Origin of the sequence: Chroococcidiopsis cubana SAG 39.79, from assembly GCF_003991895.1 — a bacterium.
GTDB classification, from domain to species: Bacteria; Cyanobacteriota; Cyanobacteriia; order Cyanobacteriales; family Chroococcidiopsidaceae; genus Chroococcidiopsis; species Chroococcidiopsis thermalis.
The window spans coordinates 1-101,642 of record NZ_RSCK01000020.1; the positions used below are offsets into that span (position 1 = coordinate 1).

Below are 101,642 nucleotides of genomic sequence, written 5' to 3' on the forward strand. Positions count from 1 at the left end.
AAATCTCCAGGGCTACAACTTATGCCACATCAAAATTCCAATCCAGATATTTATGGTGGTATTGTGGTTGGCGCATCGAAGAGGCTTTTAATACAGGAAAAAGGCTCTTAAGTTTAAGTTACTTGTGGACTGGTTCTGTTAACGGTATTCAATAAAATTACCTAAATTAACGGCGGTCGCAAAGCTTGCTACGACAATAACCAATAAAAATAATTTAGATTCAGGCGTAGTCGAGTAGTAGCAGGACACGAGAATATTACTCTAGATAACAAACATTACTCTTAGCCAAAATAAACTCTGTCCTGTCAGCTATAATCACGGCTACAAAATTCAAAAGGATCGGTGGGTGCTGGTAGGCACGCTAATAATTTTTCACTAAACAGATGGAAGCTGTAGAAGATATCCAACGTGCAATATTGGCTGCAATCAGAGAGCAGACACAGGCAATTCAGTCTTCAGAGAAGACGATTCAGAAAGCGCAGCGCACTCAGCAGCAATTAATAGATGTTTACAGGCGAACGCTAACAGATCGATGGGTAGGATCTGATGATGTTGCCTGTGAATTCGGCATGGCAATATCTGCTCGCTCGATTACCAATCGCATCCAAGACGGTAGACTGGAGCAGGGAATTCACTGGATTAACACTAGTGACGGCGATCGCCCTACTTATTTAATCTGCGTCCGCACGGTAATGGAATACTTCAAAAAACCCCCTCAGAAGCGCCGTCCGCCTAAAAGAAATCGCTTACAAAATTGACGGCACTTGATATTTTTCAATTACCCCTGCATAATGCTCCAGAATTATTCTGGCGCTATTGCCAACCCAGCGAGCAATTTGGGGTATAGGGATATTTTTCTCAATACAGTGAGTAATGAAGGTATGGCGAGTCTGGTACTGATAGCGATAACGAATTCCTTGTTTGAGCAGCACGGACTTCCAAGCACGATTGAGAAAATTGTGGGCATCAATTAGCTTACCCCTAGGGGAGACAAACACAGGGGAATCTGGAATCGGGTTTTCCGATCGCAGGGAAAGCAGCAACTCTCTCAGTTTTTCATCACTAGGAAACTTCCGCTTTCGCGTCTTCGGACCTTTTCGATGACCATCAACCACTGCTTCCTCAAACAAAATAGTAGACAAGTCGTTACTGACGTGCTTCCACTGCAAACTAATAGCTTCAGAAGTACGGCATCCAGTCATGAAGAGAAATTTAACAAATGGCGTGTAGTGCTTGAAATATCTGTCAGTCTCGAATCCCCGTACAATAGCTCCTATCTCTGCTCGGTCAAAGGGATCGATCTCATCCGCCTCAGATTTGGCTACCTTAATTTTGCTTGTCATTCCCTCAAAGGGATTTGACTCTAGTATTGCCCGTTCGACAGCCCATTTACAGCAAGCATTCAGTTGTGCCAGTACCCGTCTAGAAGTGTTTGCGGTTTTAGTAGCAAGCAGGCGATCGCGAAGTGCGATTGCATTCTCTAGATCTAGCTCAGCCAAAGCTACTAAATGATTTCGTACCTTTTTAAAATCTTTATTGAGGGTAGTGATACTGACAGAACTCGCTCTATGCTCCACATACTTGCCCCATAGGTTCAACAATTGAGCTGTAAACGATTGCTCTTGGGATCTTTTCGCGTGTAGGTATGGCTCCTTTGGAAAATTCCCGCTTTGCCAATAAAGAGCCAACTAGCTTAGCCTCGTTCTCAGCATAGGTAAAACCAGCAGGATTGCAGTAAACTCCCAGATAAATTTCTTGGCGAAACGGTTTATCTTTTGTTGAGTTAGGTCGCGGTGGGAGAGTTCCGCGCAAGCACAAGCGATCGCCTCGCTGCTGGACGCTAACCCCTACCTTCCCAGCCTTAAGTCGAGCGTTAATCTGGCGAATTCTCTCCTCAATATCTAGCGCCAAAATTCGCCCCAAAATTCACACCGATTTTACCCGTTAATTCTGCTATTTTTTGCAGTTTTTTACAAGTTGGGGCGTGCGGGATTAACGGCTAGAAACCGCTCTATGAGCTAGATTAGCGATGCCAGGAACCAGAATTGAACTGGTGACACGAGGATTTTCAGTCCTCTGCTCTACCAACTGAGCTATCCCGGCGAAGTTGGTGCGTCAATTTTTGGCGCTTTATTAAGGTAGCAAACTTATCAGACCTTGGCAAGGGTTAGGCGCGAAATTTCTTATGCAGTTTTCCAAATGAGCTTCACCCAACTGAAAATGAATGTAAATAGCAAGAATTGGACGAGAACGATACTAGGACCAGAAGCAAAGTTGAGTAGACCCGATAACATAATGCCGACAATGCTACTAACAACCCCAAGCATCACGGAAATGACTAAAAAACGGGTAAAATGATGACTCACAAGCTTGGCAGTAGCGGCGGGAATGACCAAAAAAGCATTCACCAATAACACGCCTACAGCCTTAATTGCTACGGCTACAGCTAGTGACAGCAAGACAACAAAAGCGTAGCGATAGAGGCGCACGGGGATACCCTGCACCTGTGCCACTGTAGGGTTAAGAGTCAAGAGAATCTGCTGACGCAGCGTAGGTAGTAAGAAAATAACGCTGCCAATTAACACCAAAGAGGTCAAGATCAGATCCGTAGTATCGATCGCCAGAATATCTCCGAATAGGACTCCCATCAAATTGCCGCGATATCCTTGGATCAGGCTGCTGAGGATGACACCTATTGCTAATGCACCCGATAGTACTACACTCAATACGCTATCACTCGACAAATTTGTTTGGTCAATTAAATAGAGGACAACTAAGCCGAATACAAGGGTAAATGGGAGTAGCATCCAGGTAGGATTTAACTGAAGCAAAACCCCTAAAGCAACACCTACCAAAGCTGCATGACCTACAGCATGACTGAAAAAAGATAACTGTCGTAGGGTGACGAAGCTACCCAGGAAACCGCCAAGGATACCCATTAATATCGCTCCTGCGATCGCCCTTTGCATGAAGGGAAACTGAAGCAGTTCGAGTAGGTTATTAACTCCAGCAATAGCAAGCCAGCTAAACTCTAAAATCATTGAACCAACTTATTCTTAAACAGAGCATATCCTAGACCGCGCTATAGTTGGGCTACATAGTTGGGCTATACTTAGGGTGTCTGAAGATTTAATCCAGCAAACACAGTCTTTTATTATCACCCAATGTCAGTTTACTCTGCTTCCGATCGGGCTAAACCAAACTCTACCTCAGAGGCGGATCGTCTTCAGTGCCATCCACCACATCCTGTAGACGTGGATGGAGTTAATCATCTACAAAGCTGCGTCCTGAAAACCGAGAAAGCGCAGCGGATGGCTGAATTTTTTAGCCTCTTAGGAGATGCCAATCGGTTACGAATTCTTTCATTATTGGCACAAAAAGAACTCTGTGTCTGCGATTTAGCCGCCACTCTAGACATGACTGAATCGGCTGTCTCCCATCAGTTGCGGACATTACGTGCTATGCGGTTGGTGAGTTATCGCAAGCAGGGACGCAATGTTTTTTACAACCTCCAAGATAGTCACGTTCTTAATCTCTATCAATCTGTTGCCGAACACTTGGACGAGGAAATCTAGTATTGAAGCTTACGTAATAGCAACGCTAACCGAATTTGTACTGCATCATCAAAGCGCCGTGGGTCGAGACCGATTAACGAAGCTATTTTATCAAGACGATAATTCAGAGTATTGCGGTGAATCAAAAGCTGCTTGGCTGTAGCTGAAGGGCTACAATCACGGGCAAAAAACGCCTCTACGGTTGTTAATAATTCCAATTCGCAATCGAGCGGACTGAGTAAATGCGTGGCTAATTCAATCTTGGTTTGTTCGTCAGCTACGCCAATAAATGCAGCAATTCCCAGACGATCTAAACAATAGACGCGATCGCAACCGTTAAAGCGATGACCGAGTGAGAGTGCCATCCTCGCATCTTGATACGATCGCGCTAAACCAAGAATACCTGGATGATAGCGACCGATACCAATACTAATTGCTGCTCCTGTATCGCTGCGCAAGCGCATTAGCAAAGCGTCACCCGCACGTTTAAGTGCAGCTAGATTCGTCCATAACGCATTCAATGAATCTGTATGATTTCCTCGTTCTGCCCAACTGCCAAGATTTTTGGTATTGCTAGCTTTTAAAACTACCAATTCGCCGTTACCTAAATCGGCACAGATCGTATCATCTGGTAAGTGAAAAAAGTTGACTATGCTGCCGATCGCATATTGCGTGCGGCGGCGTTGTCGCACCGTAGCTTTTTCTAAATTCTTGCCGTCTGATTCACCTGCTGAAGATTTTAATACGTATTGAGCAGCATCGATCAAAATTACCGCTCGCGGAGGTGATAAATCTAGCCCTAATAGCTTTGCCTGCCTTAAAATTTCTGTTTCATCGATAATTTGACCGTGTAACAGATGATTGACGAACTGATTCTTCAGCGCTTGTTGGTTAGGTCGATGGTTCAGTACAGTGGCTTGATTGATTATCAATTCAACTAGAACTTTTGCTAGACGCGGTGAAATTGTTTCACCATTAAATGGTTCTCCAATTGCGACTTCACCTACTTCTGATTTGAGGTGTAGCGGAACTCGTAAATAGTTCGTTTCTTGTTGCTCCTGAAAATGAAAAACTTTGCCAATTCGCTCGCATTTACTACTGGCAACGATAATATTATTACAATTTACTACAAATACTTGAGTTGACAAAAGTTCTGTTATTTTACTTGTTACTAATCGAGCAACTTGTGTAAACTGCGTAGTATGGGTAAAAGATATATGCGTCGAATTACGTTGCATTGAGTTTCAACTTTATTTCTTATACATGTAAATCGTCAGAATCAAGAATTAAAATTATGCGTCTTATCGCTCAAGAATAGCCATTGCTACTCCGGCTTACTTCTGCCTAAAGATATAATTCTTTGTATGTTTATTTGGTAGTTTTATTTACTAAAACTTTTTTAAGTTTTAACGATAACAGAATACACAATTGATGCATTATTAGTATTTCAATAATCAATTGAATCAAAAAATATTGAATCACTGACAAATAACAAATGCAAGTAGTCATTTATACAGATTCCGGCGGAATTGGTGGTGCAGAGATTAGTTTAAGCCACTTGGTTGCTAGCGTTTCAGATCGAATTGAAGTAACAGTCATAGGTACATCTGAGCTTGTCGTGGAAGCGATCGCCCGACAACGCCCTCAAACCGCGAAGATAGTCTTACCTAAGACACCAATTCATTCGCTGTTGGCTCATCTCACAGCTTTATTACAACTACGTCCTGACGTAGTGCATGTTAATCTCTGTACGCCTTGGGCGGGAGCAATGGGTTTAGCTGCTGCTTTAATCTTACCTGGGGCGCGAGTCGTGCGAGTCGATCAACTACCACTACGGACAACGGACTTACTGACTTGGTGGCGGACGCGAGTACTTTCGTTACGAGTTGACGCTCATGTTGCTGTTGGTGAAGCGAGTGCGCGGCTAATGGAAGATTTTTATGCCCTCGGTCGTAATTCGGTGGTTTCCGTTCCTAATTGCGTTCCCGATTTGGCTGAGGAACTTCAACTCTTGACTGTTCGCCCTGAAGGAAAAGTAACAATCGGTAGCGTCGGGCGGCTGGATGCAATGAAAGGACATGACATATTGTTACGAGCGATCGCATCCGTTGATGGAGTGCAACTAGTCATTCTGGGTGAAGGAGACGAACGGGCAAATTTAGAGCAATTAGCGATGGAACTGGGAATAAGCGATCGCGTTAATTTACTCGGCTGGGTAGAAAATCCGCGTGCATACCTACCACAATTCGATATTGTCGCTCAACCATCGCGATCGGAAGGTTTTCCCCTAGCAATTGTAGAGGCGATGCTGGCTGCACGTCCTGTGGTTGCCACTCGCGTCGGTAGCGTGGCTGAAGTAGTTATCGATGGGGAAACAGGATTTCTAGTCAATAGAAATGATGTTGTAGGGCTAGCATCGGCACTAAAACAGTTAAGAGATGATCCGCAATTGCGCTGGCGTTTTGGTCAAAGAGGGCGAGAAATTGCCAAAGCTAATTTTACAGTTAAGCAGATGAGCGATCGCTACGAACTACTGTGGCGCGAATTATTAGCCCGACCTCAAGTACCTAGATTATTTGTTCCTCGTCCTAAAGATTAATAGGTCATTTGTCATTGGTCATTTGTCATTTGTGAGGGGTATAGGGCTGGCATGGCTCGCTTTAGAAAAGCATGGTCTAGGATTGCTATTTTCAAAGATTGCTACAATTATCTAAGTATGAAAAAATACTTCATCCTTTGCGGAAGATCGACACTTTTACGCAAGGTTAAATCTACCTATAGAAAGAAGAAAAAAGATTATTTTTCTCAATTGTGCAATTGCACAATTTTTAGCTGAATAAATCAGTAATTATTTGGACAAATGCCCAATGAAAAAATCTAGACTGCTTGCCTAAGATAGTTGGACAAAAGTAGGCGAGCCAGTCTATGAGTTACAGCCATCGACTCCCAAAAGTATCGCAAGTGGCGATCGCCCGTTGCTTACCAGGACTAGGCGATCTACTATGCATTGTTCCGGCGTTGAGGGCTTTACGTGCTGCGTTACCTGAAGCACGTATGACACTGATTGGTTTACCTAACGCTCAAAGCTTTGTGAAGCGATTCAACTGCTATATAGATGCTTGGTTGGAGTTTCCAGGTTATCCAGGGATTCCTGAAGGATGGCGATCGCCCCAACATACTCAGGCATTTTTAACTCAGGTGCAAGCGCAAGCCTTCGATCTAGTCATTCAAATGCACGGTAGCGGTATTGTGAGTAATTCGTTCGTAGTATTACTAGGAGCGAAATTGAATGCAGGCTTTTTCTTGCCAGGATATTACTGTCCCGATCCAGAGTGGTTTTTACCCTATCCAGATCGAGAAGCAGAAGTAAGACGGCATCTACGTTTGATGGCATTTTTAGACATTCCCTTACAGGGCGAACAACTAGAATTTCCGCTTTGGGAATCTGACTGGTGGGAATTACAACAAATATCTGCGGTGCATGACTTACAATCTCAGCATTATATTTGCATTCATCCAGGTGCAAGTATAAGCAATCGCCGTTGGTCGCCACGTCAATTTGCCCTTGTCGCTGATGCATTAGCTCAACAAGGGTATGCGATCGTTCTCACCGGAACCGTAGCAGAAACAGGTTTAACTGAAGCGGTTGCCGAGGCAATGAATACCCCCGCAATTAACCTAGCAGGACGCACTAGTTTAGGTGCATTAGGGGCATTACTCAAACAAGCTGCACTTTTGGTATGCAACGATACTGGAGTCTCGCATTTAGCATCTGCTTTACAAGTTAAGAGCGTAGTCATATTTTCTAACTCCGATCCCGATCGCTGGAGACCTCTAGATCGCGATCGCCATCGAATTGTTTTTGCTAGCAATGAAGGTGCGATCGCCTCTGTCTTAACTCAAGCAAAAGACCTCTTACAACAGGAGGTAAGCAAGTCAAAAGTTAAAAGTTAAAAGTCAAAAATATGTAACGGCTTATTGTATGCAAATTAATTGGCAACAGATGCGACGTTTGCTCGTTATTTTTGTCGGAGATCTAGAAACAGAATTAACTTTCTTAGAAGGTGAGTTACAGAAAGTACGAGAAACATCAACGGATGCAGAGATTACTTTATTACTCCCTAGAAGTCAAGAGACAGAAAAGGACAAAGGGACAAGGAAGACAAGGGAGACAAGGGAGCTTTTCTCCCCCAGCTTCCCCGACTCCCGACTCCCGACCCCCGACTCCCGCTTGGTCGATCGCATCATCACTCATACAACGACTTGGCAAGATCCAGCTAAAGAAAAAGAATTAGTCGAAAATCTAAGTCAATTTGACTTTGAAGCAGCAATTATCTTAACCAACAACAATGAATCTCCTTATCCCTTTGCTTATTTAGCCTATTTAGCTGAAATTCCGATTCGCATGGGGCGAGCGCGAGAATTTGGCGGTTCAGTTATCAGTGGCTAGTGACTAGAAAGATTCCAGCCACTAACCACCAGCCACCAGCCACTCATTAACTACCAATTACCAATCTCCAAACAATTAATTTTGACTTTTAACTTTTAACTTTTGACTTTTTTATGCGAATTCTCACTTGGCACGTTCACGGTAGCTACTTGTACTACCTAACTCAAGCAAATCATGAGTTTTATTTACCCGTGAAACCTGGCAAACCAGAAGGCTACGGCGGACGTTTACCTGGTTTTATTTGGGGGGACAACGTGCGAGATATTCCAGCTGAAGAAGTACGAAATCTTGAATTTGACTGCATTTTATTTCAGTCGCGCAAAAACTATTTACAAGACCAATACGAAATTCTATCCGAATCGCAGCAACGACTACCTTGCATTTATTTAGAACACGACCCCCCTCAAGAACATCCGACGAATACTAAACATATAGTTGACGATCGCGACGTGCTATTAGTTCACGTCACCCATTTCAATCAATTGATGTGGGATAACGGGCGATCGCCGACTCGCGTTATCGATCATGGCGTAGTTATTCCTACCAACGTGCAATATACAGGAGAAATCGCCAAGGGATTAGTAGTTGCCAACGGTTTAGGCAAACGAGGACGGCGTTTAGGTGCAGATATTTTCGAGCGCGTGCGTCAGTCCGTACCGTTAGATTTAGTTGGAATGGACGCAGAGTCTCTAGGTGGACTAGGAGAAGTTCCCCACGCCCAACTAGCTCAATTTACTGCAAAATACCGTTTTTTCTTTCACCCAGTTCGCTATACCAGTTTGGGGTTAGCAGTATGCGAAGCGATGATGGTAGGGCTACCAATTGTTGGTTTGGCAACCACAGAATTAGCCACAGTGGTAGAAAACGGAATTTCCGGTTACATCGACACCGATCTCGATCGCCTAATTGAGCAAATGCGATCGTTGATTGCTAATCCCGATTTAGCTCATTGCCTCAGCGCAGGGGCAAGACAACAAGCTCAAAAACGCTTCAACATCCAACGATTCACCCGCGACTGGGACGAAGCCTTTTTCTCGGTCGTCCAACGTTCCTTGTCAGCCGCCGCATGAAAAGACAAGGGGGACAAGGGGGACAAGGGGGACAAGGGGGACAAGGGAGACAAGGGGGACAAGGGAGCAGAGGAGAATTAACACGCACCACTCTCTTACCAATGACAAATGACAAATGACAAATAACAATGACAAATGACAAATAACAAATAACAAATGACAAATAACAAATAACAAATGACAAAACACATTGCCCTAATTAGCGAACATGCCACCCCGTTAGGAATTTTTGGGGGGGTTGATAGTGGTGGTCAGAATGTTTATGTGGGTCAGGTAGCAAAACACTTGGCAGCAATTGGTTATAGCGTTGATGTATTCACGCGGCGCGATCGCCCCCAATTACCAGAGGTGGTGGAGTGGCATTGCGGAGTCAGAATTATTCACGTTAGCGCAGGTAAACCGGAGGTATTACCTAAAGAGGCATTACTACCGCATATGGAGGAATTTACTACCAATGCGATCGCTTTTATGGATCGTCAGTGGCGCTACGACCTGATCCACGCCAATTTCTGGATGTCAGCCTTAGTTGCCGCAGAAATTAAGCGCCAACGAGGAATTCCCTTTGTGGTTACGTTTCATGCGTTGGGACGGGTACGGCGTTTGCATCAAGGCAATGCCGATCGATTTCCTGACGAACGCTTTGCAATTGAAGATCGGATCGTGCGGGAAGCCGACAAAATTATTGCCGAGTGTCCCCAAGATCGAGAAGATTTACTTTCCCTTTATCAAGCCGATCCTGAAAAGATTAAGGTGATTCCCTGCGGTTTCGATCGCTCGGAGTTCTGGCAGATCGATCGCTTCCAAGCACGATTGAGTTTAGGTATACCTCAACAGGAAAGGATCGTACTGCAACTCGGTCGCCTAGTTCCTCGTAAAGGTGTGGATAATGCGATCCGAGGGTTTGCGCGTTTGGTCGAGCAGCATGAAATTACAGCACGTTTGCTCATTGTGGGGGGCGAGTCCGTTCATCCCGATCCGCAAATTACGCCTGAGATCGGTCGCTTAAACGCGATCGCATCTACTTTGGGAATCGGCGATCGCGTCACGTTTATCGGTCATCGTGGGCGCGAGGTACTGAAATATTTTTACAGTGCGGCAGATGTCTTTGTGACGACTCCTTGGTACGAACCGTTCGGCATTACCCCTTTAGAAGCAATGGCTTGCGGTACGCCCGTCATCGGCTCGAATGTGGGAGGGATTAAATTTACAGTTAAAGATGGAGAGACGGGATATTTAATTGCACCCAACGAACCGGAAATACTAGGCGATCGCCTTGCCTTTCTGTTCCAAAACCACTCTTTGTTACACCTTTTAGGCAAACAGGCACTCCGCCACGTCGAACGGTGCTTCACCTGGCAAAAGGTTACTAGCGAGATTGCTGCGCTATACGAAACAGTTTTAGCAGGTAGCAAATTGGTTGGTAATTCTATGCATGAATTGGCAGCGATCGCAAGTAGTTTTGATGCAGCAATTCAAGCTTTTCAAGCATCTAAAGCTACCTTGAGTGAAGGAATTCTCGCAGCAGCCAAGCAATTAAGCCACTGCTTTGCCCAAGGGGGAAAAGTCTTAATCTGCGGTAACGGTGGCAGTGCGGCTGAAGCGCAGCATCTGGCTGCCGAATTCGTCGGTCGTTTTCGCTGTCCCTATCGGGCAGGACTACCCGCGATCGCACTAACGGCTGATAGTGCAATTCTGACTGCATGGTCGAATGATGTGGGATATGACGACATTTTCGCCCGACAGGTGAAAACCTTTGCTCAACCTGGAGATATATTGCTCGGTATTAGTACCAGTGGGCGATCGCGTAATGTCATCAACGCTTTCCAAGCAGCACGCCAGCAAAATCTTAGTTGCATTGCCCTCCTTGGTGGTAACGGTGGCGAACTAGTAGGACTTGCAGATATTGTAATTCGCGTTCCTGCCAACGATCCGCAACGAATTCAAGAGGTTCAGTTGTTAGTAGTGCATTTATTGTGCGAATTGGTAGAGGAAAAACTATTAACCGTTCCACAACTATCTGGGAGCAAGGAGCCGGGAGCCGGGAGCCGGGAGCAGTTATCAGTTATCAGTTATCAGTGACCAATTACCCATTACCCAATAACAAATCAAAACGGAAAAAATTATGCAAAATTTAACTGCAAAAGTAGCACTAGTTACAGGTGGCGCACGCGGATTAGGTGAAGCAATTTGTCATATCTTAGCTGATGCAGGAATTACCACCATTATTGCTGATGTTCGTCTTGAATTAGCAGAAAAAGTTGCGCAAAGCTTACGCGATAGCGGCAAAGAAGCAATGGCAGTTGCACTTGATGTTACTAATGCCGCACAAATTGAAACTGCGATCGCAAAAATTGTTTCTCAGTACGGCAGAATAGATGTCTTAGTTAATAACGCAGGCGTAGATTTAACCGTTTCGATTGAAGAAATGCCCGTTCAAGAATGGGAGCGTATTCTCAATGTGAATTTAACGGGACCCTTTATCATGTCTAAAGCCGTTTTTACCCCAATGAGAGAACAGGGAGGCGGTTTTATTATTAATATTACTTCGACGGCCGCTAAACGAGCGTGGGCGAACGCCTCAGCTTACCACGCTAGTAAATGGGGATTATTAGGCTTTTCTCATGCTCTACATGTTGAAGGTAGACCGCACAATATTAAAGTGACTGCTGTAGTGGCTGGCGGGATGCGAACCCCTTTCTTAACAGAACGTTTTCCCGAACTCGATTTAAGCACATTGCAAGATCCAAAAAACGTTGCTCAAACAGTTTTATATCTATTAATGCAACCAGCCGATACGGTAATTCCAGAAATCATGGTTTTACCAATGAAAGAAAGTTCTTGGCCCTAATTCAATTTTAGATTTTGGATTAAGTCTACTTTTGCCCTCTACTCCCTACTCCCTGCTCCCTGCTCCCTACTAAATATGAAAGCAGTTTTTCTGGATAAAGATGGTACTTTAATTGAAGATGTTCCTTACAACATCGATCCAGATAGAATTCGACTTTGTGCAGGTGCATTAGAAGCAGTGCAAATGTTAGCCGCTGCTGACTACCAAATCTTTATTATTACAAACCAATCTGGTATAGCACGCGGCTACTTTCCAGAAAGCGCTCTCATAAATGTAGAGAAACATTTGCGGCAATTATTGGCTACTGCTGGTGTTTCTCTAGCCAGTTTTTATTATTGTCCTCACCACCCTCAAGGAGTTATCACAGAATTTGCGATTGATTGCGACTGTCGTAAACCCAATCCTGGCTTGCTGAAAAAAGCAGCAAAGGAACACTCAATTAAATTAGATCGATCTTGGATGATTGGTGACATTTTAAATGATATTGAAGCAGGAAATATAGCAGGTTGCCGCACAATTTTAATTGACAATGGCAATGAAAATGAATGGCAAATATCGCGATCGCGATTACCCAACTTTATCGTAAATAACTTACGGGAAGCTGCTGCGGTAATTATGGCAAGCGATCGCTCACCTCCACAAAAAAAACACCCCTATTCTTAGCATTCTTCATATCTAGAACGCGAGAAACCCTTTGCGACTCTGCGCCTTTGCGCGACACAAAAACAAAACTATGGAATATAAATTATGATTGCCCAACAGTATCTCGATAAATGGACAAACTTGCACGTTCTTGCGATCGGCGAGGCAATGTTAGACTGTTACTTAGAAGGAACCTCTAACCGCCTTTGCCGAGAAGCACCCGTTCCCATCGTCGATATTAATAGCTTGAAAGACGTACCTGGAGGTGCAGCAAATACTGCAGCAAATATCGCTCGTTTGGGAGCAAGTGTATCATTTCTATCAGTCATAGGAACCGATTTAGAAGGCGATCGCTTAAAACGAACTCTTCAAGAACGAGGAATTTCCACTCATAATTTAATCGCTTCTACCCAAAGGCAAACTTTACTCAAACAACGCATTTCCTCTGACTCTCAATTACTCCTAAGGTGCGATCGTGGTAGTACAGAAAACATCGATCCTCAAATTGAAAACCAACTGATCGAAAACTTAAACCGTCTTTATCCAACTTGTGACGCAACTGTAATTTCAGATTACGGTGGTGGAATTCTCACCCCAAGAATTATTCAGACAATAGCTCAACTTCAAACACAATATCCTCGAACTATAGTTGTTGATTCTAAACAGTTGAAAAATTTTCAGTTTGTTAATATCACTGCAATTAAACCCAACTATCAGCAAGCTATTCAACTATTAGAGATCTCAGCTTTAAAAGGAAAAGAACGAATTCAGCAAATTGTAGACTGGGGAGCAAAACTACTCGATTTAATTAACACTCAACTCGCCGCAGTCACTCTAGATGCCGAGGGAGCCATCATTTTTGAGCGTAACAATCCACCCTATATTATCCCTTCCCATCCCACGTCCAACAGCCAAGCAACAGGCGCAGGAGATACATTCGTAAGCGGCTTAACCCTTGCCTTAGCCGCAGGTGCAGCAGGAAAACTTGCCGCATCAATTGCATCTGCAACAGCAGCAATTGTGGTAACTCAACCAGGTACGACGACTTGTAGCTTATCAGCATTACACCAGTCTCTTTCCGGTAATCAAAAACTAGTTGTCAGTCGGGAATCGCTAGTAACTTCGATCCAAGAACACCGCAATTGGAAACACAAAATTGTGTTTACCAATGGTTGTTTCGATCTTCTACATCTCGGACACGTTACCTATCTAAAACAAGCAAAACAATTAGGAGATATTCTCATCGTTGGTGTTAACTCAGATGAGAGTATTCGACAATTAAAAGGTGCAAATCGTCCTGTAAATTGTTTGAGCGATCGCTTGGCAATTCTCTCGGCTTTGGAAAGCGTCGATTATGTCATTCCTTTTGCCGAATCAACCCCCAGCGAACTGATTAAAATTATTCGTCCTGATATTTACGTTAAAGGAGGAGACTACACCCCAGAAATGCTACCCGAAGTTCCTCTAATAGAAGAACTAGGCGGCGAAGTCAAAATCTTACCTTACGTCAGTAACATTTCTACAACCGCAATAGTCAACCGCATCTATCAAACCTTCTCCAAACTCCCCTCAATCTAATTACCTTGCCATCTTTGCGCCTTTGCGTCTTTGCGCGACACAAAAATATCTATGTCACCAACCTGGAATACCGCCAAAAAAATTCTCTGTGTCAGACTAGACACGATTGGCGATGTGATTATGACAACTCCCGCCATCCGTGCTTTAAAAACTTCCCACTGCGATCGCCATATTACCTTAATGACTTCTTCAGCAGGTGCTGTAGTTGCACCACTTTTGTCAGATATTGATGACTTAATCGTTTACGATTCTCCCTGGTTAAAAGCAACTGCAACCCGCCAAAATAGCGAGCCTGAATATGCGATTATCTCCGAACTTAAAGCCAGAAATTTTGACGCAGCAGTCATTTTTACGGTTTACAGTCAAAGTCCTCTACCCACTGCCTTTCTTTGCTACATGGCAGGTATTCCACTGCGATTAGCGCATTGTCATGAAAACCCTTATCAATTACTAACCGATTGGATTAAAGATCCAGAACCAGAAAATTTCACCCGTCACGAAGTTCAACGTCAACTCGATTTAGTCGCCAGCATTGGTAGTAAAGTTGAAGATAAACGCTTGCGAGTACAGATATCAGAAATTGCGAGAAAAAATATTCAAAACTTACTTGAGGAAATTAGAATTAATTTCAGCCAACCTTGGATTATTATGCATCCAGGTGCAACAGCAATTTCTCGTCGCTATCCTCCAGAAAGTTTTGCGATCGCCGCACGTAAATTAGTGCAAGACTATAATATTCAAGTTATTTTTACAGGTATAGAATCGGAAATAGAACTCGTCGAATCAATTCGCTTACAAATGCGATCGCCTTCTTTTTCTCTCGTTAATAGACTAAACTTATCCGAACTTACTGCATTAGTAGAAAAAGCACATTTATTAATATCTAATAATACTGCGCCCGTACATATTGCTGCCGCAGTTGGGACACCAGTTGTCGATCTTTATGCTTTAACTAACCCACAACACACCCCTTGGGAAGTTTTAAATCGCGTTATTTTTCACGACGTTCCTTGTCGGATTTGTTATAAAAGCATTTGTCCTGAAGGACATTACCACTGCTTGCGCCTAGTCGAACCTGAACGAGTTGTAAATGCTGCGTTAGAACTATTGCAGGTTCGTCAGCCAGCTATGCCTGTTCGCGCAACCAAGTTGTGAGAGCGGTAACATCTGTAAAATCAAGGAGGGCTTCTGCTAATGCTTCCAACTGAGTAGTAGTTAATGTCTGAATTTGTGCCTCAATTTCGGGAGGAATACTACCAAGCCGCCGTCTTAACTGACGCAGAACCAGTGTAGCTTCTCCTTGTTGTAATCCTTGTTGTAATCCTTGTTGTAATCCTTGTTGTAATCCTTGTTGTAATCCTTGTTCTAGTCCTTCCGCCAAAATGACTTGGTAAAAAGCAGATTCACGCATGATTTCTCTCCTGAACAACTGTTGGATTAAATTTGTGTCAAATCTCAAACCCGCTAAAATTCCCGTACAAACTGAGAGATCTTGCTGTTGAGTGGGTGCTTCAATCTCAGCTATCTGTTGAGCAACTTGAGCCAACAGAGTTTGAGGTGAATCGGCTTGAGTCAAGGGTGCAAAGGGTAATAAACCTGGGTTAGTCAGAAACAAAGCGGGGTTTTGTTCCCATAGGCGAATGATTCGATAGCGGTGTCTAGTGTTTGTATCTTCATAATAGTCAACTCTAGCGAGTTCTGAAGTTGTCTGTTGTAAAAAAATCACAATCTGCTCAATGTCGCAGTTATATTGCCGTTTTAGTCTGACATAATAATCCAGCATTCGGAAAGAGAAAGGAGGAGTTGAATAAGGGAGAGTTTGAAATTCTAAGTGCAGGAGGCAATTAGCGGTTTGAATAAAGGTAACAGCATCAGCTCGAATGGGTTCGGGAGTCAACTCAGTTTTGAGAACTTGAATTTCCTCAGTGTCAATCTCAAGTAACCATCGGACAAAATCAGCAGGATATTCTTCAGCTAAATATTTACAGGCGTTATCGTAACTCAATTTTCTATTTGGAGCCAAATTGTGACGAAAGACGATTATAGAACAATTGATGTCTTAATTCCAACCTGCGGTCGCCCAGCAGCTTTAGCTGTAACTTTAGCTAGCCTTTGCGCCCAAACTTATCGAGATTTTCAAGTAATTATTTCCGATCAAACTGAAGATCGAGATATATTTGAAACTCGGGAAGTACAAGCAGTGATGCGAGTACTTGAAGTCCACGGACATTTAGTTAAAACTTACAAGAATTTACCTCGGCGTGGCATTGCCGAACAACGTCAATTTTTATTAGATAAAGCGAATGCTACCTATGTCATTTTTTTAGATGATGATATAATTTTGGAACCTTATGTCCTCCAAAATTTACTTACAGCTATTCAAGAGGAAAAATGCGGTTTTGTAGGAAATGCATTTATCGGTCTTAGTTTTATTAACGATATTCGTCCCCACGAACAAAATATTGAGTTTTGGGACACACCAGTAACGCCAGAAGTCGTGAAATCTGGAACCCCAGCTTGGGAACGGTGGCGCTTGCACAATGCAGCAAACTTACATCACATTCAACAACGCTTTAACATTACTAGCGATCGCCCGCGTAAATATCGTATAGCCTGGGCAAGCGGTTGTGCCATCTACGATCGCCAAAAATTATTAGATATCGGCGGATACAACTTTTGGCAAGAACTTCCTCCCCATGCTTGCGGCGAGGACGTGTTAGTACAATTGCGGCTGATGGCAAAGTATGGCGGTTGCGGTTTACTTCCATCAGGAGCATATCATCAAGAATTACCAACCACAATTAGCGATCGCAGCGTTGACGCGCCACACTTATTACCAATCTGTTAGTCAAAGTGAAACGAATTTTATTTATTGAATTATTGGGAGGAATTGGGGATTTAATTATCGCGCTACCAGCGATTAAAGCTTTGGCATTGTCCCATCCTCAAGCACGGATCGCGGTGCTAACTTTTCCTCCAGGTGGCGAACTGCTACAAAGCGATCGCCACATACATGAAGTCATTTTTGCCCAGCGAGGAGCAGCCCGTCAATCGGTCGAGCAGATTCTGATTCAACAGAATTTCGATCTAATTGTTTCTGATGTCAATTATGATGGCATCGCCGAGCTAATTCACAATAGCGGTGCTAAACGCACGGTAACGAATTTATGGCGCAACCCGCCTGATAACCAACTCATAAGCGATCGCTTTTGTCAAATTTTATATGAAGAGGGTTTAATTGCAACTGCTGGACTACGCCACGGAAGATCCCCCCTAGCCCCCCTTAATAAGGGGGGAACGCCACCTCTCGTTCCCCACGAACAGGAAACGCCTCTTCTAGCCCTCCTTGAGGAAACGCCACCTCTCGTTCCCCACGAACAGGAAACGCCTCTTCTAGCCCCCCTTGAGGGAACGCCACCTCTCGTTCCCCACGAACAGGAAACGCCTCTTCTAGCCCCCCTTTTTAAGGGGGGTTGGGGGGATCTGATTCACCTACTAGAAAGTGAAATAGCTACAGCTCGACAAACAATTGGAGCCGCATACCGTCCCTTGGTCTTCCTCATTCCCGATTCGGCAATGCCAATCAAGCGGTGGTCAACACAGAATTTCGTTACAGTTGGCAAAGCCTTACAACAGAAATATAACGCCACCATTGTTGTTACGGGAGGCGACGATGAAGAGATGGCGCGGCAGATTAAGGCAGAAATTGGCAAGACAGCACGAATTTGGCAACGGGGAACTCTACGGGAACTCGCAGCTGGTTTATCCCAAGCAGATTTAGCGATCGCAGTTGATACCGGACCCGCTCACCTTGCTGCTGCTCTTAACGTGCCTACTATTACCCTCTTCGGTCCTGCTTGGCACGAACGCTACGGACAACCCGCACCTCATATCAATTTGCAGGGTTATTCCGAATGTTCCGAACGAGTCGTCCGCAACTTTACCGAACAAAGCTGTTGGTACAGTGGTGTTTGTCCTTTCAATTGGCACTCCTGTACGGAGGATATATCTGTTGAATCTGTTTTGGCAGCAGCGGCGAAATTCTTGGATCGGCAGGAGGAGCTTGACGATCCCCCCCTGCCCCCCTTAAAAAGGGGGGAGTTAGAAGCGGTGCGAGATACTGCTATCCCTCCGCCTCCAGCAGAGGCGCGAGAAACTACTGCTCCCTCACCTCAACTAGTAGCGCCAGAAACTACTGCCCCCCTTTTTAAGGGGGGTTGGGGGGATCTCCGCAACATCCTAGTCATGCGCCTAGATAATATTGGTGATGTCATCATGACTAGTCCTGTCCTGCGAACGATTAAAGAAAACCTTCCCACTGCCAAATTAACTTTAATGGCAAGCCCAGCCGGGGCATTGACACAACCTCTACTGCCGTGGGTAGATGAAGTCTTATCCTGGCGAGTCCTATGGCAAGATTTGGGACGATTGGACTTCGATCCGGCGCGAGAATGGAAACTAATTGAGACTTTAAACCAACGTCAATTTGATGCGGCAATTATTTTGACAAGTTTTAGTCAAAGCCCTTACCCAGCTGCTTTAGTTTGCTATTTAGCCGGAATTGGATTGCGTTTAGGAGAATCGAAGGAGTCGGGACAAGGAATATTAACGCATTGGGTTGACCCCTTACCGGATGAAATTCACCAAGTAGAGCGGAATTTGCGCTTAATTGAAGCAGTTGGGTTTAAAGTGCGCGATCGCCGTCTTTGCTTGCACGTTCCTCAAACTATAACAGCAGCAATCCCAAATTCTTACATCTTGCTCAATCCCTGGACGACTTGCCAATCTCGCAACTACGACGACTGCCGCTTTGCAATAGCAGCCCGTCAATTATCTCAAATTACAAGTTTACCTATTGTCGTCACGGGAACCAATAAGGATCGCGATCGCGCCCGCCCCTTACTCGATATTTTAGGCGACGCGATCGATCTGATTGGTGCGACTAGTCTCGCTGAATTTGCTGCCCTGATTGCCAATGCCCGATTGGTTCTAACCAATAACACATCTACCATGCATATTGCTGATGCTACCAACACTCCAAGCGTCATTCTCTTTGCTGGTACTGAACTCGAATCTCAATGGCAACCCCGCCATGCTCCTGTCAAACTTCTCCGCCGTCCCACAGTTTGCAGTCCTTGCTATGCCTTCACCTGTCCCTACAACATGGAATGTTTAGATATTTCCCCAGAGGAGGTGATTGCAGCTGGATTGGAAATGCTCGATCGAACCAATTCAAATTTCAAAATTTTAGAAGGTACAAGAACCTACTAGAACAATTCAAAAGTTAAAAGTTAAATGTCAAAATAGAGCGTATTGCTGCTTCAATTTTCTCAGAATTTTATTTAGAAGATTATCGAAAAGTCGATCGAGCGATAGACGATTGATTTACTCCTGGCTGCCGCATCCCAGTTCAAGAAAGGAAATCTTTTTTATAATTAAGTTTAGCGATCGAGTGTAGCTAGATAAAAACTCCAAAATTCTGTCTTGAGATAGAAACTTATTTCTATCTTATGGGGGATAGTATGAAATAAATTAGCTCAGTGTCACATTTGTCCGGACTTATGCACCTTTCTCTAAATCCATTACTAATACAAGCGATCGTCCTCGAACAGCCAACAATTATTAGCCCGAAGCGGCAACTACCACTAAGCTCAGAGATGACTCAAAAGTAGAGCGGCAGAGAGAAAGAATGACGCAAGAGTCAATATCATCCAGCAATGCCAATACCAATTTTCTGCTTGGTGGCGGCGAGATGGGCGCGCGGATGCGAGAAAAAGATTGGTCGAAAACGTCGCTGGGTGTACCGCAGCATTGGTCGCAGAGTCTGAAAACCGCCGTGCGGATTATGCTGACTTGTCGCCAACCGATGTTTGTCTGGTGGGGTGAGGAGCTAATAAATCTCTACAACGATGCCTACAGAGCCGTTCTTGGCAGCAAACATCCAGACGCACTAGGGCAACCTGCCGCTGATATTTGGCGGGAGATTTGGGATCGGGTTGGTCCTCGTGCGGAATCGGTACTGCTCAAAAATGAAGGCACTTTCGACGAATCGTTGCTGCTGATTATGGAGCGCAACGGCTACCCAGAGGAAACCTACTATACATTCTCCTATAGCCCAATCCCAGACGATCGCGGTGGTACAGGTGGCATCATCTGTGCTTGTACGGAAGACACGCAGCGCGTTATCGGCGAACGTCAGTTGATACTGTTGCAGGAATTAGCAGCTAAAACAGCAGATGCACGGACATTTGATGCAGCCTGTAGGCTGAGCGCTAGCTGTTTGGCAACCAATCTTTACGATCTGCCCTTCGCCGCCATATATTTAGTCGAGCCAGAGCAGCAATGCCTTTCTCTGGCTGGGACGAGTGGGATCGAGCGTTTTCACGCAGTAGCCCCCGAAACAGTTGCATTAGATGAGAATTCGGTTTTGCCCTTTGCCCGGGTGTTAAAGACACAACAGGCAATGCTAGTTTCCGATCTAGAGTCGCATTTTAGCAATCTACCGATGGGTGCTTGGCAGCGATCGCCTCATCAAGCTGTAGCCGTACCGATTGCTTCCTCCGGTCAGACAGGGAAGGCAGGGATATTAGTTGCTGGTTTGAATCCGTTTCGGCTGTTCGACGATAACTACAAAGGATTCATCGATCTGGTAGCAGCGCAGATTGCTGCGAGTATTGCCAATGCCCAAGCTTACGAAGAAGAACGCAAACGGGCAGAGGCTTTAGCAGAAATCGATCGCGCCAAAACTGTTTTTTTTAGCAATGTGTCACATGAATTTCGTACCCCACTGACTTTGATGTTGGGTCCAATAGAAGAAACCTTGCTCCGCTGCTCTAGCCTCCTACCGCTAGAAGACCGCAAACAGTTGGAGATGGTGCAGCGCAACGGACTCCGCTTGCTGAAATTGGTCAATACGCTACTCGAGTTTTCTCGAATTGAAGCCGGACGGCTGCAAGCCTCCTACGAACCCACCGATCTAGCTAGCTTTACCGCCGAACTAGCCAGCGTCTTTCGTGCCGCGATCGAAAAAGCCGGAATGCGCTTATCGGTTAATTGCCCGCCCATACCTGCACCCGTGTACGTGGATCGGGAAATGTGGGAAAAAATTGTTTTAAACTTGATCTCAAATGCTTTCAAGTTCACGCTGGCTGGAGAAATTACCGTCAGTTTGCAGTGGTTAGGCGATTGCGTCCAGCTGAGTATACAAGATACCGGAATCGGAATTCCCGCTGCCGAAATTCCCCATTTATTTGAACGTTTTCACCGCGTTAAAGGAGCGCAAGGGCGCACTTTTGAAGGGTCGGGAATTGGTTTATCTTTGGTGAGAGAATTGGTACAAATGCACGGTGGTACGGTGCAAGTCACCAGCGTTCTAGGATCGGGCAGTTGCTTCACCGTGTCGATTCCTACAGGGAAAGCTCATTTACCTCCAGAGCGGATTAGCAGCCCGCGAATTCTAGCTTCAACCGCATTAGGTACAGCTCCCTATGTTGAAGAAGCACTGCGCTGGCTACCAGAAGCAGGGAGCAGGGAGCAGGGAGTAGGGAGCAGTTATGAAGAATTACACCCAACTCCCGACTCCCCAGTACGGGGGCACAGCAGTGCGCCCCTACCGACTCCCGCTTCCCCTACCTACATTCTCCTTGCTGATGACAACTCAGACATGCGCGATTATGTCAAGCGTTTGCTAGGTCGGGAATACGAAGTCAAAGCTGTGTCAGATGGATTAGCTGCCTTGGCTGCCGTTCGCGACCATCGCCTTCCCGACTTGGTGTTAACTGACGTAATGATGCCGGGACTCGATGGTTTTGGACTGTTGCAAGCACTACGAGCCGATCCCCAGACCAGGGAAGTGCCAATAATTCTCCTCTCGGCACGGGCGGGAGAAGAGGCACGAGTCGAAGGGTTGGAAGCAGGAGCCGATGATTATTTGATCAAACCCTTTTCTGCCCGCGAGTTGTTAGCGCGAGTCGAAGCAACCCTGAAGCTGTCGCAAATGCGGCAAGAGGCAGCGCGGCGGGAACAAATCATACTCGAACGGGTGACAGATGCATTTATTGCCTTCGATCGCGAGTTTCGCTATACCTATGTCAACCCAGCAGCAGCAAAATTGACGCAAAAAACACCAGAAGACTTGCTGGGTAAAACTTTGTGGGAAGTATTTCCCGATACAATTGGCAGTCGGTTTGAATCTGAATATCGTCGAGCCCTCTTCGAGCAAGTTAAGGTTGAGTTTGAGGAATATTATCAACCATACGACATGTGGGTTGAAGTTCACGCTTACCCCTCATCCAGTGGGCTTTCCCTCTACTATCGGGATATTAGCGATCGCAAACAAGCTGAGGAAGCCCTGCGAAAGAGTGAAGAACTGAAGGGACGCATTTTAGAAAGCAGTCAAGACTGCATTAAAGTTTTATCCTTAGATGGGCGACTCCTTTACGTGAATACAGGCGGCTTGGCTCTTCTAGAAATTGACAATCCTACAGCTTTCCTCGACACGAACTGGCTTGATTACTGGCAGGGTGAAGATCGCCAAAGTGCAGAAGCAGCGATCGCCGTAGCCAAAGCGGGCAATGTCGGTCAATTTCAAGGCTTCTGTCCCACGGCAAAGGGCAAGCCGAAGTGGTGGGATGTCATAATCACGCCGATCCGAGATGCATCGGGACAGGTTGCACAACTGCTATCAATCTCACGCGATATCACCAAGCAAAAACAAGCTGAAGCCGAACGCGAACAACTGCTGGAGCAGGAACGAGTAGCACGGGAAGAAGCCCAAGCTGCCAATCGAATTAAAGATGAGTTTCTGGCTGTACTATCCCATGAATTGCGATCGCCCCTCAACCCGATACTAGGTTGGACAAAACTGCTGCGTTCTCGCAAATTTGACGCACAAGCAACAGATCGCGCCCTAGAAACGATCGAGCGCAATGCCAAACTACAAACGCAACTCATTGAAGACTTGTTAGATGTCTCGCGCATATTACAAGGAAAAATGGCGCTCAACATCGCCCCGATCAACTTAACCACTACAATTGAGGCAGCTATAGAAACCGTGCGGTTGGCAGCACGAGCAAAAAACATTCAGATTCAAACTCAATTTGCCCCCAACGTAGGATTAGTCTGTGGGGATGCAAATCGTCTCCAACAAGTTGTGTGGAATTTACTCTCTAATGCCGTTAAATTCACCCCGTCAGGGGGGCGGATTGAGGTTTCGCTGATGGGAGTAGCTTCGGGAATCGGGAGTCGGGAGTCGGGAGTCGGGGACAAGGGAGACAAGGGAGACAAGGAAGCAATTCCAGCCGCCAGCCACCAGCCACTCAGTAACTACCAACTACCAATTACCAATTACCAATTACCAATTACCAACTACGCTAAAATCCAAGTCAGCGACACTGGAAAAGGAATTAATTCAGACTTCTTACCATACGTATTTGATTACTTCCGGCAAGAAGATGGGATAACGACACGAAAATTTGGCGGATTAGGATTAGGGCTGGCAATTGTACGCCACATCACCGAGTTACATGGGGGTACAGTCAAAGCCGAAAGCCTTGGAGAAGGAAAGGGAGCAACTTTCACCGTCAGTTTACCTCTGCTTCAGGATGAAAACCCAGAAATGAGCGATCGAAGCGCCACTTCATCCTTTCTTGCCTGTCCTTTACAAGGTATTCGCGTGTTAGTCGTAGATGATGAAGCCGATATGTTGAATTTAGCTCAATTCGTTTTAGAACAGTATGGGGCAGAAGTGCAGGTCGCAGCATCGGCAGCAGAAGCAATGCTTATCTTCGATCGCTTCGTCCCTAACGTTTTGATTAGCGATATTGGAATGCCAGATCTCGATGGCTACATGTTAATGCAACAAGTCAGGCAGCGATCGCCGCAAGCAGGGGGGCAAGTTTCGGCAATTGCCCTAACTGCCTACGCTGGAGAGTGCGATCGCCAACTTGCAAGGCAAGCAGGATTTCAGCTACATCTGCCAAAACCTGTAGAACCAGAGCAGTTAGTGCAGGCGATCGCCGTTCTGTGCGATCGATAGTCAGCAGATATCAATCCGATCGTTTATTCAAAAAGTGACTGTAACTTACTTGCCAATTCCTCCCGATTAGATTTTGTCCGCAGATATCGATAGACAAACCACACCGAATAGAAAATTCCGATTAGTTGAAACGTCGGTGCTAATAATGGAATGCTGTTGAGAGCAGCCAAGACTGCAAACAACACTCTGAGTGCAATTAAGGCAACAAAAATTAAAAGAATGCTCGTAATTGGTTGTTTGTATTGTTGCCAGAAGCTACTAACGTGTTTCGGTAGTTCCGCAAAAAAAGCAACTATATTGTTACCGATCTGCCGTCCCTGCATTTCAAGTTGTTTTGCAGTCGATGGTGTTGTTAGAGATGTAGATTCTGCCGTTTCTCTAACTTCTGAAGTGTCGGTCATGTATTCTGTCTGTTGCATTTGGCTCTCCTTGTCAGAAAATATACAAGTTTTTTTGCAATATTGCTTTGCTACTGGCGGTTAGCAAAATGACGATCGATGAAAATAATTACCTGCTTACCTATTCAGTTGAGCAGGGGTAACTGTGCAGTCTAAACAATGCCTATCATCGGGATCTCCTCCAGTTTTGCCTACTTATTATTTATGATATTCATGTCCGACGCACGCTCGTACTGCTGCATCTGATGCAATATATCCATTAAGCTAGCTGATAACTAAGCCTGCTGTTTCTACCGTAAGTTATGTGTTTTTTTCTGCCTTCCTCACACTGAGAAATTAATAGCAGTATTCTGAGCGATCGTCCGTTGGCATTAGATATGCGAGTTGTTTCTACTACTGGTTCTGTTTTAGTCAAATTAACTTTTAACGTCCCCTGGAATAGAATGCCTGGATTGATAAAAAAGCTAAATGCTCGATCTCGCTTGCTATAGCAATCCTATTTGATTCATGAACGTGGAGCAGCTTCTAGCCTGCCGTAGGCTAGAAGCCTACTTTACAAATCATTTAGAACTGCTATAGATTACTGTAATTAATCCCGACCTCTTCAGAAGTTGCGGGCAGATTTATAATTCAGATTGAATTTTTCCCGTTTGTTAAACTGGCTAGAAGCGGCTACTGCATTCATTAGTACTACTTTTGGAGCATCTCCTTTGATAGATAAAACTCACTTTCAATTAAGTGTAAAGTGTGTTCAATTCAAGCGTAGAGCGTACGGAAACAGGTATGTTATCTGTCCTCTAACTTATGAATGCAATGTGAGGTAGGGCAATACTCTAGCTACTTTGCATCTAGCATAAAACGATACAATACAAACTCGTTTTCGATCGGGAAGAAGCTTCACTTCTCAATCAAAAGTTTGTCTTTATCTGTTGCGTAAAAAACTTTTTACTCACTGTGAGGAATAGATGAACATGGCACTTACAAAAAGGTGCGTTGCAGAGTTTATTGGGACTTTCTGGCTGGTTTTCGGCGGTTGTGGTAGTGCAGTACTTGCAGCAGCATTTACAGCAGATGCAGCAAAACTAGGTGAAGGGACAGCATTTCCACTAGGGATCGGACTAGTTGGTGTATCCATCGCTTTTGGTTTGACAGTTCTGACGATCGCATACGCATTAGGACACGTTGCTGATTGCCATCTCAACCCAGCTGTAACTTTCGGACTCTGGGCTGGCAAGCGATTTCCTGGTTCTGAACTACTGCCATATATCATTGCCCAAGTCATAGGTGCGATCGCGGGTGCGGGAGTTGTTTATCTAATTGCTAGCGGTAAGGCGGGCTTCACTCTTGCAGGCTCAAACCCATTGGCAACCAACGGTTTCGGTACACATTCACCCAGTGGTTATTCTTTAGCAGCTTGCTTCTTAACCGAAGTCGTGATGACTTTCATGTTCTTGATGGTGATTTTAGGGGCAACAGATCGCCGCGCTCCCCAAGGTTTTGCTCCCATTGCTATTGGGTTAGCACTGACCTTAATTCATCTAATTAGTATTCCTGTAACTAATACCTCAGTCAACCCTGCTCGCAGCACGGGTCCAGCACTTTTTGCTGGCTTGGAGCATATTGCTCAACTTTGGTTGTTTTGGCTAGCTCCAATTTTAGGGGCAGTCCTAGCAGGTTTTTTCTACTCTAGTTTCTTTGCCGAGTCAAGGAAAGAGCGAATACCTGCCGAGCCAATTAAAACATTACGCTGAATAACTATTTAAGTGCTGTTCAACTCTCTTAAGTTGAATAAAGGGTGCAGGACGCGCCCTTTATCAACCGTGCCATGCCAGCCTGTAGTGCTGCTTCGAGCGTGAGAGCAGATCTCGATCTAGTTATTTTCTTCGCCTGCATCAACTTGGAGTTGTTCGCAAAGAATGGTGTCAGCAGGAATAGCGCTAGCTATCTTAGCACTATGGATCTCTAACTGCGCTTCTGGGATTGCCTCAAATAGCAAGTGCTGACCGGGAAATATAACTCGCTCCAAGTACCAGTGAGGAATATTCGTAATCCGTGCAATTTGAATTCCACTTGTTGCATTCTTATAGTTGCACAGAATGCGCTTTTGGTACTCATCAGGTAAGGAGTCTACGATCTGAGCCATAGTTTTGCCTCCTGGCAACAGCGCCAAAACAAATTTGACATATGCTAACGTAAACTACCTGCGAGAAGATCGCAAGCTTCCTACTGTACAGGCTTCTGCTCAAACGTGGACGTGAAAAATCCACGCTTGAGACTTACAGAGCCTCTATAGGCATTGGCACTAGTTCCTAACGCCAATGCGTCAAAATCTGCTACTCCAGTGGAGGAGGATTGTTTCTGAGAACTTCTGGAGATGCTGTTGTCATGTTGAAATATTTCCATTCTCGCGTAACATACTTGGCTTTGCCGATCGCAGCATCTGCATTTCTTTCACCACTGGACGAACAAACATTTGTCCAATAATCGGCTCCAGCTAGAGCAAGATATCGCGCGATATCGCGATCGTCTGGCTGACTAGGGTTATCGAGAATTAATCTGGCTCTAAACGTTGTAAACACACCTGCGATATCATTTGGATCTATTCCTGCTCTGTTTCTGGACCAAAAATGAAAATTATATCCATTGCCCGCTGTCACTGAGATAGTGCCTTGTGGCTCCTGCCGAATATCCGCAGGAATATTGATGCCTCCTGCAAAGTCTTCCCTATATGCAGCTCCTACAGGAATAGAACTCTGCAAAGCCAACCATCGGTTGTTACTTTTTTGTAGTAGATAGGTGTGAATTTCTCCTAGCTCGACACGAGTATTTGCAGCTGGATTGCCCTCGGCAGCTTCGTTGACGATCCCCCATCCAATTAGTGCTTGCAATTCTCCAGGATTGTTACCTAACTTGACTCTTGGAGTTTGCGACCAGTCATATGATGCTGGTACTCCGCGCATCTTACCTTCATGCTGACCCTGCATATCGCTGATGATTAGTTCTACCGAATTTTCATCAAGATTATCTGGATTTGCTTGCACGAGTGTTTGATGTAAGCCGCTCTTCTCGATCGCATTAACTTTAATCGCTGTGGCATGTGCTGTTGCGATCTGAGCTGCTGATATGAAAAATGCTAGTAGTAAACCGAATATTAATAATAATAGAGAGCGACGACTAAACGAATAAGTTTTCAGCATTAACAGGACAATTAATTTGTGCTTTCAGTATGTTCTTTGATATATCGAGTGTTGTCGATATAAATAAGTTCAGGTATTTAATAGGTTGGTTAAGTTAGAAAAGGTCAGTTTTCAGATCGTTGTCCGTATTACTCGATCGCCGATAAAATTCAATTGAAAAGAGGGTGTTTTAACGGCATTCGTCTGCTGCGATAAGAGTTGATGCGTAAATTAGAAAAACATCGCTTGTTACCTCCACACCGAGTTGGTGCGGGAACAGGGCTGTACAACGGGCTTTCTGTCCTGTTTGGTGGTGTTGGCGGTTCGCTGATTCCTAGCTCGATTGTAGCGGTGACTGGTAGTTTTGATGCGGCAATTTTTAGTATTGTGGTGGGGGCGTTACTGGCAGCTTTCGTCATGCTAGTACTAGCAAGGACGCTGCGATTTGTATAAGTAATAAAGTGGAATTAATCCCCAACCTAGTAAAAAAACTTGCTCTAGATATCCTGGCAAAATAATAATTTGGATGTTGTCTGGTTTTTTTAAGGTATCGTATGCTTTCCAGTCTCTTCTGCTCATACCAGCGAGCTGTTGCAATTCATCTCTGGTAATATACAAATTGATTAGATCGGGTTGCATTGTTTTCGATCGGTTATTTGTCTTTTACCAAATCATAGAGAACAATATAATTTTAGGTCTTAAAATTAGATATAGATAGCTAAATAATTCAAACTTGTTCCCGCACCCTTGGAAGGGCGCACGGCTGTGCGCCCCTACAAATGTCATTCCATGAATTACCCAACTCCCAACTCCCGTACGGGCGGGTTTAGAAACCCGCCCCTACCGACTCTCGACTCCCGCACCTCTGTATTTTCTGCCGAACGCCTACTATTTACCCCAACAACTCCAGAATCCGATGCGATCCCCGCTATCTTCGCCTTTCCTAACGAATACACCGTAGGAATTACCAGCTTGGGATATCAAGTCGTATGGGCAACTTTGGCAATGCGTGCTGATGTTGATGTCAGTCGCTTATTTACAGATATATCCGAACCGCTGCCACGTCAGCCTGAATTAGTCGGCTTTTCTTGTTCGTGGGAATTGGATTATGTTAATATTCTGAGTCTATTAGAATCTATCTCCATTCCAATTCATACCAGCGATCGCACTGACAGCGATCCCCTAGTATTTGGTGGTGGTCCTGTTTTGACGGCTAACCCCGAACCCTTCGCGGAATTTTTTGACGTGATTCTGTTGGGAGATGGAGAAAATTTATTAGGAAATTTTATTTCAGCTTACAAACAAGTTCGGACAGCCGATAGAAAAACTAAATTACATCACCTAGCACAAGTACCAGGAATCTATCTTCCCAGCTTGTATGAAGTGACGTATGAAGACCCTACAGGTTGTATCCAATCTATTAAACCAATTGCGCCAGATATTCCCCATCAGATAGAAAAGCAAACTTATCGAGGTAATACTCTATCTGCTTCTACGGTTGTGACTGAAAAAGCAGCGTGGGAAAATATTTTTATGGTGGAAGTGGTACGCAGTTGTCCTGAAATGTGCCGCTTTTGTCTGGCTAGCTATCTGACTCTACCTTTTCGCACGGCAAGTTTGGAAGGTTCTCTGATTCCCGCGATCGAACGAGGACTGACAGTTACAAACAGGATAGGCTTATTAGGGGCATCCGTTACCCAACATCCAGAATTTAATGATTTATTAGCTTATTTAAGTCAACCAAAATACGATGATATCCGTTTGAGCATTGCCTCGGTGCGGACAAATACCGTCACAGTAGAACTAGCACAGACTTTAGCAAAAAGAGACACGCGATCGCTCACCATTGCTGTAGAAAGCGGTTCGGAACGGTTGCGTCAAATTATTAACAAAAAACTGCATAACGATGAGATCGTCCAAGCAGCGGTAAATGCCAAAGCGGGAGGACTGAGTAGCTTGAAACTTTACGGTATGGTGGGCATACCTGGGGAAGAACCCGAAGATCTGGAGGAAACAGTTAAAATGATGCGATCGCTCAAAAAAGCTGCCCCAGGATTAAGGTTAACCCTGGGATGCAGTACGTTTGTCCCCAAAGCACACACGCCGTTTCAGTGGTATGGAGTCAATCCCCAAGCCGAGAAGCGCTTGCAATATTTACAGAAACACCTCAAACCCCAAGGGATTGATTTTCGTCCCGAAAGCTATAACTGGTCGGTGATTCAGGCTTTAATATCGAGAGGCGATCGCCGTTTATCCCGCCTGTTGGAATTGACGCGCAACTACGGTGACAGTCTCGGTAGCTATCGCCGCGCTTTTAAAGAGTTACGCGGACAAATACCCGATTTAGAATTCTACGTGTTTCGCAATTGGTCGCACGAACAAGTCTTACCCTGGAGTCACCTGCAAGCACCTTTGTCACAGGCAACTTTATTAAAGCATTTAGCAGTATCAGTAAGTCGTGAATCGTAGGGGCGGGTTTACCAAGCAACTTTGCTATTCACAGAGATTTCAGGTAAACCGCCCGTACAGGAGTAGTGAGTAGTTTGTCTCAGTTACAACTAGAAATGCGGTAAGCACAACGGCGATCGCCACTTAAAATATGCTCGACTCGTTCGACGTTAACATCAGAACCAAGCAAAGTTTCAAACACTTGCAATTCTGAACTGCACAATTGCGAACAACTTTGAGCAGCAGCACAAATCGAACAATGATTTTCCGCCAGTAACAAGACTCCTGGTGACTCTTCAATTATCTCTGCCATATACCCTTCTTGAGTCCGCAGTTGAGTCAGAATTGCCACTCGTTCTCGCCAGTTTTGAGCGTGTTGCATCTGCGCCGAGTATGTTTGAATTTGAGCTTGGGTACGTTCGCCAATTAATACTCCTAACCCAGCTTCGCCAAATACTTTGCGGACTCCCTCAATTAATTTCACTACCAGATCGGCGTGATGGTTGGGAAAAAGCGCGTTGGCTTTCTCTGTTAATTGCCAAAACTTGACTGGACGACCAACCGCTTGCTTTTGCTCGCTATAAGTGACTAATTGCTCATCTTGAAGAGTTTGCATATGCTGGCGGATTGCCATAGGTGAAACCTGCAACTTAGTGGCTAAATCCACAGCCGTTTGCGAGCCGTGCATTTTGATAACAGATAAAATCTGATTTTTGACCCTTACCCGCTCGATCGCATCATTCATGCCAGGTAGATAGGCTTACTGGGCTATCAAACCTAGATTAACGCAAATTTTAACTTAGCTTAAGAAACGCCGGGATAGTTATATGCTATCCATCCCAACAATAAGCCCAACCATGCTACTGCTGTTGTAAATGCGATCGCTCCTAGTTTTTGCCAATACCTCAGCGCGATTGCCGTCATCACATAAGAATTAATCGTTGCCACTAGACCAATTGCCAACCAGTGATAGGGCAACAAGCTCGATTTTGCCTGCTGGACGAGGTAGGCGATCGCCGTACCCACTAATCCCGTCAAGGCGATCGAACCGTTTTGTCGATACCGACTGCTAGCTACACCGACTAAGTTTGCTAGCTGCCAGTGATAGAACAGAATTCCTATAGACCAAAAGCCCAAATTAATCTTGAGACTGGCAAGACAGAAACCTACCACCGTATAGAGAATAACTGCGATTACACCGAGAGAAATGATTTTTCGATGAGAAAAAATGCGATCGCAGCTTCTACGCTCTACGAAATTAGCTGGAACCATAGAGACATCCGAGCGATATGAGATTTTGAATTTTACAAGCAGGAGTTACGCACTAGAAGTTTGAGATTTCGATTCCCCAACCCCCTTTTTAAGGGGGCAACAGTTTGAGATTTCGATCCCCCAACCCCCTTAAAAAGGGGGCATTTGTTTCCTCTCTTCTAGAAGGACGTTCATTCCTCACTTTTTTATAAGGAATTGATTCCCCCCTTGTTAAGGGGGGCTAGGGGGGATCTTTTCTACCTAACTAGCTACATTATGGCGCTGTCGATAGACGGTTGTTGACCTCACTCCAGTTGACTGTATTCCACCACTGCTTGAGGTACTCAGCCCGACGGTTTTGATATTTAAGGTAGTATGCGTGTTCCCAAACATCGTTGCACATGATTGGGAAGTGTCCGTCCGTCCAAGGATTATCTTGGTTGGGCGTACTGACAATCTCATACTTGCCACCAGCCGAGCGGACTAGCCACACAAAGCCGCTACCAAAGCGCTTTGTACCAGCATCGTTAAACTGAGTTTTGAAGTTTTCAAAATCGCCAAAATTATCACTGATGACTTGGGCGATCGCACCTGTGGGTTCTCCGCCAGCATTAGGAGCCATCAATGTCCAAAAGATCGAGTGATTGAAATGTCCGCCACCATTATTGCGGACAGGAGTACGAACTGCTTCGGGTAATGAATTCAGGTCGCGAATCAATTCGTCAATACTTTTGCTCTGTAAATCTGGTTGCGATTGCAGTGCTGTATTTAAATTGTTTACGTAAGTTCCATGATGCAGATCGTGGTGAATCTGCATAGTTTGCGTGTCTATGTAAGGTTCTAAAGCGTCGTTTGCGTAGGGTAGAGATTGCAGTTCAAAAGCCATAAACTCTTTTTTCCTCTTAACTAGAGGTTTCGATAGACTAATATATCAAAACTTTCGATAGAAAAATCTATCAAAATATGACAATTTCTGTGAGCAAGTGCTAACTATCACAACCAAAACGTAACAATCTTGGCGCTCGCCTTTCCTGTCTCAAAGGTTAGAGATTAACAGAGAGCAGGGAGAATGACTTGTGACTTACGACTTTTCCCCACGTTCTTCGGGTAGTAAGGTAGTTTCATTTTTTGGCTGTTCGGCGCGAGGAGCGATCGCCGCAGTCCGCTTGAGTCTGACCAGAAAGCTAACTCCAATTGCCCAAGCGACTGAAACCATCCATCCTGCTAAAATATCGCGCTTGATAATGAACTCCCAAGTATAGCCGCGTCCAAGCGATCGCGATCGCATATACACTTCCGCCAATTAATACCAACTCCCCACTAGTCACTACTTGCCACTCACTTCCCAACAACCACTTACCCTTTAAACAACCGTGCGGGTTTCAATTGCGCGCTTCCTGGTTGTAGTTCGTAGGGAAAAATGCTTTTGACACGCTCGACTACAGAAATCATGTAGCGATAATCTGGAATCGAACCTGTAGGAACGTAACCTGTTTCTTGGGCTAAAACGGAAGCAGCTTCGCTTAAAATTTGACGAATAAATTCTTGGCGATTGCGTTCGATAGTTGGCGAAATTAAAACAGATCCCAATGGTACGCTGTGGGGATCGTTGTATAAAACGCGAAAAGAAATTTGAGGAAATTGCGTCTTATAAGCATTAAATTCTCTTTGAGAAAGCGCCCCCGCATCGGCTTTACCTTCAGCTACCAAACTCAATATAGTTTTTGGTGTAGGCGCTAATAAAATTTCTGCTAAAGTTAAGCCATACAGATTATAAATAGGTAAATAAAATCCCGTTGCCGAACCAGGTTGACCCAAGGCTACTGTTTTATTTGCTAAGTCTTTCAGAGATCGAATGGGGCTGTTTTCTTGAACAACCAAAATCGAGCGTAAGTTTTGAACTCCTTCCAAGGTAAACAGGGGACGGTACTGCTGCTGGGTGATGGCGATCGCAGCTAAGCCTGGAGGAGCAAACACCAACGACCAAGAGCGATTGCGAATTCGTTCTATGGCTTTATTCTCATTAAAGGCAGGCTCTAGCCTCACCAACGAACCAGTCTTCTCGCCTAAGTAATTGATCAAGCGATCGTACTGACTGAGCGTCTGTTGACCTTCAGAGTAGCTAACTGTACCAATAATTAACTCTTCTCCCTCACCTTGTAGCGATCGCGAACCGCAAGCTGCTAAGAAAAATAATTGAAGTAAAAAGAGACGACGCGAATATCTGGAATTCATTTTCACCCAGCTGTAGTTGAATAGTATTGCTGGATCGATGAGGTGCGATCTCCACTTAGGGGAAAAGATGAAAACAATTTATAATTTTAAGTAGCATTATATACACTTCTTTTACCATCGTAAAATAAATCTCTACTTACAAGCCAAAATGTTAAAAAATCTTAAGCTTACTGCCAAATTTAGCTTAATGTTGGTCGTAGTTTTCATCGGTGGGATTATCATCAGTGGTGCGGCACTCTCCAAGGTACTCGAACAGAGAGCCGAAAGGGAAGTTAGTTCTCAAGCAGCAATTCTGATCAAAGCGATGAATGCGGTTAGGACATATACCAACGAGCGTGTCAACCCATTACTCGCACCTAAACTCGAAACCGAACCAGTCTTTATTCCTGAAACAGTGCCAGCTTACTCCGCTACGGAAGTCTTTGAAAACTTGCGTAAAAACGAAGAGTATCGAAACTTCTTTTATAAAGAAGCCACGCTTAATCCTACCAACTTACGTGATAAAGCCGATGCTTTTGAAGCTAAAATTGTCGAGCGTTTCCGCAACGAATCAAACACTAAAGAAATTTCTGGTTTTCGCAATTTACCAGGCGGAGAAGTCTTTTACATTGCTCGACCATTAGCGATAACAAAAGAAAGCTGTTTGCGGTGTCACTCTACCCCAGAAGCAGCACCTAAAAGCCAAATTGCTACCTATGGCTCGGAATGGGGTTTTGGTTGGAAACTCAATGAAATTGTAGCAGCACAAGTTATTTCTGTACCTTCGAGCGAGATTTTTGAGAGTTCTAGACGCTCTTTATCTCTAGTTATGGGGATATTGTTTGGAATCTTTGCGATCGTCGTATTGTGGCTGAACTTCTTCTTAAAACGCTCTGTAATTCAGCCAATTAGGAAAATGTCTAGAACCGCAGAGCGAGTTAGCACGGGAGAAATGAGTGCAGATTTCGAGCAAAATTCTAATGATGAAATTGGCATCCTTGCAGCTTCTTTCAATCGGATGAAATCGAGCTTAGAAATTGCGATGAAGTTACTCAGTCAGCAAACGCGATGAACAATTGTCAGTTATCAGTTGTCAGTTAATTCTGACTGCTGACTGCTGACTTCTTTAACAGTATGCTTGAATGTCTTCACCGCAGCAGTCGGCAAGGTAACATAAAGCACGAAATCTCAAACCGACCAATTGCTCGTATAGGGGGTTGAGTTTGCATAGAGGAGGAATGTGTCCTACTTTATGACCGAATAGAATAATATCTCGCTCAAAAGGACATTGCGCTGGAATAGTTTTCGCAATTAATTTTGCAACTTGGGGGTGAGCAATCTCAAAAGTATCTATCCTTTGTTTCAAAGACTTCATTGGAGATAATGTAAATGCGATCGATGGACGGGACTTGTGTGAAATGCTTGCTTCTACTACAAGGGAAATTAAACTGACAACCTGAATCATATGTAAGCTACCTTCCTCACGCTCTTCTTAATGTATGGCGTTAAAAATACAAAGACATTGCCTAGCGGCGATTAACTTCTGGAAAATTGACACGCAGAATTAGAAAGCGCGATCGCTAACTTTTCTCCCTCGAAATTGCGTTGAATTGATAGAGAAAACTTATTTGCTTTCCTAATTCAAAAATAGCAAATTATCTTTGTATTGCAAGCGTTTTAGCAGGATCGATTGCTAATGCAGCTTATTGTGATTTCATATATATAATCTAGCTATCTAAAACATCAGCACACAGTATCTCAAGAAAGAAGTTTTTCACTACCTAAGCTTGTTTTATTCTTCCCTAAGCTAGAGTGCATGAGCCTGACTTTTCTACTTAATAATTGTTGGCAATATATAACAAGGCGCACATACGTACGCCTCTACAAATCTGTTTGCCTTATCTAGCTGAGAATAGATATATAGCAGTTTTCAAGCAGATGAAGTACACAGATCTGTAGGGGCGCACAACTGTGCGCCCCTACAGATGTAATGCATTAGAGTGGAAATCGCTGTATATAAATAATCTAATGTAAATAGATAAAATCTTATGTTCGGCGTTCGGAACTAGGGAATATAGATCGAGAGTAATTTTCTCTCTTTACCCTGCGATCGCCTTCCTAGTCCTACCCTAGTCCTTTGCCATGCGTTTAATCATTTTCCCAGCGTTCGCAATCGAGCAGATCGGCAATGCGATCGCGCAAGTTGTACTCGTGTTTTTCCAATTCTCGCTCAAAAGCCGTCCAATCTCTAGCTGGGATGTATTCACAGAGGACGTACATTGGTTGCCTACGGCTAATAATTCCTTTCTGTACTAGATGTAAGACTTCGTGTTTGATAACGTCTAAAGAATATTCAACTGGTGAAAGTAGTGCATTTACAGACATGATTTTCGCTCAGAAACTACTAGCAATTCTCGGCATCACTGAATCTAAATTTGGTAAGCCCATACCCCAGACTGCGGCTGGATGACCGACACAGCGTTGACCCATTGCCCACAAGTAAGCATTTGGGTGATTTTCCTGTATCCATCGCACAATGTATTTAAGCTGCTTGTCTGTTAACTGTTCGGGTACTTCTGGCAAACATTCAGTAATGACGGCAATCTGGCGTAAAGTAGCACCCGCCTGAAACCGATCGCCTGCAAAACACCATTGCTTGATGAGTTGATAAACCTGTTCTGTTGTATCCACAGCTACTGTCCGAAACCCCTAATTCTGTTAAGCATTAATACAGTATTGCTAGATACAGTTTGGGAAAAACTACCCAGTGGATACTTGTAGGCTGCATTCTTCACTAAAAAAAAATATCCACCTGGATATCCACTTGATGGAGGCGTAAATAAAGTTATCCAGTTTAGGGTGATTAAGTTAACAAACTTTCTATTAAATAAAAAAATACTTGTTCGTGACTGAATTTCTGCATCAATTGTGCGATAACAAGCAGCCTTGCCGGGTCATGATTCTCGGTAGACTTGTTGCAACAGTACAACGTGTGAGCCGCTACTGTCTCGAACAAATGGTAGAAGTCTTACCTTACTATGGGGTTCCTACTGGTGAGGAGATAACTCTGTTCGATCCAGACATCCTCATAATATGTCTGCCCGCCCCAGAACAACTCTATCTTCAGACAGACAAGCCTTTTATTTTGTGGTCTGAACTAGAGGCAAATTTCAAGCTGCCGATTGCGTCTAATCCGGCAGAGTTAGCAAAGATGTTGCGGCAAACACTACAAGATTTCAATTGAAAATGTCATGCGTGTAATTTAATTCACGTAATTTAAATTAGTCCTTCGCGCACGGCTAAAGCTGCTGCCTGAACGCGATCGTCAACGCTCAGTTTATTGAGAATCATCCGCACGTAAGACTTGACCGTTCCCAGGGAAAGAAATAGTTGTTGGGCAATCTCTTGGTTCGAGCATCCTTCAGCAATTAGTTTGAGAACTTCTCGTTCGCGGCTGCTGAGAACTGGAATAGGTGAGATGGTGGAATACTGTTCTTTGACGGGAATTACCGGATTAGGCTTGAGCATCCGTGCCACTTTGCGGGCTATTTGCGGGTCGAGATAAGCGCCACCAGTTTGAATTAACTGGATTACAGCTAGCAGTTGTTCCCATTCAATTGTTTTGAGACAATAGCCATCAGCCCCTGCGGCTAACATGCCCATTACTTGAGTATCATTATCAAAAGCACTTAAGGCGAGTATTCGCGTCGTGGGGCGATCGCTTTTGATTTGTTGAGTTGCCGCGATCCCATCCATCACGGGCAGATCGATATCCATTAATACGACATCTGGTTCTAACTCGGCAGCTAATTGAACTGCCACCCTGCCATCAGCAGCTTCTCCCACGACACAAAAATCGGGTTCGAGGGCAAACTGTCCTTTCATCCCTCGACGCATCAAAGCATGATCTTCGACTAATAAAATTCGTACCACACCCTCTACCTGAGACCTGCTCATTACTAGTTTCATACTCCCCCGACTCCCGACTTCTGTACGGGCGGGTTTCCAAACCCGCCCGTACCGACTCCCGCTTCCCCATCAAATGTCAAAGAAACTGGCAGGGTAAACCAAAAGGTACTGCCTTCACCTAGCTGACTATCCACTTCGATCGTACCTCTGTGAGCAACGACGATCTGACGGCAGAGATATAAACCCAATCCTGCACCACCCCGCCTACCTCTCCCTTGAATGAAGCGGTGGAAGAGTTTGTCTTTTTCGTGGGGTGGGACTCCAGGACCTCGATCGCGAACCGAGACTTTGATGCGATCGCCTCCTAACAAACTGACTTTGATTGTAATCTCTTGATCTGGTGGGCTAACCCGTGCGGCATTATCTAATAAGTTTTGCACCACTCGTTGAATTTCTAACTGGTCGCCGTAGACTGTAGGGAGTGAGGCAGCGATGTAAATAGTGGGAGTAAGCTGGCGAGCGTGAATTTGACAAATCAGCTCCACAGCCTGAGAGCAAATCTTTACCCAATCTAAGGGTTCCCAGTTTAAGTGCTGTCCGCCACCAGCTTCATAACGAGATACATCCAGCAAATTATCTACCAACTTCAGCAATTGCTCGTTCGATTGGCGATACTCTTCTAGAATTTCTCTCCAAGTCTCGTCAACAGAACCAAAAGCCCCATTCAACATCGGGCGCAATGTATTGCGAGTGGCGAGTAAAGGCGTGCGCAAGTCATGAGACAGTGCAGAGATTAAATCTTCTAGCTGTTGGTTACGCATTTGACTGTATTCTTGACGCTGACGAATTTCTGCTGCCATCTCATCGAGTACGCTAGCCAACCGTCCGATCTCATCTGATGTAGTATAACCGAGCCGAATTTCCAGCTTACCAGCCCGCCAAGCTTGGCTGACTTGAGTTAAATGGCGTAGGGGAATTTCTACCCGCTTGCGTAACAACCATAAATTCCAGCTAACTCCAACACTAGCTATGAAGACGTTGAAGACTTCCAGCGCAGTCTTGATCTGGTTAATTTGCTGCAATTGCTGCTGGCGCTGAGACAGGATTTTTTCTTCATGCTGCAACATAGTTTTGACAACATCGCGCATGGGATCGAATAAAATCTTTCCAGGTAGATAAGTCTTACTCGCAGTACCAGCTATGACACTTTGCACAAAACTATCCTGCCAAATTGTATGAATTGATTCAATGACTTGGAGCTGCTCTAGTTGGCTTTGATCTCCTTTTGTCAATTTTTCTAAAGATTTAAAACTACTATGAAAAGCATTATTAGCGCGATCGTAATTATCAAGTAATTCTTTATCTTTAGTAATTAAATAGCCTCGAATCGAAGTCTGTTGATCTAAAGCATGACTCAACATCTGTTCCGTTTTCTGTTCTACCAGTAAAGAATGAGTCACCCAACCAAAGGCTTGCTGATGGAGATTTTCTAATAGTAGATTCAGAGAACCTTGTACGATAAGGAATAGAATCAGTAGCAAACAACTAAGATACAAAGGGGCAAATAATCTATTTTTCAGCGAAAATTGCCTCAACCGCGATCGCCATTTTTTGAAAACTGACATGAGAGACATTGAGAGACAAGGAAGACAAGGGAGACAAGGGAGACAAGGGAGCGGAGCAAGTACAAGTCACAAGTCACAAGCGTTTCACGCACCACGCACCACTCTTTACTGATAACTGATAACTGTCTATGACATTTTTCGATAAATTAAACGCTGCGATCGCCCGCAATCAGAGTTTGCTGTTTCTCGGACTCGATCCAAATCCTGAAATGATGCCAAGCCAAAATTCAAATCGGTCTGAGAAGAGTATTATCGATGATTTAGGGGACTGGTTGCAATTTGTCATCGCTCAAACGACAGATTTAATTTGCGCTTATAAGCCGACTTTAGGCTTTTATCAGGCTTTAGGTGTCCCAGGCATAGAGTTGCTAGAACGGACGCTCAAAGCTATACCTGAAAACATACCAATCATTTTGGATGCCAAACACAGCGACCTCAACACTAGTACAATTTTTGCCCAAACAGTATTCGAGCGCTGGCGAGTCGATGCTGTCACCCTCAGTCCTTATCCTGGGCAAGATTGCGTCGCGCCATTTTTGGTTTATCCCGGCAAGGGAATATTTATATTGTGCTGTACTTCTAATCCTGGGGCGATCGCATTACAGCAATATCCTTCGCCTGAATCTCCCTTTTACTTACAAATAGTGAAAGAAGCGAAAATCTGGGGGACTCCCGAACAAGTCTGTTTAGAAGTTGGAACCACTTCCCCTGACGTGCTAGCCAAAATTCGGGCAATTACTCCCGAAAGAACGATTATGGCTCGGAGTATTTGGGCGCAAGCAAGTAATCTACCTCAATTATTAGCCGCAGGTTTAAATTCCAACGGTAGCGGATTACTCGTTCCCGTACCTCAAGATTTTTTGAGTCAAAAGAATCCAGCGACTCAGATTCAAGCTTTGCGACAAGAAGTAGAGCAAGCTAGAACCGCAGCTGTTAAAAGTGCTTCTCAGTGTGACGTGTGGTTTCCCAATGTTTGTTTGTTGCAACAACACCCCCACACCCAATTAATTTTGCAACTCTACGATCTTGGCTGCATTATCTTTGGTAACTACGTACAGGCATCGGGGGCAGAATTTCCTTACTATATCGATCTACGCACGATTATTTCTAATCCCCAAGTTTTCGAGCAAGTTCTCAACGCTTATGCAGAAATCCTACAAAATCTAAACTTCGATCGCATTGCTGGAATTCCCTACGGTTCCTTACCCACTGCTACAGGCTTGGCATTGCGAATGAATTACCCGATGATTTTTCCCCGCAAGGAAGTTAAAGCCCACGGAACGAGGAGAGTTATTGAAGGACATTTTCAGCCAGGGGAGACAGTTGTAGTCGTTGATGACATTCTGATTAGCGGTAAAAGTGCAATAGAAGGAGCGGGAAAGTTAAAATCGGCGGGTTTAAATGTAGAAGATATTGTTGTATTTATCGATCATGAAGAAGGGGTAAGAGATAGGCTCAAAGATAATGGCTATCGCGCCCATGCCGTGCTAAAAATTTCTGAAATTACCCAAACTTTATATGAAGCAGGCAAAATTGATGAGGCACAGTATCAGACTTTAAAAGGGAGCAGTGACCAGTGACCAGTGACCAGTTACCAGTTACCAGTTACCAGTTACCAGTTACCAGTTACCAGTTACCAATTACCCATTACCATCGCGCTGAATTTGTCCGACAACTTTTAGTTCGCCTTGCTGATTGGCTCGCATGACAACGGCTCCACCCGACTGCAAACCTATACTACTGAGTTCGCTGATATTGGCGAAATGCGACACCATTATTATGACTCCTGGGGTGTTTCGATGTTTGATTATCTGTTGGCGAACCTGCTGCGTTTGTTGAGTTGCAGTGGTACGGTCTTCAAAGATGGAATTGAGCATTGGAGAAGGTTGGACAGCACCCAAGTCGAGTAACTTGGCAGTTTCCAAACAGCGACAATACTGGCTAGAAAGAACTTGGGTAATTGGAATGTTGCGATCGCGAAATACTCTGCCAATCCGTACCGCTTGGTCTCTACCTGCGGCGGATAAATTGCGCTGAGTCGAGCAATCATCCAGTCGAAACCCTGGTGGGTCGCCAGTTCCGGGAACTGTTTGAGCATGGCGTAACAATACTGCATAGCCCGTTCCTTGTCGCATTTGCGTCCAAATATCTTGCTCGGTTGCCTGAGCAGTATTGAGGGTTGCAGAATTTTCTGATGAACTGGTAGAGCGATCGGGCGATGCCAAAGTAAAAGGTATTGAGCTGTTGCTACTAGAAAGAGGAAAACAGCTAGCCGCGAGTGGGAGAAGGGCAATAGCCATACCCAGCCGAGAAAATTTACAGATAGATTTCATATGAAATGATAGGAAAAATTGCGATCGCCGACATTTCGATCGTCAATTCGGGCGCGATCGCGGTTAGATTTTCTGTAATTTGAATGCTACTGAATATGGGCGGTTTTGAGCATTTTTTATCTCTTTTTCAGTTTCAGCTAAATGAAATTGCTGCTCGGTGATTCTTGGCTCTTCAAAGTCAGTTATTTCAAATCCTGCATTCCTGAATGCTTTCCAGTAATCGGAAAGCGGTCTGTGAAACCAAATAAATTCTGACGTAAAATGCTTCCAGGGTGGATCGACGCATTTTTGCGGCTCGAAATAAGCAAAGCTCCAACGATAAAGCGATTCTCCATCTTCAATAACAATTGCTCTACTTTGAGGAAAACATGGATGGGAAAATACCACAACTGCGATGCCATTGACTTTTAATACTCGATTGAAGGCTCTCATCGTGTTTTCAAGATCTGGCACATCCATGAGAACGTAGTTGGAAACGATCGCGTTAAAAAAATTATCTTCAAGACTGTCCATCGTCTCGCAGTTATCTACATGAAAGTTGATATTTTGACCGTTTTGATTAGCTTTTTCGCGAGCTATTTCAATCATCCTCTCGGATAGATCGATCGCCGTTACTATAGCTCCTTGACTTGCCAATTTCCTACTAAGATAGCCTGTTCCGCATCCAGCATCTAGAATCCGAAGCTCTCGAACATCTCCGACAAAATTCCATAAAACCGGATCGGAGTTCAAACGACGGTTGCTATCTCCGTCATCTCCTACTTGTATGTCCCAATCATCAGCAACTGAATTCCAAAATTCACGGACTTCTTCAATGCGATCGCTCATAATATTAAAAAGGCAAACTACACAATTTTAAATTTTAGCTGTTGCCACTAGGAGCGCGATCGCGCTCCTGTTGACTGTCAATTACCAACTACCAACTACCAATTACCATCCCTATAACTGTCTCATCCAATGGGACGGGGATTTGGTAGGCGTACCAATCCAGCAAACTGCTTACCTGGATACCAAGATGTTTGGGTTAGTTTGTCAAAACCAGGAATGCTCTCCATGTGCTTTACCATGCGATCGCGCATTGCTCGATCGGGTAGTTCTCCTCGCATTGCTTTGCTGCTGCTGGTAGAATTCTCTCTTCGGCTGCACGTTGAGCGATCGAGTAACGGACTTGCACGAAGTCCAAATCGCCATTCTCGATCCATCGTTCCATCGGGGCAAAATACACTGGTTCGTGATGGTTGACTTCTCCCCTGGCTGAAGCCGAGGGGATTCTAAACTGCTGCTTCATGACGGTCTAAAGACGCGCCACTTCGCGTTTCAATTTAGCTGACCAGAGACGAATTCTCTGGGGACGAGTCAAAGCGCCCCTACACAGTCGGCTTAGGTCTAAACCAAGCGTTCTGCTTACTTTACGAATAATATTTGCTGCCGCTTGAGCATCGCAATTAACGTACCAATTATTAGCTGTTCGGTACAATCCGCGCTTAACTCGCTTTCCTGACGCTCTCCAGTTTGTGGGTTTTTCACCATGTTTGGAGAGAGTATCGTTATCCAAAAATGACGCGGCAGAGGTATTCGCTTCCTCTATTTCAACAAACCTTATGCCGTACTGTTGGCAGAATTGGCTAATTCTTTCTTTGAGTCTTGCGGTTGGAATTTGCACAAAAGATTGATTGTTTTTACCCAATTTTATCTCTTGCCGTTGTCCTTGGTTCCAGCCAAATACTATCGTACCGATACGATGTTCAATGCAGTGGTTGACGACTAATCTTGCTGCCTTATTTATCGCATCTCTCATCTGTCGATTGCGCTTTTCAGTGATAGCCGCCAACCGATTAGACCAAAAGCCTTGAGGCTTGTTTTCTTTGAGCGTGGAAACTTGCTTGTTGTACCAGCGATTGAGTGATTTGATGTGCCTACCGTCAACAATAAAGCTAGTACCAACACTGGAAGTACAAGTCAGCCAATTCGAGATTCCTGGGTCAATACCTAATGCATTGTTCGGGTCTACATCCACTTCGATAACATTAGTTTTGTAGACAAACTCGACGTAGAAACACCGATTTCTTGGCAGTATCCGTAGTTCCTTAATGTCTGCAAACTTGAGAGAGTGGCGGGAGGAATGTTTCCCCCCGCCATCTCTCATTAGATTTGACGGCATCGGAACAAAGAAGCAGTCAAGACCAAACCAACACTTAACTTATTTTCCAAGCGGAATACGTATTTGGTTATTGATTAGCTTTAATGCCTGCTTGGGATAAGAGACAAGCGCGAAACCTCCCGATTTGCGATATTTCGCTGGTCTAGGCTTATCCGCAATTTCTCCTCGATTAAACGCAGATTTCAACTTCTTAAATGACTCGAATGATTCGGAGACAGATCTTAACACTTGTTGGGCTGCTTGTGAGTGCAACGCCTTGAAATGTTTATTGGTTTTGTATTCTGATTCCAAGTCGAACTTGCCAACAATTGTTTTAGCTTTGAAGTACATCTGTCGAGCAAAATATATACCGCAGTTAGTCAAAGAATTTGCGGTTTTGCAAATGAATTCCAGAATTGCTTCTAACTCGCTATCTGGGTGCAGTAAAACTTGTTGACATCCGTACAATTAGCATCACCTCCTAGTTAATTAATATACAACAAAGTGATGATTCCAAATATTAAGATATAAACAAGAGAGATGGTTAGTTAAAACTAAGCTTCGCTTTTCATCCCAGCTCTGAAGAGACTGGGCTTTCAAGCGTTCCGATGTTTTAGGTAATTAGAGCAATAGCATTGTGTCAGGGCTATCCGCGTAATCCTGCAACGATTCCACCATCAACCAGTAATGTACGCACCTAAGAAAATTCCTACCAACTAGCGTTGCAGTAGGAACGGCTGGTAGGAGCGACATGAAAGACCTTTTGTCTGAATTCCATGTTTATGTACGCTGGCGTACTTTTCCTCAACCAATAGGCAGAATTCTTTGTTACAAGCATTAGCAGTAATGAACGAATACCGAACGAACTGAAGTACCTGAAAAACTACTTCTCAGACAACCTCTAAACTGTCATAACACTAAAACCTAACGTGTTAATAGACGTAAAGATCGGAATGAAAGGTATTACTGGAAGGCAATTGATATGACCTACGCGACAATCACAACAGCCATAGAAGTTCTCAATAGCGATGAAAATTTTTCAGTCTGGTTTAACAACAGCAGCAATGTATTAACATTGCCTTGGCTTAATGGTTAAACGTATCGATCTAGTGGGTATAACTCCAGGTACAACGGCTGTCCTCTGGGAGGGAACAGGGGACGGGGAACGGGCAACAGGACAAAACCGTTCCCCGTTCCCTTGAATTTAAGCGCTAAAGTATTTTGCGACTGGGTGATAGGTCACAATGGCAGTGGTAGATTGTTCGGGATAAAGCTGTTCGCTTTCATCCATATACAAATCGATCCTCTTCGTCTCTAACAAATCCAGTTGCTTGTACTGATCCTGAATATTCGGACAGGCGGGATAACCAAAGCTGTAGCGCGAACCGCGATAGCGTTGCGCCAGCATATCCCGAATGTTATCTGGTTCTTCAGCCCCAAACCCCAATTCGCGCCTAATTCTGGCGTGTGTCCACTCTGCTAAAGCTTCTGCTAATTGCACGGCTAACCCGTGGAAGTAGAGGTAGTCTGTATACTGATTGGCTGCAAATAGCTTTTGAGCGTATTCTGTAGCAATGTGTCCTACCGTCACCGCCTGCATGGGGAAAACATCGATAATTCCCGACTCCTTTGGCGCGTAGAAATCAGCAATACACAGACGGCGTAAGGATTTTTGTCTGGGAAATTCAAACGATGTTACTTGTTCGGCGTGGTTTTCTGGATTGTAGACATACAATGTATTTCCTTCTGACTGACAGGGGAAATACCCATAAATCACTTGTGGGTGCAAGAGATTTTCGGCAACAATCTTTTGCTTCCAATCTTCTAGAATTGGATAGACTTTCTCATTTAAGAAAGCTTGATATTCTTCCTTAGATTGTTCCTTCGGCTTGCGGAATTGCCATTGTCCGGCAATTAAAGCCTGTAAATCTAAATGCCAGAAAATCTCATCCCAAGGAATATCTTGTAGTTGCAATAGCTTTGTCCCCCAGAAAGGCGGCGCGGGACGTTCTATATCTACTGCTACCGCTTCGGATCTCTTGGTGTCAATTTCTGTCGGTAGGGGCGCACTGCTGTGCGCCCGTACAGATGAATCTACAGTAGGTTCTTTGTGTCCGTTCCCATTGACTTCTGTGTCGGCTAATTCACCCAAAAAGCCTTGCAAGTCATCCCATTGACTTGTAGCCTTCGCTGGCATTAATTTATCCATGAAGTGCAAGTCGGAAAACGCATCTTTGCCGTAAACGACTTTGCCTTTGTAAGTATTTTGGCAATCTTCATAAACAAACTTAGGTGTGAGTGCCGCACCACCTAAAATTACCGGAACGGTAATTCCTTTTTCGTTGAACGTCGCCAAATTCTCTTTCATGAAAGCGGTGGATTTCACCAACAAGCCACTCATAGCGATACAATCAGCTTTGTGCTGTTCGTAGGCATTGATGATATTTTCTACAGGCTGCTTGATTCCCAGGTTAATCACCTTGTAGCCGTTGTTTGACAGGATGATATCTACCAAATTCTTACCGATGTCGTGGACATCACCCTTCACAGTGGCAATGATAAAGGTTCCTTTGGCGCTGTTACCACCTTCCGACTTTTCCATGTGGGGTTCGAGATAAGCTACGGCTGCTTTCATCGTCTCCGCCGACTGTAACACGAAGGGGAGTTGCATTTGTCCCGAACCAAACAGTTCGCCGACAACTTTCATGCCATCAAGTAGATAGACATTGATAATATCCAAAGGTGGATATTGCTTCATGGCTTGGGCTAAAGCTTGTTCTAAACCAATCCGTTCGCCGTCGATGATGTGGCGTTTGAGGCGTTCTTCAATCGGAAGATTTTCATCTACACCTTTATCGCGTTTTGTTGTCACCCCTTCAAATAGCGTCGTCAACTCAGTTAAAGGATCGTAAACGCAAACATCACCTTCAAACTTGCGATCGTCGTAAATCAGCTGACGGCAAACTTCTTGATGTTTCTCCTCAATCTTCGCTAATGGTAAGATTTTACTTGCACTGACGATCGCCCCATCCATTCCTACCTGCATTGCTTCGTGTAGAAACATGGAATTGAGTACGATCCGCGCTGCTGGGTTCAAACCAAAGGAAACGTTGGAAACACCCAGCATAATATGACAGCCTGGTAGTTCCTGGCGAATGCGACGCACCGCTTCAATTGTCGCCTTACCATTTTTTCTATCTTCTTCAATCCCCGTCGAAATTGGCAAACAGAGAGTATCGAAAAAGATTTCGCGGGCAGGAATGCCGTATTCTACTGCTTGTCTGTAGGCACGCTGGGCAATTTCAAACTTTTTATCTGCCGTCCGTGCCATTCCATCTTCGTCAATCGTACCAATGACGACACCAGCACCATACTTTTTCGCCAATTCCAAAACTTTGAGGAATCTTTCTTCCCCGTCTTCGTAGTTGGTAGAGTTGAGGATGCATTTACCCCCAGCCACCTTTAACCCCGCCTCCATCTTTTGCCATTCCGTAGAGTCCAGCATCAAAGGTAGAGTAACGTTATTCACCAAACGGGACACTAATTCGTGCATATCCCGTTCGCCATCTCGTCCCACGTAATCCACGTTAACATCGAGGACGTGCGCGCCTTCTTTAACCTGCGCCCTTGCCATCGATACCAATCCGTCCCAATCTTCAGCATTGAGTAAATCGCGGCACTTTTTAGAACCACTGGCGTTTAAGCGTTCCCCAACAATCAGGAAAGAGTTATCCTGTTCGTAGGGTTGAGTGCTATAAATTGATGCTGCTGCGGGTTCTAGTTGCGGATTTCTCACCCCTGGTTTTAATTCTTTAGCAATTTCAGCCAGTTGTTGAATGTGTGCTGGACGTGTCCCACAGCAACCCCCGATTACTTGGACACCCAAATCTTCCACAAAATGCATCAAATGCATCCGCAGTTCTGTCGGTGTAAGGCGATAATGTGCTTGTCCGCCGACGTTTTCCGGTAAACCCGCGTTAGGAATACAGGAAACGATAAAAGGTGAGTGTTCCGACAAATATTTAATGTGCGGCTTCATCAAGTCTGGTCCCGTGGCGCAGTTCAGACCGAGAATGTCAATTTTATAGGGTTCCAGAATTGTTAGCGCGGTATTAATTTCCGTTCCGACTAGCATCGTCCCCATCGATTCCATCGTTACGGAAACCATTAAAGGACGACGTTCGCCTTTTTTAGCAAACACTTCTTCGATCGCATTCAAGGCTGCTTTAATTTGCAGTACGTCTTGACACGTCTCGACAATGAATAGATCGACACCACCATCATACAAGGCTTCTGCTTGTTCGACGTAAGCCGTTTTCATCGTGTCGAAATCGATGTGTCCCAAAGTTGGCAGTTTAGTTCCAGGACCCATCGAACCCGCCACAAAGCGCGGTTTTTCTGGGGTAGAAAATTCTGCGGCTACCCGCTTGGCAAGTTCTGCTGCGGTTTTATTTAAATAATAGGCTTTATCCGCTAAGTCATACTCTGCTAAAACGATGGATGTCCCGCCAAAGGTATCGGTTTCCACTACGTCCGCACCAGCAGCGAAGAAGTCGCGATGAACTTTTGCCACTGCTTCTGGGTTGGTGTGAACGAGATATTCGTTACAGCCTTCGTACTGAGAACCGCCAAAATCCTCAGCCGTCAGGTTTTGCGATTGTAAATTCGTCCCCATTGCGCCGTCAAATACAATAACTGGGCGTTCTGGGCTATGCAGTCGAGATAGAAACAAACTATTCATGTGCCACGCTGTTTAGCAGAGTTAGGAATGATATTTGGACTACAGTTTAGATAATTTAAGATTTTCTTACCTGTTATCTATTTTGCCGACTTTCTGGAATTTTCCAAGCGATCGCAGAATTTTTATCTATGGAGTCGGTACGGGCGGGTTTGTCAACCCGCCCGTACAGGAGTCGGGAGTAGGGTAAGATGAGAGCTAAAATTTTTATCTCTTCATCCTTATTTCTATGTCTACATACGACACTATCGGTAAATCCTACGCTCAATTCCGATTGCCAGACCGTCGCATTGTCGATTGTTTGCTCAATGCACTTCAGTTGAAACCTGGCAGCACTATTGCCGATATTGGTGCGGGTACGGGAGGATATAGTCGGGCGATCGCAGAACGAGGATTTTTGGTCTATGCTGTCGAACCTTCTGAGGTAATGCGTTCTCAGGCTATACCTCATCCTCATGTGAAGTGGTTTGATGGATGTGCAGAGGCAATTCCTTTACCCGATAATTCAGTTGATGCAGCTATTTGTATTTTGTCTCTACATCATTTTACAGATTTAGAAGCTGCTTTGTTGGAAATACATCGAGTTGTCAGGACGGGTGCGATCGCTTTTTTTACTTATGACTCTCAAGCTAGAAAAGATTTTTGGTTGGATGATTATTTTCCGTTTCTTTGGGAATATGATGAAGACTCATTTTTCCCCCTGGAATATATTGTATCGTTTATTCAAACTCATCTTAAAAATACAGTAGATATTTACCCTTTTCCTTTACCACCAGATTTAACAGATTTGTTTCTTGCCGCAGGTTGGCAGCAACCCAAAATGTATTTAAATTCTGAAATTCGGGCGAGTATGTCAGCTTTTGCTTTAACCGATCCTCAGTTAGTAGAGACAGGCGTGAAGCAACTAGAGGCAGATTTAGCGAGTGGGGAATGGCAGATAAAATATGGCAAATATTTAGAATTTACAGAATTTGATGTCGGTTATCAAATTATAGTTGCTAAATGACAATTACAGAAAACAGATAGGAGGGTAGGCATTGTCCACCCTCCACTTAAATTCCCTCAATTGAATATGACTGTTATATACTTGAGTATGTCGGAAAATAGTTAAAAGTTACTGCTTTCTCTTTTACTGCATGACAAACATTTTTGGTGAGAGAGCTATTGTGATGGATTTCTTGTAACACCCCTTTACGGGTTTTACTACCGACCAACAGAAACCATAATTCTGTAAACTGCCATAAGTGCATAGAATTTGAATGGGCAGCAATATTACGTAATTTTCTTATTTGATCTATGGTAGAAGCAGCTGCATAACTTTGAGCTAACCAGAAGGATAAGGGATGTTTCCATTGTCGCAAGAATTGTTGCACTAACAGTCGGTCAGCTTGACTAATTTTATCGCTACGTTCAACGGTGTAGTATAAATTTGTCTTAGGCATCGTTTCTTGCTGCAAGCTAAATTTTGTAAAAGTTTGCCACTGCTGAGATAACAAGATTCGTAGATCTCCTAGCGTGTATTCTCCATCAACGATTAGATTAATGCTTCCTAGCAAAATAGGAGTCTTTTCAAAAAAACTAACAGAGGTGTTTTTAGTTAACAAGAACTGATAAAGTTGTTTGAAAAAAGGATTAACAATTTCTCTTTCTGCTACTAATCCCAAGGGATGTCCTGCATCGGAATAATCGGCAGAAGTGGTGAACTCTTCTGTCTTTATCATTTTGTAATATCTGTAGGCGTTGCGTAAATCTCTTTGGCTAGCTGGGTGCAAGCAATTCCACGCTAAAAGTCCTAGCTTGGACTTAACTTGTTTCTCGGCATTTTCTAAAGAAATAGTTTGTGGAAACTGACTTTGTGCGTCTTCAAGTTTTAAAATTTTCTTTTTTTGTTTTTCAACTAAAAACTCATGCTCTTTGAGTTGATTTTGCAAATGCAACAATTTATCTTCTTGTTCTAGCGATAAAATCTTGTTTCGCTGAAAAATCTCTAGTTCTTGCTTCAGAAGTTCGACTTGTTCGTTCTGCTTTTCAATCATAGCTTCTTGTTCCATCAGCATCCGAGATTTATCTGCTATCTCTAAAGCATTCATAGCAGCTTTGATTAAGTTATATAAATAAGGTTGAGAAACATTTACTCGTTTAGAATTTTCCCTTCTCTTACCTTGAAGACCGATTGTTTTACCCTTTTCTACTGCTAAAACTTCGCCGCGTTCGTTCCTGATTCTGAGTTCTTGAGATGATGCAGTGTTGACAATACAACATGTGTATCTGCATTTATTGTAGTAAAATTCTGCTGCCATCTTAATTTTTCTGGAAAAGTCGAAACATGATTTTAAGCAATTTTGTATGAAGAGGCGATCGCCCTCATATAGTTCTTAGTTCATCTAATAGAGAATATATGCTAAGTTGCTTACTAATAGTTAATATTCTTGTATGCTTTTTATCAAAAAATATTATGAATTTATGAAGAAAGAATAAAAAAACAAGTAAATCTTGAGCTATAAAAGTACAGCTATCTGAATTTGTAATTAATGACACCTATTGCAAAAATCTAGCGCGATCGCGCTCCAACTTTCCAGATCGAACGGCTATCCTCACAACTTCCTCAACTTTGTTATCTAACTTAAAGGAGAGACAAAAGCCTTCATAAGAGTGAAGACAGATGGAGATGGAGCCGCAAGCCTAATGAACAGTCGCAAAGGCTGGCACTTTGCCACAAGATATTTGATTCAATTTCTCTGTGCTTTGGTACTGCTATCGGTGCTATTATTCGTTACGCCAAGTTGGGCAAAGGATACCGTAAGTGGCAAGCAAGTCACGATCGCTGCTGGACAAATTGTTCCCGATGACGTGTATTTGGCTGGAGAGACAATCTTGTTGAATGGTACTGTCAAAGGCGATGCGGTTTTGGCAGCAAAGCAAATTACCCTGAATGGCACAGTTGAAGGCGACTTAATTGCAGCAGGACAAGTCATTACAATTAATGGCAGTGTAGGCGATGATGCGCGACTAGCTGGACAGGTGTTAATTCTTCAGCCAAAAGCACGGATAGCAGACGATGCGATCGCGGCTGGTTTCAGTTGGGAAAATCAAACTGGCAGTAATATAGGTGGCGATCTAACTATCTTTGCCAACCAAGCTTTGTTAGCTGGAAGTATAGAACGCGATGCGATCGCGGCAACAAATGCCTTGGAACTGAGGGGAAGCGTCGGCGGAAATATGCAAGCCACAGCAGTAGGCGATCCCCAGTTGGTTGAAATTCCCTTTGTGCCTCAACCCCCCGTAACAGTAGCGCCAATTAAACCAGGTTTAACCCTGACCGATACTGCACAAATTGGTGGTAAAGTCAATTATAAATCTGCGACTACGGCTCAAATTAGCCCAAGAGCAAAGATTGCGGGTGGAGTTGTAGGAGAAGCATTAGAACATCGGATTGCAACTACACCAAATCCAGCTAGGGAAGCAATTTGGCAGATTCAGCGCCTATTGGCTTTACTCTTCGTTGGTTGGTTATTGCTGCGATTTGTCCCCACTTGGATGCAAAATTTAGCGGCAAGAGTCAAAGCTAAACCTTTATCGAATTTAGGTTGGGGGATACTAGCATTTGTGGCAGTTGGAGTAGGTACGATCGCGATCGCCACTGTAACTGTTATACTCGCTATTCTCTGTGCGATCGCTCTACCTAGTCTCGCTTTACCAGTCTTGGGATTGGGAATAGTCGCTAATCTTGCCCTTACAATCAGCTTTGTAACTTTTGCCAGTTTTGTGCCGCAGATTGTCTTTAGCTTATTAGCCGGAAGCTGGCTATTGCAAAAATTACAACCTAGTATCTCAATACAACCCCCAATACGACAATTTGTAGCACTGGGGATTGGTTTATTGGGATTTGTGCTGCTGACATCTATTCCCGTACTAGGGGCGATCGTCACCCTCATCGCGATCTTTGTCAGCCTCGGCGCACTTGCACAACACATTACCAGTCGTAAGCCACAAGTTGCAATTGTCGATCGCCAACTCCCAATCGCCAACCATTAATAACAATCCCTTGTTCTGGCGATCGCGCGATCTATTACTTCCTATCCTAAGCTTGAGTTACATGTAGCAAATAGGACTGCTACATATATTTTAGTTGGTTTACAATCTTCAAATCACAACCGAGTTGCGATCGCTGTAGAGAAATAGGTGTCACTCCGAAATAGATTGTAAGATACTATTTTGCTTCGTGCAAAGATGTAAAGAGAATCGCCAAAATTACGCCAGAGAAAGATAAATGTTCAATGACATTTCCCCTCTATGGATTTCTCTAAAAACCTCCTTAATTGCCACAACTATTACTTTCTTTCTAGGAATTATCGCCGCCTATTGGATGCTAGGGTATCGAGGTAAGTGGCGATCGCTAATTGAGGGAATATTCATCTTACCTCTCATTTTACCACCAACAGTAGTAGGTTTTTTATTACTAGTAATATTTGGAAAATATGGCATACTCGGACAATTTTTAGCATCATTTAATATCAACATTGTCTTCACTTGGTATGCAGCCGTCATCACCGCCACAGTAGTAGCCTTTCCATTAATGTACAAAACTGCTTTGGGAGCCTTTGAACAAATAGACGCAAATTTAATCCGTGCCGCAAGAACATTAGGTGCTTCTGAATGGACTGTTTTCTGGCGTGTCAGCTTTCCTTTAGCAATTCCTGGGATTATTGGTGGTGCGACGCTAGCTTTTGCTCGCGCGTTAGGAGAATTTGGTGCAACATTAATGTTAGCAGGTAATATCCCCGGACAAACGCAAACTATTCCGATGGCTATTTACTTCTCAGTTGAAGGCGGCTCGATGCAGGAAGCTTGGGGATGGGCGCTAGTCATCATGGGAATTTCTCTATCTGGAATTGTAGCAGTAAATTATTGGCAGCAATCGAGAGGTAAGAGGCGAGAGGCAAGAGGCAAGAGGCAAGAAGAGTCAACTACCAACTACCAATTACCAATTACCAATTACCAATTACCAATTATCGAATCAAAATTATTTGTCAATATTCAAAAACAATTAGCAGAATTTGACTTGAATGTAACTTTTAGTAATGACGATCGCCCATTAGGACTTCTGGGAGCTTCTGGCGCAGGTAAAAGCATGATTTTGCGCTGTCTGGCAGGGATTGAAACGCCTAATGCTGGTAAAATTGAGTTAAATGGGCGGGTGCTGTTTGATTCTCAACGCCAAATTAATCTTCCCACACGCAATCGCAAAATTGGTTTTCTGTTTCAGAACTACGCTTTATTTCCTCACCTAACAATAGGGCAAAATATTGCCTTTGGTTTACCGAAAGCTACGCCAAAAAAACAAGTTATCCAAGTCGTAGAAACTCAACTTGCATCAATGCAACTACATGGTTGTGCTAATCGTTATCCCCATCAACTATCCGGCGGACAACAACAGCGAGTCGCTTTGGCACGGGCTTTAGCCAGTCAACCAGAAGCGTTATTATTGGACGAACCGTTTTCAGCTTTAGATACTCATTTACGGAGTCAGTTAGAACAGCAATTAATTTCCATTCTGTCTAATTATCAAGGTGTAACTCTGTTTGTCAGTCATAATTTAGAAGAAGCTTATCGAGTTTGTCAAAATTTATTAGTCATGGAAAAAGGAACTGCGATCGCTAGCGGTTCCAAACACGATATATTTGAACGTCCTCAAACTTACAGTGTAGCTCAATTAACTGGATGTAAAAACTTTTCTCGCGCCGAGATTGCTGTCAATGGAATGGTAAAAGCAACAGATTGGGGAGTAGAGTTACAAGTCACAGAATCTATCTCCAAACAATTAAAATATGTAGGAATTCGCGCTCATCAAATTATTTTTACGACTGAATCAAACCGAGAAAATACTTTTCCTTGTTTTTTAGCTCAAACTAGCGAAACTCCCCACCGCATGACTGTATATCTCAAGTTGTACCAACAGCCAACCCACTCTAGCGATTATCACCTGCAAGCAGAAGTATTTAAGGAAAAGTGGGAGATCCTGAAAGGGCGATCGTTTCCCTGGTATATTAGGCTAGATCCAATGCGGTTAATTTTGATGACGTAAAATTGGTAGGGTGAGTTGCGAACAAAGCACCCTACGAATACAAAAATAAAGTTTAATTATGAATGTTAACGAAACAGCGATCGCAGAAATTTCTTTTGATGACTTTCTCAAAGTCGATATGCGAGTTGGGACAATTCTTGATGTTGAAGATAATTTAAAAGCGAAAAAACCTGCTTATATCTTGACAATTGATTTTGGTGAGTTGGGAGAAAAAATGAGTTCGGCGCAGATTACCGATAACTATTCTAAAGCCGAACTCATCGGTAAGCAAATTATTGCTGTCGTTAACTTCCCTGCTAAAAGAGTTGCAGGTGTTAAGTCTGAAGTATTGGTATTAGGGGCAGTTCCTAATAATCAAGGAGTAGTTTTACTAGAGCCAAACTTACCTGTAGAAAACGGAACTCGAATTAGCTAGTAGCAACTTTTGCTACTAGGAATTAAATTTTAGTAAGGAAAAGCCTAAATCTTTCAGAGCCAGAATCCGATTTAATCTAGGTAATTGGCTAGCACAGTAGTAGCGATAGCTGGTAAACTGGTCTACCTGGATTGGTTTTGAAAGCCCCATTTCATCATAGAGGCGTAGTGCTTTGATTGATACGCGACTAAGTTTAGAAAAGTCACCGATTTTAAACATCAAATCTGCGTTTATAGCGTTTCCTATACAGGTGAAATACATTCGTAGGGGCGCACAGCTGTGCGCCCCTACAGATCTATGTACCCGATCCAATTGAGAATAGCTCAGGAGCTACGCAGATCCCCCAACCCCCTTTTTAAGGGGGCTTTGCTCCCCCCTTAAAAAGGGGGAGCCAGAGGGGGATCGAGATCTAAAACTTCAAATGCGTAACTCCTGATAGCTATAACTGTTATCTATTTCTAGTACACACCCTCCTCTAAGGGCATCAAGAGTAAATTATTTCAATGTCCGAATCTCATATTACCGTCACCGTTCCTGCTACCACGGCAAATCTAGGACCAGGGTTTGATTGTATTGGTGCAGCATTAACTTTATATAATCGGTTCAAGTTTTCCCGCTTGGAAGTAGGCAAACTGAGCATAACAGTTACAGGTACAGAAGCCGCCAAAGTTAAGACAGATGAGAGTAATTTACTGTACCAGGCTTTTTTGAGACTGTATCAACACATCAAGCAATCGCCGCCAGCAGTAGCAATTGAAATTGAATTAGGCGTACCTTTGGCGCGGGGTTTGGGTAGTTCGGCTACTGCAATCGTTGGTGGTTTGGTAGGTGCAAATCAGTTAGCAGGTACGCCTTTAAGTCAAGCTGAGGTGATGAATTTAGCGATCGCAATGGAAGGACATCCTGATAATGTCGTACCAGCCTTGCTAGGTGGCTGTCGGCTAGCAGCTAGTGTAGAGATGCTACATGTAACATCTCCATACTGGCAAATTTGCGATATTCCGTGGCAAGAAAATGTCGTACCTGTAGTTGCAATTCCTGATTTTGAGCTATCGACATCTGAAGCGCGACGGGTTTTACCAACTCAGGTGAGTCGCGCCGATGCAATTTTTAATACAGCACATTTAGGACTACTACTGCGGGGTTTAGCAACAGGTAATGGAGAATGGATCGGTGCAGCTTTGCAAGATCGACTGCATCAACCATACCGTCAAAGACTGATTTCAGGTTATGAAGCCGTACAAAATGCCGCTTTAGCTGCTGGAGCCTACGGAATGGTTATTAGTGGTGCGGGACCAACTTTACTCGCGTTGACGGAAACTGCAAAGGCGGCGGCTGGAGCAACGGCAATGCAGACAGCTTGGCAACAACAAGGGATTGATGCTGAGGTACGATCGCTGGCGATCGATACTCAAGGGGCAACTACCAATCCTGTTTGATTCGTGAAATTTAAATGTAGGGTGGGCAATGCCCACCCTACCAGAAAAGCGTCTACAATTGATTGAGTTAGTAATAGTAGTATCCATAATAATTAGCTTCGATCGCACTCAATCTTTTGCTTTATCAAGATATTATAATTTAAGCGATCGCTCTCGGAACTCGCACTATAAATTACACTTATATTAGTTAGAAAAACTAATTCAAAATATTGCCAAATCAGACTCGATATTCCATAAAAGAACATCTGTATTTTCCATCCAATTAGTGTTTAAAATTGTAACAAAGTCTTATATTTTTCTATTATTTATTGATACTCTAAAATGAAAGGGAAAAATTTGTTGCCTGGGTTTTAATTTATCATTCCTCAGTGATAAATTAAATCCTGCCTCTACTAACCTAGAGGCATTTTTATTGTAGTTGTGGATAGTTTTATTTACAGCAAAAACTTATCTTCTAGTCAAATAGAAGAAAAATATTCTAAGCTTATTTAGTAGGGTGGGCAATGCCCACCTTACATTTAAATTGCTAATGACCAATGACAAATGACGATTAAGGAGTAGGCTTAAAATACGTGCCATACTGCAAACCTGGAAACCAAATTTGCAACATAATTAGCACTACCGAAAGAGCAACCATTGTAAAAGTTGCCATTACAGGAGCAAGAGTAAGATATTTAAACACATGTTGCATGGTTATTTTCCTAATGTGAGATTGCGAATAGTGCGCACAAAGTTTTGAACTAATTCAACTTAACTAATTCGGCTATCGTGGCGAGATTGGAATTTCCTCATCTCTAGCAGTCAAGTCACCACTCAAGAACTCTTGCAGTGCTAAAAGAGGCCAAAGAACAGCTTTTGATATAGACTGCAATGCCAACGGTAAATCGATAAAAATTTCTTTCATTTCGGGATCGCTAGCTGATTTAGTGGCACGGAGATAAGAACGACCGCTCCAGCCGATAAAACCAGCAACGTACAAAAATAGACCGATGGGAACTAAAACATCAGTAGCTCGATCTAAGCGATCGAGTGGCAAATGAGGTAAACCATCCGTGCCGCAAAGTTCGTATTTTGCGTAAGCCTTAAATGGCTTATTGAAGTAATAGGTATCAGGAGCATTTTTCATCCGCGCCTGAAAAGCTGGCGATTTGCTACAAGGTACGAGGGTGCTATTAGCCGCAGAAGCCGTAGGAATTGTACTGCCCCAAATTACAAAGGCGATCGCTAGTGTAAATAATAACCGCCTCATGTTAATTTCGCTTTTTGTTCTGTCACTTTTTATGAACTGCATAGCATTGTTAATGGTTTGTTTTAGAGGCGCGATCGCCTCTGCAAAAGAGCGATCGTCGTTGTCTTTGGCAAGTATCCTAACAGACTCAAAATCCAATTTAATCTGATTTGATAAAATTTAAATTATCCTGACTACAAGATAAAAAGCGTTTTGTGTTTTATTACTTTACATATTGTTTTTCAACAACTAAAACTTAACTACAAAAGGGTTTTAGAAAATAATAACCATCTCAGTAACTCATTTTGTAGCTTCATTTATGAAGAAAACTTCAGAAAGTCAAAAGTCAAAATTTAAAAGTTAAAACTGAGTAGACAAGCGATAGAAGTTATAACTAACCACTGATAACTGATAACTAACCAATTAATAAAATCCCCTATTTGTGAAGTAGGGGATTTTATTTACCCTACGCTCGATTAACCAAACTTACCAGCAGTCGAAGCAATTACGAAAGCAGCATAAGTGAGGACGTAGCCAACCGCAAAGTGAGCTAACCCCACAACGCGAGCTTGAACGATTGACAGAGCCACAGGCTTGTCTTTCCAGCGAATCAAGTTTGCTAGAGGTGTCCGCTCGTGCGCCCAGACCAAAGTTTCGATCAACTCTTGCCAGTAACCGCGCCAAGAAATCAGGAACATGAAACCAGTTGCCCATACTAAGTGTCCCAACAGGAACATCCAAGACCAGACAGACAGGTTATTCATGCCATAGGGGTTATAGCCGTTAATTAACTGAGCTGAATATAGCCACAGGTAATCGCGCAACCAACCCATCAGGTATGTCGAAGACTCGTTGAACTGAGCCACATTGCCTTGCCAAATTCCTAGATGCTTCCAATGCCAGTAGAACGTCACCCAACCAATCGTGTTGAGCATCCAGAACGCAGCCAGGTAGAAGGAGTCCCAAGCGGAGATATCGCAAGTGCCACCCCGACCAGGACCATCACAAGGGAAGGCATAGCCGAAGTCTTTTTTGTCGGGCATCAGCTTGGAACCACGGGCATCCAACGCACCTTTAACTAATACCAACGTGGTTGTATGCAAAGCGAGAGCAAATGCGTGGTGGACTAAGAAGTCACCAGGACCAATCGTCAAGAACAAAGAGTTCGTACCAGCATTGATCGCACCTAACCAACCAGGCAACCAGACATTCCCGTGATTGGGCCAAGCTGTTGTAGCGATACTATCTGGGTTAGACAACAGAGTATCGAAGCCGTACAACACCTTACCGTGAGCAGCCTGAATGAACTGTGCGAACACGGGTTCGATCAGAATTTGCTTTTCAGGAGTTCCAAAGGCAACCACTACATCGTTGTGAACGTAAAGACTGAGGGTATGGAAGCCCAAGAACAGCGATACCCAAGACAGGTGAGAGATAATCGCCTCTTTGTGCTTCAAGACGCGCTCTAAGACATTGCCCTTATTCTGTTCTGGGTCGTAGTCCCGTACCCAGAAGATCGCGCCGTGAGCAAAAGCCCCCAGCATGATGAATCCAGCAATGTACTGGTGATGAGTGTATAACGCTGCCTGGGTCGTGTAGTCCTGCGCCATGAATGCATAGGGAGGCAGGGAATACATGTGTTGTGCCACCAGCGAGGTGATGACCCCTAAGCAAGCCAAGTGCCAGCCGAGCTGGAAGTGGAGAGAGTTATTGTAGGTGTCGTAAATGCCTTGGTGAGGCATATTGAACGGACCTTCTACTGGAACACCAAAGAAGGTTTTAGCATTCATCATCTCCTTGATGCTGTGACCGATACCGAAGTTGGTACGGTACATGTGTCCGGCAACGATGAATAATACTGCGATCGCCAAATGATGGTGAGCGATATCCGTCAGCCATAAAGACTGAGTTTGAGGGTGGAAGCCACCCAAAAAGGTCAAGATCGCCGTCCCCGCACCCTGAGAGGTTCCAAAGACATGATTGGCAGTGTCAGGGTTAGCAGCATAAGCCGCCCATTTCCCCGTAAAGAAGGGCGTTAGACCTTCTGGATGGGGTGGTGTAGTCAGAAAGTTACTCCAACCGACGTGCTGTCCGCGAGCCTCGGGAATTGCAACGTGAACTAGGTGTCCAGTCCAAGCCAAGGAGCTAACGCCAAACAATCCCGCTAAGTGATGGTTCAGGCGAGATTCCGCACTCTTAAACCAGGCAAGTCCTGGGCGGAATTTGGGCTGTAAGTGCAACCAGCCAGCTAGCAAGAATACTGAAGCTAGCACGAGTAGGAACACCGAACCCATATAGAGGTCGTTATTCGTCCGCATCCCGATGGTGTACCACCAGTGATAAACACCAGAGTAGGAAATATCGACGGGATAGCTTGCCCCACCTTGGGTAAAAGCATCAACTGCGGCTTTACCGAATTGAGGGTCCCAAATTGCGTGGGCAATGGGACGGACGTGCAGCGGATCTTTTATCCACTGCTCAAAATTTCCTTGCCAAGCTACGTGGAATAGAAGGCTGGATGCCCAAAGAAAGATGATGGCAATGTGACCGAAGTGTGTAGCAAAAATCTTTTGATAAAGATTTTCTTCAGTCATTCCATCGTGACTTTCAAAGTCGTGGGCGGTAGCAATCCCATACCATATCCGACGAGTGGTCGGGTCTTGTGCGAGATCTTGGCTAAATTTGGGAAATTTAGTTGCCATTTACTTTACTAAATCCTCCAATTAGCTAATCCGTTGTTATTAATCTGAATTAGCAAAACAGTACAGACAAACGAAATCTCCCTCGACATGAAGCCGAAGAGAAACTACTGTAATTAAATTCACTAGATACCGTATTGAGGTGTAGTTTTAATAGCGCAATTCAGTAGCTAAATGCAACAAAACTAACTTATTGCGAATAAAAACTAACTCAGTCCTTGTGCATTCGCACATAGAAGCATTATTAAATTATTTAGCGATTTATTAAGGCTAGTAAAGCACTTTTCAAATTATGAAATTGCTTTTAGATTTATAAATTGAAGCGTTCTGGTTAAATCTATCAAACCCTAACTATACTAAGCTTTTGCAGCTAAAGTATCGCCACAGAGTAATGTTGCATTTGTTTAAGCAACCTTCTTAATTTGGCACTTTATGTTATGCCGCAGTGAGTCAACAACTCACGAGTGACTTAATCAATTATATCCATAAATAATTCTAATATGCGATTGTTAGAGTACGTTTCAAAAGCTCTCTAGATAAATGAGCTGGAGGTGGGCGCTGCCTACCCTATGAGGAAAAATATAAATAATTCTAATGTGCGATCGCCAAAATATGCTCTAAATACTCTCTACATCACAAAGTTCAGTTTTATTAGTTGAATTGGGCACTCTAACTATAGTATGCAAAGGTAATTTTTCCCATATAAAGGAAGTTACCAAACTATAGTTTAAGGAATATAAGTAATGATAAACATCCTCTATTTTCTCATGACTGAATTTTGATTGTGGGCGCTTTGTAAACTGCACGCATTTTCACTACAAACGCAATCGTCGCTTTATTGGGCAAGCAGAGAAGGTGTTGAGGGAAATTGGTAATAATACAAATTCTGTTTATTATTGCACTAGATTCGATCCCCCATAGCCCCCCTTATTAAGGGTAGGGGGATCTTCTGTGGCGTAGTTTTAAAGAAATGGTATAAGTAATTGGTAAGTCGTAAGTCGTAAGTCGTAAGTTGAAATAAACTGGCAACTGATAAACAACTCTTCCTTTAGGCGTAAGCGCGTAAAAGAGAGCAATTTTAAGATTTAAGAGAGCGAGTCGAAGATTCTATCTAAATATCTTGGGCGATCGCAAAAATTAAAGTAGAGTTGTTATTTAGTTCTTTTACTCTACATACTTACCTTATGATGAGCAGAAAGATTGGATTTTGGTTGCTGTGGCTAGGATTTATTACTTACGCTTTCGTATTCGCGCCCCCCGACCAACCAAATACACTGGAGTTAATTACAAATCTTTCTACAGGCAAGTGGGCGGGAATTAATCCTCTAATTGTTTCCATATTTAATTTGATGGGAGTTTTTCCACTAATTTACAGTTGCTTGCTGTTTATTGATGGTAGGGGGCAAAAGATTCCTGCTTGGATATTTGCAACTATATCAATGGGTGTAGGCGCATTTGCTTTATTGCCTTATTTGGCATTACGTCAACCGAATCCAACGTTTCCAGGTCAGAAAAATCTGTTGCTCAAGTTATTAGATGCACGGCTAACTGGTGTTGTTTTGAGTATAGGTGCGATCGCATTAGTTGCATACGGTTTGGGTAAAGGAGATTGGGCAGATTTTTTGCAGCAGTGGCAAACTAGCCGTTTTATTCATGTCATGAGTTTGGATTTTTGCTTACTGTGTGTTTTATTTCCTGCTTTATTAGGGGATGATATGGCACGCAGAGGCATGAATAATTCGGTGATTTTTTGGTTAACAGCGTTAATTCCTTTATTTGGCTCTTTAGGGTATTTGTGCGTGCGTCCGCCTCTACCAGAGGATAGTTCGGCAATAGCGAGTCAGCAAGTGGTGACATGAACAGAAAAATTGCTTTATGGACGATTTGGGTGGGATTTCTCATTTATGTATTGTTTCTTGCCCCGCCGATTCGCTGGCAAGAAACTTTGAATTTGTTGATGAAAATATTGACGTTCCAGTGGGCAAGTGTCAACCCAGTAATTTTGTCTTTGTTTGCCCTAATTGGTGTTTGTATTGCTCTCTACAGTTGCGTGCTTTTCTTTGATGGCAGAATGCAGAAGTTACCATTTTATCCTTTTGCGATCGCTTCTATAGGCACGGGGGTAATTGGGTTAATTCCTTATTTGGCTTTACGAGAAGCAAATCAAGAGTTTACAGGGCAGAAAGATGCTTTTTTGCAGGTGTTAGATTCCCGCATAACAGGGTTATTTCTGACTTTATTTACTCTTGCCTTACTTGGCTTCGGAATTATTTTTGGTGACTGGGGAAATTATCTTCAGCAATTTCTAAGCGATCGCTTTATTAATGGCATGAGTTTAGCATTTTGCCTATTTTGCTTGTTATTCCCCACAGTCCTCGGTGATGACATGGCGCGGCGCGGATACTACAGCAATTCTCAGTTATTTTGGCTGATTGCCCTAATTCCATTACTCGGTCCCCTTGCCTACCTTTGCTGGCGACCCCCCTTAAGACAGTGACCAGTGACCAGTAACCAGTGACGTTATCAGAATTTGTAAGGGTGGGTTTAGCAAACAAATATAACAGCCTTAACGAAAAATTTTTCCTCAAAACCCGCCCTTACGAGAGACAACAACCAACAACATATATAGTTCATGTGTACCATATAAGAAGTAGTTATCGGGAGAACGATGAGTTATGGCAGTGGCAGAATTGCGAAAGAATGGGATGATGGCGCATCTTCTGGATGCCCTAGACGCAGGTGAGGATATCGGACACTACGGTAGGTTGGTGTTTGCAATGGTGGCGCGTCATTTTTTAAGTGAAGAAGAATTAATTAACTACCTGACTAAAGATAAAGACTGTAGTGAAACAGAAGCACGCAGCCTCTACCACCAGGTACAAGCCAAAGACTACAATCCGCCCAAACGGGAACGGATATTAGAATGGCAACAGCACCAAGATTTTCCGATTTGTCCCAATGCTGACGATCCTGATGCAGGTAATGTGTATAAGGATCTACAATTTCCAGAACACGTCTACGAACACATTTCAGAGTATTACGAACATAAAAATTAGCGATCGCATCAGTAGAGGCGCACACCTGTGCGCCTCTACCACCAATAATTACTAACTCCAAAAATGCCAAAGCCACGAAACATCCTGCAAAGACTGCTGACACAATTGAAACAAGGATCGCAGGTGTTTCAATATACAGGTAGAGCAGTAGGATTAGTTTGGCAAACAAGTCGCGCCCTAACCTTTGTTTTGGCGATTGTGACTGTGGTAGCGGGTTTACTCCCAGCCGCGATCGCCTATGTGGGTAAGTTAATTGTCGATGGTGTGGTTTTAGCCCATCAGTCGGGATTAGAACGCGATCGCCTGATTACACTAGGCTATCTGGGAATTGAGGCGATTTTAGTCGCATTACTCGCAGGAAGTCAGAGAGGATTAACGATATCCCAGTCTTTGTTGCGAGTGTTGCTGGGACAAAAAGTCAATCTATTAATTTTGCAGAAGGCGTTAACTTTAGACCTTATCCATTTTGAAGATTCAGAATTTTACGACAAGATGACTAGAGCGAGAAGAGAAGCTTCTAGCCGTCCGTTGTCTTTAGTGAGTAGCACGTTTAGTATTGTCCAAAATGCGATTTCTCTTGTGACCTACGGTGGCTTGCTGCTACAGTTTTCTTTCTGGGCAGTCATAGTCTTGTTGTTGTCAGCCGTACCTGCATTTATTGCGGAGACGCGATTTGCTGGGCAAGCTTTTCGCCTATTTCGGTGGCGTGCGCCGGAAACAAGGGAACAGACTTATTTAGAAACTTTGATCGCTCGCGAAGACTTTGCTAAGGAAGTAAAGTTATACCAGTTGGGGGCGATGTTGTTAGAACGTTACCGTTCGATCTTTAATCGGCTATATGGGGAAGATCGAGATTTAACTCTGCGGCGTGGTGTGTGGGGATATTTATTAAGTTTGTTGAGTACGGCAGCGTTTTATCTTGCCTATGCTTGGATTGTTGTTGAAGCGATCGCCGGACGACTTTCGCTTGGCGATATGACAATGTATTTAATGGTCTTTCGCCAAGGACAAACGACTTTTTCTAGCACTTTAACTAGTATTGGCGGAATGTATGAAGATAATCTCTATTTATCTAATTTATACGAATTTTTAGAACAACCTATTTCTTTACCTAAAGGCAAAGCTACCCAAGGTTTAATACCTGGAGATGGCATTCGATTTGAAAATGTCTCCTTTATTTATCCTGGTAGTAATAAACTTGCTTTAAATAATGTTTCGTTTCGGATTCGAGCCGGAGAAAAATTAGCTATAGTTGGTGAAAACGGCTCTGGCAAAACGACTTTAATTAAGTTATTGACTCGATTATATAATCCAGATAAAGGGCGAATTTTACTTGACGGTTTAGACTTGCAAGCATGGGATTTAGGAGTTTTACAAAGACGAATTGGGGTAATATTTCAGGACTTTATTCGCTACCAATTTACCGTAGGTGAAAATATTGGTGTCGGTGATGTTACCCGCATTGAAGATAGAGATCTATGGCAAGTAGCAGCAGACAAAGGAATGGCGCTACCTTTAATCGAACAATTACCAGACAGCTTTCAAACGCAATTAGGTAAATGGTTTCGCGGCGGACAAGAATTATCGGGGGGACAGTGGCAAAAAATCGCTTTGTCTCGCGCTTTTATGCGAAATAAGGCAGATATTTTAGTTCTAGACGAACCCACAGCCGCTATGGATGCGGAAGCAGAGTTTCAAATTTTTGAACGTTTGCGATCGCTAACTCAAAATCAGATGGCAATTCTGATTTCCCACCGCTTTTCTACCGTGAGAATGGCAGACAAAATTATGGTTTTATCTGGTGGGAAAGTGGTAGAACAGGGAACTCACGAAGAATTATTGCAGTCGGGAGGACGCTATGCTCATTTGTTTCGCCTGCAAGCAGCGGGGTATCAGTGAGTAAGTCAAAAGTGAAAAGTTAAAAGTCAAAATTGTGTGGGGTGGGCAATGCCCACCTTACTATCACAGTACTTTTTTAAATCAATCAAACCAACCAATATCTTTATCTGAAAATGCAGATGATGACATGTCAGGTAAAGAGTAGGATTGTACCGGTCTAGCTAAGGCAGAACTAACGGGTTTAGAGTTAGATTTAGAGGTTGTTTTGGAGCTAGATTTAGTGTTTGTTTCTGTCAGTTTCAAGATTGTTTCTTTGGCTTGGTCGAGTTCTGCTTGCAACTTTTCAACTTTTTCGACTAAAGTTTTTTGGTCTTGGAGTTGCGATCGCAACTCCTGATTCTCGGTTTGGGCAGCTTCTAGTGCTGCTTGTATGTCTTTCACTGTGGTTTCCAGTTCGGCTTTAGTGGGACTGGTACGGCGATGATTTGTGGCAGATTCAGAATTTGTCTCTTCTGAAGTGGGTTCCTCCACAACAAGTTTTGCTTCTACCGTAATCTCCTGCGGTTCGGCAGATTTTTGCGCCTCTTCTTTCAATAAATCGGATAGATTTTTTCTCACCATAACTTCCTCCAATCCCTCTCCATTTCGTCGGCGACTTTACGGTAATCTAATTGTGCCTCTTTTGCGTGCTTTCCTCGCCACTGGACGATTGGCACGCCATCTAAAGCTGCTCGTTCGTGGGCTTTATAGGCGCGGATGACAGTCTTGCAAGCTGGAATACCGAGTTCTTTAAGGGTGTTTTGAGCTGCTTGCGCGTCCGTCCAACTACGAGGATCGACTCGCGTTAAGAGGACGCGATGGGCTACCCCTGATGGTACGACTGCACGTCTGACTGTCTCAACTAGGATAGCTAAATCCATCGGTGCTGGCGGCGTTGGTAACAATAAATAATCTGCCGCTGCGATCGCTGCTGCCAACGATTCCGAGTTGAGCGCTGGTGGTGTATCGACAACGACGAGTTCGTATTCCTCTACCCGCTTCAATTTACCCAATAGTAAGGGATCGGTTTCCTGTACTAAATCGAAACCCATTTTTTGTTCGCCGCGATCGACCCACCAAGATAAACTGCCTTGAACGTCGGCATCGACCGCTAAGACTTTGTAATGCTCGGCAAGAATTCCTGCCAAAGCCATACTTGTTGTGGTTTTACCCACGCCACCTTTACCATTCGCCACAACAATTATCTTGGGTTGCCGAGCCATTGCGCATCTTTCTAGGGACAAGAATAGATTACCAAATCCGCGTCCCTAAAATGTTTTAATTCACAGGGAGTAGGGTGGGGAGAATTCGGAATTCGGAATTCGGAATTCGGAATTAGTTGTGACTTGCTCCCTCAGCTCTCTTCTGCTCCCTCAGTCAGCTCTCTTCTCCCTACTCCCGATTACGGCGATAGATGCCAAAGAGCAATTCTCTTGTCTGCACTACCACTAACTAGAGTCTGTCCATCTCGACTGAAAGCAACCGACCAAACCGGAGCTGAATGTCCTCTCAGGGTAGCTAGTGTCTCTCCTGTAGTCAAGTTCCATACTCGAATAGTCTTGTCATCGCTGCCCGTAGCAATTTTTTGACCGTCTGGGCTGAAGGTGACAAAATTGACATCAGCTGAATGTCCCGTCAAGGTGCGTATTTCTCGTCCCGTGTTGGGATTCCAAATTTTGATCGAGCGATCGTCACTGACGCTTGCCAGTTCTTGACCAGTTGGACTAAAAGCGAGGGAGTTAACATCGCCTGTATGCCCTCTGAGGGTGAAAATTTCCTGTCCTGTATTGAAATTCCAGATTTTGATCGTTCTATCTGTACTACTGCTGGCAAGCCTTAAACCATCTGGGCTAATGGCAACGGACAAAACTTCAGCAGCATGACCCCTCAAAGTCCGAAGTTCCTCTCCTGTCTTGAAGTTCCAGATTTTAATTGTTTTGTCATAACTCCCACTAGCAAATTTTTGACCGTCTGGGCTAATGGCAACGGTATCAACATAGCTAGCATGACCCTTGAGGCTACGAAGTTCCCGTCCCGTATTCAAGTTCCAAATTTTAATTGTATTATCCTTACTGCCACTGACTAGAGTTTGACTATCTGGGCTAATGGCGACAGAGTAAACCCAGTTGGTATGACCTTTAAGGGTGTTGAGTTCTCGGCGATCGCTAAAATTCCAAATTTTAATCGTTTTGTCGTCGCTACCACTAGCAAACTTCTGTCCGTCTGGACTGAAATCAATCGTATTAACTTCCCCAGTATGCCCTGCGATCGTGGAGATTCGATTGAGATACCAATAACCATATCCCAGCAATCCTAATAGCAGGATAACACCCCCCACTAGCAGTCGCTTTTGCAACCGTTGGAGAGGAACAAGCGTGGGCAGCGCTTGAGTACGATCGCGCTTGAGTTGCAGTCGCTTTCCCTGACTCGAAGGCTGTCCTATAGGGTTAGAATCTGCCTTGATGCTACCAATTTCGCTTGATGGTAGTTGGGTTTCGATTGTCGCTGGGTCAACAGATAACTGGATGCGATCGCTAAAGTCTCGCAGCACTTCATCAGCATGTTGATAGCGCTGGAGAAAGTCTTTTTGCAGCAACTTGTCTAGAACTCGCTCTAATTTTTGACTAATTGGCGTTTTAAGATATTGTCGCCAGTCTGTCACCCAGCTGTAGCCTTTTTCCGTCCACAGTTGAGATGGATGGATCTGGGTCAGCAGATAAAAGCAAGTTACGCCTAAACTGTAGAGATCGCTAGCTGGATAGGCATCCCCAATATTCATTTGTTCTAGCGAGGCATAACCAAAGGAGCCGATGCTTGTTCCTGGGCTAGCGATCGCCGTTGCCGATAATTGCTTGGAAACGCCAAAATCGATCAGAACTGGTTTACCGTCACTCTGACGGCGAATGATGTTTTCTGGCTTGAGATCCCGATGAATCACATGATGGGCGTGGATAAACTGGAGAACTGGCAATAAGTCACTCAACAGTTGCCAAATTTTTTCCTCGCTAAATATCCCTTGTTGCTCTACTTCCTGCTGCAAAGTTTGCCCTACAATTAACTGCTGTACCAGATACAGGTAGTTATCCTGTTCAAAGTAGGCGTATAACGCCGGAATCTGCGGATGTTCCCCTAACTGTTGTAGGCGCTGTGCCTCTTCCTGAAACAGCTCATTTGCCTTTTGCCAAGCTTTGGTTCCTGGAAATTGCGATACCAATTGCTTGACAACACACAGTTCATTTAGCTTGTCTGTATCCTCTGCCAAAAAAGTTCTACCAAACCCGCCGCTTCCTAACTGGCGGACGATCTGATAGCGATAGCGCAGCAGCGGCTGAATTTCTTTGCCGCAACTGTGGCAGAAGGGCGTTCCTTTGGGATTCAAAGGCTTCTGGCAACTAGGGTTGAGGCAGTAACTCATAATCAGCCGTTAACCAACCGTTGGGTATTATGATAAGTCGTTTCTATAGCTTATTTATACCGCTTATTGAAACCGCTCTCAGCAGAGCGATCGCCCTTGCAGCTCGAAAGACTTTTTCATCATGCTCGATTCAGCGCTAAATTTCACCTATTTTCATTTTATTGAATATATACTGATTTATTCTATTGAATGGTATGTCAGTTTGGATATGTTAACATTTCTTTTTCCTAGCGATTATTTTAATCCGAAAAAAATCGATGAAGCCTATCTTGCTCAAGCTGTATGTTTGTCAAACAGTCGATAGCGATTTAGAAAGAGAATTGAGCGATTTAGGCTGGAAATGTTTCTTTATTAAAAATTACGTCAAATCTCTCAAAACTTCAATTGGCTCAACGATTGAGAAACCTTCAGATATTAAAACAGTTGTGAGTGAAATGCAAAAGTTTCGTGGCACAATTGAAGGTGATGTTTGTGTTCGACGAGTTGAAGATTTTATATCGGATTCCGATCGGCGTTACTTTGTTATTAATGGTAGAGTGTTTGCTGCCAATTCAGAAAAGAAAATCCCAACTATTGTAGAAGAATGTGCGAAAAGAATTAATAGTAAGTTTTTCTCCGTAGATGTGGTAGAACGTAGAGACGGAGTTAAACGCATTGTTGAAATTGGCGACGGGCAAGTTTCAGATCTTGTAGGATGGACAACGGAACGTTTTGCTGAGATTTGGTTAGATGAATGCTAAGATTTTAGTAACGGTAAACAATTATCTGACCTACAATTTATGTCTCTATATCCATGAAACAAATAAAGCAGTTTACAGGAATTATTGAACGGGAAGAAAATGGATACGTTTCTTTGTGTCCAGAGCTGGATATTGCCAGTCAAGGTAGTACAGTTGAGGAAGCAAGAAATAATTTAATTGAAGCATTAGAATTATTTTTTGAAACAGCAGAACCTACTGAAATAGAAACTCGATTGCATGGTGAAGTATTTATCACTAGGTTGGAGGTTGCGATTGGGTAGGCTGCGAGTTCTCTCCGCTCAAGAAGTTTGTCAAATTCTCGAACAATTTGGGTTGATTAAAGTTCGGCAGCGTGGCAGTCATATTATCATGCAAAAGCGAACCGAAGATACAACAATTACTGTTCCCGTGCCGAACTAGTTGGAGATACGTATAGGTACTCTGCAATCTATTATTCGGCAGTCAAGATTACCTCGCTCTCTATTTGAGGAGCAATAATAGCGCTCAATTCCGGTGATTATTAGTATATTGAATTCTCGCTCCCGCCCACTGTAATTTCTCACGTAAAGTTTGATAATAAGAATAATTTTCCCGCAAAATAATAAATTTAGCGTCGCAATCTGCCATCTGAATATCAACTCGCTGTCCGGGCCAAATTGCAGTTGCTAAAACACTATCCATCCATAATTTAGTATTCAATTCGTAATCGCCTAAAGCCCACACGCTGACGACGGAACCAGGTGGTAAAACAATCGGTCGGCTGGAAAGGCTCATCGGACAGATGGGAGTCACGGTAATCGCTTTCATCCCGTCATGAACGATGGGTCCATTGGCGGAAATGGTGTAGCCTGTGGAACCAGTGGGAGTCGCAATAATTAACCCATCACCCTGATATTGATCGACCACTTCCCCGTCAATTTCCATTTCTAGAATAGAGGTGATCGAGCGGTCAGCAGATGCGGGTTTTATACACATTTCATTTAATGCTAAAAAGCGATCGCTAACTCTTTCTATCTGCGAGCGATTGCCTTCATAAAGTCCCGCTTGTAACATCATCCGCCGCTGAACCGCGTATCTATCCTCTAACAGGCGATCCCAGACTTGTTCTGAATCTTTAAAACTCTCAAATGACTCGGTTAAAAAACCTAAATTTCCACCCACATTGACAGCTAAAATAGGGATTCCCTCAGCAGCTAAGTGCCTTGCAGCTGTGAGTACCGTGCCATCGCCTCCTAGAACTATCGCTAGGTCGATTGGTGCAACTGCTGAGGCGAGAAATACTGGATAAGGATTGTCTTTGGGACCGCTCGGACCCATCAGTATTCTACAGCCACGGTCTTCTAACTGCTGGGCGCAAATTTCTGCCCAGCGGCGACTGAGGGAATCTCCTGCTTTATGAGCGATGATGACTTGCTTTAACTGCACTCAACTACCACTTTAGTAGATTGAATTGCTCCATATCGATTGTGTCGCGATTACGGTAAATCGCTAACACAATTGCTAATCCTACAGCTGCTTCAGCCGCAGCAACGGTAATGACAAATACAGTAAAGACCTGACCCTTAATTGCTTGTGAATCTAAAAAGTTAGAAAATGCCATCAAGTTTAAATTTACGGCATTGAGTAACAATTCAATTGACATCAAGACGCGGATGGCGTTGCGACTGGTAATCAAGCCGTAGATCCCAATACAAAATAGGGCGGCGGCGAGAATGAGAAAGTACTGGAGTTGCATTTATTTCTTGGCTTGCGAGTATCTAAATCTAAGAGTTGCCTTTGGCTTGCTTGTCTTTACTTAAACTGCTGGTGCGATCGCCCGACACGGTAATGAGTTCGCGCGGACGTTCTGGCAATGTCAATACGGGTTGTTCTTTACGAGGCGAAATTATTTGTTCTGGCAAAAATTCCCGCCGCGCTAAAATAATTGCCCCTACCATTGCCATTAATAACAAAACTGAAGCCAGTTCAAACGGTAGCAAGAAGTCGCTGAAGAAATGTTGTCCAATCGAGACGATGGAATTATTACCAGGTGTCACGCCAGTAGAATATACCCAAGGCGTTGCCAGCACCATCGTACTTAACAGCGCGAATAATCCTAAACTGACGATCGCAGTTAATGTCGGGCGTACCCAAGCATTCCGCAGCGGGGCGAAATCCTCGCGCTTGTTTACCAACATAATCGCGAATAGAATCAGTACGTTCACCGCTCCGACGTAAATCAGCACCTGAGCCGTGGCGACAAAATCAGCATTCAGCAACAAGTACATTCCCGCAATACTGATAAATACCCCTGCTAATAAAAAAGCAGAGTAGACGATATTGGACAGCAGCACCACTCCCAAGGCTGCCCCAATCATCATCGCTGCTAAGATGCCAAACGAAACAATCTGTACCCCTTGTGCTATGTTCACAACTCTTTATCCTTTGCAAATTGGTAATTGGTAATTGGTAATTGGTAATTGGTAGTTGGTTGTCGTTAGAAGTCGATCTTTTTTGACTTTTAGCTTTTGACTTTTGATTCCCTTACCCATTACCTATTACCCGTTACCTACTGAGCAGTCTGTTCTTCTTGCTTGACAATTTCTTCTGGTAGCATACCAGCTCGTTTGGCATCTGCTGGCAGATCGTGCGGGTCGAGTACGCCTTTGGGCAAGTAAACGAGTTCCCGCAGTGGCGTAACCATTGGATCTTGGGTAACTTTATACGGTAAGCGACCTAGAGCTACGTTATCGTAGTTGAGTTCGTGGCGATCGTAAGTACAGAGGTCGTATTCTTCTGTCATGGATAGACAGTTTGTCGGGCAGTATTCCACGCAGTTACCGCAGAAAATACAAACGCCAAAATCAATACTGTAGTGATTGAGTTTTTTCTTTTTCGATGGTTTGTCAAATTCCCAATCGACTACAGGTAGGTTAATCGGACAAACACGAACGCACACTTCACAAGCAATACACTTATCAAATTCAAAGTGAATTCTGCCGCGAAAGCGTTCCGAGGGAATCAGTCTTTCGTAGGGGTACTGAACTGTAATCGGTCGCCGTTGCATGTGGTCGAAGGTTACTGCTAGCCCTTGACCGATATAGCGAGCTGCTTGAACTGATTCTTTGGCATAATCGCCAATTTGCTTGAGAAATTTCAACATGGTACTGTGGTGTTTCTCTCTTTTAAGGTCATAGGCAATTGGTAATTGGTAGTTGGTAATTGGTAGCCGATCGCCAATTACCCATTACCCATTACCCGCCGAAGGCAAAGGGAAAAGCTAACTTCAGTGCTGCGGTCAAAAGTAAATTAACTAGACTTACAGGCAGCAAAAACTTCCATCCTAAGTCTAATAACTGGTCGATCCGCACGCGGGGCACTGTCCAGCGCAGTAGGATGGCAATAAAGACGAGGAAATAAGCTTTGAGTAGTGTCATCGTGATGCCTAAAGCAGCATCTACGACTTGCAACCAAGAGCTATCTCTGCTCACTCCTACCCAATCAGCAAGAATGTCTAGGGGAATGGGAAATTCCCAGCCACCGAGGTATAAAATAGCTACCATTAAGGCAGAAAGGACGAGGTTAACATAGGAACCCAAGTAGAAAAGACCGAATTTCATGCCAGCGTATTCGGTTTGATATCCCGCCACCAGTTCTTCTTCTGCTTCTGGTAAGTCAAAGGGCATCCGTTCGCATTCTGCTAAAGCTGCAATCCAGAAAATGACAAAACCAAGCGGCTGTCGCCATACGTTCCAGCCTAAAATGCCGTAGCCCGATTGCTGTTCCACAATGTCGATGGTGCTAAGGCTGTTAGACATCATGACAACCGCCAGCACTGATAGAGCAAGGGGAACTTCGTAGCTAATTGACTGCGCTGCTGCTCGTAAGCCTCCGAGTAGGGAGTATTTGTTATTGGAAGAATAGCCTGCCATCAGCAAACCAATCGGCTGAATGCTCGACAATGAAATCCATAAGAAAACTCCCATCCCTACATTAGTAATTACCAAGTTCTGTCCGAACGGCACGATTAAATAAGACAGAAACACGGGAATGACAACAATGATGGGTCCGAGGGTAAATAGTAGCGAATCTGATTTGGCTGGAACCACATCTTCCTTGAAGACTAGTTTCAAACCGTCAGCTACAGGAGCTAGTAAACCAAATGGACCGATATATTCAGGACCAATTCGCTGTTGCGCGGCAGCAGAAATTTTCCGCTCCAACCACACGCATACCAACACCCCCACTGTCGAGCCAATAATCATTAAAATCATCGGCAGTGGCATCCATATGACTTTGGCTACATCCGCAGGTAGTCCCAAATCCATTAGGGTTTCAATAAAAGTACCTTGCAGGTCTATTCCTGAATTCATGCTTTGCACTTGGTAAGAAGTAAGCAGTGAGTAGTGAGTAGTGAGTAGTGAGTAGCGAGTAGTGAGTAGCGAGTAGTGCAAACACTAAACTCATTCCTCACTCTTTACTCCTCTTCATGAAGATTTTTTTAACATTCCACTGCCTAGTATATCGTTCGCTGGCTCACAGCAAAGCAGAGTACTTGAGAAGTTGTACTTATACTTGTATTCGAGGTTTGTCTATAGTTAGGTAATTGGTGAGTAGATAGTGGCTGGTGGCTGGTGGCTAGCAGAGTCAGCTTTTTATGTCTACTCACCAGTCACTAGCCATTAGTCACTCCTCACGACTCACTGTCTCAAATGAACTGGAGTATAGGAGACATCGTGATGACCGTTGTAGACTTGGGTGGGGCGATAAATACGGTTTTGGACGAGCTGTTCTTTCCAGTGAGCTAGCCAACCTGCTACGCGGGCGATCGCAAATACGGGCGTAAATAAGTCCGTAGGGATACCCATCTTTCTATATACCAAGCCAGAGTAAAAGTCAACGTTAGGATAGATGCCTTTCCCGCCCAGTTTTTCTGCTACGGCATGTTCTAACTCTACGGCGATGTCATAGTATTTGTCGTAGCCGAATTTTTCAAATAACTGCTCTGCCAATTTTTGTAAAATGGTTGCTCGCGGGTCTTTCACCTTGTAGACTCGATGACCGAAGCCCATGATCTTAGCTTTGCGCTGCATACAGTCCTCTAAGTAAGGACGGACATTTTCTACCGAGCCAATTTCTTCTAGCATCGTAATCACTTCCTCATTGGCTCCTCCATGTAGCGGTCCGCCGAGAGTACCAACTGCTGAAGCGACTACAGCGTAAGGATCGGTTAGCGTTGAAGCCGTTACCCGTGCCGAAAACGTGGAAGCGTTCATCGTATGTTCGGCATGGAGAATTAAGCAAACATCAAAGATCCGTGCAGCTAATGGGTCTGGTTCCCGTTCGTTGAGCATGTAGAGAAAGTTTGCGGAGTAATCCAAGCCGTCATGGGGGCGCACGGGGTCGTTGCCATTCCGCATCAACTGAAACGCTGCGATCATCGTCGGTACTGTTGCTAGTAGCCGCACGACGGCATCTCTGACATATACGGGGTTCTCTAAGTCGCGTTTAGAATAAAACAAGCCTAATGCCGCTGCTGAGGCTTGTAGTGCATCCATCGGATGACCGCTTTCAGGAAAGCTTTTCATCATATCCCGAATGCGATACTTAATTCGCCGATGATGTCTCACCTCATGCTCGAATTCCTCTAACTCTTGCTGAGTTGGAAGTTCACCCCAAATTAAGAGGTAGGCAGTTTCTAAAAAGTTACTTTTTTCGGCTAACTCTTCGATGCGGATGCCGCGATACTCCAGTATCCCTTGTTGTCCGTTGACAAAGCTGATACCGGATTGGGCGGCAGGGATGCCTTCTAGACCTGGTCTAAATTCGCAAACGGACATAGCTACACTGGCTGCATAGAAAAGACAATACTCAAGCTAACTTACCAAAAACTTGCCTTGTGTAGTTAGTTTTACCAGAATTATATGCTATCTAGAGCAGAAACTTCGGTGGAGCTAGCCAAAACAGTTGGCTTCGACCCACGGGAGAGTTGACTTTTGGTAAGTTAATACCAATGATACCTGCTTTTTTCAGAACTAGGGCAGCAGAGTCATCATCCAGAGAATTTTCAGCAAATGCTAACTCTTGTTTGAGTTTTCCCCAAATCAGCATTTCTGCCCATTGTCCCAAATCTGGTTCGTGACCGACTAAAGCTAGTTGAGTATCAGTAGCCAGCATTTGCTTTTGTTCTAGCCAGCTTAACCACAGACGAAAATCTCCTTCTGGAGACAGGTGGCTAGATTCTTTAATTTGAGAACTCAATCCACAAGTTTGCAAGATTTCTGCCGTTTGCCTTGCTCTAGCGAGAGGACTGGTCAAAATTAGCTCAAATCGCAAGCCGAGTTCGTAGAGGCGTTTTGCTATTTGTTGGGTTTTTTCCCGCCCTTTGGCTGTCAATTCCCGTTTTTCATCCTCCACATCGGGACTTCTTTCTTCAGCAATACCGTGACGGATTAAATACAATTCCATAATACGATTTTAGATTTTGGATTATGGAATTGGTCACTGGTCACTGGTCACTGGTCACTGGTCACTGAAAAAGCCCCTATTCAGTCTGAATCGGACTATCTTGTGGGTTGACCAGTCGTTGAAGCTTCTGCTTGATTTGAGCGTCGAAGACTTCCCATTTCATTTTGGCGTACGCAGAAATTTCATTACTGCCAGATAAGAAGCCCATCGGAATTTCAAAGCCACCCGCGCCGCTACGTCCGCCGCCGAAGAAGCGTCCTTGATTGTCTTGTCCGAAAGCTTCTTTGAGAAATTCGTCGGGGTCTAGGGTGAGTTTGGTGGTACGTAGCGACCCGATGACAACTTCTAGTTCTTCATCTTCGTCGTGAACAATACCATAAACGACAGCCGTGTGGACGTTTTCTTCTGTGACTAAAAAGTCAGCTGCTTGAGGAATAGCATCGCGGTCGTCATAACGTAGGTATCCCACACCTGCAATAGAAAAGTTATTTTGAACTATACGATTTTTCAGCGATCGCTCGATCACATCCATCACCCGTTTGGAGCGATTGGTCTGCAATACGGCTTTGAGCAATTGGTAATCGTAAAATCGACTCAAAAAGCCTGCTGCCTGAAAATCCTCTTCTTGTGCTTGCATTAAGCTGCTGGTGTCGGAACGCAAGCCGTGCATCAAGGCAGTGGCGCATTTGACGTGTTGTCCGACGCTACTATCGAGTACCAGTAACCCTGTTTGCAAGTACTGGGTCAAAATTGTGGCTGTGGCGCGAACGTTGGGACGAATATCGGCAAACTCTGGCTTGAGTTCTCCTTGCAGGCTGTGATGGTCAATGACCGATATGAGTGGCAAACCTGCTTCTAAAACGAGCGAGAGTAGTTGACTTGTCGTCCCTTGGTTGTCAACTAGCACGTAACCTTTATAACCAGATAAGTCTTTGCTTTTAGCTGTTTGAACTGGTAGGCGCTGCGCTGGTAGTCCCGTTAGTTTGACTAAAGCAATATTCTCTTGATGGCTCAGGGTTCCGGCATAAACGATGTCGCACTGCAAATCATATTGCTGCGCGATGAGTTGGTACGCCCACGCCGACGAAAGAGCATCGGGGTCGGGGAAGTCTTGCAATAAGACTAAATGTCGTTCGTGCTGATGTCGCTCTAAAACTTGCCGCAATGCTTCCACTTTTGACGTGGTGGAAGAACCATTGTTGTTGCGTCCAACTGGTTGAGTCCCAGAATCGCCGGACAAGGGAGCGAGAGATGGTTCTTGGGTTGCGACCGCAGATCCCATATCTATCTCAACTTCTTCAACAGAAGGCTCGCTATTGGAAGTGGAAGGCAGACTATTAAGCTGCTTGAACGAGTTCAAGGGCATAAATACTATCGTATGCGTGTGAAGCGAAAATTGTGGTCAAAAATGTTACTATTACTCGATAAACTGTATCAGCCTCATCGCACAGTGACTGCAATTTTTTACTGCAATTATTTTAGGCATCAACGGTTATGCTACTCAATCCGGCGCTGGGATGAAATACAAATTCTATTTCTCATCATAGCTCTATAGCAACTATTCAGCCAGAGGTCGATTAAAGACCGATGACATACTTTTGCCACTCATCATGCAGACCGCTCTTGAGATGCTTGGTGACTTCAAAGTAGAGGCTGCTGTAGGGCTTGCGCGGCGGATGGCGCAGATGCATGTGTGCCTCGGATGGAGTGCGACTGCCTTTCTTGACGTTGCAGCGGACGCACGCAGTAACGATGTTTTCCCAAGTATCCATCCCGCCACGCGATCGCGGTAGAACGTGATCTAACGTTAAATCCTCCCCGATGTAGCCGCAGTATTGACAACTGTGACTGTCTCGATGGAGGATATTACGTCTGGTAAGGGGAATTTCTTTGTAAGGGACGCGAACGTAGTGACGCAGGCGGATGACAGTCGGCAAGGGAAACTCGGCGTAAATGACTTTGCCGTTGTGTTCGACTTGCTCCGCTTTGCCTTTAATTAGCAATACAATTGCCCGTCGCCAGCTCGTGATGTTAATCGGCTCGTAAGAGGCGTTCAGGACTAATACCTTAGCCATTGAGTATCGCAGCAGCCAACTTTTTTACAAGATATTAACATAATTACTCATATTTGCGTCATTTGTCATTAATTAAGTGGTGAGTGGTGCGTGGTGCGTGGAAAGAGACAAGGGAGACAAGGGGGACAAGGGAGACAAGGGGGACAAGGGAGACAAGGGGGACAAGGGGGCTAATTCTGGTTCCACCAGCTACCAGCCACTAGTCATTGATAACTGATAACTTTGTACAGACGTTACATGTAACGTCTCTACACTGACAACTGATAACTGATAACTGGTAACTGGTCACTGAAAACAAGAGGAGTGGGGATGCTGAGTCAGGAGCAGAGTGAGAAGACGGTTTTTAGTAATGATGTCGTGGGTGGATTGCGTCAAAGAGCCTGGGTGGAAATCAATTTAGGTGCTTTAGCCCATAACGTGCGGCAACTCAAGGGCTTGCTAGCGGCTAAAACAGCGTTAATGGCAGTTGTGAAGGCAGATGCTTACGGTCATGGAGCGGTGACGGTGGCACGTACAGCTTTAAGTGCTGGAGCAAATTGGTTGGGTGTGGCAACCATACCGGAAGGAATTGAACTGCGCCAAGCAGGAATTGACGCGCCGATTTTGATTTTAGGTGCAACGCATACGCCGGAACAACTAAAGGCGATCGCCCACTGGCAACTTCAACCGACGCTGTGCGACCCCAAACAAGCTTTGGTCTTCTCTGAAACTTTGGCTGCGACTACGGGTGGTAATTTACCAGTTCATGTCAAACTCGATACGGGAATGTCTCGCCTTGGACCCCTGTGGGAACAAGCAACAGAGTTCGTGCAGCTAGTCCATTCTTTACCGCATTTGCAAATCGCTAGTATTTATTCTCACCTGGCAACGGCAGAAAACCCAGACCGCAGGATAATGCAGCAACAACAGCAGCGATTTGAAACGGCGATCGCACAGGTTCAAGCAGCTAGTATGTCTCTTCCATTGCTGCATTTAGCCAACTCAGCTGCTACTTTGACTAGCCCCGATCTACATTACGATTTGGTACGTGTGGGGTTAGCAATGTATGGACTCTACCCAGCAGCTCATCTCAGCAGTTCTGTCCGGTTGAAACCCGTACTGCAAGTCAAAGCGCGAATTACGCAAGTAAAAACTATCCCCCCCAATACAGGCGTGAGCTACGGACATCATTTTGTCAGCGATCGCGAACTCCGCTTGGCTGTGGTGGGAATTGGTTATGCTGATGGCGTACCGCGCAATCTCTCTAACCGCATGGAGGCTCTGATTTGCGGTCGGCGCATCCCCCAAATTGGTGCTATTACTATGGATCAGTTAATGCTAGATGTGACGGCAATTCCAGATGTAGCAGTTGGAGAAGTTGTCACTCTCCTCGGACAAGAAGGTAAAGAACAAATTACTGCTGATGATTGGGCAGCAGTCTTAAAAACAATTTCTTGGGAAATCCTCTGCGGCTTTAAGCACCGTCTGCCTCGGGTTGCTGTGAATAGGGAGCAGGGAGCAGGGAGCAGGGAGTAGGAAAAGAGTGACGAGTGGCAATTGGCAAGGAAATCATCCACTCACCACTCACCACTCACCACGCACCACTCATTACGCGCTAATAGCTTTTTTCTTCGTGGGTACGACGGTTGATGTTTCTGTCATCAGTTTGGTGTAAAGCTCGCCTAGTTGTTTGGCGACTCCTTCCCAACTAAACATATCTTCTACCCGTTGTCTTGCTGATGAGCCGAGGCGATTTCGGAAGGCAGTATCGCTCAAGATTCGGTCAATAGCAACAGCAAAGGCTGCATCATCTTTAGGTGGAGCGAGTAAACCTGTCTCTTCTGGGACGACAGTAAATTGCAATCCGCCGACATCGCTAGCCACCACTGGCGTACCGCTTGCCATTGCTTCAATGGCAACTAGACCAAATGGTTCGTAGTGACTGGGAACGACACAAACATCGGCAGCGGCGTAATAAACAGGTAGATCGACATCGCCTAGCCGTCCGGGGAAGGAGGTAAAATCGCTCATCCCTAATTCTTTGACAATACCTTCAATGCGATCGCGCTCGATGCCATCGCTTTGTCCTGGGCGGCTACCACCACCGATAATCAGTTTGATGTCTTCTTTGCCGCGCAATTGCAACTGGGCAACTGCTCGCACTAAAGTTTCAATTCCCTTGCGCTCGTCAAATCGTCCGACATAAAAGACAACTTTGCTTTCTGGGGGAATTCCTAGCTGTTGTCTGGCAATTTTGCTGTCGATCGCGCCAAAGCGATGAATATCTGTACCGCAAGGAATAATGTCAATATTACCTTTGGTAGAGACGTGCGATCGCATGTGTTCTTTTTCTTGCGGGCTAGTGGCAACAATCCGCTCTGCTGTTTCTAGTACCCTTTTTTCGACTTCCAACCGCTTCGAGGCAATCAGTGGTACGGTTGCAACCGACTTATATTTAATTGCGCCTAAAGAGTGATATGTATGGACTTGTTTGATGGATTGGGCTTTCTTCAATTCCATGCCCACCCAGCTAGAAATCCAGTAGTTGGTATGCACTAGAGGATATCGATAACCAGTTTGCTGTTGATACTGGAGGAATGCTTCGACAAACTCCGAGGCATAACCAAAAATATTGTCCCTCGGAACGAATTCCTCAGGACCAGCGGTTAAGCGAATTGTCCGACAATTCTCGCTATGTTCGACAATCTTTGCTTGTTCGGCGCTAGCTTTGCGGGTAAACATATCAACCTGCCATCCCAGTTTACCCAATGCTTCACCCACTTGGCGGACATAAACGTTCTGCCCTCCAGCTTCTTCTTTCCCAATCTCAATCGCAGGGTCGCCGTGGACTGAAATTAGGGCAATTCGCTTTTGATTTTTGTTGTTCATAGCTTTGTGGCTATTGAATTTGCACCGTAACAGGGGTGAATGTAAGGAGACTTTACAAAGGCTTCTGTCTTTACCCCTAAAGTTTATTAAGTTTAATTTACACAATACCACACGCGATCGCATCCTCTAGGTGGATGAATTGCCATGCATACAAATCTTCCTTAGGGATTATCCGCGCCAAAAGATAGATTTCTACTGTTACTTTTTATTGATGACAGTTAGGTATGTCAAAAAATATTTAAGAAAGGTTGCATCGCTGCAAGTTCTCTTTACCTAAAGCACAGCTTCAATTAGTTATTGTTGGCAAGAGTTAACTTACGAGCAAGTTTTCTATGAAAGTTAAGTATAAAAACAACTAAGTATACGAGCAAAACTTCCGGTTGATTTTGTATAATTTTTGACTTAACGTATAAGTTTATTTTCTATATAATATTTAAAAATTTAATTGAATACATTCAATATCCGACTTTTTCCATATGCCTCTAGAGCGATCGCTTAGCACATTTTTTCCCAGAAGATTCTGAGGCAAGGCTGAGTTCATGTCGCAGTCACTCTAACAACTAGAACGCCCACTCAGAGAGTATAGGGGGAGAGTAGGAGTGCAGATGAGAAACAGCTGACAACAACTATTCGCTAATCGTCAACCGCTAATTGCAAACAATCCTTGACTCCCAACACCTAACCCTCAATCAGATGCCTATCCATTAGTAGTTTGAGCTGCCAACATCTGTTTCAGCTTTTCTAGTTCAGAAGCCCAACGAGGATCGGGACGAATTCCCTCAGCATCAGACGAGCCTGTAGAAGTTCCGGCAGAACCACCACGACGAGGTTTTTTCCCACTACGCTTATTGCCACCGCTTTTTTCTGCGTTGCTACTAACAGGAGCATCTCCAGTATTAGCACTACTAGCAACAGGGGCTTGGTCTTCCTCTTCTTGACCTTTGTTACGAGGCAACGCCTTCTCAATCTTCAGTGGCGTTTCCTTAAACATATAGCCGTTATATTTCTCGATGATTTCGTCTGCTTGCTCGTCATTATTGACAGTAACAAAACCAAAACCACGGCACTTTCCGGTCTTGCGGTCTTTAATGACTTTTGTAGTCACGTTACTACCCGCATCAGCAAAAACTGCTTGCAACTCTTGCCGATCGACTTCATCTTTTGGCAAATTACCAATGTATAAACGGACTGGCATGAAATGTACCTCTCAACTTGGATGCAATTAAGGTTGTTAACAAAATTTCTGACAGGAGGGTGAGGTGAATAGTGGCAAGAATCGCCGCAAACCGTCGCCAACTAACTTTTGCCTTAAACTGTCAACTTCTAAAATCCAATTCATTGTATTGGCAAAGACTGATAAGTTTATCATGCTACGGTACGATCTAAAAGCTTGACTGCGCAGTTTTGGCGGTTAGATCGCAACGGCGTTTGACTCCTGATGATATTTCCGATCGCCTGGAAAGTTGACACCATCTTCTAAAATATCACGGTTGACACTATAGATATTGTTTTCAAAATAGATTTGTGCTTATTGTCAGTTTTTTAACTTCGGAGCGGGCTATTGAGTACAGAAATGCGATACCTGTCTCACTAACTCCTGAAATAAAAACCAGCCTGTGGCTGGTCTGGCTGTTGCTGTGTTGGAAGGAGAAAAACCTGACCCAAACTAACCGAAGCGTAAGACGTTAGGTCGCTTTAACTTGCAGCTAGATCTGAACTTTAGTTGTTTATGTAAATAAATGTAACATAAACGACTAGGATTTTGCAATTAATCTTTACATTATTGGTTGGTAATTGGTAGTTGGTAATCGGTAATTGGTTGTTATTCTCCTCTGCTCCCTGCTCTCTGATAACTGATAACTGATAATTAATAACTGCCTCCCTTTACAATCACGTACACGCCCCAAATTGTAGCGGCAATCGCCAGTGCGATCGACCAACCCTGATGGCTGCTGGTACTGGTTTTACCGGCTTGAGTTCGTAAAATTTCAATATCGATCCAAGCCGTAGCCCCACGGCGGAACCAGCCTGTTAAGATAACATGCCTTCCAATTAAATCGGTAGGGTCGGTAGAGGGTCTAAGCAAAAGACAGCCGAGGGGTCCCAGCCAAGAAGCATGATGCAGCTTGACTAAGCCAGTTGGTAAATGCAGCAGTAAATCTTGTCCGAACCAGTTGCCAATACCGCGCCGTCCTAACAACTTACCTTGGAGGCGGAGAGGCTGCGGGACAACTGGTAATAAATCGGGATTAGACAACAGCTCGGCAAGATTGGGACGATTTAGCAAGCTGGTAGACTTTGTTTCTGGAAATAAAGCATTTAGCCGCAGAAAAATACCGAGGCTCAAGCCAATCGCCAAGCTACCGCGCACGATCCACCAATCACCCCACATCCAAGCTAAGTAAGGATTACCCAACCAGTAACCGCCGAGCCATCCAATCAGCCACATAAAACTGCTAAAAGCAGCACCGAGGAGAACTCCTAAGTAAGGAGAAACTTGTAATAATAGCGAGTCGTGAAGAAAGAAGGGTGTGGGGTGTGGTGCGCGATCGTTCTCCTCTAGCTTCCTTGTCCCCCGAGTTCCCCCTAATCCCCACTCCCTTCGGTCGTGGGGTCCCCGAGTTCCCCCTAATCCCCACTCCCTTCGGTCGTGGGGTCCCCGAGTTCCCCCTAATCCCCCAACGACTCCCGACTCCCGATTCCCGACTCATTCGTAAATTTAATTCAGTATCCAAGCGCCAAAAGTGGGCAATTTGATTCAGCCGTTGGAGGCGATCGCCCATTGAGGGATGAGCTTGGTTGATGCTAAGCCAGTAGCGCAAAGGATTCGTGCAGTCCCAGGCTAAAGCTACTTCTAATTCGGGTAATGAATGTAGGTTGCTCAGGGCGATCGCTTGTTTGTAACTGATAATTGTGAGTAAGTCCCAACCTTCTAGCAACCAACTGGTATGTCCTTGCTGTTGAATATCTTGAGCCACACCACGGGCAATTTTGAGTATGGCGCGACTGAGGGCGTTAGGATTGCCAGTTAATTCTGCGGCATGGCGATCGCTGTAGTATATGCGTAACTGAGAGAGCCAAAACGCTGGTAAACGCAGAAGCAACCAAAGTCCATAAGCAAAGTTAGCGGCGATCGCGATAAAGGCTTGGAGAGTTTTATTCGATATCTTGTTGCCCCACTGCGATAACTGGGAATAGGTTATGTAGGGTAACTGAGTAACTAATAAAAATAGAGATAAAACGATAAAATCCCAATTAGCTATCTGCCCTAATTGTGTTGCATAGATAGCGGCAATTTCATCATCTGCGAGTTGCTCTAGCAGACCTTGACTTACGACTATTCTTGCCGTGCGGCGCAGGTTGCCATAAGTGAAAATAAGCGGCACGGCTGTAGGTAGCACGCGCAACTGAGGTAAATGATAGTGGTGCTGGCGACAAGAGCGCTGTAGCAGCCTGCTAGCTTCTGGGCTAGAAATTTCCAAAGTTTCCAGAGATAGGTGTTGAAGCCCGTGCCACCATCTTAGTAATCCATCTATCAACCAAGGGGATAGGGCTAGCAACAGCACCAATACGAATACGATCTTGGTAGTATGGTCGTGATAGAACGGCTGAAACGGTTCTAAATAGGGGAGTTTTACCAATAAATCGTTAGTCAATCCCATCGCCAACTCAATGAGTTGTTGGATCGACCAAAATAGAGCGATCGCGCTACCGCACTGTAACAACCAAAATGGCATCAAATTAATAGTTGGTAATGGCTGCCAGCGTTGCGCTCTTGGTGCTTGCTTGAATTGGAGAAAAGTGGCTGGTGACTGGTGGCTGGTGGCTAGAATTGCTCCCTCTGCTCCTAATTTCATAGTCTCCTCTGCTCTTCTGCTTAGAAACTCCCTCAGCTCTTCGATTTGGAGATTGCTGCTTTGCGCTAAGAGTCGGCAAAGGGAGAGCAGGTATTTGATATTGCTACTAGAAGTTGCTGGCTGAGTTTGTTGCTCGGCGATGGAAATATTTTCTGTCTGACAGAGGATTTCTAAATGAGCGATCGCCCCTTGATAGTCTTCTTGTTGCAGTGCTGTTTTTGTTGCTTCTAGCAACATTTCAGGATCGCCAGTCATAGCCATAAACCATAAACTTTCTTGCTTTCACCGATCGCCAATACCTTCTAGGACTTACGCAGTCGATCCCCCAAACCCCTTAAAAAAGGGGCTTAAAGTCCCCTTTTTAAGGGGGGAACCAGGGGAGATCGAGATCTCAGATTTTCTTGTGCGTAACTCCTGACCTTATCGCCACCGATTCTGGCACAATCAGCTAGATATGAGTAGAAAGTGAGTCGCGAGTAGCGAAGAAAAGGGTGTGGGGACAAGTCACAAGTCAGAACCATCTAGCCACCAGCCACCAGCCACTAGCCACTCACCCGACTCCCGACTCCCGACTTCTAGCTAACAATATTTGCCATATCTCTGTAGCAGCACGATCGCCTACGCCTGTTTCTCCTAGAAGCGATCGCATTTGCTGATAGTCTGTTAAAACTTGCTGGCGACGAGTTGGGTTGAGCAGCAATTCTAAAGCTTGTTGGGTAATATTTTCCGGTGTGGCTCGATCTTGAAGTAACTCTGGGACGATCTCGCGATCGACAACTAAGTTCGGTGGCGAAATCAAGGGTAAGTTAATTTTGAGGAGATGGCGGGCAATCCACGCTGTAAATTGACTGACGCGATAAATTACGACTTGCGGCACGTCTAACAAGGCAATTTCTAGATTGACCGTACCAGATTTAGTAATTGCTAAATCAGCTGCCGCGATCGCCTCTAAAGTTTGACCGGAAAGTATAGTTGCTTGTAAGCCGTAATCTTTTACTGCTTGGGCGATCGGTTGGCGATAGATTTCTAAAGATAGGGGAATCCAAAAACTTACTTGTGGTAGTTTTGCCTGAATTGCTTTTGCTGCTTGAAACATTGCTGGCAGCAGATATTTTAATTCTTGGTGACGAGAGGCAGGAATTAATGCTACGCTCAAAGCCTCTGGTGCAATACCTAGCTTAGCCCTTGCTACTTCGCGACTAGGTGCTGCCTGCACGCGATCGAGTAGAGGATGCCCTACCCAAGTAACTGACACGCCCAAGCGTTCAAAATAACTGGCTTCTGCGGGAAATATTGCCAACAACCGATCCGTCATCTTGACTAAGCGATCGATTTCTCTCCGATTAGACCACCAAACCCACATTTGGGGAGCAATAAAATACACGATTGGAACTTGGGGAAAAGTTCGCCGGATGTAGCTGCCTAAAGCCAAATTGGGTCCGGCATAGTCTATGAGTACGACAAGATCGGGGGGATGTTGTTGGAGATATTGTTTAGTTTGACTTTGAATTTTGAGGGTAGGTAAGACAAATGGAATTGCTTCCCAGACAGTACCAACAGAGCCAATGCTAGCAGTATTAGCCAAAAGACGAGCGCCAGATGCTGCCATGCGATCGCCTCCCAAGGCAACAATTTCCAGAGGCAGATTGCGATCGCGGCTTTGACGGTGCAATGCTTCTACAAGTAAAGCTCCTTGAAGATCGCCCGAAACTTCGCCCGTACTAATGAAAATTCTGTAGTCATTTGTCATTCGTCATTTGTCATTTGATAAGTTGTTGGTTGTTAGTTGTCAATTGTGTTTTAACTTTTGACTTTTGACTTTTGACTTTTGACTTTGCCTAACATATTTCCTCGTCACTGTTAGGCAATTGTCGCCCAGGAATGGAACCGCGCCTGGGTTTAACCTGGGACATCCGCAGAAATTGCAACAGATGCTGTACGTGTTCGTTATCTGCAATTAGCTCTAATTGTTCCAAAGCTTGACTGAGAGTGAGATCGGAACGATAGAGAATGCGAAAAGCTTTTTTCAAGGAACGATAGACCTGCCCTTGTTCTGCTTGGGCAATACCGGCGCGTCTAATTCCTACAATGTTGAGCGATCGCACTCGTGCTGGATTGCCTTCAATTAACATATAGGGTGGCACGTCCCTAGCGATACGACTCATACCACCCACCATTGCTAGTTTTCCGATATGCACGAATTGATGTACGCCCAAAACGCCGCTGATTGTGGCGCGTGATTCAATGTGGATGTGTCCGGCTAGAGCCACACCATTGGCGATCGTCACAGAGTCTTCAATGATACAGTTATGACCTACATGAGCATAAGCCATTAATAAGTTATTGTTACCTATAATCGTGGCTTCTCCGGTACGAGTGGCGCGGTTGATGGTGACGTACTCGCGGATACGATTGCCGTCGCCAATTTTTACCATTGAGGAACCGCCATCGTACTTAAGGTCTTGTGGTTCTAGCCCAATTGCCGCTCCCGGAAAAATTTGATTTCTCGCCCCAATTTCTGTTGGTCCCTCCAACACAACATGAGCGCCAATGGTAGTTTCGGGACCAACTTTGACTTCCCGACCAATAACCGCGTAGGGACCTACCTCTACGGTCGGGTGTAGTTCTGCTCCTGGATGGATTGCAGCAGTATGATGAATGAGTGTTTTCAAGGATGCATCTCCAATCGAGGCGCTAGAAAATCAGTTGTCAGTTATCAGTTATCAGTGTAGAGACGTTACATGTAACGTCTCTACAAAGTTATCAGCGATCGATGAGTGGTGAGTGGTGCGTAAATCGCTTCTGACATTTGACTTTTGACCTTTGACTTCTGACTTCCGACTTCTGACTTCTGACTTCTGCTAAATTACTCTACAAGGGAAAAGAGTAATTCACCTTCTGCTGCCAGTTGACCGTCAACTTCAGCACGGGCTTGCATTCTCCCAAAACGACGACGCTTTACCCACAACAGTTCCACTGTCATCACCAACTGATCTCCGGGAGTTACTTGTCGCCGAAACCTAACTTTATCCATGCCAGCAAACACAAACAAATTGCCGTCCATTTCTTGCATTTGAGTTAACACGACTCCACCGACTTGTGCCATAGCTTCTACAATCAAAACTCCAGGCATCAATGGTCTTTGGGGAAAATGTCCCTGAAAATGAGGTTCGTTGAAAGTCACATTCTTGATCCCAACCGCTCTTTTCCCTGGGATGTACTCAATAATTCTATCTACCAGGGCAAAAGGATAGCGATGAGGCAAAAGTGCATGAATTTGCTCGACTGTGAGGGTTGTTTTCTCTGGGGTAGGAGTAACTTCAGTTTGACGATCGAGATGCTGAAGATTAGCATCATCGCTAGCAGGAGAATCTGGGGAATTGACTTGGATCAGGGTTGACATGGCTGAATTTCTCAAAGATCGGGGCTGTGCAGAGAAGGATTAGGGAGCAGGGAGTCAGGTGAGTGACTGGTGGCTGGTGGCTAGTGACTAGAATTACCCCCTTGTCTTTCTTGTCTCCTGTCTCTGTCTCCTGTCTCCTTCATGATTTCATTTTTTGCTCCAGCAGTTGGGCAAGTTGAACGTGTAGTTTGTGGCTTGCTTTATAAGCAAGGAAATGAGCGTTGGGGAATGTCCCCAGTAAGCACAAATCTCCCACTAAATCTAAAATTTTATGACGTGCTGGTTCATTTGCAAATCTCAATGGTGGATTCAGCCATGATTGGGGGGTACAAACAATAGCATTTTCAAGACTTCCACCTTTAATTAACCCTTGCGATCGCAAGAATTCGATCTGGGTTGCCAAACCGAAAGTGCGTGCTGGGGCAATTTCTGCCGCAAATGTAGATGTATTATACGTCCAACTATGCCATTGATTGCCGATCGCCTCAGTCTCAAAGTCAATTCCGTAAGTAAAGCGGGTTTCTGGTGCGGGCAAAGCTGCGACAAAAGTATCGCCTTCGCGTACCCAAACGGGTTCTAGTAATTGGGGGACAATAGTAGGCGCCGGCAGAGGAGATCGCCCAACTTTGGCGATCTCCTCTGCCCAGACTCGCGCAGAACCGTCTAACAGCGGCACTTCTGCCGCATCAATTTCAATCCTGGCATTATCGACTCCGCTGCCTGCTAGGGCTGCTAGCAAATGCTCTACGGTGCGCACGGATGCCGTTCCAGTTTCGAGTTGCGTTGAAAGTACGGTTTGGCTAACCGCCTCAACGCGAGCAGGAATTATTGGTTGAGTTGGCAAATCGACCCGCACAAAATAGCGCCCTTCTCCCGCTGCGGCGGGTAAAATGCGAACTTGGCTAGTCTCTCCACTATGCAATCCGACTCCCGACTGACTTATAGTACCTGCGAGAGTGTATTGTTGTGAGGAGAACTCGGAATTCGGAATTCGGAATTCGGAATTAATTTCTCGCTTGTCACCCTTATCTCCTTGTCCTCCTATTTCCTGTCTCCTATCCATAACCCCTACCCCTAAAATTTCTCCCCAATACCGAACTGAATGCGACTATCGCCGTCGCTGTTCAAGCCGTAGTCTAGGCGCAGGGGTCCCAAGGGAGAATTGACTCGCACGCCAACACCGTAGCCGACTCCCGTACCTGGTTTATCGAGTAGAATTGCTGGTTCTCCAGGTACGTTACCTGCCGTCCCTAAATCGGAGCCAAAATCGACAAATAGAGCGCCACCGACAACCGAGAAAATCGGAAAGCGATACTCGGCTGTAGCAGTGACAAAACTGCGTCCGCTGCCTAATTCTCCTTCTCCGTAACCCCGTACTGAATTACTACCACCAATGGAAAAGGCTTCGTAGGGAGGTAGATCGCCAATGACCGTTCCAGCTTGAATATTAAAAGCTAAAGTTTCCGGTCCTTCATTGAAACTAGTAAAGTTGACCGGAATATATTGACTGTAGCTACCCCGCAATCGATTCAGGAGAATGCTACCGCTACCGATGGGAATCGATTGCTCTACGCCTAATCGCAGGAAAGAACCGTCAGTAGGTGTCGTGATGTTATTTCGGAGATCGCGCACTGCTCCTAACTGTACAGTGAGCAAATCGTCTGAACCGTCGTCAGAAAAACTCAAGGGAATATCTTCTCTACCGTTAAATCTACCTTCTGGCGTGACTTCACCATCATCATCGCGGATGGAAATACGCTGATATTGCAAGCCTGCGGATGCAGTCCATTCCGACCGAGCCAAGGGATTGCGAGACAAAGGACGGGTAAAGGTAACGCCGCCACCTTGTCGCCGCACGCGGGGACGCACGCCATCATCAGGGTCGCCTACCTCGATATTCTCGTCATCTCCATCAAAAATTAGCGAAATCGATCGCCGCTGGAATAAGTTGACTGTATAGGAAGTTCTATAGGGGTCTCCAGCAATCCAGGGGTCTGTGAACCGAAGATCGAACAGCAACTCGCTCCGTTCCGTACCAACCTGCAACTCTGCCCCTAGCTTTTGGTTGTTGCCACCTAAATTGTTTTGTTGAAAGCTGACTGCTCCAAATAAGCCACTGGCAGAACTAATACCACCGCTCAATCCCAAACTACCGCTGCGGCGTTCGTCCACGTTCAGTACGACAATCACTTTACGGGGGTCTTGACCGGGGTTGAGGGCAACGTTTACATCTTCAAATATCCCTAGTGCGTAAACTCGCTGCAAGTCGCTTTGAACCACGTTGCGATTGAATACGTTATTGGGCTTCAGGGCGAGTTCTCGCGTGATGATAAAATCTCGCGTCCGACCGCGAATTGGTTTGCCTTCATCGTCGGTTGCTTCGCCTTCCCGCACGAAACGGACTTGGATATCTTCAACAACCCCTTCCGATACTTGGAGCGTCACCGTGCCGTCTGGTGCAACTTGGGGCGCGGCAATCACTTGTGCCAAGACATAACCATTTTTCTGATACCACTCGTTGAGCTGCTTAATGCCTTCCTGCAAGCGGCGGAAGTTGAGAATGTTGCCGTACTGCGGCTTAAAAGTATCCTCAACTAATTTGGGAGGCAAGACAGACGGAACATTTGTACCAGGGTTAGCTTCGATTTGGACTCGCTGAAGGGTTGGGTTGGGTTGCACGATATAGGCAACCCGCACGCCCAAGGGTGTATCTTCCGGTATAGCCCGGACGTTGGCGAAAAAGCCTGTCGCAAAAATGGCGTTGATATCTTCTTGTAATTGCGATCGCGTTGTCGTTCGCCCTGGAGCGGTACGAATTGCTTGGTAAACTTCGTTTTGTAATTCTTCAGTCAAAGTGCCAGTTTCGCTACTCACAGCGACTTCTGCGACAAGAACTCTAGGTTCTGCGGCTTCGGGTTGAGTTTCTGGCGTGGGTTGATTTGGTGCTGGCGTTCCTGGCTGAGTTGGCGTGGGTTGAGTTTCTCCCGGCGTTCCTGGCTGAGTTGGCGTAGGGGGAAGCGCATCTGTTGGTAGTTTTTGTTCTGGTGCTGGAGTGGATGGAGGAATAGGTGGATTTGGCTGATTGGGAACGCTTCCTGGTGCAGGTGCGCCGTTAGGAGTCACGGGAACTTGAATGCGATTGGGTGTTTCTTGCTGCGGTAGAGATTCCGTACCTGGAGCTGGTTGCACTGGTACTGTTGGCGGCGTAGCTGGTTCTGTCGCTGGTTTAGAATCCGGTGCTGGTTGACGATCGCGGTTAATCGGAATTTCAATTCCTCTGGGGGTCTCGTCCTGCGAGTCGAGTTGGGCGATCGCTCGCGTTTTGAGTGCCGCTGCGCCATGCTCTGTCAGATGACGATCGCTACGATTTGTACTTGGTTTTAGAGAAAAGCTTTCTTTAGCTGCTAATTTTTTTGCTGCTAATTTTGGTGTTGCTGTTACAACCTTTTCTCCCTTTAAGCTGGCGATTAACACTTGACGTGAAGACGTCGGAGAATTCCGACTTCTGGCAATTTCAGAATTATTTTTGACTTTTAACTTTTGACTTTTGACTTTAAATTGTTTTCCTTGCTCCTCTGTCACAGTGCGATCGGCAGGAGTTGCATACGTTGCTGGCATTTGCACCAGCATGACTTGCCGAAAGCTCGCGATCGCCGCGATCGCTACCCATACACGAAATAAACGCATTTTGTTTCACCTATTTAGCACGTCCGCACACCAATAAAAGTTTGTCATTCGTCATTTGTCATTTGTCATTTGGTAGTTGACGGTTGACTGTTGACGGTTAGCAATTGTTTGCTCCTCTCTTCCTCTGCTTCCTTGTCCCCCTTGTCTTCCTTGTCTCCCACTTCCGACTCCCGACTCCCTAATTCCCGCCTCCCTCATTACCTTGAGCTAGCACGCGACGCAGCACCTCTTGGTAGGCGGTTTCGACATTGCCTAAGTCGCGACGGAAACGGTCTTTGTCCATGACTCGCCGATTGGTGTCTGTTTCAGCTACGTCCCATAAACGACAAGTATCGGGGCTAATTTCATCACCCAGCCGTAACTGTCCCTGAGCATCGTACCCAAACTCTAGCTTGAAGTCTACCAGGGTCAGATCGCAACGCTGGAAAAATTCGCTCAGATAGCGATTAATTTGGCGCGCCATTTGTTGTAATTGGTTGACTTGTTCTGGAGTTGCTAGCTCTAGCAAAAAGAGGCGATCGCTCGTCAATAAGGGATCTCCTAAACTATCGTTTTTGTAATAAAACTCTACCAACGGCTGTTTCAAAACTGTCCCTAGAGGTAATCCTGTTTGTTGACAGAGACTCCCTGCGGCAATGTTCCTGACGACCACCTCTAACGGCAAGATTTGCAATCGCCTGACGCGCATTTGATTGGCACTAATGCTTTCCAGCCAGTGTGTCGGAATGCCTTGCTTTTCTAAATACTGAAACAACACAGTGGAGATGGTGCAGTTAATCTCTCCTTTGCCGACAATACTGCCTCGCTTTTGAGCATTAAAGGCAGTGGCATCGTCTTTGAAATGTGCCAGTAATATTTCTGGCTCTGTTGTCGTGTAAACAATTTTGGCTTTGCCTTCGTAGAGCAGCGATCGTGCAACCATTTCAGGATTACTCTTGATTAGCGTTCTAGCTTGCCAGGTACAGGCTTAATCATTTTAGCCACTATTGGACACTTAAATGAGGAGTCAGGGAATGGAGTTGATAGTAGTTGGTAATTGGTAATTGGTAGTTGGTAATTGGTAGTTGGTTGACAGTAAACGCTACGCTACACTGCGTGAAGACAGTTCTTGCACCTGAAGCCCCTGAAGCCCCTGAAGCCCCTGAAGCCCCTGAAGCCCCTCAGCTCTCTTCCCCGACTCCCGACTCCCGACTTATATTCCTCACGGTATTTGCACTAACTTAAAGCTGCCTTAGCGGGAACTTAAGCAGTAAATATTAGACTTTTAATGCATTGCGATTAGGGTGTAATTGTCTCACTTTTGGGAATGGCTTACACTTGGCTAAAACTTTATTGGCTCAGAATCTAAGAGTCTCGCTCGTTTTTGTAGATACCCATGTTGTCAACTTGCTTTTATCGGTTTTTTACTGCTCAATATTTCAGTCCGGTGCTGTCAAAACTACTTCTGTCAGTAACGCTGACTTTTTCCGTGTCGCTTTTTGCAACTGTAGCTCAAGCGCAAGAAAAGCAAAACAATTCCTCAACACCAGCACCGTCTTTAAGTCATTGTCCGCAAGCTTCGCCTTATGGAACCGAACTTACTAGCTTGGCAACTCAGTTGCTTCAGACGACAAATTGGACAGAAGATAAAACCAAACTCTTTGAGTTTCTCAGCTTGAAGTTGGGACCCCAATTAGCTGCCTATTTCAATTCCAGCCCTTACCCCACTATCAATGAAAGGGCAAAATTGGCAAAGGTTCCCATCTTGATGTATCACGACATCTTGCCCAAAAAACAAGTCTTTTTTGATGTCACGCCCCAAGAATTCGAGCAGCATCTTCAATTTATTAAACAACAGGGTTTTACCCCCATCAGTTACGACCAACTCGTCATTCATCTGCGGACGGGTTTACCCTTGCCAGAAAAGCCGATTATGTTAACGTTTGATGACGGCTACGGGGGACATTACGAATATGTTTATCCACTTCTAAAAAAATATGGCTATCCAGCCGTGTTTTCTATTTATACTTCTGGGGTAGGCAACAACGTCGGTAGAAGTCATGTCAGTTGGGAACAACTGAAGGAAATGGCAGCCGATCCGTTAATTACTGTTGCAGCTCACAGCGTTACCCATCCTGAAGATTTGCGTCGCCTGTCCGACGACAAACTCCAAATGGAAGTGACTAAATCCAAACAGATTTTGGAAAATAAGCTAGATATACCAATCCGCTATTTTACGTATCCGGCTGGGAAATATAACCAAAAAGTTGCCGCAGCAGTCAAAAAGGCTGGTTATCTATCGGCGCTGACGATGAACGACAACGACGAACGCTTTGCTGGCGACTCGGAAAGTTTACTTGCCATCGGTCGCTTCGGTCAATCTAATTTAGCACGGGCGATCGCCAACCCAGAATCTAGCATTCTCTCTCAAACTTCAGGTGGCATGAAAATTCCTAAGTGGGGAGAAGAATTCGATTTTTCTGCCAATGTCACCGTCAACAAAACCACCATCGATCGCACCTACTTGTTATTAATCTCTGGTGGTAGACCAATGACGATCCATGCGAAAAGCCGCTACCAAGTCCCGGAGATTTTAGCTGATACTGCCGCAGTTGCGGGCGTAGATGGGGGCTTTTTCTCGCTCAAAGTCATCAATTCCAACATTATGATCGGTCCCGTACTCAGTCAAAAAGCGAGTAACTTTGTCCCTGGTAATGCAAGTGAGAATCTTAGGCTTGCAGGTAGACCCTTGGTATTAATTGGGACTCAGGCAGTTAAATATATTCCCTTCGATCCTTCGTTACACAACACGTTAGAAGGAATCCAGGCGGAGATGTCAGACGTAACAGATGCTTTTGTCGCTGCTGCTTGGCTGGTAAAAGACGGACAACCGCGATCGCGAGAGTCTTTTGGTAACTTATTTGGTTTTGATGCGGCGCGTCGTCGGGCTTTCTGGGGAATTAACCAGGCAGGACAGCCCACAATTGGCGTGGCTCCGAGAAATGTCGATGCTGTGAGGCTAGGTGCAGTATTAGCTAAAGCTGGGTTGCGAGATGCGGTAATGCTCGACTCCGGTGACAGTTCTTCGCTTGCTTATAAGGGTGAATTGCTAGTACCTTATACCCCCCGTCCCGTGCCTCACGTCGTCGCCCTGCTGCCACCAGAAGGAAACGAGAAAGCGAGTTGTTTGGTGGTGAATGCTAAATGAGAGGCTATAAACAGTAGCCCTACTCTTTCCCTGAAACTGTGCCTTGGAAGATCCCCCCAACCCCCCTTTTTAAGGGGGGTAAAAGAGAGGTAGATCTAGATCTATTGTCAAGAGAAACAGAATCGTAAGGTTTGACAGCGATCGCAACAGACAAATATCGGTCACTGTTCACTGGTCACTGGTCACTGATTTAGACTACGCCCCACCCAGGCGGTGGGAGAGCAACTTGATCTTCTGGTTTGGATTGAGAAACCCGCTGCATACTTGCCGATAGCCAGATAAACAGCTCTTTGAAGTTTAATCCTTGTAACTTTAAGGGGCTGCGGACGACAATTTGACTCAAGCGCGTCATGTTGGCTGATTCTACCCCTACAGCAAAGAAAGCAACTCGCTTACCTGCCTCATCGTCGCGAATCCGTTGCGTGGCTTGGTCGATGATACTGTCTGGTTCTCCTTGCGGTTCGCCATCCGTGATCAAAAATACCCAAGGACGATAGTAATTCACACCATTACTACGATACTGACCTTTACGGGCTTCGATCATATCTAGCCCTTGGAGAATTGCCCCACCCATGTGAGTTAAACCTTGGGCTGATAGGCTAGGCGGTTCAAATATGTCAGCCGTGACGAAATCCTGCGCTACTTTCACGTCACTACCAAACGTGACGATCGCCACTTCAACCCGCTTGCGCGCCAAGTTATCTTGGTTGAGTTCCTCTTTGAAAGTGCGTAAACCCTCATTGAGAGCGTCAATAGCGACTCCCTGCATGGAGCCAGAAGTATCTAACAGCAGGACGCACGGACAGCGCGGTTCTGGGTTTTCGGCAAATTCCACCGCATCTTCAAGTTTCAAAGCTTCAGCCATAGTTGAGTCAGAAAATAAACAACATTAAGATTTAAGACCTTAGTTTATTAAACGACGCGATCGCCATATATTCCACCCATTGTCAGTTATTAGGTAGCAGGGAGCAGGGAGCAGAGAGCAGGGAAAAGGCTGTCGTGTCTTGGGATGCGGGGAAAGAAGTTGGAAGTTGGAATTAACTGTGAATTGTGTATCCTCCTTGTCTCCCTTGTCCCCCTTGTCCCCCTTGTCTCCCTTGTCCCCCTTGTCCCCCTTGTCCCCCTTGTCTCCCTTGTCCCCTTGTCTCCCTCACTCCTAGCCCATCATCCAGTACTCATCGCTGCGATCGCGGCTTGTTGGCTGGCTTGTTGGTAAATGTCAGTTAAGTATTTTTGTACTATTCCAGATGCAGTGGCATCACCTCGATCTGCTTCATCAGTCTCTAATTCTGCCACGGGAATTTCTCCTAAGACATCTAAAATCGTTTCGCCGCTGAGTGATGGTGCTATGACCACTAACGATGGGTCGAGTGATTCATTGTATTGCCAAAATGAGGGAGTCGGTAGGGGCGGGTTTCCAAACCCACCCGTACGGGAGTCGGGAATCGGGAAATTTTGACTTTTAACTTTTAACTTTTGACTTTTGACTTTTGACTTTTCTTCTTTACTCCTAAATTCCCTTAAGGAAGTGAGAACCTCATCCTTAGTGCGTCCCCGTAGTTGGAACAAGACAAAGGGATCTTCGCTGAAGCGATCGCCTAGTTGATAGTAGACTGCGGCGACGTGTTTGCAAGGGTTGGCTTTATCGGGACAAGAACAGTGACTTTTAACTTCTGATAGGGTAAAAGGAAACAAAGATAAACCATTAGCAGTAAAAATCTCTTCTATATTTTGCGGCATTTCTCCTGCTAGTAATTTGGCTGCATAAACTGCTTTTTGAGACATTGTTTCTACAACATATCCCCACTGTTCGTCATCAAATTTTTCTAAAGATAGTGAAACTTTGTATGGTTCTGGATCTGTCCCTTGCACCCGTGCTAATACTTGAGAACCTTCAAATTTGATATTTAAAATGTTTCCCTGTCGTGCATAATTTCTGCCGCGTTCCAATCGCTTTTTGAATCGATAGGAATCTAATAGATCTAGCCAGCGTTGCGACCACCACTCTCGACTAGCTTGAAAGCTTTGGTTTGTAGTCATTGTATCTTCCTACAGTTATTGTTAATCCTCATTCTCTTCAATTACAGCATTACGTTCTAGTACGAGTAATTGTCGCAATTGATCTGTATCTAAGTCAGTCAACCAATTTTCACCTGCGCCTACCACTTGCTCTGCTAAGGCTTTTTTGCTTTCAATCATGTCGTTAATTTTCTCTTCCAACGTTCCCGTGCAAACAAATTTGTGGACTTGAACATTACGAGTTTGCCCGATCCGAAATACCCGATCTGTGGCTTGGTTTTCTACGGCTGGATTCCACCAGCGATCGAAGTGAAATACATGATTTGCCCGCGTTAAATTTAATCCCGTTCCCCCAGCTTTGAGAGACAAAATCATCACGGGTGGACCCTGTGGATCGTGCTGAAAACGATCGATCATTTCCTCTCTTTGTTTCTTGGAAGTACTACCATAGAGGAAAAAGATTTCTCGACCTAACTTTTGTTCTAAATGAGGTTTTAACAACTTACCCCATTCCGCAAATTGAGTGAAAATTAAAGCGCGATCGCCTTCTGAAATTGCTTCTTCTAACATCTCTTGTAGTCGAATCAATTTACCCGATCGCTGTGGTTCTTTCAGCGTTGTTTCTTTCAAAAACTGCCCTGGATGATTGCATAGTTGTTTTAATTTTACTAGTAGTGCCAAAATCATCCCTCGGCGTTGAATTCCATCAGCAGCATCAATTTCAGCCAAGGATGTTTCAACTAATTGTTCGTACAGTTTCGCCTGTTCGGGAGATAAACCACAAAATTCAGTCATCTCCTGTTTTTCAGGCAAGTCTTGAATAATACTGCGATCGCTCTTTAATCGTCGCAAAATAAAAGGTTGAACTAGCGATCGCAATGTTTTTAAAGAAGCTGCATCGCCATATTTCTCAATCGGAATCGCAAATCGTCTTTGAAAGAATTGCTTTTGTCCTAAATATCCAGGGTTGATAAAATCTAGAATCGACCACAATTCTTGCAATCTGTTTTCTACTGGCGTACCCGTCAAAGCAAAGCGAAATTGGGCTTCTAACTGACGCACTGCCTGAGATTGCTTGGCTTCAGAATTTTTGATATTCTGGGCTTCATCTAAAACAATTCCTTGCCAAGAAACACTTTGGTGAGTTTTTAAATCGCGGTGCATTAAAGCATAACTGGTAATTACCAAATCTTTTCCTGTAACAGTTTGCTCGAATGTCTTACCTTTTGGTCTTTTATCCCCGTGATACATCAATACTTTTAACTGCGGGGCAAATTTTCTCACCTCCCGTTCCCAGTTTCCCAATACAGAAGTAGGACAAACTAACAAAGTTGGTTTTTCTAATGCTTTTTGTTGCTTGAGATTGAGTAGAAAAGCGATGAACTGGATCGTTTTTCCCAGTCCCATATCGTCCGCCAGACACGCACCTAAGCCCCAGCGTTCGAGGAAACTCAACCACCCCGCACCCCGTGCTTGATAGGGGCGCAATTCGCCGCGAAAGCCCTCTGGTGTGGCTAAAGGTGCGATCGCTTGGTTATCTGTTAGTGCTGTCATTAATTCTTGCAGCGCCCCTGATGCTTCAAAACTAACCACAGGAAGCTTTTCAATCGTCTGGGTGTCGCCCGTACTCAATCGCAAAGCATCTTCTAGACTTAAATTCAAGTTATCTTTACGCGCCGTAAAGAAAGCTTGGGCTGTTTTGATATCTTGGGGACGCAACTCTACCCACTCGCCGTTAATTTCGACTAGGGGACTGTTTAACTTCACCAAGCGATCGAATTCTGCTTTCGATAAAGTTTGTCCGCCGATCGCCAATTCCCATTTAAAATTCAGTAGGCTTTGCAATCCCAGGCGATCGCTTTTCTTCGGAGTCGTAGCACTAATTTTCAATCCTAAGCGATTTGCCCAACCCTCACGCTCTAAACTGGAGGGCAAAATCACACCTAAACCGCTATCCTCAAATCGCCATACGACTGATTTAATAAACTCGTATGCTTGTAGGGGATTGAGACTACAAGATTGAGGAAATGGTTGTTCTAAACTTGGTGCAATTAGAGAATAAAGTCTTGAAGCTAATCCCAAACCCCTTAGTAAGGTTTCCTGCGGTTGCGAGATCGTGCGCTGGTCGCTTCGCGAACCGCCTTCGGCATCGCAATATTCTAAGTTAGCAACTGGATGTTGCCAAATTGTAGCTGCATCAACAATAAATTCGGGCGTGTCTACTGCTTGTAGATAGTAACTTAGAGACCAATTATTCTTACCTTCAGTTGGAGGAGATAACTGAAAACAAGTCCGAAATAAACTTCGCCCTTCTAATTGATATTGAATTGGTGCAGTCCAAGCTTTGACCATTGCTTCTAAGCGTTCTAATTGGGCTGGATCTGCTATTATTTTTGCGTCAACAGCAGCCAAACTTTGTAACCATTCTTTCAGAGGTGAAGGTACAGTAGGGAAAGAATTATTTTGTGCATTTTGCTGCGCGATCGCTCTAACCTGTACATCAATTGTATCGTTGAGAAATTCTAAGATTAATTCTTGTGGCGACGATGGGAATTTGATTTGTAGGGGCGCACAGCCGTGCGCCCCTATAATTGTTGTATTCTGATAAAAACAACAAACCGCAGGCATTGCTTGCGCAAATTTTGCTAATCGCGAGGAATCGATCGCACTGTCGAGAAGCGATCGCCAACGAGCAATAACGCAGTTGTTAATATCATTGCTTTGTTGACTCAAAGTAGGAACAAATTTGCCTCGACTGAGTAAATCTAAACTCCATCGCGCTACTTGCGACCAAAAGCGTAAATCGCCTCCCATCCATGAATTTTCTGGGCGATCGACGGCTAAAGGAAGTGATGTTAAAAATGCGATCGCCTCTTGCGGTTCTAGGTAAAAACCTTCAACTTGCCACGGATAGAAAAATTGAGATTTTGTAGTTTCTCGTTCGTCGTTTTCTTCCGTTATAGGAGCAGAATACAATGGACGGATCGAGATTTTTTTTTGTTTCTGAGTTTCTATGCTTGGTAAGGCAAGAGTTTGGTTTAAAATTGGGAGGTCGATCGGTGACGATTCGTATTTTTCTGCGATCGCCCCTGCTTTTGTTCGGATAGAGATAAAGATTTAGGAATGGAAATATCTGAGGCACGCCACCATTCTAATAGTTCATGAGCCGTCATTGTTAGCGGGTGAGTGGGAACGTCTGTAGCTGAGTCGATCTCGATATCTCCCACTAAAGAGCGCCAGACTTCACCCCAAATAAATAAATAGCTTTGCTGGTCTTTTTGAATCCAATTACAGTGTAAAATTGCCATATGTTCGACGAGTCAATATGCACCAGGCTGATGAGTTGTATTTTAGGCTGAATAGCTGAATAACTTATTCTAGAAGAAATATAATTATTTTTGTCGTGACGCGATCGCAGAATACCGATGGGGCATTATCATAGCTTAGCGGAGTTATCGGACTCATGCACTTATCTACTCTACCAAAGGGCAAACCTCAATAGTCCGCCTTCGCGGACTTTGCCTGTGTAGCCTCGAATTCCATTCGCCTCGTGCTTATCTCCGTACAACTTGCGATCGCACTTGATAGAAAGCGAGGCAAAGTAAAGACGTGCTAATCTTTAGCCATAAATAGGCAACTTAGAGCTTGAAATTTCAACGATTATGAACGAGCTAAAAATAGAACTGCCTCCAAATATTTCTACAGATGAGGCTCGACTGCTACTTACACTCAAGTTATTTGAAACTGGTAAAATTTCTCTTGGACAAGCTGCCAAACTAGCAGGTTATTCCAAGCGTACCTTCATTGAATTGCTTGGCAAAATGGGAGTGCCAGTAATTAACTATCCATCTGAAGAGTTGGAGCGGGAGATTAACCTTTGAGCAATCCTATTAAACTGGAGACCTTAGAGGCTGTTACAAATAGCACCTGCCTAGTTGGATTAGAGAGGATTGAACGCTTAGATATCTTGCCACAAGTGTTTTCCACCATCACTATACCAACTGCTGTTGCTGCTGAAGTGGGGATTGAGACAGATTGGCTAATAGTTAGAACGGTGCAAAATCTTGCTGTGGTTGCTACCTTAAACACCTAAGTAGACTCAGGAGAAGCTGAAGCAATCGCTTTAGCAATGGAGCTTGGGGATGTTTTTGTCATTTTGGATGATAGAAAAGCACGTCTGTTGGCTCTCCAACTAAGTCTAAAAGTCCATCGGCACTGTAGGAATGTTGCTACGTGCTAAACGCTTTGGTGTCATCTCCGAAATTAAGCCGCTACTAATTGCATTGAATCAAGTTGATTTTCGCATTTCGGAAGTACTTGTCCAGAAAGCTTTACAAATTGCTGGGGAACTTTAAGGCGATCGCATCCTCACTTCACCACCAGGCGATCGCATTTCTACTACATCAATAGGCGATCGCATATTTGCGCGATCGATATTTGGCACAAATATTTCATCTTTCTCTAAAGTTAAGATAATAATACAAAAGCATTAGAGATATTGAAGCCATGAGTATTCATGAACTGTTGCAAAAAAGGCGGGAAGACATTCTCCGCATTGCTGCTCAGCACGGTGCATCTCATGTACGAATTTTTGGTTCAGTAGCACGCGGGGAAGCCAAACCAGATAGTGATGTCGATTTTTTAGTAGAATTGGAGCCTAATACTACAGTTGTAGATAGCTGAGCGATTGGGAAAGGCGACGTTTGTAATGATAAAACTTAGCAATCGCTTGAT

Annotated in this window: 91 protein-coding genes, 1 tRNA gene and 6 pseudogenes; 41 read left to right on the plus strand and 57 right to left on the minus strand. The window is 44.6% G+C overall.

Features of this window, described 5'->3' with window-relative positions:
• Window positions 1-383: 383 nt before the first annotated feature.
• Complete coding sequence (locus tag DSM107010_RS14455) at window positions 384-758, plus strand: hypothetical protein (protein ID WP_127023238.1); 375 nt, start codon at window positions 384-386, stop codon at window positions 756-758.
• Here the strand turns inward: DSM107010_RS14455 and DSM107010_RS14460 are convergent.
• The 4 genes from DSM107010_RS14460 to DSM107010_RS14475 form a co-directional block, all read right to left on the minus strand.
• Window positions 747-1,577, minus strand: a complete 831-nt coding sequence (locus tag DSM107010_RS14460; protein WP_206751826.1) for a site-specific integrase — start codon at window positions 1,575-1,577, stop codon at window positions 747-749. The genes DSM107010_RS14455 and DSM107010_RS14460 overlap by 12 nt on opposite strands.
• The gene (locus DSM107010_RS14465) at window positions 1,567-1,923 is read right to left on the minus strand and encodes a hypothetical protein (protein WP_148125930.1); all 357 of its coding nucleotides are present in this window, start codon (window positions 1,921-1,923) and stop codon (window positions 1,567-1,569) included. Before DSM107010_RS14465 ends, DSM107010_RS14460 begins: the two co-directional genes overlap by 11 nt.
• A gap of 107 nt (window positions 1,924-2,030) precedes the next feature.
• Window positions 2,031-2,103 (minus strand) — tRNA-Phe (locus DSM107010_RS14470).
• Between the two features lie 80 nt (window positions 2,104-2,183).
• On the minus strand, window positions 2,184-3,041 hold the full coding sequence (locus DSM107010_RS14475) for a metal ABC transporter permease (protein ID WP_106170944.1): 858 nt from the start codon (window positions 3,039-3,041) through the stop codon (window positions 2,184-2,186).
• A 123-nt stretch (window positions 3,042-3,164) separates the two neighbouring features.
• Here DSM107010_RS14475 and DSM107010_RS14480 point away from each other — a divergent pair, with 123 nt between their 5' ends.
• Entirely contained in the window at window positions 3,165-3,575 is a 411-nt protein-coding gene (locus DSM107010_RS14480; protein ID WP_015154235.1) for an ArsR/SmtB family transcription factor, read from the plus strand.
• Here the strand turns inward: DSM107010_RS14480 and DSM107010_RS14485 are convergent.
• Complete coding sequence (locus DSM107010_RS14485; RefSeq protein ID WP_106170942.1) at window positions 3,572-4,792, minus strand: PucR family transcriptional regulator; 1,221 nt, start codon at window positions 4,790-4,792, stop codon at window positions 3,572-3,574. The genes DSM107010_RS14480 and DSM107010_RS14485 overlap by 4 nt on opposite strands.
• A 257-nt stretch (window positions 4,793-5,049) precedes the next feature.
• Between DSM107010_RS14485 and DSM107010_RS14490 the strand changes: the two genes are divergently transcribed.
• From DSM107010_RS14490 to waaF, 10 genes are all read left to right on the plus strand, one after another.
• Complete coding sequence (locus DSM107010_RS14490; RefSeq protein ID WP_127023244.1) at window positions 5,050-6,153, plus strand: glycosyltransferase; 1,104 nt, start codon at window positions 5,050-5,052, stop codon at window positions 6,151-6,153.
• A gap of 326 nt (window positions 6,154-6,479) precedes the next feature.
• Complete coding sequence (locus tag DSM107010_RS14495) at window positions 6,480-7,508, plus strand: glycosyltransferase family 9 protein (protein WP_106171475.1); 1,029 nt, start codon at window positions 6,480-6,482, stop codon at window positions 7,506-7,508.
• A 28-nt stretch (window positions 7,509-7,536) separates the two neighbouring features.
• Entirely contained in the window at window positions 7,537-8,004 is a 468-nt protein-coding gene (locus DSM107010_RS14500) for a hypothetical protein (protein ID WP_127023247.1), read from the plus strand.
• Between the two features lie 113 nt (window positions 8,005-8,117).
• Entirely contained in the window at window positions 8,118-9,074 is a 957-nt protein-coding gene (locus DSM107010_RS14505) for a glycosyltransferase (RefSeq protein WP_015154240.1), read from the plus strand.
• Complete coding sequence (locus tag DSM107010_RS42235) at window positions 9,071-9,193, plus strand: hypothetical protein (protein WP_277871324.1); 123 nt, start codon at window positions 9,071-9,073, stop codon at window positions 9,191-9,193. Before DSM107010_RS14505 ends, DSM107010_RS42235 begins: the two co-directional genes overlap by 4 nt.
• 58 nt (window positions 9,194-9,251) lie before the next feature.
• Window positions 9,252-11,153 carry a glycosyltransferase gene (locus tag DSM107010_RS14510; RefSeq protein ID WP_127023250.1) on the plus strand — a complete coding sequence of 634 codons (1,902 nt, stop codon included), beginning with the start codon at window positions 9,252-9,254 and terminating at the stop codon, window positions 11,151-11,153.
• Between the two features lie 43 nt (window positions 11,154-11,196).
• A complete protein-coding gene (locus DSM107010_RS14515) occupies window positions 11,197-11,922 on the plus strand; it encodes an SDR family oxidoreductase (RefSeq protein WP_106165928.1) in 726 nt (241 codons plus the stop codon).
• Window positions 11,923-11,997: 75 nt separating this feature from the next.
• Complete coding sequence (locus DSM107010_RS14520; RefSeq protein ID WP_015154243.1) at window positions 11,998-12,585, plus strand: D-glycero-alpha-D-manno-heptose-1,7-bisphosphate 7-phosphatase; 588 nt, start codon at window positions 11,998-12,000, stop codon at window positions 12,583-12,585.
• An 84-nt stretch (window positions 12,586-12,669) separates the two neighbouring features.
• On the plus strand, window positions 12,670-14,142 hold the full coding sequence (gene rfaE2, locus DSM107010_RS14525; protein WP_106165929.1) for a D-glycero-beta-D-manno-heptose 1-phosphate adenylyltransferase: 1,473 nt from the start codon (window positions 12,670-12,672) through the stop codon (window positions 14,140-14,142).
• Window positions 14,143-14,193: 51 nt separating this feature from the next.
• Window positions 14,194-15,297: a lipopolysaccharide heptosyltransferase II gene (gene waaF / locus DSM107010_RS14530; protein ID WP_106165930.1), complete on the plus strand. Its 1,104-nt coding sequence runs from the start codon at window positions 14,194-14,196 to the stop codon at window positions 15,295-15,297.
• Here the strand turns inward: waaF and DSM107010_RS41255 are convergent.
• A complete protein-coding gene (locus tag DSM107010_RS41255) occupies window positions 15,269-16,147 on the minus strand; it encodes a DUF4351 domain-containing protein (protein ID WP_106165947.1) in 879 nt (292 codons plus the stop codon). The genes waaF and DSM107010_RS41255 overlap by 29 nt on opposite strands.
• Window positions 16,148-16,168: 21 nt before the next feature.
• On the opposite strand from DSM107010_RS41255, the gene DSM107010_RS14540 reads away from it, so the two are divergent.
• The 3 genes from DSM107010_RS14540 (at window position 16,169) to DSM107010_RS14555 (ending at window position 24,178) form a co-directional block, all read left to right on the plus strand.
• Window positions 16,169-16,990: a glycosyltransferase family A protein gene (locus DSM107010_RS14540; protein WP_106165931.1), complete on the plus strand. Its 822-nt coding sequence runs from the start codon at window positions 16,169-16,171 to the stop codon at window positions 16,988-16,990.
• A 5-nt stretch (window positions 16,991-16,995) separates the two neighbouring features.
• Window positions 16,996-19,413 carry a glycosyltransferase family 9 protein gene (locus DSM107010_RS39605; protein ID WP_199755547.1) on the plus strand — a complete coding sequence of 806 codons (2,418 nt, stop codon included), beginning with the start codon at window positions 16,996-16,998 and terminating at the stop codon, window positions 19,411-19,413.
• Between the two features lie 418 nt (window positions 19,414-19,831).
• A complete protein-coding gene (locus DSM107010_RS14555; RefSeq protein ID WP_106165932.1) occupies window positions 19,832-24,178 on the plus strand; it encodes an ATP-binding protein in 4,347 nt (1,448 codons plus the stop codon).
• Between the two features lie 23 nt (window positions 24,179-24,201).
• Here DSM107010_RS14555 and DSM107010_RS14560 read toward each other — a convergent pair whose 3' ends face one another.
• Window positions 24,202-24,597, minus strand: coding sequence for a CAAD domain-containing protein (locus tag DSM107010_RS14560; protein ID WP_106165933.1), 396 nt, complete (start codon window positions 24,595-24,597; stop codon window positions 24,202-24,204).
• 950 nt (window positions 24,598-25,547) lie between these two features.
• Between DSM107010_RS14560 and aqpZ the strand changes: the two genes are divergently transcribed.
• The gene (gene aqpZ / locus DSM107010_RS14565; protein WP_106165934.1) at window positions 25,548-26,327 is read left to right on the plus strand and encodes an aquaporin Z; all 780 of its coding nucleotides are present in this window, start codon (window positions 25,548-25,550) and stop codon (window positions 26,325-26,327) included.
• A gap of 119 nt (window positions 26,328-26,446) precedes the next feature.
• On the opposite strand, the gene DSM107010_RS14570 is transcribed toward aqpZ, so the two are convergent.
• Together DSM107010_RS14570 and DSM107010_RS14575 are read right to left on the minus strand one after the other, a co-directional pair.
• On the minus strand, window positions 26,447-26,719 hold the full coding sequence (locus DSM107010_RS14570; RefSeq protein WP_106165935.1) for a DUF1830 domain-containing protein: 273 nt from the start codon (window positions 26,717-26,719) through the stop codon (window positions 26,447-26,449).
• Between the two features lie 190 nt (window positions 26,720-26,909).
• Window positions 26,910-27,773, minus strand: a complete 864-nt coding sequence (locus tag DSM107010_RS14575; protein WP_106165936.1) for a hypothetical protein — start codon at window positions 27,771-27,773, stop codon at window positions 26,910-26,912.
• Window positions 27,774-27,974: 201 nt separating this feature from the next.
• Here DSM107010_RS14575 and DSM107010_RS14580 point away from each other — a divergent pair, with 201 nt between their 5' ends.
• Window positions 27,975-28,205, plus strand: a complete 231-nt coding sequence (locus tag DSM107010_RS14580) for a hypothetical protein (RefSeq protein ID WP_106165937.1) — start codon at window positions 27,975-27,977, stop codon at window positions 28,203-28,205.
• On the opposite strand, the gene DSM107010_RS14585 is transcribed toward DSM107010_RS14580, so the two are convergent.
• Window positions 28,179-28,391 (minus strand): hypothetical protein, encoded by a 213-nt coding sequence (locus tag DSM107010_RS14585; RefSeq protein WP_106165938.1) that lies wholly within the window; start codon window positions 28,389-28,391, stop codon window positions 28,179-28,181. The two genes, DSM107010_RS14580 and DSM107010_RS14585, sit on opposite strands and share 27 nt — an antisense overlap.
• Window positions 28,392-28,541: 150 nt before the next feature.
• Here DSM107010_RS14585 and DSM107010_RS14590 point away from each other — a divergent pair, with 150 nt between their 5' ends.
• Window positions 28,542-30,221, plus strand: coding sequence for a B12-binding domain-containing radical SAM protein (locus DSM107010_RS14590; protein WP_106165939.1), 1,680 nt, complete (start codon window positions 28,542-28,544; stop codon window positions 30,219-30,221).
• 79 nt (window positions 30,222-30,300) lie between these two features.
• On the opposite strand, the gene DSM107010_RS14595 is transcribed toward DSM107010_RS14590, so the two are convergent.
• The 5 genes from DSM107010_RS14595 to DSM107010_RS14615 form a co-directional block, all read right to left on the minus strand.
• The gene (locus DSM107010_RS14595) at window positions 30,301-30,945 is read right to left on the minus strand and encodes a helix-turn-helix transcriptional regulator (RefSeq protein ID WP_106165940.1); all 645 of its coding nucleotides are present in this window, start codon (window positions 30,943-30,945) and stop codon (window positions 30,301-30,303) included.
• Window positions 30,946-31,004: 59 nt separating this feature from the next.
• On the minus strand, window positions 31,005-31,472 hold the full coding sequence (locus DSM107010_RS14600) for a hypothetical protein (protein WP_015154257.1): 468 nt from the start codon (window positions 31,470-31,472) through the stop codon (window positions 31,005-31,007).
• A gap of 253 nt (window positions 31,473-31,725) precedes the next feature.
• The gene (locus DSM107010_RS14605; RefSeq protein ID WP_015154258.1) at window positions 31,726-32,337 is read right to left on the minus strand and encodes a superoxide dismutase; all 612 of its coding nucleotides are present in this window, start codon (window positions 32,335-32,337) and stop codon (window positions 31,726-31,728) included.
• Between the two features lie 195 nt (window positions 32,338-32,532).
• On the minus strand, window positions 32,533-32,754 hold the full coding sequence (locus DSM107010_RS39610; RefSeq protein ID WP_199755548.1) for a hypothetical protein: 222 nt from the start codon (window positions 32,752-32,754) through the stop codon (window positions 32,533-32,535).
• Window positions 32,755-32,807: 53 nt separating this feature from the next.
• Entirely contained in the window at window positions 32,808-33,686 is an 879-nt protein-coding gene (locus DSM107010_RS14615) for a phosphate/phosphite/phosphonate ABC transporter substrate-binding protein (protein ID WP_106165941.1), read from the minus strand.
• Window positions 33,687-33,834: 148 nt separating this feature from the next.
• Here DSM107010_RS14615 and DSM107010_RS14620 point away from each other — a divergent pair, with 148 nt between their 5' ends.
• Window positions 33,835-34,737: a c-type heme family protein gene (locus DSM107010_RS14620; protein WP_015154260.1), complete on the plus strand. Its 903-nt coding sequence runs from the start codon at window positions 33,835-33,837 to the stop codon at window positions 34,735-34,737.
• Between the two features lie 54 nt (window positions 34,738-34,791).
• Here the strand turns inward: DSM107010_RS14620 and DSM107010_RS14625 are convergent, their stop codons facing one another.
• The 3 genes from DSM107010_RS14625 to DSM107010_RS14635 all read right to left on the minus strand — a co-directional run bounded on the left by DSM107010_RS14625 (window position 34,792) and on the right by DSM107010_RS14635 (window position 36,356).
• The gene (locus DSM107010_RS14625) at window positions 34,792-35,040 is read right to left on the minus strand and encodes a Mo-dependent nitrogenase C-terminal domain-containing protein (RefSeq protein ID WP_199197493.1); all 249 of its coding nucleotides are present in this window, start codon (window positions 35,038-35,040) and stop codon (window positions 34,792-34,794) included.
• A 773-nt stretch (window positions 35,041-35,813) separates the two neighbouring features.
• A complete protein-coding gene (locus DSM107010_RS14630) occupies window positions 35,814-36,050 on the minus strand; it encodes a DUF4327 family protein (protein WP_015154262.1) in 237 nt (78 codons plus the stop codon).
• A gap of 9 nt (window positions 36,051-36,059) precedes the next feature.
• A complete protein-coding gene (locus tag DSM107010_RS14635; RefSeq protein WP_015154263.1) occupies window positions 36,060-36,356 on the minus strand; it encodes a hypothetical protein in 297 nt (98 codons plus the stop codon).
• Window positions 36,357-36,657: 301 nt separating this feature from the next.
• Here DSM107010_RS14635 and DSM107010_RS14640 point away from each other — a divergent pair, with 301 nt between their 5' ends.
• A complete protein-coding gene (locus DSM107010_RS14640) occupies window positions 36,658-36,909 on the plus strand; it encodes a hypothetical protein (RefSeq protein WP_127023253.1) in 252 nt (83 codons plus the stop codon).
• Between the two features lie 32 nt (window positions 36,910-36,941).
• Here DSM107010_RS14640 and DSM107010_RS14645 read toward each other — a convergent pair whose 3' ends face one another.
• Window positions 36,942-37,622 carry a response regulator gene (locus DSM107010_RS14645; protein ID WP_041463027.1) on the minus strand — a complete coding sequence of 227 codons (681 nt, stop codon included), beginning with the start codon at window positions 37,620-37,622 and terminating at the stop codon, window positions 36,942-36,944.
• An 8-nt stretch (window positions 37,623-37,630) separates the two neighbouring features.
• On the minus strand, window positions 37,631-39,199 hold the full coding sequence (locus DSM107010_RS14650; RefSeq protein ID WP_106165943.1) for a sensor histidine kinase: 1,569 nt from the start codon (window positions 39,197-39,199) through the stop codon (window positions 37,631-37,633).
• Between the two features lie 128 nt (window positions 39,200-39,327).
• Between DSM107010_RS14650 and DSM107010_RS14655 the strand changes: the two genes are divergently transcribed.
• Window positions 39,328-40,779 carry a bifunctional orotidine-5'-phosphate decarboxylase/orotate phosphoribosyltransferase gene (locus tag DSM107010_RS14655; protein WP_106165944.1) on the plus strand — a complete coding sequence of 484 codons (1,452 nt, stop codon included), beginning with the start codon at window positions 39,328-39,330 and terminating at the stop codon, window positions 40,777-40,779.
• A 60-nt stretch (window positions 40,780-40,839) separates the two neighbouring features.
• Here the strand turns inward: DSM107010_RS14655 and DSM107010_RS14660 are convergent, their stop codons facing one another.
• The 6 genes and pseudogenes from DSM107010_RS14660 to metH form a co-directional block, all read right to left on the minus strand.
• Window positions 40,840-41,532 (minus strand): histidine phosphatase family protein, encoded by a 693-nt coding sequence (locus tag DSM107010_RS14660; RefSeq protein ID WP_106165945.1) that lies wholly within the window; start codon window positions 41,530-41,532, stop codon window positions 40,840-40,842.
• Window positions 41,533-41,595: 63 nt separating this feature from the next.
• Window positions 41,596-42,360, minus strand: coding sequence for a class I SAM-dependent methyltransferase (locus DSM107010_RS14665; RefSeq protein WP_106165946.1), 765 nt, complete (start codon window positions 42,358-42,360; stop codon window positions 41,596-41,598).
• Window positions 42,361-42,482: 122 nt separating this feature from the next.
• Window positions 42,483-42,638 carry a hypothetical protein gene (locus DSM107010_RS39615; protein WP_199755550.1) on the minus strand — a complete coding sequence of 52 codons (156 nt, stop codon included), beginning with the start codon at window positions 42,636-42,638 and terminating at the stop codon, window positions 42,483-42,485.
• The gene (locus tag DSM107010_RS39620; RefSeq protein WP_041462436.1) at window positions 42,593-42,820 is read right to left on the minus strand and encodes a hypothetical protein; all 228 of its coding nucleotides are present in this window, start codon (window positions 42,818-42,820) and stop codon (window positions 42,593-42,595) included. The genes DSM107010_RS39615 and DSM107010_RS39620 overlap by 46 nt, the downstream gene beginning before the upstream one ends.
• Before the next feature lie 6 nt (window positions 42,821-42,826).
• Window positions 42,827-44,140, minus strand: a pseudogene (locus DSM107010_RS14675) (RNA-guided endonuclease InsQ/TnpB family protein).
• 736 nt (window positions 44,141-44,876) lie between these two features.
• Window positions 44,877-48,413 (minus strand): methionine synthase, encoded by a 3,537-nt coding sequence (gene metH / locus DSM107010_RS14680; RefSeq protein WP_127023256.1) that lies wholly within the window; start codon window positions 48,411-48,413, stop codon window positions 44,877-44,879.
• A gap of 34 nt (window positions 48,414-48,447) precedes the next feature.
• Between metH and DSM107010_RS38435 the strand changes: the two genes are divergently transcribed.
• Together DSM107010_RS38435 and DSM107010_RS14685 are read left to right on the plus strand one after the other, a co-directional pair.
• Complete coding sequence (locus tag DSM107010_RS38435; RefSeq protein ID WP_158631787.1) at window positions 48,448-48,600, plus strand: hypothetical protein; 153 nt, start codon at window positions 48,448-48,450, stop codon at window positions 48,598-48,600.
• A gap of 39 nt (window positions 48,601-48,639) precedes the next feature.
• Complete coding sequence (locus tag DSM107010_RS14685; protein ID WP_106167048.1) at window positions 48,640-49,416, plus strand: class I SAM-dependent methyltransferase; 777 nt, start codon at window positions 48,640-48,642, stop codon at window positions 49,414-49,416.
• Between the two features lie 73 nt (window positions 49,417-49,489).
• Here the strand turns inward: DSM107010_RS14685 and DSM107010_RS14690 are convergent, their stop codons facing one another.
• On the minus strand, window positions 49,490-50,710 hold the full coding sequence (locus tag DSM107010_RS14690) for a hypothetical protein (RefSeq protein WP_106167047.1): 1,221 nt from the start codon (window positions 50,708-50,710) through the stop codon (window positions 49,490-49,492).
• 385 nt (window positions 50,711-51,095) lie between these two features.
• On the opposite strand from DSM107010_RS14690, the gene DSM107010_RS14695 reads away from it, so the two are divergent.
• The 3 genes from DSM107010_RS14695 (at window position 51,096) to DSM107010_RS14705 (ending at window position 54,910) form a co-directional block, all read left to right on the plus strand.
• A complete protein-coding gene (locus tag DSM107010_RS14695) occupies window positions 51,096-52,445 on the plus strand; it encodes a DUF8173 domain-containing protein (RefSeq protein WP_106167045.1) in 1,350 nt (449 codons plus the stop codon).
• A gap of 235 nt (window positions 52,446-52,680) precedes the next feature.
• The gene (gene modB / locus DSM107010_RS14700) at window positions 52,681-54,495 is read left to right on the plus strand and encodes a molybdate ABC transporter permease subunit (RefSeq protein WP_106167043.1); all 1,815 of its coding nucleotides are present in this window, start codon (window positions 52,681-52,683) and stop codon (window positions 54,493-54,495) included.
• A 58-nt stretch (window positions 54,496-54,553) separates the two neighbouring features.
• Window positions 54,554-54,910 carry a tRNA-binding protein gene (locus DSM107010_RS14705; protein WP_015154274.1) on the plus strand — a complete coding sequence of 119 codons (357 nt, stop codon included), beginning with the start codon at window positions 54,554-54,556 and terminating at the stop codon, window positions 54,908-54,910.
• Window positions 54,911-54,943: 33 nt separating this feature from the next.
• Here DSM107010_RS14705 and DSM107010_RS14710 read toward each other — a convergent pair.
• Window positions 54,944-55,129: pseudogene (locus DSM107010_RS14710) on the minus strand (MerR family transcriptional regulator); the annotation flags it as partial.
• A gap of 284 nt (window positions 55,130-55,413) precedes the next feature.
• On the opposite strand from DSM107010_RS14710, the gene thrB reads away from it, so the two are divergent.
• Entirely contained in the window at window positions 55,414-56,349 is a 936-nt protein-coding gene (thrB, locus tag DSM107010_RS14715) for a homoserine kinase (RefSeq protein WP_127023259.1), read from the plus strand.
• 550 nt (window positions 56,350-56,899) lie between these two features.
• Here thrB and DSM107010_RS14720 read toward each other — a convergent pair.
• The 3 genes from DSM107010_RS14720 to psaB form a co-directional block, all read right to left on the minus strand.
• Complete coding sequence (locus DSM107010_RS14720) at window positions 56,900-57,040, minus strand: photosystem I reaction center subunit IX (protein ID WP_015154278.1); 141 nt, start codon at window positions 57,038-57,040, stop codon at window positions 56,900-56,902.
• Window positions 57,041-57,112: 72 nt separating this feature from the next.
• Window positions 57,113-57,598 (minus strand): photosystem I reaction center protein PsaF subunit III, encoded by a 486-nt coding sequence (locus DSM107010_RS14725; RefSeq protein WP_015154279.1) that lies wholly within the window; start codon window positions 57,596-57,598, stop codon window positions 57,113-57,115.
• A gap of 455 nt (window positions 57,599-58,053) precedes the next feature.
• On the minus strand, window positions 58,054-60,279 hold the full coding sequence (gene psaB, locus DSM107010_RS14730) for a photosystem I core protein PsaB (RefSeq protein WP_015154280.1): 2,226 nt from the start codon (window positions 60,277-60,279) through the stop codon (window positions 58,054-58,056).
• A gap of 1,184 nt (window positions 60,280-61,463) precedes the next feature.
• Between psaB and DSM107010_RS14735 the strand changes: the two genes are divergently transcribed.
• From DSM107010_RS14735 to DSM107010_RS14750, 4 genes are all read left to right on the plus strand, one after another.
• Window positions 61,464-62,135 (plus strand): hypothetical protein, encoded by a 672-nt coding sequence (locus DSM107010_RS14735; protein WP_041463030.1) that lies wholly within the window; start codon window positions 61,464-61,466, stop codon window positions 62,133-62,135.
• Window positions 62,132-62,773, plus strand: a complete 642-nt coding sequence (locus DSM107010_RS14740; RefSeq protein WP_106167038.1) for a hypothetical protein — start codon at window positions 62,132-62,134, stop codon at window positions 62,771-62,773. The genes DSM107010_RS14735 and DSM107010_RS14740 overlap by 4 nt, the downstream gene beginning before the upstream one ends.
• 178 nt (window positions 62,774-62,951) lie before the next feature.
• Window positions 62,952-63,332, plus strand: a complete 381-nt coding sequence (locus tag DSM107010_RS14745; protein ID WP_106167036.1) for a hypothetical protein — start codon at window positions 62,952-62,954, stop codon at window positions 63,330-63,332.
• Window positions 63,333-63,395: 63 nt separating this feature from the next.
• Window positions 63,396-65,231 carry an ABC transporter ATP-binding protein gene (locus DSM107010_RS14750; protein WP_127023261.1) on the plus strand — a complete coding sequence of 612 codons (1,836 nt, stop codon included), beginning with the start codon at window positions 63,396-63,398 and terminating at the stop codon, window positions 65,229-65,231.
• Window positions 65,232-65,312: 81 nt separating this feature from the next.
• Here DSM107010_RS14750 and DSM107010_RS14755 read toward each other — a convergent pair whose 3' ends face one another.
• The 3 genes from DSM107010_RS14755 to DSM107010_RS14765 all read right to left on the minus strand — a co-directional run bounded on the left by DSM107010_RS14755 (window position 65,313) and on the right by DSM107010_RS14765 (window position 68,625).
• Window positions 65,313-65,792 (minus strand): hypothetical protein, encoded by a 480-nt coding sequence (locus DSM107010_RS14755; protein WP_106170173.1) that lies wholly within the window; start codon window positions 65,790-65,792, stop codon window positions 65,313-65,315.
• Window positions 65,786-66,433 (minus strand): ParA family protein, encoded by a 648-nt coding sequence (locus DSM107010_RS14760; protein WP_015154286.1) that lies wholly within the window; start codon window positions 66,431-66,433, stop codon window positions 65,786-65,788. The genes DSM107010_RS14755 and DSM107010_RS14760 overlap by 7 nt, the downstream gene beginning before the upstream one ends.
• Window positions 66,434-66,612: 179 nt before the next feature.
• The gene (locus DSM107010_RS14765) at window positions 66,613-68,625 is read right to left on the minus strand and encodes a serine/threonine-protein kinase (RefSeq protein WP_106170175.1); all 2,013 of its coding nucleotides are present in this window, start codon (window positions 68,623-68,625) and stop codon (window positions 66,613-66,615) included.
• Between the two features lie 257 nt (window positions 68,626-68,882).
• Here DSM107010_RS14765 and DSM107010_RS38440 point away from each other — a divergent pair, with 257 nt between their 5' ends.
• From DSM107010_RS38440 to DSM107010_RS14780, 3 genes and pseudogenes are all read left to right on the plus strand, one after another.
• Entirely contained in the window at window positions 68,883-69,365 is a 483-nt protein-coding gene (locus DSM107010_RS38440) for an ATP-grasp domain-containing protein (RefSeq protein ID WP_158631788.1), read from the plus strand.
• Between the two features lie 53 nt (window positions 69,366-69,418).
• Window positions 69,419-69,646 (plus strand): type II toxin-antitoxin system HicB family antitoxin, encoded by a 228-nt coding sequence (locus DSM107010_RS14775; protein ID WP_015154289.1) that lies wholly within the window; start codon window positions 69,419-69,421, stop codon window positions 69,644-69,646.
• A pseudogene (locus DSM107010_RS14780) lies at window positions 69,639-69,863 on the plus strand (type II toxin-antitoxin system HicA family toxin). The gene DSM107010_RS14775 and the pseudogene DSM107010_RS14780 overlap by 8 nt, the downstream one beginning before the upstream one ends.
• Before the next feature lie 6 nt (window positions 69,864-69,869).
• Here DSM107010_RS14780 and DSM107010_RS14785 read toward each other — a convergent pair.
• The 9 genes from DSM107010_RS14785 to DSM107010_RS14825 all read right to left on the minus strand — a co-directional run bounded on the left by DSM107010_RS14785 (window position 69,870) and on the right by DSM107010_RS14825 (window position 77,887).
• Complete coding sequence (locus DSM107010_RS14785; protein ID WP_015154290.1) at window positions 69,870-70,790, minus strand: NAD(+) kinase; 921 nt, start codon at window positions 70,788-70,790, stop codon at window positions 69,870-69,872.
• Window positions 70,791-70,794: 4 nt separating this feature from the next.
• A complete protein-coding gene (nuoK, locus tag DSM107010_RS14790; RefSeq protein WP_015154291.1) occupies window positions 70,795-71,100 on the minus strand; it encodes an NADH-quinone oxidoreductase subunit NuoK in 306 nt (101 codons plus the stop codon).
• Between the two features lie 28 nt (window positions 71,101-71,128).
• Window positions 71,129-71,776, minus strand: coding sequence for an NADH-quinone oxidoreductase subunit J (locus DSM107010_RS14795; RefSeq protein WP_106168799.1), 648 nt, complete (start codon window positions 71,774-71,776; stop codon window positions 71,129-71,131).
• A 137-nt stretch (window positions 71,777-71,913) separates the two neighbouring features.
• A complete protein-coding gene (gene ndhI / locus DSM107010_RS14800) occupies window positions 71,914-72,507 on the minus strand; it encodes an NAD(P)H-quinone oxidoreductase subunit I (protein ID WP_015154293.1) in 594 nt (197 codons plus the stop codon).
• Window positions 72,508-72,598: 91 nt separating this feature from the next.
• Window positions 72,599-73,717 carry an NADH-quinone oxidoreductase subunit NuoH gene (gene nuoH, locus DSM107010_RS14805; protein ID WP_015154294.1) on the minus strand — a complete coding sequence of 373 codons (1,119 nt, stop codon included), beginning with the start codon at window positions 73,715-73,717 and terminating at the stop codon, window positions 72,599-72,601.
• 327 nt (window positions 73,718-74,044) lie between these two features.
• Window positions 74,045-75,184: a citrate synthase gene (locus DSM107010_RS14810; RefSeq protein ID WP_015154295.1), complete on the minus strand. Its 1,140-nt coding sequence runs from the start codon at window positions 75,182-75,184 to the stop codon at window positions 74,045-74,047.
• A gap of 91 nt (window positions 75,185-75,275) precedes the next feature.
• A complete protein-coding gene (gene sixA, locus DSM107010_RS14815) occupies window positions 75,276-75,812 on the minus strand; it encodes a phosphohistidine phosphatase SixA (RefSeq protein WP_106168798.1) in 537 nt (178 codons plus the stop codon).
• Between the two features lie 76 nt (window positions 75,813-75,888).
• Window positions 75,889-77,178: a DHH family phosphoesterase gene (locus DSM107010_RS14820; RefSeq protein ID WP_106168797.1), complete on the minus strand. Its 1,290-nt coding sequence runs from the start codon at window positions 77,176-77,178 to the stop codon at window positions 75,889-75,891.
• A 211-nt stretch (window positions 77,179-77,389) separates the two neighbouring features.
• The gene (locus DSM107010_RS14825; protein WP_015154299.1) at window positions 77,390-77,887 is read right to left on the minus strand and encodes an HNH endonuclease; all 498 of its coding nucleotides are present in this window, start codon (window positions 77,885-77,887) and stop codon (window positions 77,390-77,392) included.
• A gap of 76 nt (window positions 77,888-77,963) precedes the next feature.
• Between DSM107010_RS14825 and DSM107010_RS38445 the strand changes: the two genes are divergently transcribed.
• Entirely contained in the window at window positions 77,964-78,104 is a 141-nt protein-coding gene (locus tag DSM107010_RS38445; protein ID WP_206751827.1) for a hypothetical protein, read from the plus strand.
• Between the two features lie 92 nt (window positions 78,105-78,196).
• Window positions 78,197-79,402, plus strand: coding sequence for an alanine racemase (gene alr, locus DSM107010_RS14830; RefSeq protein WP_127023264.1), 1,206 nt, complete (start codon window positions 78,197-78,199; stop codon window positions 79,400-79,402).
• 72 nt (window positions 79,403-79,474) lie between these two features.
• On the opposite strand, the gene DSM107010_RS14835 is transcribed toward alr, so the two are convergent.
• From DSM107010_RS14835 to purC, 11 genes are all read right to left on the minus strand, one after another.
• The gene (locus tag DSM107010_RS14835) at window positions 79,475-80,755 is read right to left on the minus strand and encodes a glycosyltransferase family 4 protein (protein WP_015154301.1); all 1,281 of its coding nucleotides are present in this window, start codon (window positions 80,753-80,755) and stop codon (window positions 79,475-79,477) included.
• Between the two features lie 697 nt (window positions 80,756-81,452).
• Window positions 81,453-81,950, minus strand: a complete 498-nt coding sequence (locus DSM107010_RS14840) for an RNA recognition motif domain-containing protein (protein WP_015154302.1) — start codon at window positions 81,948-81,950, stop codon at window positions 81,453-81,455.
• A 672-nt stretch (window positions 81,951-82,622) separates the two neighbouring features.
• Entirely contained in the window at window positions 82,623-83,204 is a 582-nt protein-coding gene (locus DSM107010_RS14845) for a hypothetical protein (RefSeq protein WP_127023267.1), read from the minus strand.
• 7 nt (window positions 83,205-83,211) lie between these two features.
• Window positions 83,212-84,873 carry a M48 family metallopeptidase gene (locus tag DSM107010_RS14850; protein ID WP_127023270.1) on the minus strand — a complete coding sequence of 554 codons (1,662 nt, stop codon included), beginning with the start codon at window positions 84,871-84,873 and terminating at the stop codon, window positions 83,212-83,214.
• 289 nt (window positions 84,874-85,162) lie between these two features.
• Window positions 85,163-86,362 carry a lipid-A-disaccharide synthase gene (lpxB, locus tag DSM107010_RS14855; protein ID WP_106168594.1) on the minus strand — a complete coding sequence of 400 codons (1,200 nt, stop codon included), beginning with the start codon at window positions 86,360-86,362 and terminating at the stop codon, window positions 85,163-85,165.
• 88 nt (window positions 86,363-86,450) lie between these two features.
• A complete protein-coding gene (lpxA, locus tag DSM107010_RS14860; protein WP_106168595.1) occupies window positions 86,451-87,284 on the minus strand; it encodes an acyl-ACP--UDP-N-acetylglucosamine O-acyltransferase in 834 nt (277 codons plus the stop codon).
• A gap of 194 nt (window positions 87,285-87,478) precedes the next feature.
• Window positions 87,479-88,015: a 3-hydroxyacyl-ACP dehydratase FabZ gene (gene fabZ, locus DSM107010_RS14865; protein ID WP_015154306.1), complete on the minus strand. Its 537-nt coding sequence runs from the start codon at window positions 88,013-88,015 to the stop codon at window positions 87,479-87,481.
• Between the two features lie 139 nt (window positions 88,016-88,154).
• On the minus strand, window positions 88,155-89,078 hold the full coding sequence (gene lpxC, locus DSM107010_RS14870) for a UDP-3-O-acyl-N-acetylglucosamine deacetylase (RefSeq protein WP_106168596.1): 924 nt from the start codon (window positions 89,076-89,078) through the stop codon (window positions 88,155-88,157).
• 11 nt (window positions 89,079-89,089) lie between these two features.
• Window positions 89,090-91,702, minus strand: a complete 2,613-nt coding sequence (locus tag DSM107010_RS14875) for a BamA/TamA family outer membrane protein (RefSeq protein WP_106168597.1) — start codon at window positions 91,700-91,702, stop codon at window positions 89,090-89,092.
• 51 nt (window positions 91,703-91,753) lie between these two features.
• Window positions 91,754-91,900, minus strand: a complete 147-nt coding sequence (locus tag DSM107010_RS38450; RefSeq protein WP_158631790.1) for a hypothetical protein — start codon at window positions 91,898-91,900, stop codon at window positions 91,754-91,756.
• Window positions 91,881-92,624: a phosphoribosylaminoimidazolesuccinocarboxamide synthase gene (purC, locus tag DSM107010_RS14880; RefSeq protein ID WP_106168598.1), complete on the minus strand. Its 744-nt coding sequence runs from the start codon at window positions 92,622-92,624 to the stop codon at window positions 91,881-91,883. Before purC ends, DSM107010_RS38450 begins: the two co-directional genes overlap by 20 nt.
• 453 nt (window positions 92,625-93,077) lie before the next feature.
• On the opposite strand from purC, the gene DSM107010_RS14885 reads away from it, so the two are divergent.
• The gene (locus tag DSM107010_RS14885) at window positions 93,078-94,889 is read left to right on the plus strand and encodes a polysaccharide deacetylase family protein (RefSeq protein ID WP_106170482.1); all 1,812 of its coding nucleotides are present in this window, start codon (window positions 93,078-93,080) and stop codon (window positions 94,887-94,889) included.
• Between the two features lie 190 nt (window positions 94,890-95,079).
• Here DSM107010_RS14885 and DSM107010_RS14890 read toward each other — a convergent pair whose 3' ends face one another.
• From DSM107010_RS14890 to DSM107010_RS14900, 3 genes and pseudogenes are all read right to left on the minus strand, one after another.
• Entirely contained in the window at window positions 95,080-95,754 is a 675-nt protein-coding gene (locus tag DSM107010_RS14890) for a vWA domain-containing protein (protein WP_181245383.1), read from the minus strand.
• A gap of 299 nt (window positions 95,755-96,053) precedes the next feature.
• Window positions 96,054-96,929, minus strand: coding sequence for an SWIM zinc finger family protein (locus DSM107010_RS14895; protein WP_127023273.1), 876 nt, complete (start codon window positions 96,927-96,929; stop codon window positions 96,054-96,056).
• Between the two features lie 21 nt (window positions 96,930-96,950).
• A pseudogene (locus DSM107010_RS14900) lies at window positions 96,951-100,216 on the minus strand (DEAD/DEAH box helicase).
• 354 nt (window positions 100,217-100,570) lie between these two features.
• Between DSM107010_RS14900 and DSM107010_RS14905 the strand changes: the two are divergent.
• The 4 genes and pseudogenes from DSM107010_RS14905 to DSM107010_RS14915 form a co-directional block, all read left to right on the plus strand.
• Window positions 100,571-100,789, plus strand: a complete 219-nt coding sequence (locus tag DSM107010_RS14905) for a UPF0175 family protein (RefSeq protein WP_015154314.1) — start codon at window positions 100,571-100,573, stop codon at window positions 100,787-100,789.
• A pseudogene (locus DSM107010_RS43525) lies at window positions 100,786-101,148 on the plus strand (PIN domain-containing protein). The gene DSM107010_RS14905 and the pseudogene DSM107010_RS43525 overlap by 4 nt, the downstream one beginning before the upstream one ends.
• Window positions 101,132-101,263 (plus strand): DUF3368 domain-containing protein, encoded by a 132-nt coding sequence (locus DSM107010_RS39640; protein WP_199755557.1) that lies wholly within the window; start codon window positions 101,132-101,134, stop codon window positions 101,261-101,263. The pseudogene DSM107010_RS43525 and the gene DSM107010_RS39640 overlap by 17 nt, the downstream one beginning before the upstream one ends.
• A 151-nt stretch (window positions 101,264-101,414) precedes the next feature.
• A pseudogene (locus tag DSM107010_RS14915) lies at window positions 101,415-101,585 on the plus strand (nucleotidyltransferase family protein); the annotation flags it as partial.
• Window positions 101,586-101,642: the final 57 nt, after the last annotated feature.

Coding starts and splice junctions, on each gene's coding strand:
- DSM107010_RS14455 (WP_127023238.1), top strand. CDS start 384: ATGGAAGCTGTAGAAGATATCCAACGTGCAATATTGGCTGCAATCAGA.
- DSM107010_RS14475 (WP_106170944.1), bottom strand. CDS start 3,041: ATGATTTTAGAGTTTAGCTGGCTTGCTATTGCTGGAGTTAATAACCTA.
- DSM107010_RS14480 (WP_015154235.1), top strand. CDS start 3,165: ATGTCAGTTTACTCTGCTTCCGATCGGGCTAAACCAAACTCTACCTCA.
- DSM107010_RS14485 (WP_106170942.1), bottom strand. CDS start 4,792: ATGCAACGTAATTCGACGCATATATCTTTTACCCATACTACGCAGTTT.
- DSM107010_RS14490 (WP_127023244.1), top strand. CDS start 5,050: ATGCAAGTAGTCATTTATACAGATTCCGGCGGAATTGGTGGTGCAGAG.
- DSM107010_RS14495 (WP_106171475.1), top strand. CDS start 6,480: ATGAGTTACAGCCATCGACTCCCAAAAGTATCGCAAGTGGCGATCGCC.
- DSM107010_RS14500 (WP_127023247.1), top strand. CDS start 7,537: ATGCAAATTAATTGGCAACAGATGCGACGTTTGCTCGTTATTTTTGTC.
- DSM107010_RS14505 (WP_015154240.1), top strand. CDS start 8,118: ATGCGAATTCTCACTTGGCACGTTCACGGTAGCTACTTGTACTACCTA.
- DSM107010_RS42235 (WP_277871324.1), top strand. CDS start 9,071: ATGAAAAGACAAGGGGGACAAGGGGGACAAGGGGGACAAGGGGGACAA.
- DSM107010_RS14510 (WP_127023250.1), top strand. CDS start 9,252: ATGACAAAACACATTGCCCTAATTAGCGAACATGCCACCCCGTTAGGA.
- DSM107010_RS14515 (WP_106165928.1), top strand. CDS start 11,197: ATGCAAAATTTAACTGCAAAAGTAGCACTAGTTACAGGTGGCGCACGC.
- DSM107010_RS14520 (WP_015154243.1), top strand. CDS start 11,998: ATGAAAGCAGTTTTTCTGGATAAAGATGGTACTTTAATTGAAGATGTT.
- rfaE2 (WP_106165929.1), top strand. CDS start 12,670: ATGATTGCCCAACAGTATCTCGATAAATGGACAAACTTGCACGTTCTT.
- waaF (WP_106165930.1), top strand. CDS start 14,194: ATGTCACCAACCTGGAATACCGCCAAAAAAATTCTCTGTGTCAGACTA.
- DSM107010_RS14555 (WP_106165932.1), top strand. CDS start 19,832: ATGACGCAAGAGTCAATATCATCCAGCAATGCCAATACCAATTTTCTG.
- DSM107010_RS14560 (WP_106165933.1), bottom strand. CDS start 24,597: ATGCAACAGACAGAATACATGACCGACACTTCAGAAGTTAGAGAAACG.
- aqpZ (WP_106165934.1), top strand. CDS start 25,548: ATGGCACTTACAAAAAGGTGCGTTGCAGAGTTTATTGGGACTTTCTGG.
- DSM107010_RS14570 (WP_106165935.1), bottom strand. CDS start 26,719: ATGGCTCAGATCGTAGACTCCTTACCTGATGAGTACCAAAAGCGCATT.
- DSM107010_RS14575 (WP_106165936.1), bottom strand. CDS start 27,773: ATGCTGAAAACTTATTCGTTTAGTCGTCGCTCTCTATTATTATTAATA.
- DSM107010_RS14580 (WP_106165937.1), top strand. CDS start 27,975: ATGCGTAAATTAGAAAAACATCGCTTGTTACCTCCACACCGAGTTGGT.
- DSM107010_RS14585 (WP_106165938.1), bottom strand. CDS start 28,391: ATGCAACCCGATCTAATCAATTTGTATATTACCAGAGATGAATTGCAA.
- DSM107010_RS14590 (WP_106165939.1), top strand. CDS start 28,542: ATGAATTACCCAACTCCCAACTCCCGTACGGGCGGGTTTAGAAACCCG.
- DSM107010_RS14595 (WP_106165940.1), bottom strand. CDS start 30,945: ATGAATGATGCGATCGAGCGGGTAAGGGTCAAAAATCAGATTTTATCT.
- DSM107010_RS14600 (WP_015154257.1), bottom strand. CDS start 31,472: ATGGTTCCAGCTAATTTCGTAGAGCGTAGAAGCTGCGATCGCATTTTT.
- DSM107010_RS14605 (WP_015154258.1), bottom strand. CDS start 32,337: ATGGCTTTTGAACTGCAATCTCTACCCTACGCAAACGACGCTTTAGAA.
- DSM107010_RS14615 (WP_106165941.1), bottom strand. CDS start 33,686: ATGAATTCCAGATATTCGCGTCGTCTCTTTTTACTTCAATTATTTTTC.
- DSM107010_RS14620 (WP_015154260.1), top strand. CDS start 33,835: ATGTTAAAAAATCTTAAGCTTACTGCCAAATTTAGCTTAATGTTGGTC.
- DSM107010_RS14625 (WP_199197493.1), bottom strand. CDS start 35,040: ATGAAGTCTTTGAAACAAAGGATAGATACTTTTGAGATTGCTCACCCC.
- DSM107010_RS14630 (WP_015154262.1), bottom strand. CDS start 36,050: ATGTCTGTAAATGCACTACTTTCACCAGTTGAATATTCTTTAGACGTT.
- DSM107010_RS14645 (WP_041463027.1), bottom strand. CDS start 37,622: ATGAGCAGGTCTCAGGTAGAGGGTGTGGTACGAATTTTATTAGTCGAA.
- DSM107010_RS14650 (WP_106165943.1), bottom strand. CDS start 39,199: ATGTCAGTTTTCAAAAAATGGCGATCGCGGTTGAGGCAATTTTCGCTG.
- DSM107010_RS14655 (WP_106165944.1), top strand. CDS start 39,328: ATGACATTTTTCGATAAATTAAACGCTGCGATCGCCCGCAATCAGAGT.
- DSM107010_RS14660 (WP_106165945.1), bottom strand. CDS start 41,532: ATGAAATCTATCTGTAAATTTTCTCGGCTGGGTATGGCTATTGCCCTT.
- DSM107010_RS14665 (WP_106165946.1), bottom strand. CDS start 42,360: ATGAGCGATCGCATTGAAGAAGTCCGTGAATTTTGGAATTCAGTTGCT.
- DSM107010_RS39615 (WP_199755550.1), bottom strand. CDS start 42,638: ATGCGAGGAGAACTACCCGATCGAGCAATGCGCGATCGCATGGTAAAG.
- DSM107010_RS39620 (WP_041462436.1), bottom strand. CDS start 42,820: ATGAAGCAGCAGTTTAGAATCCCCTCGGCTTCAGCCAGGGGAGAAGTC.
- metH (WP_127023256.1), bottom strand. CDS start 48,413: ATGAATAGTTTGTTTCTATCTCGACTGCATAGCCCAGAACGCCCAGTT.
- DSM107010_RS14685 (WP_106167048.1), top strand. CDS start 48,640: ATGTCTACATACGACACTATCGGTAAATCCTACGCTCAATTCCGATTG.
- DSM107010_RS14690 (WP_106167047.1), bottom strand. CDS start 50,710: ATGGCAGCAGAATTTTACTACAATAAATGCAGATACACATGTTGTATT.
- DSM107010_RS14695 (WP_106167045.1), top strand. CDS start 51,096: ATGAACAGTCGCAAAGGCTGGCACTTTGCCACAAGATATTTGATTCAA.
- modB (WP_106167043.1), top strand. CDS start 52,681: ATGTTCAATGACATTTCCCCTCTATGGATTTCTCTAAAAACCTCCTTA.
- DSM107010_RS14705 (WP_015154274.1), top strand. CDS start 54,554: ATGAATGTTAACGAAACAGCGATCGCAGAAATTTCTTTTGATGACTTT.
- thrB (WP_127023259.1), top strand. CDS start 55,414: ATGTCCGAATCTCATATTACCGTCACCGTTCCTGCTACCACGGCAAAT.
- DSM107010_RS14720 (WP_015154278.1), bottom strand. CDS start 57,040: ATGCAACATGTGTTTAAATATCTTACTCTTGCTCCTGTAATGGCAACT.
- DSM107010_RS14725 (WP_015154279.1), bottom strand. CDS start 57,598: ATGAGGCGGTTATTATTTACACTAGCGATCGCCTTTGTAATTTGGGGC.
- psaB (WP_015154280.1), bottom strand. CDS start 60,279: ATGGCAACTAAATTTCCCAAATTTAGCCAAGATCTCGCACAAGACCCG.
- DSM107010_RS14735 (WP_041463030.1), top strand. CDS start 61,464: ATGAGCAGAAAGATTGGATTTTGGTTGCTGTGGCTAGGATTTATTACT.
- DSM107010_RS14740 (WP_106167038.1), top strand. CDS start 62,132: ATGAACAGAAAAATTGCTTTATGGACGATTTGGGTGGGATTTCTCATT.
- DSM107010_RS14745 (WP_106167036.1), top strand. CDS start 62,952: ATGGCAGTGGCAGAATTGCGAAAGAATGGGATGATGGCGCATCTTCTG.
- DSM107010_RS14750 (WP_127023261.1), top strand. CDS start 63,396: ATGCCAAAGCCACGAAACATCCTGCAAAGACTGCTGACACAATTGAAA.
- DSM107010_RS14755 (WP_106170173.1), bottom strand. CDS start 65,792: ATGGTGAGAAAAAATCTATCCGATTTATTGAAAGAAGAGGCGCAAAAA.
- DSM107010_RS14760 (WP_015154286.1), bottom strand. CDS start 66,433: ATGGCTCGGCAACCCAAGATAATTGTTGTGGCGAATGGTAAAGGTGGC.
- DSM107010_RS14765 (WP_106170175.1), bottom strand. CDS start 68,625: ATGAGTTACTGCCTCAACCCTAGTTGCCAGAAGCCTTTGAATCCCAAA.
- DSM107010_RS38440 (WP_158631788.1), top strand. CDS start 68,883: ATGAAGCCTATCTTGCTCAAGCTGTATGTTTGTCAAACAGTCGATAGC.
- DSM107010_RS14775 (WP_015154289.1), top strand. CDS start 69,419: ATGAAACAAATAAAGCAGTTTACAGGAATTATTGAACGGGAAGAAAAT.
- nuoK (WP_015154291.1), bottom strand. CDS start 71,100: ATGCAACTCCAGTACTTTCTCATTCTCGCCGCCGCCCTATTTTGTATT.
- ndhI (WP_015154293.1), bottom strand. CDS start 72,507: ATGTTGAAATTTCTCAAGCAAATTGGCGATTATGCCAAAGAATCAGTT.
- nuoH (WP_015154294.1), bottom strand. CDS start 73,717: ATGAATTCAGGAATAGACCTGCAAGGTACTTTTATTGAAACCCTAATG.
- DSM107010_RS14810 (WP_015154295.1), bottom strand. CDS start 75,184: ATGTCCGTTTGCGAATTTAGACCAGGTCTAGAAGGCATCCCTGCCGCC.
- sixA (WP_106168798.1), bottom strand. CDS start 75,812: ATGGAATTGTATTTAATCCGTCACGGTATTGCTGAAGAAAGAAGTCCC.
- DSM107010_RS14820 (WP_106168797.1), bottom strand. CDS start 77,178: ATGCCCTTGAACTCGTTCAAGCAGCTTAATAGTCTGCCTTCCACTTCC.
- DSM107010_RS14825 (WP_015154299.1), bottom strand. CDS start 77,887: ATGGCTAAGGTATTAGTCCTGAACGCCTCTTACGAGCCGATTAACATC.
- alr (WP_127023264.1), top strand. CDS start 78,197: ATGCTGAGTCAGGAGCAGAGTGAGAAGACGGTTTTTAGTAATGATGTC.
- DSM107010_RS14835 (WP_015154301.1), bottom strand. CDS start 80,755: ATGAACAACAAAAATCAAAAGCGAATTGCCCTAATTTCAGTCCACGGC.
- DSM107010_RS14840 (WP_015154302.1), bottom strand. CDS start 81,950: ATGCCAGTCCGTTTATACATTGGTAATTTGCCAAAAGATGAAGTCGAT.
- DSM107010_RS14845 (WP_127023267.1), bottom strand. CDS start 83,204: ATGTGGCTGATTGGATGGCTCGGCGGTTACTGGTTGGGTAATCCTTAC.
- DSM107010_RS14850 (WP_127023270.1), bottom strand. CDS start 84,873: ATGGCTATGACTGGCGATCCTGAAATGTTGCTAGAAGCAACAAAAACA.
- lpxB (WP_106168594.1), bottom strand. CDS start 86,362: ATGACAAATGACTACAGAATTTTCATTAGTACGGGCGAAGTTTCGGGC.
- fabZ (WP_015154306.1), bottom strand. CDS start 88,015: ATGTCAACCCTGATCCAAGTCAATTCCCCAGATTCTCCTGCTAGCGAT.
- lpxC (WP_106168596.1), bottom strand. CDS start 89,078: ATGGATAGGAGACAGGAAATAGGAGGACAAGGAGATAAGGGTGACAAG.
- DSM107010_RS14875 (WP_106168597.1), bottom strand. CDS start 91,702: ATGCGTTTATTTCGTGTATGGGTAGCGATCGCGGCGATCGCGAGCTTT.
- DSM107010_RS38450 (WP_158631790.1), bottom strand. CDS start 91,900: ATGAGGGAGGCGGGAATTAGGGAGTCGGGAGTCGGAAGTGGGAGACAA.
- purC (WP_106168598.1), bottom strand. CDS start 92,624: ATGGTTGCACGATCGCTGCTCTACGAAGGCAAAGCCAAAATTGTTTAC.
- DSM107010_RS14885 (WP_106170482.1), top strand. CDS start 93,078: ATGTTGTCAACTTGCTTTTATCGGTTTTTTACTGCTCAATATTTCAGT.
- DSM107010_RS14890 (WP_181245383.1), bottom strand. CDS start 95,754: ATGGCTGAAGCTTTGAAACTTGAAGATGCGGTGGAATTTGCCGAAAAC.
- DSM107010_RS14895 (WP_127023273.1), bottom strand. CDS start 96,929: ATGACTACAAACCAAAGCTTTCAAGCTAGTCGAGAGTGGTGGTCGCAA.
- DSM107010_RS14905 (WP_015154314.1), top strand. CDS start 100,571: ATGAACGAGCTAAAAATAGAACTGCCTCCAAATATTTCTACAGATGAG.
- DSM107010_RS39640 (WP_199755557.1), top strand. CDS start 101,132: ATGTTGCTACGTGCTAAACGCTTTGGTGTCATCTCCGAAATTAAGCCG.